Annotated in this window: 110 protein-coding genes (2 of these 110 only partly in view); 47 read left to right on the top strand and 63 right to left on the bottom strand. The window is 61.3% G+C overall.

What is annotated here, in order from left to right; genetic code table 11:
- Together pqiB and ACB034_RS14825 are read left to right on the top strand one after the other, a co-directional pair.
- On the top strand, positions 1 to 1,592 hold the 3' portion of the coding sequence (gene pqiB / locus ACB034_RS14830) for an intermembrane transport protein PqiB (RefSeq protein WP_268855728.1). Its footprint begins 58 nt before the window's first position; the window shows 1,592 of its 1,650 coding nt (coding positions 59-1,650); its start codon lies off the left edge, out of view; the stop codon is at positions 1,590 to 1,592.
- The gene (locus tag ACB034_RS14825; RefSeq protein WP_268855727.1) at positions 1,589 to 2,161 is read left to right on the top strand and encodes a membrane integrity-associated transporter subunit PqiC; all 573 of its coding nucleotides are present in this window, start codon (positions 1,589 to 1,591) and stop codon (positions 2,159 to 2,161) included. The genes pqiB and ACB034_RS14825 overlap by 4 nt, the downstream gene beginning before the upstream one ends.
- Before the next feature lie 151 nt (positions 2,162 to 2,312).
- Here the strand turns inward: ACB034_RS14825 and rlmD are convergent, their stop codons facing one another.
- Positions 2,313 to 3,665: a 23S rRNA (uracil(1939)-C(5))-methyltransferase RlmD gene (gene rlmD, locus ACB034_RS14820; protein WP_371173142.1), complete on the bottom strand. Its 1,353-nt coding sequence runs from the start codon at positions 3,663 to 3,665 to the stop codon at positions 2,313 to 2,315.
- A gap of 273 nt (positions 3,666 to 3,938) precedes the next feature.
- Between rlmD and ACB034_RS14815 the strand changes: the two genes are divergently transcribed.
- A complete protein-coding gene (locus tag ACB034_RS14815) occupies positions 3,939 to 5,663 on the top strand; it encodes a proline--tRNA ligase (protein ID WP_371173141.1) in 1,725 nt (574 codons plus the stop codon).
- A 93-nt stretch (positions 5,664 to 5,756) separates the two neighbouring features.
- Here ACB034_RS14815 and ACB034_RS14810 read toward each other — a convergent pair whose 3' ends face one another.
- The 3 genes from ACB034_RS14810 to ACB034_RS14800 form a co-directional block, all read right to left on the bottom strand.
- Entirely contained in the window at positions 5,757 to 6,437 is a 681-nt protein-coding gene (locus ACB034_RS14810; RefSeq protein WP_224211012.1) for an SDR family oxidoreductase, read from the bottom strand.
- Between the two features lie 77 nt (positions 6,438 to 6,514).
- The gene (locus tag ACB034_RS14805; RefSeq protein WP_371173140.1) at positions 6,515 to 7,147 is read right to left on the bottom strand and encodes a TIGR04219 family outer membrane beta-barrel protein; all 633 of its coding nucleotides are present in this window, start codon (positions 7,145 to 7,147) and stop codon (positions 6,515 to 6,517) included.
- Between the two features lie 94 nt (positions 7,148 to 7,241).
- Positions 7,242 to 7,691, bottom strand: a complete 450-nt coding sequence (locus ACB034_RS14800) for a copper chaperone PCu(A)C (protein WP_371173139.1) — start codon at positions 7,689 to 7,691, stop codon at positions 7,242 to 7,244.
- Positions 7,692 to 7,781: 90 nt separating this feature from the next.
- On the opposite strand from ACB034_RS14800, the gene ACB034_RS14795 reads away from it, so the two are divergent.
- Positions 7,782 to 8,531, top strand: coding sequence for an enoyl-CoA hydratase-related protein (locus ACB034_RS14795; RefSeq protein WP_268855723.1), 750 nt, complete (start codon positions 7,782 to 7,784; stop codon positions 8,529 to 8,531).
- A 24-nt stretch (positions 8,532 to 8,555) separates the two neighbouring features.
- Here the strand turns inward: ACB034_RS14795 and ACB034_RS14790 are convergent, their stop codons facing one another.
- On the bottom strand, positions 8,556 to 9,026 hold the full coding sequence (locus ACB034_RS14790) for a DUF2753 family protein (protein WP_201941846.1): 471 nt from the start codon (positions 9,024 to 9,026) through the stop codon (positions 8,556 to 8,558).
- 171 nt (positions 9,027 to 9,197) lie between these two features.
- Here ACB034_RS14790 and ACB034_RS14785 point away from each other — a divergent pair, with 171 nt between their 5' ends.
- The 5 genes from ACB034_RS14785 (at position 9,198) to ACB034_RS14765 (ending at position 15,592) form a co-directional block, all read left to right on the top strand.
- Positions 9,198 to 11,039, top strand: a complete 1,842-nt coding sequence (locus tag ACB034_RS14785; protein WP_371173138.1) for an ATP-binding protein — start codon at positions 9,198 to 9,200, stop codon at positions 11,037 to 11,039.
- Positions 11,014 to 12,363 carry a sigma-54 dependent transcriptional regulator gene (locus ACB034_RS14780; protein ID WP_042026617.1) on the top strand — a complete coding sequence of 450 codons (1,350 nt, stop codon included), beginning with the start codon at positions 11,014 to 11,016 and terminating at the stop codon, positions 12,361 to 12,363. The genes ACB034_RS14785 and ACB034_RS14780 overlap by 26 nt, the downstream gene beginning before the upstream one ends.
- A gap of 239 nt (positions 12,364 to 12,602) precedes the next feature.
- Positions 12,603 to 13,592: a TRAP transporter substrate-binding protein gene (locus ACB034_RS14775; protein WP_156130480.1), complete on the top strand. Its 990-nt coding sequence runs from the start codon at positions 12,603 to 12,605 to the stop codon at positions 13,590 to 13,592.
- A gap of 51 nt (positions 13,593 to 13,643) precedes the next feature.
- Positions 13,644 to 14,180 carry a TRAP transporter small permease gene (locus ACB034_RS14770; protein ID WP_371173137.1) on the top strand — a complete coding sequence of 179 codons (537 nt, stop codon included), beginning with the start codon at positions 13,644 to 13,646 and terminating at the stop codon, positions 14,178 to 14,180.
- A 5-nt stretch (positions 14,181 to 14,185) separates the two neighbouring features.
- Positions 14,186 to 15,592 (top strand): TRAP transporter large permease, encoded by a 1,407-nt coding sequence (locus ACB034_RS14765; RefSeq protein ID WP_223379889.1) that lies wholly within the window; start codon positions 14,186 to 14,188, stop codon positions 15,590 to 15,592.
- A 93-nt stretch (positions 15,593 to 15,685) separates the two neighbouring features.
- Here the strand turns inward: ACB034_RS14765 and ACB034_RS14760 are convergent, their stop codons facing one another.
- Entirely contained in the window at positions 15,686 to 16,384 is a 699-nt protein-coding gene (locus tag ACB034_RS14760) for a ParB-like protein (RefSeq protein ID WP_371173136.1), read from the bottom strand.
- Positions 16,385 to 16,568: 184 nt separating this feature from the next.
- On the opposite strand from ACB034_RS14760, the gene ACB034_RS14755 reads away from it, so the two are divergent.
- From ACB034_RS14755 to ACB034_RS14745, 3 genes are all read left to right on the top strand, one after another.
- A complete protein-coding gene (locus ACB034_RS14755; protein ID WP_371173135.1) occupies positions 16,569 to 18,173 on the top strand; it encodes an ABC transporter substrate-binding protein in 1,605 nt (534 codons plus the stop codon).
- Between the two features lie 123 nt (positions 18,174 to 18,296).
- Positions 18,297 to 18,602, top strand: coding sequence for a hypothetical protein (locus ACB034_RS14750; RefSeq protein ID WP_026457363.1), 306 nt, complete (start codon positions 18,297 to 18,299; stop codon positions 18,600 to 18,602).
- A 141-nt stretch (positions 18,603 to 18,743) separates the two neighbouring features.
- Complete coding sequence (locus tag ACB034_RS14745; protein WP_371173134.1) at positions 18,744 to 20,303, top strand: methyl-accepting chemotaxis protein; 1,560 nt, start codon at positions 18,744 to 18,746, stop codon at positions 20,301 to 20,303.
- Positions 20,304 to 20,375: 72 nt separating this feature from the next.
- Here ACB034_RS14745 and dusA read toward each other — a convergent pair whose 3' ends face one another.
- The gene (gene dusA, locus ACB034_RS14740; RefSeq protein WP_124240338.1) at positions 20,376 to 21,362 is read right to left on the bottom strand and encodes a tRNA dihydrouridine(20/20a) synthase DusA; all 987 of its coding nucleotides are present in this window, start codon (positions 21,360 to 21,362) and stop codon (positions 20,376 to 20,378) included.
- 137 nt (positions 21,363 to 21,499) lie between these two features.
- Here dusA and zur point away from each other — a divergent pair, with 137 nt between their 5' ends.
- Genes zur through ACB034_RS14725 form a run of 3 tightly spaced genes read left to right on the top strand, consistent with a single transcriptional unit; the run spans position 21,500 to position 22,642 of the window.
- The gene (gene zur / locus ACB034_RS14735) at positions 21,500 to 21,958 is read left to right on the top strand and encodes a zinc uptake transcriptional repressor Zur (RefSeq protein WP_026457366.1); all 459 of its coding nucleotides are present in this window, start codon (positions 21,500 to 21,502) and stop codon (positions 21,956 to 21,958) included.
- Positions 21,948 to 22,409, top strand: a complete 462-nt coding sequence (locus ACB034_RS14730; RefSeq protein WP_026457367.1) for a chemotaxis protein CheX — start codon at positions 21,948 to 21,950, stop codon at positions 22,407 to 22,409. The genes zur and ACB034_RS14730 overlap by 11 nt, the downstream gene beginning before the upstream one ends.
- A 5-nt stretch (positions 22,410 to 22,414) precedes the next feature.
- Positions 22,415 to 22,642: a hypothetical protein gene (locus ACB034_RS14725; RefSeq protein WP_042026626.1), complete on the top strand. Its 228-nt coding sequence runs from the start codon at positions 22,415 to 22,417 to the stop codon at positions 22,640 to 22,642.
- 83 nt (positions 22,643 to 22,725) lie between these two features.
- Here ACB034_RS14725 and brnQ read toward each other — a convergent pair whose 3' ends face one another.
- A complete protein-coding gene (brnQ, locus tag ACB034_RS14720) occupies positions 22,726 to 24,033 on the bottom strand; it encodes a branched-chain amino acid transport system II carrier protein (RefSeq protein WP_082791903.1) in 1,308 nt (435 codons plus the stop codon).
- A gap of 191 nt (positions 24,034 to 24,224) precedes the next feature.
- A complete protein-coding gene (locus ACB034_RS14715; RefSeq protein ID WP_216993079.1) occupies positions 24,225 to 24,935 on the bottom strand; it encodes a tRNA1(Val) (adenine(37)-N6)-methyltransferase in 711 nt (236 codons plus the stop codon).
- Between the two features lie 119 nt (positions 24,936 to 25,054).
- Between ACB034_RS14715 and srmB the strand changes: the two genes are divergently transcribed.
- Complete coding sequence (gene srmB, locus ACB034_RS14710; RefSeq protein ID WP_371173133.1) at positions 25,055 to 26,281, top strand: ATP-dependent RNA helicase SrmB; 1,227 nt, start codon at positions 25,055 to 25,057, stop codon at positions 26,279 to 26,281.
- A 69-nt stretch (positions 26,282 to 26,350) separates the two neighbouring features.
- Here srmB and ACB034_RS14705 read toward each other — a convergent pair whose 3' ends face one another.
- Genes ACB034_RS14705 through rnr form a run of 4 tightly spaced genes read right to left on the bottom strand, consistent with a single transcriptional unit; the run spans position 26,351 to position 30,579 of the window.
- Positions 26,351 to 26,806, bottom strand: coding sequence for a GNAT family N-acetyltransferase (locus ACB034_RS14705; RefSeq protein ID WP_201981034.1), 456 nt, complete (start codon positions 26,804 to 26,806; stop codon positions 26,351 to 26,353).
- A 56-nt stretch (positions 26,807 to 26,862) separates the two neighbouring features.
- Complete coding sequence (locus ACB034_RS14700; protein ID WP_371173154.1) at positions 26,863 to 27,429, bottom strand: Crp/Fnr family transcriptional regulator; 567 nt, start codon at positions 27,427 to 27,429, stop codon at positions 26,863 to 26,865.
- 4 nt (positions 27,430 to 27,433) lie between these two features.
- The gene (rlmB, locus tag ACB034_RS14695; RefSeq protein WP_371173132.1) at positions 27,434 to 28,183 is read right to left on the bottom strand and encodes a 23S rRNA (guanosine(2251)-2'-O)-methyltransferase RlmB; all 750 of its coding nucleotides are present in this window, start codon (positions 28,181 to 28,183) and stop codon (positions 27,434 to 27,436) included.
- The gene (gene rnr, locus ACB034_RS14690) at positions 28,180 to 30,579 is read right to left on the bottom strand and encodes a ribonuclease R (protein ID WP_371173131.1); all 2,400 of its coding nucleotides are present in this window, start codon (positions 30,577 to 30,579) and stop codon (positions 28,180 to 28,182) included. Before rnr ends, rlmB begins: the two co-directional genes overlap by 4 nt.
- Before the next feature lie 133 nt (positions 30,580 to 30,712).
- Between rnr and ACB034_RS14685 the strand changes: the two genes are divergently transcribed.
- Positions 30,713 to 31,735 (top strand): GGDEF domain-containing protein, encoded by a 1,023-nt coding sequence (locus ACB034_RS14685; protein WP_042026641.1) that lies wholly within the window; start codon positions 30,713 to 30,715, stop codon positions 31,733 to 31,735.
- A gap of 120 nt (positions 31,736 to 31,855) precedes the next feature.
- Here the strand turns inward: ACB034_RS14685 and ompA are convergent, their stop codons facing one another.
- The gene (ompA, locus tag ACB034_RS14680) at positions 31,856 to 32,890 is read right to left on the bottom strand and encodes a porin OmpA (protein ID WP_371173130.1); all 1,035 of its coding nucleotides are present in this window, start codon (positions 32,888 to 32,890) and stop codon (positions 31,856 to 31,858) included.
- A gap of 282 nt (positions 32,891 to 33,172) precedes the next feature.
- Entirely contained in the window at positions 33,173 to 34,183 is a 1,011-nt protein-coding gene (locus tag ACB034_RS14675; protein ID WP_371173129.1) for an SGNH/GDSL hydrolase family protein, read from the bottom strand.
- 250 nt (positions 34,184 to 34,433) lie between these two features.
- Between ACB034_RS14675 and ACB034_RS14670 the strand changes: the two genes are divergently transcribed.
- Positions 34,434 to 34,814 carry a YgiW/YdeI family stress tolerance OB fold protein gene (locus tag ACB034_RS14670; RefSeq protein WP_042070422.1) on the top strand — a complete coding sequence of 127 codons (381 nt, stop codon included), beginning with the start codon at positions 34,434 to 34,436 and terminating at the stop codon, positions 34,812 to 34,814.
- Between the two features lie 69 nt (positions 34,815 to 34,883).
- Here ACB034_RS14670 and mltC read toward each other — a convergent pair whose 3' ends face one another.
- The 3 genes from mltC to mutY all read right to left on the bottom strand — a co-directional run bounded on the left by mltC (position 34,884) and on the right by mutY (position 37,404).
- Positions 34,884 to 35,987 carry a membrane-bound lytic murein transglycosylase MltC gene (gene mltC / locus ACB034_RS14665; RefSeq protein WP_026456201.1) on the bottom strand — a complete coding sequence of 368 codons (1,104 nt, stop codon included), beginning with the start codon at positions 35,985 to 35,987 and terminating at the stop codon, positions 34,884 to 34,886.
- An 83-nt stretch (positions 35,988 to 36,070) separates the two neighbouring features.
- Entirely contained in the window at positions 36,071 to 36,343 is a 273-nt protein-coding gene (locus tag ACB034_RS14660; protein ID WP_042026645.1) for an oxidative damage protection protein, read from the bottom strand.
- Positions 36,340 to 37,404, bottom strand: a complete 1,065-nt coding sequence (gene mutY / locus ACB034_RS14655) for an A/G-specific adenine glycosylase (RefSeq protein WP_371173128.1) — start codon at positions 37,402 to 37,404, stop codon at positions 36,340 to 36,342. The genes ACB034_RS14660 and mutY overlap by 4 nt, the downstream gene beginning before the upstream one ends.
- A gap of 241 nt (positions 37,405 to 37,645) precedes the next feature.
- Between mutY and ACB034_RS14650 the strand changes: the two genes are divergently transcribed.
- A complete protein-coding gene (locus tag ACB034_RS14650) occupies positions 37,646 to 38,884 on the top strand; it encodes a multifunctional CCA addition/repair protein (protein ID WP_371173127.1) in 1,239 nt (412 codons plus the stop codon).
- A 127-nt stretch (positions 38,885 to 39,011) separates the two neighbouring features.
- Here the strand turns inward: ACB034_RS14650 and ACB034_RS14645 are convergent, their stop codons facing one another.
- Together ACB034_RS14645 and ACB034_RS14640 are read right to left on the bottom strand one after the other, a co-directional pair.
- Entirely contained in the window at positions 39,012 to 40,610 is a 1,599-nt protein-coding gene (locus ACB034_RS14645; protein WP_371173126.1) for a BCCT family transporter, read from the bottom strand.
- A gap of 9 nt (positions 40,611 to 40,619) precedes the next feature.
- Positions 40,620 to 41,147: a hypothetical protein gene (locus ACB034_RS14640; RefSeq protein ID WP_124238822.1), complete on the bottom strand. Its 528-nt coding sequence runs from the start codon at positions 41,145 to 41,147 to the stop codon at positions 40,620 to 40,622.
- Between the two features lie 159 nt (positions 41,148 to 41,306).
- Here ACB034_RS14640 and ACB034_RS14635 point away from each other — a divergent pair, with 159 nt between their 5' ends.
- Positions 41,307 to 41,786, top strand: a complete 480-nt coding sequence (locus ACB034_RS14635; protein WP_224210987.1) for a MarR family winged helix-turn-helix transcriptional regulator — start codon at positions 41,307 to 41,309, stop codon at positions 41,784 to 41,786.
- 131 nt (positions 41,787 to 41,917) lie between these two features.
- Here ACB034_RS14635 and glnK read toward each other — a convergent pair whose 3' ends face one another.
- The gene (gene glnK / locus ACB034_RS14630) at positions 41,918 to 42,256 is read right to left on the bottom strand and encodes a P-II family nitrogen regulator (RefSeq protein ID WP_026456195.1); all 339 of its coding nucleotides are present in this window, start codon (positions 42,254 to 42,256) and stop codon (positions 41,918 to 41,920) included.
- A 201-nt stretch (positions 42,257 to 42,457) separates the two neighbouring features.
- Here glnK and arfB point away from each other — a divergent pair, with 201 nt between their 5' ends.
- Positions 42,458 to 42,874, top strand: a complete 417-nt coding sequence (gene arfB, locus ACB034_RS14625; protein WP_026456194.1) for an alternative ribosome rescue aminoacyl-tRNA hydrolase ArfB — start codon at positions 42,458 to 42,460, stop codon at positions 42,872 to 42,874.
- A 29-nt stretch (positions 42,875 to 42,903) separates the two neighbouring features.
- Positions 42,904 to 43,395 carry a methylated-DNA--[protein]-cysteine S-methyltransferase gene (locus ACB034_RS14620; RefSeq protein WP_371173125.1) on the top strand — a complete coding sequence of 164 codons (492 nt, stop codon included), beginning with the start codon at positions 42,904 to 42,906 and terminating at the stop codon, positions 43,393 to 43,395.
- A gap of 354 nt (positions 43,396 to 43,749) precedes the next feature.
- Here ACB034_RS14620 and ACB034_RS14615 read toward each other — a convergent pair whose 3' ends face one another.
- The 4 genes from ACB034_RS14615 to tapT form a co-directional block, all read right to left on the bottom strand.
- The gene (locus ACB034_RS14615; protein ID WP_371173153.1) at positions 43,750 to 44,175 is read right to left on the bottom strand and encodes a hypothetical protein; all 426 of its coding nucleotides are present in this window, start codon (positions 44,173 to 44,175) and stop codon (positions 43,750 to 43,752) included.
- A gap of 189 nt (positions 44,176 to 44,364) precedes the next feature.
- Positions 44,365 to 45,138, bottom strand: coding sequence for a peroxide stress protein YaaA (gene yaaA / locus ACB034_RS14610; RefSeq protein ID WP_371173124.1), 774 nt, complete (start codon positions 45,136 to 45,138; stop codon positions 44,365 to 44,367).
- Between the two features lie 44 nt (positions 45,139 to 45,182).
- Positions 45,183 to 46,292: a type IVa pilus ATPase TapU gene (tapU, locus tag ACB034_RS14605; RefSeq protein WP_042026652.1), complete on the bottom strand. Its 1,110-nt coding sequence runs from the start codon at positions 46,290 to 46,292 to the stop codon at positions 45,183 to 45,185.
- 28 nt (positions 46,293 to 46,320) lie between these two features.
- Positions 46,321 to 47,355 (bottom strand): type IVa pilus ATPase TapT, encoded by a 1,035-nt coding sequence (gene tapT, locus ACB034_RS14600; RefSeq protein WP_026457847.1) that lies wholly within the window; start codon positions 47,353 to 47,355, stop codon positions 46,321 to 46,323.
- A gap of 39 nt (positions 47,356 to 47,394) precedes the next feature.
- Between tapT and ACB034_RS14595 the strand changes: the two genes are divergently transcribed.
- The 5 genes from ACB034_RS14595 to ACB034_RS14575 are packed head-to-tail and all read left to right on the top strand — an operon-like array spanning position 47,395 to position 50,289.
- Entirely contained in the window at positions 47,395 to 48,096 is a 702-nt protein-coding gene (locus tag ACB034_RS14595) for a YggS family pyridoxal phosphate-dependent enzyme (protein ID WP_342010898.1), read from the top strand.
- A gap of 56 nt (positions 48,097 to 48,152) precedes the next feature.
- On the top strand, positions 48,153 to 48,977 hold the full coding sequence (gene proC / locus ACB034_RS14590; RefSeq protein ID WP_371173123.1) for a pyrroline-5-carboxylate reductase: 825 nt from the start codon (positions 48,153 to 48,155) through the stop codon (positions 48,975 to 48,977).
- Between the two features lie 11 nt (positions 48,978 to 48,988).
- A complete protein-coding gene (locus tag ACB034_RS14585; RefSeq protein WP_026457844.1) occupies positions 48,989 to 49,540 on the top strand; it encodes a YggT family protein in 552 nt (183 codons plus the stop codon).
- Positions 49,540 to 49,833 (top strand): DUF167 family protein YggU, encoded by a 294-nt coding sequence (yggU, locus tag ACB034_RS14580; RefSeq protein WP_371173122.1) that lies wholly within the window; start codon positions 49,540 to 49,542, stop codon positions 49,831 to 49,833. Before ACB034_RS14585 ends, yggU begins: the two co-directional genes overlap by 1 nt.
- A gap of 36 nt (positions 49,834 to 49,869) precedes the next feature.
- Complete coding sequence (locus tag ACB034_RS14575; protein WP_026457681.1) at positions 49,870 to 50,289, top strand: DUF4426 domain-containing protein; 420 nt, start codon at positions 49,870 to 49,872, stop codon at positions 50,287 to 50,289.
- Positions 50,290 to 50,394: 105 nt separating this feature from the next.
- Here ACB034_RS14575 and ACB034_RS14570 read toward each other — a convergent pair whose 3' ends face one another.
- The 7 genes from ACB034_RS14570 to ACB034_RS14540 form a co-directional block, all read right to left on the bottom strand.
- A complete protein-coding gene (locus ACB034_RS14570; protein WP_026457680.1) occupies positions 50,395 to 51,591 on the bottom strand; it encodes a NupC/NupG family nucleoside CNT transporter in 1,197 nt (398 codons plus the stop codon).
- 182 nt (positions 51,592 to 51,773) lie between these two features.
- Positions 51,774 to 52,709, bottom strand: coding sequence for a LysR family transcriptional regulator (locus ACB034_RS14565; RefSeq protein ID WP_026457679.1), 936 nt, complete (start codon positions 52,707 to 52,709; stop codon positions 51,774 to 51,776).
- A gap of 83 nt (positions 52,710 to 52,792) precedes the next feature.
- Positions 52,793 to 53,329, bottom strand: a complete 537-nt coding sequence (locus tag ACB034_RS14560) for a glutathione peroxidase (protein ID WP_371144602.1) — start codon at positions 53,327 to 53,329, stop codon at positions 52,793 to 52,795.
- A 46-nt stretch (positions 53,330 to 53,375) separates the two neighbouring features.
- Positions 53,376 to 53,939: an NnrU family protein gene (locus tag ACB034_RS14555; protein ID WP_371173121.1), complete on the bottom strand. Its 564-nt coding sequence runs from the start codon at positions 53,937 to 53,939 to the stop codon at positions 53,376 to 53,378.
- 213 nt (positions 53,940 to 54,152) lie between these two features.
- A complete protein-coding gene (locus ACB034_RS14550) occupies positions 54,153 to 55,286 on the bottom strand; it encodes a glycerate kinase (RefSeq protein WP_371173120.1) in 1,134 nt (377 codons plus the stop codon).
- Positions 55,287 to 55,295: 9 nt separating this feature from the next.
- The gene (locus ACB034_RS14545; RefSeq protein WP_042026662.1) at positions 55,296 to 56,558 is read right to left on the bottom strand and encodes a GntP family permease; all 1,263 of its coding nucleotides are present in this window, start codon (positions 56,556 to 56,558) and stop codon (positions 55,296 to 55,298) included.
- A gap of 119 nt (positions 56,559 to 56,677) precedes the next feature.
- Positions 56,678 to 57,793, bottom strand: a complete 1,116-nt coding sequence (locus tag ACB034_RS14540; RefSeq protein WP_223379872.1) for a sugar diacid recognition domain-containing protein — start codon at positions 57,791 to 57,793, stop codon at positions 56,678 to 56,680.
- A gap of 196 nt (positions 57,794 to 57,989) precedes the next feature.
- Between ACB034_RS14540 and ACB034_RS14535 the strand changes: the two genes are divergently transcribed.
- From ACB034_RS14535 to ACB034_RS14525, 3 genes are all read left to right on the top strand, one after another.
- Positions 57,990 to 58,364 carry a YacL family protein gene (locus ACB034_RS14535; protein ID WP_026457863.1) on the top strand — a complete coding sequence of 125 codons (375 nt, stop codon included), beginning with the start codon at positions 57,990 to 57,992 and terminating at the stop codon, positions 58,362 to 58,364.
- A 50-nt stretch (positions 58,365 to 58,414) separates the two neighbouring features.
- Entirely contained in the window at positions 58,415 to 58,705 is a 291-nt protein-coding gene (locus ACB034_RS14530; RefSeq protein ID WP_026457862.1) for a hypothetical protein, read from the top strand.
- A 152-nt stretch (positions 58,706 to 58,857) separates the two neighbouring features.
- Positions 58,858 to 59,685: a lysostaphin resistance A-like protein gene (locus ACB034_RS14525; RefSeq protein ID WP_371173152.1), complete on the top strand. Its 828-nt coding sequence runs from the start codon at positions 58,858 to 58,860 to the stop codon at positions 59,683 to 59,685.
- A 3-nt stretch (positions 59,686 to 59,688) separates the two neighbouring features.
- Here ACB034_RS14525 and ACB034_RS14520 read toward each other — a convergent pair whose 3' ends face one another.
- Complete coding sequence (locus ACB034_RS14520) at positions 59,689 to 60,918, bottom strand: DEAD/DEAH box helicase (RefSeq protein ID WP_371173119.1); 1,230 nt, start codon at positions 60,916 to 60,918, stop codon at positions 59,689 to 59,691.
- Between the two features lie 169 nt (positions 60,919 to 61,087).
- Entirely contained in the window at positions 61,088 to 61,588 is a 501-nt protein-coding gene (gene tpx, locus ACB034_RS14515; protein WP_026458391.1) for a thiol peroxidase, read from the bottom strand.
- Positions 61,589 to 61,833: 245 nt separating this feature from the next.
- Between tpx and ACB034_RS14510 the strand changes: the two genes are divergently transcribed.
- Positions 61,834 to 64,275: a zinc/cadmium/mercury/lead-transporting ATPase gene (locus tag ACB034_RS14510; protein WP_371173118.1), complete on the top strand. Its 2,442-nt coding sequence runs from the start codon at positions 61,834 to 61,836 to the stop codon at positions 64,273 to 64,275.
- A gap of 206 nt (positions 64,276 to 64,481) precedes the next feature.
- Here ACB034_RS14510 and pulA read toward each other — a convergent pair whose 3' ends face one another.
- Positions 64,482 to 68,165 carry a pullulanase-type alpha-1,6-glucosidase gene (gene pulA, locus ACB034_RS14505; protein WP_371173117.1) on the bottom strand — a complete coding sequence of 1,228 codons (3,684 nt, stop codon included), beginning with the start codon at positions 68,163 to 68,165 and terminating at the stop codon, positions 64,482 to 64,484.
- Positions 68,166 to 68,428: 263 nt separating this feature from the next.
- Here pulA and ACB034_RS14500 point away from each other — a divergent pair, with 263 nt between their 5' ends.
- Positions 68,429 to 68,842 carry a hypothetical protein gene (locus tag ACB034_RS14500; RefSeq protein WP_201941893.1) on the top strand — a complete coding sequence of 138 codons (414 nt, stop codon included), beginning with the start codon at positions 68,429 to 68,431 and terminating at the stop codon, positions 68,840 to 68,842.
- A 124-nt stretch (positions 68,843 to 68,966) separates the two neighbouring features.
- On the opposite strand, the gene thyA is transcribed toward ACB034_RS14500, so the two are convergent.
- From thyA to rppH, 4 genes are all read right to left on the bottom strand, one after another.
- On the bottom strand, positions 68,967 to 69,761 hold the full coding sequence (gene thyA / locus ACB034_RS14495) for a thymidylate synthase (RefSeq protein WP_026457734.1): 795 nt from the start codon (positions 69,759 to 69,761) through the stop codon (positions 68,967 to 68,969).
- Positions 69,761 to 70,585 carry a prolipoprotein diacylglyceryl transferase gene (gene lgt / locus ACB034_RS14490; RefSeq protein WP_026457733.1) on the bottom strand — a complete coding sequence of 275 codons (825 nt, stop codon included), beginning with the start codon at positions 70,583 to 70,585 and terminating at the stop codon, positions 69,761 to 69,763. The genes thyA and lgt overlap by 1 nt, the downstream gene beginning before the upstream one ends.
- A gap of 68 nt (positions 70,586 to 70,653) precedes the next feature.
- Positions 70,654 to 72,933, bottom strand: coding sequence for a phosphoenolpyruvate--protein phosphotransferase (gene ptsP / locus ACB034_RS14485; RefSeq protein WP_371173116.1), 2,280 nt, complete (start codon positions 72,931 to 72,933; stop codon positions 70,654 to 70,656).
- Between the two features lie 14 nt (positions 72,934 to 72,947).
- Positions 72,948 to 73,475 carry an RNA pyrophosphohydrolase gene (gene rppH, locus ACB034_RS14480; protein WP_042070448.1) on the bottom strand — a complete coding sequence of 176 codons (528 nt, stop codon included), beginning with the start codon at positions 73,473 to 73,475 and terminating at the stop codon, positions 72,948 to 72,950.
- A 733-nt stretch (positions 73,476 to 74,208) separates the two neighbouring features.
- On the opposite strand from rppH, the gene mutH reads away from it, so the two are divergent.
- Together mutH and ACB034_RS14470 are read left to right on the top strand one after the other, a co-directional pair.
- The gene (gene mutH / locus ACB034_RS14475) at positions 74,209 to 74,883 is read left to right on the top strand and encodes a DNA mismatch repair endonuclease MutH (protein WP_216993098.1); all 675 of its coding nucleotides are present in this window, start codon (positions 74,209 to 74,211) and stop codon (positions 74,881 to 74,883) included.
- Positions 74,884 to 74,965: 82 nt separating this feature from the next.
- Complete coding sequence (locus ACB034_RS14470) at positions 74,966 to 75,289, top strand: isoamylase early set domain-containing protein (RefSeq protein WP_042070451.1); 324 nt, start codon at positions 74,966 to 74,968, stop codon at positions 75,287 to 75,289.
- A gap of 108 nt (positions 75,290 to 75,397) precedes the next feature.
- Here the strand turns inward: ACB034_RS14470 and rplS are convergent, their stop codons facing one another.
- The 5 genes from rplS to ffh all read right to left on the bottom strand — a co-directional run bounded on the left by rplS (position 75,398) and on the right by ffh (position 78,915).
- The gene (gene rplS, locus ACB034_RS14465) at positions 75,398 to 75,745 is read right to left on the bottom strand and encodes a 50S ribosomal protein L19 (RefSeq protein ID WP_005308701.1); all 348 of its coding nucleotides are present in this window, start codon (positions 75,743 to 75,745) and stop codon (positions 75,398 to 75,400) included.
- A gap of 32 nt (positions 75,746 to 75,777) precedes the next feature.
- Positions 75,778 to 76,527, bottom strand: coding sequence for a tRNA (guanosine(37)-N1)-methyltransferase TrmD (trmD, locus tag ACB034_RS14460; RefSeq protein WP_005308699.1), 750 nt, complete (start codon positions 76,525 to 76,527; stop codon positions 75,778 to 75,780).
- Positions 76,528 to 76,561: 34 nt separating this feature from the next.
- Entirely contained in the window at positions 76,562 to 77,083 is a 522-nt protein-coding gene (gene rimM, locus ACB034_RS14455; RefSeq protein WP_124240686.1) for a ribosome maturation factor RimM, read from the bottom strand.
- Positions 77,084 to 77,107: 24 nt separating this feature from the next.
- Positions 77,108 to 77,356, bottom strand: a complete 249-nt coding sequence (rpsP, locus tag ACB034_RS14450; protein WP_005308695.1) for a 30S ribosomal protein S16 — start codon at positions 77,354 to 77,356, stop codon at positions 77,108 to 77,110.
- A gap of 182 nt (positions 77,357 to 77,538) precedes the next feature.
- Positions 77,539 to 78,915: a signal recognition particle protein gene (ffh, locus tag ACB034_RS14445; protein ID WP_005308693.1), complete on the bottom strand. Its 1,377-nt coding sequence runs from the start codon at positions 78,913 to 78,915 to the stop codon at positions 77,539 to 77,541.
- 204 nt (positions 78,916 to 79,119) lie between these two features.
- Here ffh and ACB034_RS14440 point away from each other — a divergent pair, with 204 nt between their 5' ends.
- Positions 79,120 to 79,908, top strand: a complete 789-nt coding sequence (locus tag ACB034_RS14440; protein ID WP_371173115.1) for an inner membrane protein YpjD — start codon at positions 79,120 to 79,122, stop codon at positions 79,906 to 79,908.
- Positions 79,909 to 79,949: 41 nt separating this feature from the next.
- A complete protein-coding gene (locus ACB034_RS14435; protein ID WP_371173114.1) occupies positions 79,950 to 81,230 on the top strand; it encodes an HlyC/CorC family transporter in 1,281 nt (426 codons plus the stop codon).
- Between the two features lie 33 nt (positions 81,231 to 81,263).
- Here the strand turns inward: ACB034_RS14435 and ACB034_RS14430 are convergent, their stop codons facing one another.
- Positions 81,264 to 81,731 carry an Rrf2 family transcriptional regulator gene (locus ACB034_RS14430; protein ID WP_026456667.1) on the bottom strand — a complete coding sequence of 156 codons (468 nt, stop codon included), beginning with the start codon at positions 81,729 to 81,731 and terminating at the stop codon, positions 81,264 to 81,266.
- 112 nt (positions 81,732 to 81,843) lie between these two features.
- On the opposite strand from ACB034_RS14430, the gene hmpA reads away from it, so the two are divergent.
- Positions 81,844 to 83,037 carry an NO-inducible flavohemoprotein gene (hmpA, locus tag ACB034_RS14425; RefSeq protein ID WP_371173113.1) on the top strand — a complete coding sequence of 398 codons (1,194 nt, stop codon included), beginning with the start codon at positions 81,844 to 81,846 and terminating at the stop codon, positions 83,035 to 83,037.
- A 97-nt stretch (positions 83,038 to 83,134) separates the two neighbouring features.
- Here the strand turns inward: hmpA and ACB034_RS14420 are convergent, their stop codons facing one another.
- The 6 genes from ACB034_RS14420 to ACB034_RS14395 form a co-directional block, all read right to left on the bottom strand.
- Positions 83,135 to 83,734 (bottom strand): tetratricopeptide repeat protein, encoded by a 600-nt coding sequence (locus tag ACB034_RS14420; protein ID WP_224211572.1) that lies wholly within the window; start codon positions 83,732 to 83,734, stop codon positions 83,135 to 83,137.
- Between the two features lie 356 nt (positions 83,735 to 84,090).
- Positions 84,091 to 85,026, bottom strand: a complete 936-nt coding sequence (mdh, locus tag ACB034_RS14415; protein WP_042070459.1) for a malate dehydrogenase — start codon at positions 85,024 to 85,026, stop codon at positions 84,091 to 84,093.
- Positions 85,027 to 85,247: 221 nt separating this feature from the next.
- On the bottom strand, positions 85,248 to 85,910 hold the full coding sequence (gene artM / locus ACB034_RS14410) for an arginine ABC transporter permease ArtM (RefSeq protein ID WP_371173112.1): 663 nt from the start codon (positions 85,908 to 85,910) through the stop codon (positions 85,248 to 85,250).
- A 3-nt stretch (positions 85,911 to 85,913) separates the two neighbouring features.
- Complete coding sequence (gene artQ, locus ACB034_RS14405; protein WP_026456672.1) at positions 85,914 to 86,564, bottom strand: arginine ABC transporter permease ArtQ; 651 nt, start codon at positions 86,562 to 86,564, stop codon at positions 85,914 to 85,916.
- A gap of 3 nt (positions 86,565 to 86,567) precedes the next feature.
- Positions 86,568 to 87,305: a transporter substrate-binding domain-containing protein gene (locus ACB034_RS14400; RefSeq protein WP_042026679.1), complete on the bottom strand. Its 738-nt coding sequence runs from the start codon at positions 87,303 to 87,305 to the stop codon at positions 86,568 to 86,570.
- Positions 87,306 to 87,329: 24 nt separating this feature from the next.
- Positions 87,330 to 88,070: an ATP-binding cassette domain-containing protein gene (locus ACB034_RS14395; RefSeq protein WP_371173111.1), complete on the bottom strand. Its 741-nt coding sequence runs from the start codon at positions 88,068 to 88,070 to the stop codon at positions 87,330 to 87,332.
- A 202-nt stretch (positions 88,071 to 88,272) separates the two neighbouring features.
- Between ACB034_RS14395 and argR the strand changes: the two genes are divergently transcribed.
- The gene (gene argR, locus ACB034_RS14390; protein ID WP_005340378.1) at positions 88,273 to 88,743 is read left to right on the top strand and encodes a transcriptional regulator ArgR; all 471 of its coding nucleotides are present in this window, start codon (positions 88,273 to 88,275) and stop codon (positions 88,741 to 88,743) included.
- Positions 88,744 to 88,842: 99 nt separating this feature from the next.
- On the opposite strand, the gene ACB034_RS14385 is transcribed toward argR, so the two are convergent.
- The 5 genes from ACB034_RS14385 to dmeF all read right to left on the bottom strand — a co-directional run bounded on the left by ACB034_RS14385 (position 88,843) and on the right by dmeF (position 94,858).
- Positions 88,843 to 89,748, bottom strand: a complete 906-nt coding sequence (locus ACB034_RS14385; protein ID WP_223379859.1) for a Dyp-type peroxidase — start codon at positions 89,746 to 89,748, stop codon at positions 88,843 to 88,845.
- Positions 89,749 to 89,837: 89 nt separating this feature from the next.
- Entirely contained in the window at positions 89,838 to 90,872 is a 1,035-nt protein-coding gene (locus tag ACB034_RS14380) for an ABC transporter ATP-binding protein (RefSeq protein WP_268855693.1), read from the bottom strand.
- 97 nt (positions 90,873 to 90,969) lie between these two features.
- Positions 90,970 to 92,595 (bottom strand): iron ABC transporter permease, encoded by a 1,626-nt coding sequence (locus tag ACB034_RS14375; protein ID WP_342010912.1) that lies wholly within the window; start codon positions 92,593 to 92,595, stop codon positions 90,970 to 90,972.
- A gap of 39 nt (positions 92,596 to 92,634) precedes the next feature.
- On the bottom strand, positions 92,635 to 93,642 hold the full coding sequence (locus tag ACB034_RS14370; protein WP_223380408.1) for a Fe(3+) ABC transporter substrate-binding protein: 1,008 nt from the start codon (positions 93,640 to 93,642) through the stop codon (positions 92,635 to 92,637).
- Between the two features lie 274 nt (positions 93,643 to 93,916).
- Positions 93,917 to 94,858, bottom strand: a complete 942-nt coding sequence (dmeF, locus tag ACB034_RS14365) for a CDF family Co(II)/Ni(II) efflux transporter DmeF (RefSeq protein WP_371173110.1) — start codon at positions 94,856 to 94,858, stop codon at positions 93,917 to 93,919.
- A gap of 70 nt (positions 94,859 to 94,928) precedes the next feature.
- On the opposite strand from dmeF, the gene ACB034_RS14360 reads away from it, so the two are divergent.
- The 3 genes from ACB034_RS14360 to ACB034_RS14350 all read left to right on the top strand — a co-directional run bounded on the left by ACB034_RS14360 (position 94,929) and on the right by ACB034_RS14350 (position 97,685).
- Positions 94,929 to 95,204, top strand: a complete 276-nt coding sequence (locus ACB034_RS14360) for a metal/formaldehyde-sensitive transcriptional repressor (protein ID WP_026456226.1) — start codon at positions 94,929 to 94,931, stop codon at positions 95,202 to 95,204.
- Positions 95,205 to 95,346: 142 nt separating this feature from the next.
- Positions 95,347 to 96,543 carry an aromatic amino acid transaminase gene (locus tag ACB034_RS14355; RefSeq protein ID WP_371173109.1) on the top strand — a complete coding sequence of 399 codons (1,197 nt, stop codon included), beginning with the start codon at positions 95,347 to 95,349 and terminating at the stop codon, positions 96,541 to 96,543.
- 209 nt (positions 96,544 to 96,752) lie between these two features.
- Positions 96,753 to 97,685: a LysR family transcriptional regulator gene (locus tag ACB034_RS14350; RefSeq protein ID WP_371173108.1), complete on the top strand. Its 933-nt coding sequence runs from the start codon at positions 96,753 to 96,755 to the stop codon at positions 97,683 to 97,685.
- Between the two features lie 47 nt (positions 97,686 to 97,732).
- Here ACB034_RS14350 and ACB034_RS14345 read toward each other — a convergent pair whose 3' ends face one another.
- The 5 genes from ACB034_RS14345 to ACB034_RS14325 form a co-directional block, all read right to left on the bottom strand.
- The gene (locus tag ACB034_RS14345) at positions 97,733 to 98,056 is read right to left on the bottom strand and encodes a DUF1820 family protein (RefSeq protein ID WP_371173107.1); all 324 of its coding nucleotides are present in this window, start codon (positions 98,054 to 98,056) and stop codon (positions 97,733 to 97,735) included.
- Between the two features lie 112 nt (positions 98,057 to 98,168).
- Positions 98,169 to 99,059: a YjjW family glycine radical enzyme activase gene (locus tag ACB034_RS14340; RefSeq protein WP_371173106.1), complete on the bottom strand. Its 891-nt coding sequence runs from the start codon at positions 99,057 to 99,059 to the stop codon at positions 98,169 to 98,171.
- Between the two features lie 11 nt (positions 99,060 to 99,070).
- Positions 99,071 to 100,597, bottom strand: a complete 1,527-nt coding sequence (locus ACB034_RS14335; RefSeq protein ID WP_371173105.1) for a YjjI family glycine radical enzyme — start codon at positions 100,595 to 100,597, stop codon at positions 99,071 to 99,073.
- Positions 100,598 to 100,721: 124 nt separating this feature from the next.
- Positions 100,722 to 101,054, bottom strand: a complete 333-nt coding sequence (locus tag ACB034_RS14330) for an AzlD domain-containing protein (RefSeq protein ID WP_042070476.1) — start codon at positions 101,052 to 101,054, stop codon at positions 100,722 to 100,724.
- A 2-nt stretch (positions 101,055 to 101,056) separates the two neighbouring features.
- Positions 101,057 to 101,779, bottom strand: a complete 723-nt coding sequence (locus ACB034_RS14325) for an AzlC family ABC transporter permease (RefSeq protein ID WP_042070478.1) — start codon at positions 101,777 to 101,779, stop codon at positions 101,057 to 101,059.
- Positions 101,780 to 102,310: 531 nt separating this feature from the next.
- On the opposite strand from ACB034_RS14325, the gene ACB034_RS14320 reads away from it, so the two are divergent.
- The 5 genes from ACB034_RS14320 (at position 102,311) to ACB034_RS14300 (ending at position 107,695) form a co-directional block, all read left to right on the top strand.
- On the top strand, positions 102,311 to 103,441 hold the full coding sequence (locus ACB034_RS14320) for an AI-2E family transporter (protein ID WP_042070480.1): 1,131 nt from the start codon (positions 102,311 to 102,313) through the stop codon (positions 103,439 to 103,441).
- A complete protein-coding gene (locus ACB034_RS14315; RefSeq protein WP_371173104.1) occupies positions 103,431 to 104,960 on the top strand; it encodes an efflux transporter outer membrane subunit in 1,530 nt (509 codons plus the stop codon). Before ACB034_RS14320 ends, ACB034_RS14315 begins: the two co-directional genes overlap by 11 nt.
- 18 nt (positions 104,961 to 104,978) lie before the next feature.
- Positions 104,979 to 106,106 (top strand): HlyD family secretion protein, encoded by a 1,128-nt coding sequence (locus ACB034_RS14310; RefSeq protein WP_371173103.1) that lies wholly within the window; start codon positions 104,979 to 104,981, stop codon positions 106,104 to 106,106.
- Positions 106,107 to 106,140: 34 nt separating this feature from the next.
- Positions 106,141 to 107,172, top strand: a complete 1,032-nt coding sequence (locus ACB034_RS14305; RefSeq protein WP_371173102.1) for a DUF2955 domain-containing protein — start codon at positions 106,141 to 106,143, stop codon at positions 107,170 to 107,172.
- A 76-nt stretch (positions 107,173 to 107,248) separates the two neighbouring features.
- The gene (locus ACB034_RS14300; RefSeq protein ID WP_201941939.1) at positions 107,249 to 107,695 is read left to right on the top strand and encodes a two pore domain potassium channel family protein; all 447 of its coding nucleotides are present in this window, start codon (positions 107,249 to 107,251) and stop codon (positions 107,693 to 107,695) included.
- A gap of 84 nt (positions 107,696 to 107,779) precedes the next feature.
- Here ACB034_RS14300 and ACB034_RS14295 read toward each other — a convergent pair whose 3' ends face one another.
- A complete protein-coding gene (locus tag ACB034_RS14295; protein ID WP_026457107.1) occupies positions 107,780 to 108,256 on the bottom strand; it encodes a murein L,D-transpeptidase family protein in 477 nt (158 codons plus the stop codon).
- A gap of 280 nt (positions 108,257 to 108,536) precedes the next feature.
- Here ACB034_RS14295 and ACB034_RS14290 point away from each other — a divergent pair, with 280 nt between their 5' ends.
- The gene (locus ACB034_RS14290; RefSeq protein WP_371173101.1) at positions 108,537 to 111,704 is read left to right on the top strand and encodes a S41 family peptidase; all 3,168 of its coding nucleotides are present in this window, start codon (positions 108,537 to 108,539) and stop codon (positions 111,702 to 111,704) included.
- Here ACB034_RS14290 and ACB034_RS14285 read toward each other — a convergent pair.
- A protein-coding gene (locus ACB034_RS14285) for a ferric reductase-like transmembrane domain-containing protein (protein ID WP_371173100.1) crosses the window boundary here: on the bottom strand, positions 111,687 to 111,899 show its 3' end. Its footprint extends 1,071 nt past the window's final position; the window shows 213 of its 1,284 coding nt (coding positions 1,072-1,284); its start codon lies off the right edge, out of view — the gene reads right to left on this strand; the stop codon is at positions 111,687 to 111,689. The two genes, ACB034_RS14290 and ACB034_RS14285, sit on opposite strands and share 18 nt — an antisense overlap.

Below are 111,899 nucleotides of genomic sequence, written 5' to 3'. Positions count from 1 at the left end.
CAATCTGGATGGTGCCATTGCTGGCACTGTTCATCGGTCTCTGGATGCTGTTCCAGCACTGGTACTCCCAGGGCCCCAGCTTCACTCTGACGGTCGCCACTGCCGAAGGCATAGTGGCGGGCAAGACGGTGATCCGCTCCCGGGAAGTCGACGTCGGCCGCATCGAGACGGTCGAGCTGAGCGATGACTACAGCCACGCCGTGCTGCGCGGCCGCCTCACCAACGCCGCCTCCGGCATGCTCAAGGGCGACAGCCAGTTCTGGGTGGTCAAGCCCAGGGTCGGCCGGGAAGGGGTATCAGGTCTCGGGACCCTGCTCTCCGGTGCCTATATCGAACTCCTGCCGGGCAAGAAGGGCAAGGCGCGAGACGAGTACGCCATGCTCGACAAGCCGCCGCTCGCTTCGCAAAGTGCCAAGGGGCTGCGCCTGATCCTCTCCAGCCGTGATGCCCGCGCGCTGGGGGAAGGTTCCCCCATCAACTACCAGGGGTTCACCATAGGCCAGGTTGAGGAAGCTACCTTCCTGCCCGAAAAGAGCGAGATGCAGTACCAGATCTTCATCAACGCCCCCTATGACATCCTGGTCAGCAGCAACTCCCGCTTCTGGTTGACCCCAGGTTTCGAGCTGTCCGTCAACAGCGAAGGGATGAAGGTGAAGATGGACTCGCTGGAGAGCCTGATCGACGGCGGCATCACCATGGGTCTGCCGCCCGGCTGGTCTCCTGGCGAGCCGGCCAAGCAGCGCGACGAGTTCACCCTGTTCCAGGATGAGGCGAGCGTGCTGGCCGGTAGCCTGGATCAGTTCATCGACTACGTCTTCCTGTTCGACGACAACGTGGCCGGCCTGCACCCGGGCGCGGCCGTGCAGTATCGTGGCATCCGGGTCGGTACCGTTATCTCTGCCCCCTATCTCATCGAGGAGAAGGGCGTACGCCTGTTCCAGGATCGCCAGATCCCGGTACTGGCCCGCATCGAGGTGCAGCGCCTCTCCCACCGCTACGCTAAGGCGGAGAGAGAGCAGTGGCGCGCCCTGTTCGGCAAGCAGTTCAAGGAAGGTCTCAGGGCCAGCCTCAAGACCTCCAGCCTGCTGACCGGCGGCAAACTCATCGATCTCAACTTCTACCCGGATGCGCCCCGTTTCGAGCAGGCCAAGATCTCCGGCTATCAGGTCTTCCCGACCGTGCAGGCGGGGCTGGATCAGATCGAGCGCAAGGTGAACCTGATCCTCGACAAGTTTGTCGACATGGACATGGCGACCACCCTCAGCAAGGTCAACAGCTCCCTCTCTACCCTGGATGGGACCCTGAAGAACATCAGTGCGGTCAGTGCCAACTTGGACAAGCTGACCGGCAAGGAGGCGACCCAGCAACTGCCGGCATCCCTGAACCAGAGCCTGAAACAGTTGCAGGAAACGCTGCAGGCCTATGACGGCCATTCACAGACCAACCAGGATCTGCGCCAGTCGGTACAGGCCCTCAATCAGTTGATGCGTGAACTGCAGCCGCTGGTGCACTCCCTGAACGAGCAACCCAGCTCGCTGATCTTCGATCGCGCCCAACCATCGGACCCTGAGCCCAAGCGAGGAACACAATGAAAAAACAGATCCTGACGCTGGCCCTGCTCGGCCTGCTGGCCGGTTGCAGCGCCAGTCAGCCCAGCCTGCATTACTACTCGCTTGACGCCAGCCAGCCGTCATCCGGCACGGCCCCGGCCACTCCGCAGCACCAGCTGGTGCTGCGACCCATCACCCTGGCCAGCCAGCTGGACCGGATCAGCATGGTCTATCAGCTGGAGGGGCAGGAGTTGCACTTCACCGAGTACCACCGCTGGGCGGGCTCGCTGGATGATCAGCTCAATCAGGTGACCATGAACGGCCTCTCGGCCCGATTGCCCGGTTGGGTGATACGGCAGGATGGCGCCCGCAAGGGGCCCGTGCTGAGCATAGTGGTGGAGCGCTTTCAGGGGCGCTACGACGGGCGCGCCGTGCTGAGCGGCCGCTGGCGTCTGCTGGCGGAAGACGGCACCGTGCTGCGCGACGCCCCCTTCCGTCAGGAACGGGTACTGCCCGCCGACGGCTACAATACGCTGGTCGGCGAACTGGGCCAGGGCTGGCAGCAGTTGCTCGATCAGATCGCCACCGAGGTACGCCTGAGCGCGGGTTAATCCCCTCACGCAGTGCGGCAGATACAAAAAACGACTCCATTTGGAGTCGTTTTTATCAGAGCCATCTGGCTAATTCAATTCACCCCTTGGCGGGCAGGCCTAGACGAGCAACCGCTTCGACGTCCATGGCGCGAGTGGGAACCAACGACGATCAGGCCTTGGCAGGCAGGCTCAGGCGGGCAACAGCCTCTACGTGCATCGAGTGCGGGAACATGTCCACCGGCTGCACCTCGTCCAGCACGAAGCCCTGCTTGACCAGCCAGGCGAGATCGCGGGCCAGGGTCTGCGGGTTGCAGGAGACATAGACCAGCCGGCGCGGCGCCATGGCCACCAGGGTCTGCAATACCGCCTTGTCACAGCCCTTGCGCGGCGGATCCATCACCACCACGTCGGCGCTCACCCCTTCGGCGTGCAGGGCAGGCATCAGTTGCTCCGCCTTGCCGACGTGGAACTCGGTCTGCTCGATGCCGTTGAGGGCCGCATTGCGGCGGGCATCCTCGATGGCGCTCGCCACTGACTCGATCCCCACCACCTTGGCGGCCTTGCCGGCCAGAAACAGGGAGATGGTGCCGATACCGCAGTAGATGTCGAACACCGTCTCGTTGCCGGTCAGCTCGCTGTACTCCAGCGCCTTGGAGTAGAGCACATCGGTCTGGCTCGGGTTGTTCTGGAAGAAGGAGAGCGGCGAGATCTCGAAGTCGAGCTCGTGGATCTTGTCGCGGATCACCCCGCTGCCCAGCAGCACCCGGTTCTTGTCACCCAGGATGCGGTTGGTGCGCGCCTCGTTGATGTTCTGCACCAGGGTGGTGACCGGCAGATCCTGCAGGGCGGCCAGCAGCTCGGCTTCGAACGGCAGCTCTTCGACCAGCGTCACCAGCACCACCATCAGCTCGCCACTCTTGAAGCCCTTGCGGGTCATCAGGTTGCGCACACAGCCGGTGTGGTTGACTTCGTCATAGGCCGCGATGTCGTGCTCACGCATCCAGCTGCGCACCCGGGCGTTCAGCTCGACGTGCAGCGAGTCCTGCACCGCGCAGTCGTCGGCGGTGATGAGGTCGTGGGAGTGCTTGCGATAAAACCCGATCTCGGCACCGGCCTCGCAGCCACGCACCGCATACTGCGCCTTGTTGCGATAGGCAAACGGCGTCTCCATACCGAGGATGGGATTGACTTTGGTCTCACCCAGCCCGACCTGCTCCAGTGCGCTCTGCACCAGAGACTGCTTGAGGGCGAGCTGGGCCGGATAGGCCAGCGGGCGCACCTGGCAACCGCCGCATTCTGTGTTGGGGCAAAAATCAGCGACCCGGTCGGCGGAGGGCTGGAGCAACTCAGCGACCTTGCCGTGCAGGTAGTTGGGCTTGACCTCGGTCAGTTCGACCAACGCCTGCTCACCTGGCAGCAGACCCTCGACGAAGAGAGGGCGGTCAAACAGGCGTCCCTTGCCGTCTCCTTTGTCGGTCAGTTCCAGGATCTCGATCTGGTGTTGATGTCCCACTAGCGGCATGAGCGGCTCCAAAAGTACAAAAAATAAGGGGGGACGGGAGTGGCATAGCCCTGCCCGTCGAGAAAAGGTGGCAGAGTTTAGCGAAGATCCGGCCAAATTGCAGGCATAAAAAACCTGCTTGTCGTGATGTTATCCCCCCTGAGTCCGCGCTGGCTCGCCGTCCCTTTGGCCATTGCGGCAAATTTAGCCCTTGGGCCGCAACGCTGCGCCTGTTAAAATTCCGCCCTTGAATTTATCCAGGGCCCCGCGCCCGTTTAGCTAAGGTCTACCGCGATGCGTACCAGCCAATATCTGCTTTCCACTCTCAAGGAAACCCCGTCCGATGCGGAAATCGTCAGCCACCAGCTGATGCTGCGCGCCGGCATGATCCGTAAACTCGCCTCCGGCATGTACGCCTGGCTGCCGACCGGTCTGCGGGTCCTGAAGAAGATCGAGAACATTGTCCGCGAAGAGATGAACAATGCGGGTGCCGTCGAGGTCTCCATGCCGGTGGTACAACCGGCGGAGCTGTGGCAGGAATCCGGCCGCTGGGACGACTATGGCCCCGAGCTGTGCCGTCTGACCGACCGCCACAATCGTCCCTTCGTGTTGGGCCCGACCCACGAAGAGGTGATCACCGCCCTGGTCCGTTATGAAGTAAACAGCTACAAGCAGCTGCCGCTGAACCTCTACCAGATCCAGACCAAGTTCCGTGACGAAGTACGCCCCCGTTTCGGCGTGATGCGCGGCCGCGAATTCCTGATGAAGGACGCCTACTCCTTCCACATCGACAAGGCCTCCCTGGTCGAGACCTACGAAAAAATGCACGCCGCCTACTGCAAGGCCTTCACCCGCATGGGTCTGAACTTCCGTCCGGTGCAGGCCGATACCGGCTCCATCGGTGGTACCGGTTCTCACGAATTCCAGGTGCTGGCCGAGAGCGGTGAAGATCTGATCGCCTTCTCCGATACATCAGATTACGCCGCCAATATCGAGATGGCCGAGGCACTGGTCCCGGCGGGCGAGCGCCCGGCTGCGACCAAAGAGCTGACCAAGGTCGCCACCCCGAACGTTCACACCATCGACGAAGTGGCCGCCTTCCTGAGCGTGGCCCCGAGCACCGTCGCCAAGACCCTGCTGGTGCTGGGCGAGGCGGACGAGCACGGCAACCAGGCGGTCATCGCCCTGGTGCTGCGTGGCGACCACGAACTGAACGAAATCAAGGCCGAGAAGCTGCCGGGTGTCGCCAATCCGCTGGCCTTCGCCAATGACGAGCAGATCAATGCCGCCGCCGGTTGCGACGCTGGCTCCATCGGCCCGGTTGGCTTCACCGGTCGCATCATCGTCGATCGCAGCGCCGCCCACCTGGCAGACTTCGTCTGTGGCGCCAACGAGACCGGCTTCCATCTGACCGGAGCCAACTGGGATCGCGACATCGCCACCTACGAGGTTGCCGACCTGCGCAACGTGGTGGAAGGCGACCCGAGCCCGTGCGGCCATGGCAAGCTGCTGCTCAAGCGCGGCATCGAAGTGGGCCACATCTTCCAGCTCGGCACCAAGTACTCCGAAGCCATGAAGGCGAGCGTGCTGAACGAGGGCGGCAAGTCCGTCACCATGGAGATGGGTTGCTACGGCATCGGTGTCTCCCGTCTGGTGGCCGCCGCCATCGAGCAGAACAACGACCAGTACGGCATCATCTGGCCGGACGCCATCGCCCCGTTCGAAGTGGCCATCGTGCCGATGAACATGCACAAGTCCGTACGCGTGGCCGAGCTGGCCGAGCAGTTCTACGCCGAACTGAAAGCCGCCGGCGTGGACGTGCTGTTCGACGACCGTAAAGAGCGTCCGGGCGTGATGTTCGCCGACATGGAGCTGCTGGGCGTGCCCCACGCCATCGTCATCGGCGAGCGCGGCATGGACAATGGCGTGGTGGAGTACAAGTGCCGCCGCACCGGCGAGAAGCAGGAAGTGGCCATCAGCGACATCGTCGCCATGATCAAGGCCAAGCTGGGCCGTTAATCGTCCCGCTGCCCGAGATAAAAAAAGCGCGCCAGATGGCGCGCTTTTTGTTTGTCTGACTATCTGTTGGCAAAACAGCAGGAAAAGCCGGCCCTACTCGTTACGACCGATAAAGAGATCGGTGACGTGACAACTGCTTCTGGCCTCCAGCGCATCCAGCATATAGGCCGCCGCGTCTTCCGGGGTCATGAAACGGCTCGGATCCACGTGATCCGAATTGTCCCAGAATTCGCTGCGGATCCCGCTCGGATAGAGGTTTACCAACCGCAGGGGCGAGCCCTTGAGCTCGGCCCGCAGAGACTCCAGAAAGCCCCGCATGCCCCATTTGGAGGCACAATAGAGGCTCTCGTTGGCCTTGCCCACCTGAGCGGCGGAGGAGAGCACATTGGCCAGCACCCCGCCCTTCTCGCCGATGAGCCGCACCGTCTGCTGGGCCACCAGTATGGTGGAGACCAGGTTGCTCTCCACCACCCTGCGTACCTGCTCGGCGGTGTAAACGCCGACCGGACCGAACTCGCCCACCCCGGCGCAGTGGATCACCAGGTCGGGCAGACCTCCCCACTCCACCGCGGCGGTAAAGGCCATCTCCACCTCTTCGTGGTGAGAGAGGTCGGCGGCGATGCCGATCACCGCCTTGCCGAGCAACTGTTCCTGCTCCTGCAGTTTCTGATAACGGCGCCCCATCATGGCGACCTGATGGCCCCGGCAAACCAGCCCGATGGTCAATGCCCGGCCGAGCCCGGAGCCCGCCCCTGTCACTATGATGTGCCCCATTATCTCTCCTCTCCCTGCCTTGCTAGATACCTGCCAGCACCATGACGTGAGACATCATCATGCCGACTTCCGTCAGATTAGAAAGTGAATTCGCCGCCCATGAACCAGCCATCGATGCGCTGATCGACGCCGTCGAAGTCAACCTTGGCCTCGCGCCAGCCGGCACGCAGCTTGACCGGCACGGAGGAGAACTTGTAGGCACCGCCCAGACGGTAGTCCAGGTTGTCCGCATCCTTGGAACGCACGTCGCCGAAGAAGGAGACGCCGGTACCCGGGATCCGTACTTCGCTGCCGGCATAGGCCATCAGCATGTCTTCGTCATAGCCTTTGCGGCTGAAGTACATCTGCTCGCCGTCGTAGTGACGACCGGTCAGGCCCAGATCGATCTGGAACAGATCGTTGTTGAACAGACGGTAGTAGAGGCTGAGATCGTAAGCGGTCAGATCGTTCTTGAAGTTGCCGCCCGAGCTGCTGAAATCGGAGATCTCGAACTTGGCGTTCGGCAGCAGGATGATGCCGTGCTCCAGTTGCAGGTAGCCGCTCCAGTTGTAGTTGTCGTCATAACCGCCATCGGCACTTCTGCCGTATGCCTGGCCGCTGCCCTGGGCAGACCATACGTCGGTACCGGCGGCAAAACGCCAGTCATCGGCAGCCATGGCAGCCTGGCTGCACAGCGCCAGAACAACACCGGCAATCAGTGTCTTTTTCATCACGTCACTTCCTCTTGCATGGATGGAAAGGGCACTATTTTACTCCGCGCAGCCAAAATACCCAGCGAGAATCCTGAACAAACGACGACAAATGTCAGTGCTTCATGTGCTGCATCTCGCCCATCGGCTCGATCGGCTTCACCGGCAGCGACAACGCCAGCTGCTGACCATCATTCAGGGTGAGGGTGAGCGGCATGGGGGTCTGCTCGGAGAGGGTGCCGATCTCGAACAGCATGATGTGCAGGCTGCCCGGCTTCAGTACCACTTCCCCCTTGGCCGGGATCTCGATGCTCTCGACCTGGCGCATCTTCATGACCCCGTTCTCGTGCAGATGGGTATGCAGCTCGGCGCGGCCCGCGGCAGGAGACGACGCCGCCACCAGCTTGACCGCCTGATCGGCATCGTTCTTGAGTACCATGAAGGCCGCCGTATTCGGCGTGCCGGGGGGCAACAGGCGCACATAACCGTCGACCGCCTCCACCTTGGCCAGGGCGGGAGCTGTCATCCCGAGCAGCAGCAGAGAATAAAACGCACGTTTAAACATGGTTGAAATCCTTTTATGATGTTGTTAAACGAGGCAAAGGTTACCCCAACAGAAACCTTTTATGCACCCTTCAATAACAAGGATTTAGACATGGCGCCCATTCTCATTGCCGAGCGGCAGGACGGCTTGCTCACTCTGACCCTCAACCGCCCTGACAAACGCAATGCCCTCAACACCGAACTTTACCGCCAACTGGTGAGCGAGTTGCAACAGGCCGCGGCCGATGAGGGTGTACATGTGTTGCTGTTGCAGGGTCAGGCGGAGTGCTTCACTGCCGGCAACGATCTGGCCGATTTTGTCGGCAAGAGCAGTCTGGAGCCGGACGATCCAATCTTGCAGTTTCTCCACACCCTGGCCGATTTTCCCAAACCGGTGATCGCCGCCGTGGGGGGCCCGGCCGTCGGCATCGGCACCACCATACTGCTGCACTGCGATCTGGTCTATCTGGGGGAGAATGCCCGCCTGCAGTTGCCTTTTGTCGAGCTGGGGCTGGTGCCGGAGTTTGCCTCCAGCCTGCTGCTGCCCCGCGCTGTCGGCCAGCTGAAGGCCGCCGAACTGTTGCTGCTGGCCGAATCCATGGATGCTCATGAGGCACTGCGCCTCGGCCTCGCCAACCGGGTGGTGGCCAGCGCGGATCTGCTGGCATTTGCCCGCGAACAGGGGCTGAAGCTCGCCGCCAAACCGCCCAGGGCAGTGCAAAAAAGCAAGGCGCTGCTCAAGCAGGAGCTCAAGCAGGCGGTCCACTTCGTCATCGATCTGGAGGCGCGCGCCTTCGCCCAGGCCCTGCTGGGGGAAGAGGCGCAGCAGCGCATCGCCGCCAGGCTCGGTCGCAAGGGCTAGCCCGTTGCCGCCATAGCGCGCCGGTCAGTTGAGGCGAAAGCGTCCGATCAACTCGCAGCCCTGCACCTTGTCCTGCAACTGGATAAGCCTGGCAATCTCGGGGTTGGGGTGGCGCTTGAGAAACCCGAGCAGGGCCGCGCGGCAGCAACCCAGTTCGCTTATCAGCGACTCGCACTTCCGGTTAGGGCATTGCGGCACCAGCGCCGTCACCAGCTCGGAAGCAAGCTTGAGGTAACGCAGCTCGTAGGCGGGTTCATCCATGGCGCGCCAGAAATCCGCCAGGCGATGGCAGGTTGCCACCCGCATGGAGGCCAGCATCTCGAGATCCGGCTCTTCCTGGGTCATCTCTATCGGCGCCGAGATGGTGCCAAGGGCCTGCTGATAGAGGCAGACTGCAGAGCCCAGCGCCCCCTGGCTCAGGGAGTGCTCAGCTTCCATCATGTAGCGCTGCCAGTGTGTCTGGGCCTGATCCGGCCCGTCTTGTGCCTTTGTCATGGGAGGGCTCCTTCCTCTGGGTGGAGTCTTTCATGATGCCTAATTGAGAATGAATATCAAGCCGACAGACTGTGCAGGATCTCGGCGCCTGTTGCGCCGGTCACACTCTTTCACCGGCGCCATCCTCTCTCCTCCGGACGCAGGTTAAGATGTGGCCAACCAAGGAAGGGAATGATGAACAATGGAAGTCGGGGCCTGCTGATTGGCCTCTGGATCACGCTGATGGTGGGACTCGCCTTCATGGCCCGCCAATGGGGACTGGAGAGCCTGCGCCAGCAGGCCCAGCTCGACAATGAGCGGCTGGCGGGCCAGCTGTTGGTGGAGCTCGACAAGTATCGCCGCCTGCCCGCCCTCATCGCCACCCGCAGCGAGCTGCAGCAGGCGCTTTTGCGAACGCTCTCCCCCGCCAGGCTCAACCCCCTGCTGGAGCAGCAAAACGAGATCCTGGGCACGGACGCCATCTACCTCATGACTGCTCAAGGGGACGTCATCGCCGCCAGCAACTGGCGCCAGCAGGACAGCTTTGTCGGTGACAACTACCGCTTTCGTCCCTATTTCCAGCAGGCGATGCAGGGGCGGGCCGGCAGCTATTTCGCCCTCGGTCAGCGCTCCGGACGACGGGGCTACTACTTCTCCTATCCGGTGCAGGAGGGGGATCACCGCCTCGGCGTGGTCGTGGTCAAGGTGGCCCTCTCCCTCATCGAGGAGCGCTGGGACAGCCGCGATGACTTCGACTACCTGCTGACCGACGAGTACGGCGTGGTCTTTTTCTCCTCCAGGGCGGAGTGGCTCTACCGTCCCCTGGTCAGGTTGAACGATACGACCCGCGCCACCCTGAGCGATGAGCGCAAGTATGGCGACAAGCTGGGGGATCCCCTGAGCGATCAGCCCACCCTGGGGCTGCTGCGCAGCCAGGATGAGTGGCGTTGGGGGCAGGGTTACCTCTTCACCGGCACCGCCATGCCCAGCGCCGGCTGGCATCTCTATACCCTCAAGCCCCTGCACGGCCTGCTGCCCATCATGGCCAAGGCTCTGGCCAGCTTCACCCTCATCTCCCTGCTGGTGCTGATGATCTGGCTCTACTGGCGCCAGGAGCTGCTCGGCCGGGCCCGTCTCGCCCGCCTCAACAACCAGCTGGAGCACAAGGTCAGCGAGCGGACTTTGGCCCTCTCCACCAGCAACCAGGAGCTGGTGGCCACCATCGACAAGTACCGCCAGACCCAGCGCGAACTGGTGGATACCCAGGAGCAGCTGGTACAGGCCGCCAAGCTGGCCCTGCTGGGAGAGATGTCGGCCGGCATCAACCATGAGCTCAACCAGCCGCTGGCCGCCATACGCGCCTATGGCGAAAATGCGCTGCAGCTGCTCGACAAGGGACGCCTCGACAGCTGCCGTGACAACCTGCTGCAGATCAACAGCCTCAATCATCACATGAGCGAGCTGGTCGCCCGTTTCAAGGTGTTCGCCCGCAAGGGGGAGCAGACCTTGCAGGCGGTGACGCTGCAGCCGGTGATCCACGCCAGCCTGGCGCTGCTGCACAGCCAGATGATCAAGCAGGGCCTGCTGATCGAAACCCGGTTGCCGGCAGAGCCCCTCTATGTGCGGGCCGATGCGGTGCAGCTCGAGCAGGTGCTGGTCAACCTGCTGCACAACGCGCTGCAGGCCTGCGCCACCAGCTCCCCTCCCCGGGTCTGGCTCACCCTCGAACGGGTTGATGATCGGGTGGTGATCGAAGTCAGTGACAACGGCCCGGGCCTCCCGGTCGAGGCGAGCCGGCTGTTTGCCCCCTTCTACACCACCAAATCCCAGGGGCTCGGGCTTGGGCTCACCATTTCGCTGCGCATCGTCACCGCCTTTGGCGGCCAGCTGGAGGCGACCAACTGCCCGGCCCACGGCGGCGCCTGCTTCACCATCACCCTGCCCGCCGCCGACCCCAGCCTGCGCAGCGAGCCAGGATCCCCAGCCTTTACCTCTTCAGGAGAGAGCCATGACCCAGATAATGCTGATCGATGATGAACATCACCTGCGCCTCTCCCTTGGCCAGACCCTGGAGCTGGCCGACTGGCAGGTCACCACCTTCGCCAGCGCCGAGCAAGCCCTGCCCCATATCGGCGCCCAGTGGCCCGGTATCATCATCAGCGACATCAACATGCCCGGCATGAACGGCATCGACCTGCTGCGGGAGATCATGGGGCGCGATCCCGAGCTGCCGGTGATCCTGCTCACCGGCCACGGCGACATCTCTACCGCGGTACAGGCCATGCGCCTGGGGGCCTACGACTTTATCGAGAAGCCGTTCGGTACCGAGCAATTGCTGGAGGTGGTGCGCCGGGCCTGCGACAAACGGCGCCTGGTGCTGGAGAACCGGGAGCTGCGCAGCGAGCTGGAGGCCCAGAGCGGCCCCGGCCCCAGGCTGCTCGGCACCCATCCGGCCATCAAGCGGCTGCGCCAGATCCTCACCCATATCAAGGATGCCCCCGCCGATGTGCTGATCATGGGCGAGACCGGCAGTGGCAAGGAGCTGGTCGCCCGCTTCCTGCACGATCACTCGGTGCGCGCGGCCGAACCCTTCGTCGCCATCAACTGCGGGGCCGTGCCGGAAACCATGATGGAGAGCGAGCTGTTCGGCCACGAGGCGGGGGCCTTTACCGGCGCCCAGAAGCGCCGGGTAGGCAAGATAGCCTGGGCCAACAAGGGCACCCTCTTCCTCGACGAGATAGAGAGCATGCCGATGGCGCTGCAGATCAAGCTGCTGCGGGTGCTGGAGGACAGGGAGGTCGAGCCGCTCGGCACCAACCAGAAGATAGCGCTCGATATCCGGGTGTTGACCGCCAGCAAGGTCGAGCTCAAGACCCTGGTCGAGCAGGGCAGCTTTCGCGCCGACCTCTACTACCGGCTCAACGTGGTGCGGGTGGATATCCCCCCATTGCGGGATCGCAAGGAGGATGTGCCCCTGTTATTCGAGAATTTCCTGCGAGTGGCCGCCACCCGCTACCAGCTGGCGCCGCCGCGGCTCGGTGCCGAGCAGCGCGCCTGGTTGCTGGCCCACGACTGGCCCGGCAATGTGCGCGAGCTGCGCAACCTTGCGGAGCGATGCGTGCTGATGGGCGAAGAGGGCGCCTTTGCCGATCTCACCCTGGGGCGGGAGGCGCTGACTCTGGCCGAACAGGTCGATCGGTTCGAGCGCATCCTGCTGACCGATACCCTGAGCCAGCACAGGGGGCGACTGAAAGAGGTACAGGAGGCCCTCGGCCTGCCGCGCAAGACCCTCTATGACAAGATGCGCAAATACGGCCTCGACAAGCAGGACTACAAGCTCGACGACGGGGGCGAGTGAGCCGGGGCAGGCTTGGCTCCTCTTCCCCCGGCTACCCCGGCTAACATTGCCATCATGGGCGGCATTCCCCCCGCCTGCCCGGCCCCATGGGGGGATTTCCACCCATTTTTGACCCGCACCGTCTTCCCCTGCCTGGCGCCAGCACCCGTTGTTAATGGTTTGTTTCAAAAATAAGGAAGATGGCACACAAGTTGCCTTGCTATGGGTGATTTACCTGAACCCACTCAAGGATGACAACAATGACACTCAAGCTCCGCGCCCTGACCGCCGCCTTTACCCTGGCCCTCGGCCTCTCCTCCGCCTTTGCTGCCCCCGTCGAACTCAAGTTCTCCCACGTGGTGGCAGAGAACACCCCCAAGGGGCAGATGGCCATCCACTTCAAGCAACTGGTGGATGAGCGCCTGAAAGGCCAGGTCGAGGTCAAGGTCTACCCCAACTCCCAGCTGTTTGGTGACGGCAAGGAGCTGGAGGCCATGATGCTCGGGGATGTGCAGATGATCGCCCCCTCCCTCTCCAAGTTCCAGAAGTTCACCGATCAGCTGCAGATCTTCGATCTCCCCTTCCTGTTCGATGACATGGCGGCGGTGGATCGCTTCCAGCAGGGCAAGGAGGGACAAGCCATGCTGGGTTCCCTCGAGAAATACGGCCTGATTGGCCTCGGCTACCTGCACAACGGCATGAAACAGCTCTCCGCCAGCCAGCCCCTCAAGACCCCGGCCGACGCCAAGGGCAAGAAGTTCCGCATCCAGACCTCGGATGTGCTGGCCGCCCAGTTCGAAGCGATCAATGCCGTGCCGGTGAAGAAACCCTTCGCCGAGGTATTCACCCTGCTGCAAACCAAGGCCATCGACGGGCAGGAGAACACCTGGTCCAACATCTACTCCCAGAAATTCTTCGAGGTGCAGCCCTACATCACGGAGACCAACCACGGGGTGCTGGATTACCTCATCGTCACCAATGCGGATTTCTGGAACGGCCTGCCGGAGCAGGTGCGCAACGAGCTCAAGCGCGCGCTGGATGAGTCGGTCGCCTTCGGCAACGAGATCGCAGCCGCCAAGGACAGCGAAGACAAAGCCGCCATCTTTGCCTCCGGCAAGAGCCAGCTGGTTACCCTGACCGACGCCGAGCGCAACCAGTGGGTCGAGTCGATGAAGCCGGTCTGGAAGCAGTTCGAAGGCACCATAGGCAAGGAGCTGATCGACGCAGCCGTCGCCGCCAATCAACCCTAAGCCGTCAGGATGAGCCCGCCGCGAGGCGGGCCTACTCACAGGGATAGTCCAATGAAAAAATTCATGCATCAGCTGGAAGAGGCCATCATAGGCCTGCTCCTGGTCAGCACGGCCCTGCTGGTCTTCCTCGAAGTAGTGATGCGCTTCTTCTTCGACACCGGTCTGCTCTGGGCCCAGGAGCTGACCCTGAACCTCTGTGCCTGGATGGTGCTGTTCGGCGCCTCATGGGGGGTGCGAGTCGGGGCCCACATCGGCGTGGACGCCTTCATCAAGATCCTGCCGGGAGTCTGGCAGCAACGCCTCACCCTGCTGGCGGTGGCGCTCTGCCTTATCTACTGCACCCTCTACTTCTATGGCGCCTGGATCTATCTGGCCAAGCTCAAGATGATCGGCATCGAGATGGAGGATCTGCCCATCCCCCGCTGGCAGGCCATGAGCATACTGCCGATCGGGCTGGCCCTGCTGTTCCTGCGCTTCCTCAACGTGGGCATCATGGTCTGGCGTGGCCAGATGAGCGGCTTTGCCCTGGCCGATGAGGCCAAAGAGAGCATGCACCTTATCGACAACGACCCGAATCAGAAGGCATAACCATCATGGCGACCCTGACTCTGTTCACCCTGCTGATCGGCGCTATGCTGCTCGGCATGCCCATTGCGGTGGCGCTCGGCCTCTCCAGCGTCACCACCATACTTCTCTTTTCCAACGACTCCCTGGCCTCCCTGGCGCTCAAGCTGTTCGAGGCCACCTCGGAGCACTATACCCTGCTTGCCATCCCCTTCTTCGTGCTGTCATCGGCCTTCCTGTCGACCGGTGGGGTGGCGAAGCGGATCATCCACTTCGCTATGGATTCGGTCGGCCATATTCGCGGCGGTCTCGCCATGGCCTCGGTCATGGCATGCATGCTGTTTGCCGCCGTGTGCGGCTCCAGCCCGGCCACGGTGGCGGCCATCGGCAGCATCGTCATCGCCGGCATGGTGCGCTCCGGCTATCCCCGTGCCTTTGCCGCCGGCGTTATCGCCAACGCGGGCACCCTGGGGATCCTGATCCCCCCCTCCATCGTCATGCTGGTCTACGCCGCCGCCACCGAGGTCTCCGCCTCGCGCATGTTCATGGCCGGTTTCCTGCCGGGACTGCTGATGGGGGTCTGCATCATGGTGGTCATCTATGTGGTGGCCCGCATCAAGGGACTGCCGAGCCAGCCCTTCCCCGGCGTGCTGACCCTGCTGGCCAGCGGTGGCAAGGCGCTCGGCGGCCTGTTCCTGATCATCCTGGTGCTGGGCTCCATCTATGGCGGCATCGCCAGCCCGACCGAGGCGGCCGCCGTCGCCGCCGTCTACGCCTTCTTCATCGCCGTGTATGGCTATCGCGACATCGGGCCCCTCAAGGGGATCCCCTGGCGCCACGAGGGGGAGTCCATCTCCGCCGCCGCACTGCGCAACCTCTGGCTGCTGCCCCTCTCCATGATCAAATCGCCCTTCAACGGCGAGGTGGGTCATGTGGTACGGGATGCCGCCAAGGTGAGCATCATGCTGCTGTTCATCATCAGCAACGCCATGCTGTTCGCCCACGTACTCACTTCTGAGCGTATCCCCCACGCCATCGCCGAGACGATCGTGACCTGGGGCCTCCCGGCCTGGGGCTTCCTGATCGTGGTCAACATACTGCTGCTGCTGGCGGGCAACTTCATGGAGCCCTCCGCCATCGTGCTGATCATGGCCCCCATCCTGTTCCCCATCGCCATGCAGCTCGGCATAGACCCGATCCACCTGGGGATCATCATGGTGGTCAACATGGAGATCGGCATGCTGACCCCGCCGGTCGGTCTCAATCTGTTCGTGACCGCCGGGATCACCGGCCAGAGCATGGGTTGGGTGATCCGGGCCTGCCTGCCCTGGGTCGGCTTCCTGCTGCTGTTCCTGATGCTGATCACCTATGTGCCGCAGGTGTCGATGTTCCTGCCCGAATACCTCGACGGCAAGAGCCTGCCCGCCAGCCCCTGAGACGGGTGAGGCAAAAGATGTGCATACAAAGAAGGCGACCCAAGGGTCGCCTTCTTTGCTTCCTTTCCCTGTTGTCAGGGCGTCACTCAAACCTTACTTTGTCCGGTTCAGGCTGCATTGCCGGCCCGGGTAGCCGGGCAGAGCGCTGGCCTCCTGGCGACAGGCCAGCCGCTTGGCCTGCTGCAACCTCACCCTCAGGTTGGCGCTATCGATTGGCCGCCACTCCATCTGCTGGCCAAGCCAGCTGGCCCAGGCAAATTCGACGAAATAGACCTGCCCATCCTTGCTGAAATAGCCGGCATCCTGCAGCAGACCCGCCAGGGTGCGGTACGGGTAGTCAGGCAGCTGATCGATACGGGGCGGCAGCTGTTCCGGGGTCAGTGGCTGCCCTTTTTCATCCTTGAGCCAGGCCCAGTGGTTGTTCTGCATCTGGCTCCAGAAGTTGGCCCGATCCTGCAGGCGGGCGATCACCTTGACCCGGACCTGCTTCACCCCCTGCTGCCACAGCGCCTTGGTCAGGTGATGTCTGTCCACCAGCCAGTAACCGCCATCCGGGGCGATCACCACGGGGATCTCTTTCTTTTTCATCAAGTTGTCGAGCTGCTTTGCACTCTTGCCCGCCAGCTTGCGCTGGATTGCGTCGACCTGGAGCTGGCCCACACCGCCCTGGGTCGGGTGCAGCGCGGCTATCCCAGCCTCGCACCAGGATCCTACGGCGGTGCCACCCTGGCACGGCGCCAGCGCCCAGGCGTTCGAACTCAGGGCGCAGACCAGCAATAACCATGATTTCATCGTCCCACACTCCTCAATCACGCGCTCATGCCGGCCACCAGATGAAGGAGGAATGCAACCCCGAGCATGAGAGTCACACGCTGGCGGTCAGAGCTGCAAACGAGATATCATGACTTCCCATCTGCCGGCGATAGTTTCTCGTCGAGTTTTCTCCCCGCTTCACACTATTTGAAGGATCCGACCCATGAAAGGATGGAGCCCACTGCTGGCCCTGCTGGGCTGCGCCGCAGTCCAGGCGGCCGACATTCCCGCCGGTACCGAACTTGCCGCCGAACAGGTGGTGGTTCGTCACCTGAAAGATGAACCAGCCAGCCTGAGCCCGCTCAAACTGGTCGGCCTGCCCGAGCTGCAGGTCTTGCGGGATCTGTTCGAGGGGCTCTTGACCCAGGGGCCGGACGGGAAGCCGGTACCGGGCGTCGCCGCACGCTGGGAGAACCGGGACAACCAGACCTTTACCTTCCACCTGCGGCCCGATGCCCGCTGGTCCAACGGCGATCCGGTCAAGGCCGGTGACTTCGTCTACGGCTGGCGCAAGCTGGTCGACCCGAAAGAGGCGGCCACCTTCGCCTGGTTCGCCCAGCTGGCCCGCTTTGACAAGGTGGACGAGATCCTGGCCGGCACGCTGCCCCCAGACGAGCTGGGGGTGAAAGCCCTCGATGACCGCACTCTGCAGGTAACCCTCTCCCAGCCCGTACCCTATTTCCTGAGCCTGCTGACCCATCCCAGCCTGTCACCGCTCCACCAGGCCAGCATGGCGCAATATGGCGAGCAGTGGACCCAGCCCGGCAAGCTGGTGGGTAACGGCGCCTTCGTACTCGGCAAGCGGGTGGTCAACGAGAAGCTGGAACTGACCCCCAACCCCTATTACTGGGACCGAGCCCATACGGTGCTGACCAGGGTCATCTTCATGCCCATCAATCAGGAGAGCACGGCAACCAACCGTTATCTGGCCGGCGATCTGCACATCACCGAATCCTTCCCCAAGGAGCAGTACGCCAGGCTGATGGCGCAGATCCCGGGTGAGGTCTACACCCCGGAGCAGCTGGGGACCTACTACTACGCCTTTAACACCCGCAAGCCCCCCCTCGACGATGTGCGAGTGCGCAAGGCGCTCTCCTACGCCATCGATCGCGGCCTGATTGCCGACAAGGTCCTCGGCACCGGCGAGAAACCGGCCTACCACTTCACCCCGGACGTGACGGCTAGCTTCACTCCCAAGGACAATCTGCTCTCGCAAAGCAGTCAGCAGGCGCTGGATGACAAGGCAAAGGCCCTGATCAAGGAGGCCGGTTACGGCCCGGACAAGCCGCTCAAGCTGACCCTGCTCTACAACACGGCGGAGATCCACAAGAAGATGGCGCTGGCCATCGCCAGCATGTGGAAGCAGAAGCTGGGGGTACAGGTCGAGCTCACCAACCAGGAGTGGAAGACCTATCTCGACAGTCGCCAGAGCGGCCAGTTCGAGGTGATCCGCTCCTCCTGGGTCGCCGACTACAACGACCCTTCCGCCTTCCTCGGCCTGTGGGGCTCGGGCCACAGCGGCAACATGGCCGGATTCGCCAATGCGGACTATGACAAACTGCTGGCCAAGGCGGCCAAGACCCGGGTCACGGCAGCGCGCAGCCAGCTGTTCGACAAGGCGGAGGCTATCTTGCAGGAGCAGGCCCCCATCGCCCCCATCTACCAGTACACCAACGCCAGGCTGATCAAGCCCTGGCTCAAGGGGTATCCCATCAACAACCCGGAAGATGTGGCCTACAGCCGCCAGCTCTATCTGATCAAGCACTGATCCTGCCACGCACAGCGAGGGCCGCACCGGGCGGCCCTCGCTTATTGATACTGTTCACTCCCGATTTTTAGGCATAGAATGCCGCCTTTCCTGTTAATCCCCTTCCTGTCACTCCGGTTTGCCATGCGTTATCTGTTACTGCTGCCCCTGCTGTGGACCCTGTCAGCCCAGGCCCAGAGCGATACCGAATCCCAATGCCAGCAGGAGTTTGTCGAGTGGATGCTGCACCAGCAGCAGCTGTTCAGTAATCGCAAGTCAGACAAGATAGAGCGGCGCCGGGCCGAGCGCGCCATCGATCTCGCCCGCCAGGATTACGAGAAACTGGCCAGCTTCTGCAAAACCATGCAACTCGTCCGCGGTTATCAGGATGAAGACCCTCGCCTCAAACCGAGAGCCGGAGAGGTCCACGATTTCACCCCCGCCAGCTAATACCCGTTTCTTTTGCCTGCAAGCGGGTCTGTTCATTGACCCAGGCCAAAGTTGGCCCCTATGATGCCCCTAGAATAGTTAGCTAAAAAGCGCAGATAAAACACTATTTTATCAATAAGTTAACTACACTCGGAGCGACCCATGAGCCAACCCGTTCAGGAAGGGGAGATCCACTTCCCCGACAACATTGCGCTGATCTCGACCACGGATCCCGCCAGCTATATCACCTACGCCAACCAGCACTTTTGTGACGTGGCCGGGTACACGGTGGAGGAGATGGAGGGAGTCCCCCACAACCTGGTGCGCCACCCCGACATGCCCAAGGCTGCCTTTGCCGACATGTGGCAACGGCTGCGCCAGGGCAAAAGCTGGATGGGACTGGTCAAAAACCGCACCAAACAGGGCCGGTTTTACTGGGTGAATGCCTATGTCACCCCGATCCTCAACGCCAATGGGGAGACCATTGAGTACCAGTCTGTTCGTACCAAACCGGCGCAGGCCGAGGTCGCCTGGGCAGAGCGGCTGTATCGCCAGCTGCGCACCGGCAAGACGCTTCCCTGGCTGAGCCGGATACAGATCGAACCCGGCCAGATCATGCTTGGTCTCACCACCACTGCCCTGCTCGCCACCCTGGCTACCGCCGTCACCAGCAATCCGTTCTGGCTATGCCCGCTTTTGGCGTCGTTACTGGCACTGGCCGGCTATGGCTGGCATCTGCAGCGTCGCCTCGGCCATCTGCAGACACTGGCTGGTGATGCCCAGGGCACCCGGCTCTGCCAGGTACTTTACACCCGGCGTCGGGACTCTCTGGCCATCATAGAGCTGGCCCTTAAGATGAAACAGGCGGAGCTGAAAGCCGTGGTCGGGCGCTCTGCCGATACCAACCAGCAGATCCTGCAGGCGGCGGAGGATGACAGGGGCAATATCCAGACCATTGACACCCACCTGCAGCAACAGCGTGCCCAGAGTGAACAGATGGCCAGCGCCATCACGGAGCTGAGCCACTCGATCCGGGACGTCGCCCACAGTGCCCAGGAGGCAAGCGAGCTGGTAGCCGAGGTGCAGCAAGTCTCCACCGAAGGGCGGCAGGCGCTGGCCACCACCCGGGATGCCGTCAATCAGTTGCATCGGGAGCTGGACGCCAACCACGCCGTGCTGGCGCAACTGACCCATGACAGCCAGAAGATCAGCGGCATCCTGGAGGTGATAGGCCAGATCGCCGATCAGACCAACCTGCTCGCCCTCAACGCAGCCATCGAGGCGGCCCGCGCCGGGGAACAGGGGCGCGGCTTTGCCGTGGTGGCCGACGAGGTACGGGCCCTGGCCCAGAAAACCCGCGCCTCCACCGGCGAGATCCACGAGATGATCCAGGCGCTGCAACAGACCACCAGCCAGCTCTCGGACGGCATGACTCAGGGGGCACAAACCTCGGAGCGCTGCCAGCAGCATGCCGGCACTACGGCCAATGTACTGGATCGGATCAACCGTATGCTGGGTCAGGTGACGCGCACCAGCGACGAAATAGCCCAGGCTGTGAGCCAGCAGGCGGATGTGACATCGACCCTGGATCAGGGGGTGCACCAGATCCACCAGCTGGCCAGCCATACCGCCGACAACAGCAAACAGGCCCTCGACGGCATCACCCTGCTGGTGGAGCGGTTGCAGGATCTCTCCCGTCTGATCAACCAGTTCAGGCATTGAGACTATTCGTCAGACATAAAAAAAGCGCGTCCATGGACGCGCTTTCTCTTTGAGCCACTCGCAGGCCGAGGCTTACTCGGCGGCATCTGCGCCGGCAAACTCCGGCACCTTGGCCATGGCATCCAGCACCACCTGAGTATCGGCTCCCGGCCGGCAGGCATTCTCGCTGAGATGGCGACGCCAGGCGCGAGCCCCCGGCATGTTCTGGAACAGACCCAGCATGTGACGGGTCATGTGGGAGAGGTAGTTGCCCTTGGCCAACTCTTGCTCCATGTAGGGCAGCATCATCCGCACCACCTCGTGGCGGCTCGGCACCTCGCCTGCCAGACCAAACACCCGGTTGTCCACCTGCGCCAGAATATAAGGGTTCTGGTAAGCCTCGCGTCCCATCATGACACCATCCACATGCTGCAGATGCTCAAGGGTCTGCTCCATGGAGGTCACGCCACCGTTGATGGCAATGGTCAGCTCGGGATATTCCTGCTTGAGTCGATAGACACGGGGGTAGTCGAGGGGCGGGATCTCGCGGTTCTCCCGCGGACTCAGGCCACTCAGCCATGCCTTGCGGGCGTGCACGATGAAGGTATCACAGCCGGCGTCGCGCACCTGCTCGATGAAGGCCTGCAAAAATTCGTAGGAGTCCTGATCATCGATGCCGATGCGGGTCTTCACCGTCACCGGAATATCCACCACGTCACGCATCGCCTTGACGCAGTCGGCCACCAGGGCGGGTTCCCCCATCAGGCAGGCACCGAAACGGCCATTTTGCACCCGATCGGACGGACAGCCGACGTTGAGGTTCACCTCGTCATAGCCGCGCTCTTGGGCCAGCTTGGCACAGTGGGCGAGATCGGCCGGATTGCTGCCTCCCAGTTGCAGGGAGATGGGGTGCTCCTGCTCGCTGTAGCCCAGATAATCTCCCTTGCCGTGGATGATGGCGCCCGTGGTCACCATTTCGGTATAGAGCAAGGTCTGACGGCTCATCAGTCGATGAAAATAACGGCAATGCCGATCGGTCCAGTCCAGCATGGGGGCGATGGAAAAACGCTGCGCCTGCATAAGAATTATCCGGGTTGGCTTAACAAAGGGGCGGATATTATCACAACGTGAAGCAGCCCCAGAAAATGAATTTTGTCGCCGCGCCATGCGGGGCCCTGTGATAGTATCCGCCTAATAGAAAGGGTATTTGCGCGATCATGAATCAAGACCAACTTTTACAACGGGCCGAACGACTCTGTATACAAAGAGGGATCCGCTTCACCCCGACCCGTCGCCAGGTGTTTCGCCTGCTGGCGGCCCACGGCAATGCCATCAGCGCCTACGACCTGCTGGCCCAGCTGCAACAGACGGAAGCCAATGCCAAGCCCCCCACCGTCTACCGGGCACTCGATTTTCTGCTCGAACAGGGGTTTGCCCACAAGGTGGAGTCGCTCAACGCCTTTATCTTCTGCTGTCACTTCGATCACGCCCATCCGATGCAGTTGCTCATCTGCGACCAGTGCGGGGATGTGGTGGAGCTGCATGATGCGGCCATCGACAGCGCGTTTTCAGAGCAGGCCCACCAGCATGGCTTTACTATTACCAATAAGACAATTGAGGCACATGGCCAATGTGCTCGCTGTACGCCCACTGTAGGAAGTCATCATGAAGGCTGATTTTGTAAACCCGTTCCTGCTCTCTCTGCTCAATGTGCTCTCGACCATGGCACAGCTGGAACTCAAACCGGGCAAACCGAAACGCAAGATGGATGAACTGGCCCGTGGCGATGTTTCCGGCCTCATCGGCATGGTGGGTCCGCAGACCCGCGGCTCCCTCTCCATCAGCTTCGAGAAGGGGCTGGCGCTGGAAATCATGCGCCGAATGCTGGGTGAAGCCCCTGCCAACATCAACGAGGAAGTGACCGACATGGTAGGCGAAATCACCAACATGGTCACCGGTGGCGCCAAGCGCATGCTGGGTGAGAAGGGTTACGAGTTCGACATGGCCACCCCCATCATAGTATCAGGCCCCAACCACACCATCTCCCACCGCGCCGACGGCACCAAGATCATGATGCCCTTCGAATCCGAATATGGCCGTGCCACCATCGAAATCTGCTTCGAGTAACCTCTATGTGGAAAGCACTGAAATGGATTTTCATCTGCTGGGCCCTGCTGCTGATCCTCTCCGATATCCAGATCAGCACCTCGCTCTACAAGTACGAGGATAACCGGGTGGTGATCAACTTCCCCCGCTGGCAGGCCCAAAAACCCTGGGGCACCTTCGAGTGGCACGCCGGACGGGTGGCTGCCCACTGGTATGGCATGGATGGCAAACCCGAAACGGGCCCAAGGATCTGACCCTCCCAACCGGTCAGGTTCAAAAACCAGACAACAAAAAGGCCAGCTGATGCTGGCCTTTTTGTTTATTTCAGTGACGAGGTTCAGGCGGCTTCGGCAGCCAGCTTCTCGCTCGGACGTACCACCATGCCCACCACGCAGGCCAGCAGGGTCGGCATCAGCCAGGCCAGGCCCTTGTCGAACAGCGGCAGGAAGGCAAAAGCATCCATCTTCATGCCGGCAGCACCCAGACCATCCAGGCAGCCGAATAGGAAGGCGACGATCAGCACACCGCGGAACACCAGGCGGGGACGGCCGAAGTAACCTTTCAGGAAGGTGACCAGCACCAGGGCCACGGCCACCGGATAGATGGCAACCAGTACGGGGATGGAGAGGCTGATGAGCTGGCTCAGACCCACGTTGGCTACCACGGCACAGATGGCACCCAGCAACACCACCAGTTTCTTGTAAGCCATACCGGTCAGGTTATGGAAGAAATCGGAGCAGGCGGAGATGAGGCCGACCGCAGTGGTGAAACACGCCAGAGTGATGATGGCTGCCAGAATGAACTGACCCGGCTGGCCGAACAGGCTCAGCACGTAGGCGTTGACGATGGCGCCGCCGTTGCTGACGTCAGTCGCCACGCCCGCAGCGGTATTACCCAGCTGGAACAGGGAGACATACACCACGGACAGACCCACGGCCGAGATCAGGCCGGCGATGGCCAGATACTTGAACTGACCCTGATAGTCATTGATGCCCTTCTGGCGCAGCAGATCCACGATCAGCGCACCGAACATCAGGGAAGCCAGGGTATCCATGGTGTTGTAGCCTTCCAGGATCCCCTTCACGAAGGGGCTGTTCTGGTAGTCACCGGTTGCATCAGGCATGGCGCCTTGCGGGGCGGCAAAGACACCGATGGCCAGCGCCAGCAGCAGCACCATCAGCACCGGAGTCAGGAACTTGCCGATGGCATCCATCAGCTTGCCCTGGTTCAGGGAAACCACGATGGCCAGCCCGAAGAAGATCACGGTATAGGCGGCAAGGCCGGCCTGACCCATGTCACCGATGAAGGGCTTGAGACCCATCTCGTAGGCTACCAGGCCAGTACGGGGAGCGGCAAAGGCCGGACCAATGATGATGTAGATGGCGACGGCCAGCGCGGTCGCCACACCGGCAGGCAGCAGCTTGGTCATGCCGGCCCAGCCATTACCGGCCTTGGCCACGGCAATGATGGTGATGAGTGGCAGACCGACCGCGGTCACCAGGAAGCCCAGCATCGCCAGAGAGAGATGCTCACCGGCCATGTAACCGGCCAACGGCGGGAAGATGATATTACCGGCGCCCAGATAGAAGGCGAAGGTCATAAACCCCAATCCGAGTACATCGGACAATGTGAGTGATTTCGTCAAGTTCAACCTCGTCTGTCTTGTAACTTATTGCTTGTTATAGTTTTTATCGGTCGCTGACCGGGTGTGTTCAGGTAGGTAAAAAAAAGAGCGCCGCGTGTTTTTTCATCACAACCAGTGATTTTCGCTGGTCTGGAGCGGGCGCTCGATCTGCAACCAGCATAATGGCGTGAAAAAATAGTTCAAGACGAAATTTACATCTTCAAATAGAAGGGGCTGGTCAGTTGGATGTATCTGTCGGAATAGGTTCCATCAGCAGAATGGATCACAATTTCACCCCTATCACACCTGTTTAATCCTCTGCCAAGCCGCAATAAAACACGATTTGCCTCTTTTCCAGCCCTGGTGATAACAGCTGTATAACAAACGGCATGCAGATCATAATCTGCCGAAATGCATAAAATTTCATCCGCCATGGCGGTCGGTACAATCAGCGCCAATTCACCGGAAGGCGCCAGCAGACGGTTGCTTGCTGCCAGCAATCCATGGCTGTCGAGGGCACCGGTATGACGGGCCAGCGCCCGCGCCGGATCGCTGAATGCCTGGCCTGCCACGAAGTAGGGGGGGTTCGAGACGATGAGATCATAAGGCGCGGCCTGATACTCCTGAATGGCGCTCTCAATGACCTTGATGCGCGCCGCCCAGGGGGAGGCAGTCACATTGTCTCTGGCCTGGTTCACCGCATTATTATCCAGCTCGACCGCATCGATGACGCAGTCAGATCTGCTGCGCTGGGCCAACATCAGTGCGATCAGACCGCTGCCGGTCCCGATATCCAGCACCCGGCGGACGTTGGCGACCGGAGCCCAGGCTCCCAGCAAGATGCCGTCCGTGCCGACTTTCATGGCACAGCGGTCATGATCGACATGGAACTGCTTGAAGGTAAATCCGCGGCTACGCCCCATCTGGCCCCCGTCATCAGAAAAAATGGTGGGGGATTATAGCGGCTAACCCACTCTCGCCATAGGAGCCGACGAGATAATCGCCTATAATCTGTCGTTTCCTTAAATGACCGAGTATTGCCATGAGCCAGTCCTTTGATGATTTCGACCTGCATCCCGCCCTCAACCGGGCCTTGGCCGAGATGGGATTCACCCGCCCCACCACCATCCAGCAGATGGTGCTGGAGCCAGCCCTGGACGGCCGCGATATTCTGGCATCCGCACCAACCGGTACCGGCAAGACGGCTTCCTTCCTGCTGCCGGCGCTCCAGCACCTGCTGGACTTCCCGCGCCGCAAGCCGGGCCCCTGCCGCATGCTGGTGCTGACCCCGACCCGCGAACTGGCCCTGCAGGTGACCGCCCACGCCAAGGCGCTGGCGGCCCACACCAGCCTCAGCATCGAAACCATCATCGGTGGCGTCAGCCATGAAGAGCAGCTGCCGGCCCTGACCAAGACCACCGACATCGTGGTCGCCACCCCGGGTCGCCTGCTCGAGTACATCGAGAAAGAGGAGTTCGAGAGCCACGACATCGAGGTACTGGTGCTGGACGAAGCGGATCGCATGCTGGACATGGGCTTTATCAAGGATGTGAACCGCATCGTGGAAGAGGCTCGCTATCGCAAGCACACCATGCTGTTCTCCGCCACCCTGGAAGGGGCTGGCCTTGAGAAGTTCGCCAGCGAGATCCTCAAGGATCCGGTAGAGCTGCATGCCGAACCGCCGCGCAGCGAACGTCGCCCCATCACCCAGTGGATCCATCTGGCTGACGACGCCGCCCACAAGCTGGCCCTGCTGGTGCACATCCTGAAAAACCCGGAAACCCAGAAGGCCATCATCTTCGTCAAGACTCGTGAGCGGCTGGCGGAGCTCTCCGGCCAGCTGCAGGCAGCCGGTGTCTCCTGTGCCTGGATCCGCGGCGAGATGGAGCAGAGCAAGCGCATCGAGTCGATCCGCAAGTTCCATGAAGGGGAAGTGCCCTTCCTCATCGCCACCGACGTGGCCGCCCGCGGCATCGACCTGCCAAACGTCAGCCATGTCATCAACTACGACATGCCCTACGGCGCCGATGTCTATGTTCACCGCATCGGCCGTACCGGTCGCGCCGGCAACCGTGGCTGTGCCATCAGCCTGGTGGAAGCCCACGACATGGCCATGGTCGCCAAGATCGAGCGCTACACCGAGGAGCGCCTCAAGCGTCGGGTGATCGACGAGCTTCGCCCTAAGCACAAAGAGGCGCGGGTGCCGGTGAAGAAGAAAAAGCCGGCCGAGGCCAAGAAAAAAGCAGCCAAGAAGAAAAAGAAGAAGTGATCGCTGCCAGATAAAAGAGAAGGGCCATCCCGCGGGATGGCCCTTCTGCGTTCTCTGACAAGGGCGCTGTTACGCGACTGACTTGCGCATACCCATATGGGGAATATCGTCCTCCAGATACCCCTCTCCCTCGGCCACGAAACCGTGTTGGCCATAGAAGCCCTGCAGATGGGCCTGTGCCCCCAGCCAGATGCTGTGGGCTGGCCAGCGCGTCTCGCACGCCTTCACCGCCTCGCCGATCAGCTGATGGCCGAGGCCATCGCCCCTTGCCCTCGGCGACGTAACGACCCGGCCGATGGCGGCGCCGCTGTCATCCCCGATCCCGGGCGCCATGATCCGGGCATAGGCGGCCAGCAGATCCCCGCGATAACCGAGCAGATGCCACACTCCCTCGCGGCGATCCAGTCCATCCAGATCCTGGAAGGGGCAGGTCTGCTCCACCACGAACACCTCGGCGCGCAGGGCCAGCAACTCGTACAACTCATCAGTGGTCAGTTCAGACCAGGGCTTCAGGATCCAGTTCATCAGAAACTCCATCTCGATTCGAACGGCCAGCATAATCCGGGCACAGCCAGCCGGCATTAACCTTTGTTAAGTGCTTTCAGCCGTTTGCGAATGCGGCTCAGGCTGATGGGGGTGATACCGAGGTAGGCGGCGATCAGGTGATCCGGCACCCTGGCCTCCAGCGCGGGAAAACTGCGCAAAAAGTGCTGATAGCGTGCCTGGGGACTTTCGGTCAGGAGCAGCAGCTCCTTCTCCTCCTTGATGCGCAATTGCACCTCCAGCAGATGCCGGTACCAGTCTGGCCAGCAGGAGAGCTGGCGCAGATCGGCCAGCTGGAACAGCTGCAACCGGCAGGGCTCCAGCGCTTCCACGCTGTAGCGGGTCGGCTCACCGCTCAGCAGGTGGTGAAAGTCGAGAAACTCGTCCCCCTCCCAGTAGAACTCCTTGATGCACTCGCGGCCATCCGCCAGCACCACTCGGGCCCGCAGCAGCCCCTGTTCCACCCTGACCAGCAGATCCGGGTTGTCCCCTGCATGCCAGAGGTAGTTTTTGGGGGCAAGCGTCAGCGAGCGGGCAAAAGAGAGGAGGCGCGCGGCCTCCTGCTCATTCATGACCTGCTCCCGGCGAAAGGGAGGTCTGTCCATCATGTCAGGCACGGCGCTGACGCACGGCTTCGAACAGGCAGACGCCGGTCGCCACCGAGACGTTGAGGCTGGATACCGCCCCCGCCATCGGGATGCTCACCAGCTCGTCGCAGTGCTCGCGGGTGAGGCGACGCATGCCCTTGCCTTCGGCCCCCATCACCAGCGCCATCGGGCCGGTCAGCTTGGCCTGATAGAGGTCGTGATCCGCTTCACCGGCGGTGCCGACCAGCCAGACGCCACGCTCCTGCAGCTCGCGCAGGCTACGCGCCAGGTTGGTGACCTGAATGAGCGGCACCACTTCGGCGGCACCACAGGCGACCTTGCGCACGATCGGGGTCAGCCCGGTGGCCTTGTCGCGCGGCACTACGACCGCGTGCACACCCGCCGCATCGGCGCTGCGCAGGCAGGCGCCGAGGTTGTGCGGATCGGTCACCCCGTCCAGCACCAGCAGGAAGGGGGCGGTCTCTTGCACCGCCAAGCCGTCCAGCAGGCTGGCCAAATCGTGTTCGGTCAGCTTGGGCGCCTCCTTCACCCGGGCCATGATGCCCTGGTGATTGTTGCCCTCTGCCTTGTCATCAAGGGTCTTGCGGTTCACGCTCTGCACCTTGAGGCCGAGCGCATCCAGCTCCGCCAGCAGGGGCTGCAGCCGCTCATCGTCACGACCCTTGAGGGCCCACACCTCGATGAAACGCTCGGGGGTGCGCTCCAGCAGCGCGGATACAGCGTGAATGCCGTAGATCAGTTCAGTACTCATTTAGTGCTCTTGGCCTTGTCGCGAGCTTTTTTGCCCGGTCGTCTGTTGCTGGGTTTGGCACGGCCGCCCTTGGCAGGTTTGCCGCTATCCTTGCCCTCTTTCTCTTTGCGCTTTTCGTGGCGCTCGGCGCTCTTGGCCTTCTCCTTCTTGATCTCGGCCATCTTGCGAACCGCCTGCTTGGCGTTCTTGCCGGTGATCTTGAGGGGCTCTTCCACCATCACGAAGTCAATCTTGCGATCGTCCAGGTTCACGCCCATCACCTTGACCCGCACCTTGTCACCAAGACGGTAGCGGCGGCGGAAGTTCTCGCCGATCAGCTGCTGGTGCAGCGGGTCGAACTGGTAGTAGTCGTTGGTGAGGGTGCTGACGTGCACCAGACCGTCGATGTGGATCTCGGCCAGACGCACGAAGAAGCCAAAGCCGGTGACGCTGGCGATGACGCCATCAAACTCGTCACCCACGTGATCCAGCATGTACTCGCACTTGAGCCAGTCGGCCACGTCGCGAGTGGCGTCATCGGCGCGGCGCTCGGTCATGGAGCAGTGCTCGCCCATCGGATCCACTTCTTCCAGCTGGTAGTGGTAGCCACCGCTCGGAGTCCACTTGTGGCGCAGGTTGCCCTGCTGCTCCTTGGCGGTCTGATACTTGATCGCCCGGTGCAGGATGAGGTCGGGATAGCGACGGATCGGCGAGGTGAAGTGAGCATAGGACTTCAGCGCCAGACCGAAGTGGCCGATGTTGTCGGCCTGATAGATGGCCTGACGCATGGAGCGCAGCAACATGGTGGAGAGCAGCTCCGCATCCGGGCGCCCTTCAAACTTGGCGGCCAGGTCGGCGAAATCTTTCGGCTCGGGCTCCAGGCCCCCCTTGAGCTCCAGGCCCAGCTCGGCCAGGAAGTCACGGAAGCCGGTGAGGCGCTCTTCACCCGGGCGGTCGTGCACCCGGAACAGGGCGGCGGCCTCGTTCTTCTCGATGTAGCGGGCGGCAGCCACGTTCGCCTGGATCATGCACTCTTCGATGATCTTGTGGGCGTCGTTGCGCACCAGCGGTACGATGCGGTCGATCTTGCGCTGGGCGTTGAAGATGAAGCGGGTCTCTTCGCTCTCGAACTCCACCGCACCGCGCTGATGGCGGGCATGCTTGAGCGCCTTGTAGAGGTTGTTGAGCTCCTCGATGTGGCCCACCAGCGGCTCGTACTGCTGACGCAGCTTGGGATCGCCATCCAGGATCGCCGCCACCTTGGTGTAGGTCATGCGGGCATGGGAGTTCATCACCGCTTCATAGAACTTGTAGCCGGACATGCGGCCGGCGGCGGAGATGGTCATCTCGCACACCATGCAGAGGCGGTCAACCTGCGGGTTGAGCGAGCAGAGGCCGTTAGAGAGCACCTCCGGCAGCATGGGCACCACGAACTCAGGGAAGTAGACGGAGTTGCCGCGCTGGTAGGCCTCGGTATCGAGGGCCGTGCCCGGCTTCACGTAGGCGGAGACGTCGGCGATGGCGACCCACAGGCGCCAGCCGCCACCGCGCTTGGCTTCACAGAAGACGGCGTCATCGAAGTCGCGGGCATCTTCCCCGTCGATGGTGACCAGCGGCAGGGCGCGCAGGTCGATGCGTCCCTCTTTGGCCTTCTCCGGCACCTCTTCACCCAGACCGGCGACCTCTTTGGTCACCTCCTCTGGCCAGGTGTGGGGAATGCCGTGAGTACGCAGGGCGATCTCGATCTCCATGCCGGGCGCCATGTTCTCACCCAGCACCTCCAATACGGTACCGACTGCGTTGAAACGGGCGGTGGCGCGCTGGTTGATGCGCACGACCACGACCTGGCTCTGGCGCGCGCCCTTGTTCTCCCCTTCCGGGATGATGATGTCTTGGCCGATGCGGCTGTCGTCGGGTACCACGAAACCGACACCGTTTTCGACAAAGTAACGGCCGACGATGTCCGCCTCGCGGGCCTTGAGCAGGCGCACCAGACGCGCCTCCTGACGGCCTTTGCGGTCGATCTCGGTCGGCTGCACCAGGGCGTAATCGCCATGCATCAGGCGCTGCATCTCGCGGTTATTCAGAAACAGATCCGGACCACCACCTTCCGGACGCAGAAAACCGAAGCCATCTTTGTGGCCGAGCACATAGCCTTTGACCAGATTCAGACGATCCGGCAGGGCGTAACATTGGTTGCGGGTGAATACCAGTTGCCCGTCGCGCTCCATGGCGCGCAGGCGACGACGCAAGGCTTCCAACGGCTCTTCATCGGTCAGCTTGAGGACCTTGGCCAACTCTTCACGGGACATGGGCTTTTCATGGCCCTTGATGAGGTCAAGAATCAGCTCTCGGCTGGCGATGGGATTCTCGTATTTTTCGGCCTCGCGTTCGAGGAAAGGATCTTTTTGAGACATAAGCAGGCCTTAGGATTGGTGGTAACGGTGCCATTATATCGGAGGGGGGGGCGAATGGCATCCATCGGCTGCCTTTTGGCCACTCTCTCTGTCATACTCTCCTCAGTTTGCCGGTATGTGAGACACAGAACTCATGAGTAAGGACACCTTTGCCCAGTCAGCCGCCTATCTCAAACAGGCGGTTCCCCTGATGATCAAGTACCAAATCCCCACCACACCTGACAATTATCATCTCTGGTACAACTATGTGTCGGCCAGCATGCCCGAGCTCAACCAGGCCATCGATCAGGCCATCAAGCTGCAGGGCACCTGCTCGCTGACCACCTGCGAGCGCCTCTATCACCAGCACCTCGCTGCCCAGGATGAACAGCAGATGGAGGCGATGAAACTCAGCCTCGCCGCCATGGCCAACGAGCTGGGCCACTCGATGCAGGATGCCATTTCTGATACCGGCCTGTTTCAGGAGATGCTCGACAAGAGCTTCGACAAGCTGAGCAAGATCGACGACGAGGGGCTGAGTCTGGAAGACACCATGGGGATCCTGCGGGATCTGGTGCGCGAATCCCGCGATGTGCGCATGTCCACCATGCACTTTCGCAACCAGCTCAGCAATGCCGAGAAAGAGATCAAGGAGCTGCGCGAGGCGCTCAACGAGACTCGAAAACTGGCCAACGAAGACGCCCTCACCAATCTGCTCAACCGGCGCGCCTTCGATTTCGAACTGGAAGGATTGATTCGCAGCAAGCACCCCTTCTCGCTGATCCTGGCCGATATCGACAGGTTCAAGAACTTCAATGACGAGTATGGCCACTTGCTGGGGGATCAGGTGCTGCGGGCTTTCAGCAAGCGGCTACGCGATGCCTGCAAGGAGGGGGTGACGGCCTATCGCCTCGGCGGCGAGGAGTTTGCCCTGCTGGTGCCCCATCGCAATCTGGCACTCAGCAGGCAGATGGCGGAAAGCATCCGGCGCGCCATCGAGCGTATGTCGGTACTGGACCGCAAATCTGGCCGTCGCATCGACCACATCACCGCCTCATTCGGGGTGGCGGAGCACAATGGTCAGGAGGGTGTCGACAGCCTGGTCGAACGCACCGACAAGATGCTCTACAAGGCCAAGGATCTGGGCCGCAACCGGGTAATGCCGCTCCCGTCCTGATGTCTTGCCATCTGCTCGTCACTATCAACAAAAAAGCCAGTCAATTGAATTGACTGGCTTTTGGCTATTCAATATGAGGCTGCTCGCACAGCCCCGCTAGTTCGGGTCAGGATCAGGAAATTACTCCTGAACCTCGGCCACCCCTTCCACCTTCACTTCCACACGACGGTCCGGTGCCAGACAGACGATCAGATCGCGCTTGGACTTGCTGACGCAGCTGTCCCCAGTGACCGGTGAGGACTCGCCACGACCTTCCACATTGACCTTGGAGGCGGGAATACCCTTGCCGACCAGGTAGTTGGCTACGCTCTGGGCACGCTGCTCGGAGAGCTTCTGGTTATAGGTATCGGAACCGATACGGTCGGTGTAACCGATCACGGTCGCCACCCCATCCTTGGGTCGGGCCTCCTCAATCTGGCTATAGAGGGAGTCCAGCGCCTGACCCGCTTCCGGCTTCAGAGTGGCCTTGTTGAAGTCAAACAGCACATCGGAGCTCAGGGTGAACTGCTTCTCGACCATCACGGGCTCGGGCGCCGGCTCGGGCGCTGGTGCAGCAACCACGGGAGCGACCTGACCGAAGCGGTAAACGGCACCCAGTGAGAGCAGGCCGTTGTCCATGCGCACACCCGTGTCTTCACGGCTGCCATAAGGTGTTGAGTATTGATATTCGAGGCGGGCGGCCCAGTCACGGTTGAAGGCGTACTCAGCACCCAAGGCACCGACGACGACGAAGCGGCTGTCACTGTCGAAACGTTCGCTGTCAGCCCAACCATAACCACCACCGATACGACCGTAGAGATCCAGGCTCTCGGTGACCGGGAAACCCAGCTTCAGGGTCAGCTGAGCCAACTGGGACTTCACGCTATCGCCAAAGGCAGCCCCGGCGGCTGTGGTAGCGTCATACTTGTATTTGCCCAGGTAGTCATAACCCAGCTCGATACCCAGATTCTGGTTGACCTGATAACCGGCAAAAGCACCGGCACCCAGTGCATCGTTGGTTTCATCGCCAAGGGTAAAATTGTTGCTTTCATCAATGCCGTAGAAGTTGGACCAACCCAGCTTGGCACCGCCATACCAGGTGTTGTCTTGGCCTGCTGCCTGGGCATTGGCCGCGAGCAAGCCGGTAACCAACAAGGTAATCAATGACTTTTTCATGTTTTAGCCTCTGCAACTTTATGTAGGAGGGGTTACTTGATACCACCCCATCTTATGGGCACGACCACATCGACTGCGATCGCAGCATATTAACGTTAGTCCATTTTCAAGTGCTTGATACCAATTAACAAAAAACACCATAACCCAGAAACGTTCACAAACACAGCACAAGCGTCTGATTTTTAGACAAAGTTGTGACATGTAAACGGCACAGGAAAGGGAGCCATAAAAATGCGGGGCCAACATGATGTTGGCCCCGCACCGATGTTCACAGATCGCGGATCAGCGACGAATAAACTCGTAATGCTGTTCGATGAAGGCGGCGACCCGCTCCCCCATCGCCTTGTGCACTGTCGCGGTCGGGTGCACCTGATCCCAGAACATGTGTTCATCGCAGTTCCGGGCTGCCGCACTGCGGGCCGCTTGCGGGCTCACAACAGCCTGGGCCAGGATCGGGTTGCCGGCTACCGCCAGACGCTCTGGGACGCTCAAGGCTGGCGCCTCGCTCGTATCGGAGAAGGGCTTCCATAGATACCCGCCGCCATAGCAGGCGTGCTCGATGTCGCTCAGCCCGAATTTCTGGGGATCACCAACCATCTCGTCAAACTGCTTGTCCACTTCGAACATCTTGACGATGCCAAGGGGGGCCAGCTCGCGCGAGAGATTGAGCAGTCGCTGGTTGTGATAGCTGGCTACGTAGCGTACCTGATCCACTACCTTCATGCTGTTGGCGGATGGAGTTCTGCCCAGATCCGGGATGTTGAACAGCAGGATCTGCTGCGCCCCGTTGAGCACCAGTCGGTTGGATGCCAGGCGGATGGTCTCGATCACCCGATCGGCATCCTTCTCCTGATTCCAGCCATAGGCCAGATAGTCGTTGGCCCCCACCCAGATCACCACCAGATCGTCGGGACGCAAGCTGTCCTTCGCCAGGAACTGATCGATCTCGTAGTCGAGGTTGTTGATCACCTGATACTTGGGATCCCAGGCCCAGAAGTTGAGCCAGCCCAGCTTGTTGTAAGCTACCGCCGTCGCCCCACCTTCGGCTTCGTTAGCCAGCAGAAGCCCGGGGAAGTGTTCGTCACGCAACCGTTCCAACCAGACCGGGCCATTGCTGAAACGCCCCTCGTAATAGGGAGGGCTGGAGGGGAGATACCCCTTCATCTTCTTGTACATCTTGCCGGTGTCCGAAAGGCTGTCACCAAACATCACGATCCGGGAAAAGCTCGGGCGCTCCACCGCCTGAGCGGTCAGCGTCAGTAACCCCAATAAACAAACAAGCCATTTTTTCATATTGTTATTCTCATTGATTGAGCAGGCAGAGCCTGCAACTCGTCCTCAAGCCGCAACGACGTCGGGAATGCGTCGAACCAGCCCCTTACTAACCAGACGACAGATTACAGATTCAAATGAAATTGAATACGCCGAGCTGTGCGATTAAATCGATTGCGCTCTCATTCGTCGGCAAAAAGTGCCGTTCTTTCACGCTTGTTTCACGCCTGCCTCGCCAAAATGGCCCCATACCAACGACAGGAGCATAAAAATGAACAAAGCAAGCGTAATCGGACTGGTGGCCCTGATGTCTGTCTCTTCTTTCGCCATGGCGGCCTACACCGGCCCCCAGGAGCAGAACAAGGTTTCCGTCGCGCAACTGAAAGACTTGGCTGATGACAGCTGGGCCACCCTGGAAGGCAAGCTGGTCAAACACCTGGGCGACGAAAACTACCTGTTCCGCGATGCCAGTGGCGAGGTAGAAGTCGAAGTGGATCAGGACGTATGGCGTGGCGTCGAAGTGGGTCCGGACGACCTGATCCGTATCCGCGGTGAAGTGGACCACAGCTGGAACAAAACCGAGGTAGAAGTGGAATCATTGGAGAAGGTGGGCGCGGCTCCCCAGGCCAAAGGTGGCTTCATCGGTAAATAATGGCAACACCATGCCAGTCAGAACCAACAAGGGCGCTTGATATCAAGCGCCCTTTGTCGTTATTGCCGGTTATCCCGCCTGCCTGGCAAAGGAGCGTTTGAACCCCTTCTCGGCCTGATTGACCTTGTAGAGGTAACGGCGCGCCTCCGCCTTGGGATGCTGCTCGGTCAATACCTGATAGACAGCCTCCGGGGAGAGTTGGTTGATCCGGCCCGGCGCCGCCTTGCGATCGCTGGAGAAGGTGTTGAGCACACCGCCGGCGCCACCGTTGTAGGCGGAGATCACCGCATAGCGACGGGACTGGGGATCCTGAATATCCGCCAGATAGACGGTCTGCAGCAGGTGTAGATAGGCCGTACCCACATCTATGTTGTAGGCGGGATTGAACAGGTCTTCCCGAGTCGGCTGACCGCTCTTGCCCTTGACCCGCACATAGACATCGCGTCCAGCGGTGGCCGGGATCACCTGCATCAGGCCATAGGCGTTGGCATGGCTCACCGCATAGGGGTTGAAGCTGCTCTCCGTCTTGATCACCGCGTAGATCAGGCTCTCGGCAACACCGTACTTGCGGGATGCCTCCCGGATGATACTGGCGTACTTGTAGCCCCGTTTATCCTCATGGTTGGCCACCATGGGGATATCGATGAAGAAGATGTTGCGGATCCCCAGAGTGCGTTTCTTCATCGCCGTGTTGAGCAGATAGTCGGCATAGCGCTCGGCCCGCCAAGTGGAGCGGATCGGTTGCCCCTGGTTGTCCAGCACCTGCCCATAAAGAAACGGCTCGCCACCGGGCATGATCTCCCGATCCGAGTAGAGATCCACTTCCGCCGGATCGTCCGGCGTCAGCAGGGTTTCGATGATGGCGCGGCGCAGGTGGGCACGGGGCTCAATCCCGGAGACCGTCTCCACCATGATGTGACCGGTGGAAAAGTCGATGTGGGCCCGGCTCTTGTACTGATCCGTGTATTTGACGTAGTCAAACTTGCCCGCAAACAGCGCCTCCCGCCCCCATATCTCGTTCACGTTATGGGAAAGCGCGCTGATCATGTGTTCAAAACCGCGAATGTCCTTGCCGTTGACCAGATCATCATCGTCGCTCCCGCTGGGCTTGGGAGAGGATGAGCAGGCAGAGAGAAACAGCAAGGCACACAGCAGCCAAAGAATTCGGCCCATAGGATCCTCAAACCGGGCGGCCGGGCCGCCCGTCACTTATTGGCTTGTACCAGGAGGGGATAACCGTTTTACGCTCTCTCAGCTCACTGGCTGGGAGGGGTATAACCGTCGATCTGGACTTCACCCGCGTCAAACAGGTAGCTGACCATTTCTTTCTCCAGCAACTGGCGATGCTCGAGATTCATCATGTTGAGCTTCTTCTCGTTGATCAGCATCACCTGCTTCTTCTGCCATTCGGCCCAGGCTTCCTTGCTGATGTTGTCGAAAATCCGCTTGCCGAGCTCGCCCGGGTAGAGTTGGAAATCGAGACCCGGCGCCTCTTTCTTCAGACGTTGGCAAAATACGGTACGGCTCATGTTGACCTCTGTGGTTGTAAGTCCGGATAGGCGAGCAGGCGGGCCGTGGCGGCTGCCAGCCCCACCTGTGCAGGATGGCGTAAGTTATACCAGAGTCGGTTATCCGCTTCCATGAGACGCAGGGCCGGCGCCTTGTCCGTCTCTATCAGCAGCGGCTGTATATCGAGATGGAAGTGGCTGAATGTGTGGCGAAAACCCTCCAGCTCCCGATAACTGCTGCCATTGAGGCCCAGCCCCTGCAACACCCCGTCGCCCTCGGCCAGCGATGCCACCTGGGGGAAGCAATAAAGTCCGCCCCAGATCCCCTGTGGCGGACGTTTTTCCAGCAGCAACTCATCACCGTGGCGGATCAGCAGCATGATGCCGGTGCGCGCCGGAATGCTCTTCTTGGGCTTGCTGTTGGGGTAGTCGGTGGGCTTGCCCTGCGACAGCCCCTGGCAATCATCCCGCACCGGACAGCGCTCGCAAGCGGGCTTGCTGCGGGTACAGATGGTGGCCCCCATGTCCATCATGGCCTGGTTGTATTGGGCCACCCCCAACCTCGGGGTGAGGCGGGTCGCTATCTCCCACAGCTCGTTTTCCACCTGTTTCTGGCCAGGCCAGCCCGGCAGGGCAAGCCAGCGGGTGAGCACCCGCTTCACGTTGCCATCGAGAATGGCGTGGGGCTGCCCGAGGGAGAGGGAGAGCACGGCGCCAGCGGTGGATCGACCAATGCCCGGCAGGGCCACCACCTCGTCAAACTGCTCCGGGAAGACCCCCTGATGCTGATCGCGGATCTGCTGGGCCGCCTTGTGCAGATTGCGGGCCCTGGCGTAGTAGCCAAGACCGGTCCAGTGGTGCAGCACTTCGTCTACGGGGGCATCTGCCAGCGCTACCACATCGGGAAAGCGCGCCATAAAGCGCTGGTAATAGGGGATCACAGTGGCGACCTGGGTCTGCTGCAGCATGATTTCGGAGACCCAGACCCGATAGGGGGTCTTCTCCTGCTGCCAGGGCAGGGTCTTGCGGCCGTGGAGCTGGTACCAGTCCAGCACCCGGCTAGCGAAGGTTGATTGGTTCACATTGTTCTCATGTATCTGATATGAAAAGGAACTCTCCGGCTCCTTCGGCTCACCATATACCGACATGCCCTGCAACAGGCGACGGAGGGTATGGCGAGCGCTCATGTGTGCGGCAGGGTAAGGCCTCCCCCAGATGAAGTCAAAGCGCCGCAGAGGGATTTTTTCCCTCCCTCGCCCCCGGCAGCAAAGCCGCCGCAAAGACGATATACTCGGCCCCATCATTGCTGAAGAGGTACAGGGTTTGCAGACTTATCTGGTTGGGGGCGCAGTACGGGATCGGCTGCTGGGACTGGCGCAGGGCGACAGGGATCATCTGGTGGTGGGCGCCACCGTGGAACAGATGCTGGCGCTGGGGTTTACCCAGGTTGGTCGCGACTTCCCCGTGTTTCTCCACCCCAAGACCCAGCAGGAGTACGCTCTGGCCCGGACCGAGCGCAAGCAGGGCCAGGGCTACACCGGCTTCGTCTGCCATGCGGCCCCCGATGTGACCCTGGAGCAGGATCTGCTGCGCCGGGATCTCACCATCAATGCCATCGCTGAAGATGAAGAGGGTCAGCTCCACGATCCCTACGGCGGTATCCGGGATCTGGAAAATAGGCTGCTGCGCCACGTCTCCCCCGCCTTTGCCGAAGATCCCCTGCGCATCCTGCGGGTGGCCCGATTTGCCGCCCGCTTCCACACCCAGGGATTCGTGATTGCCCCCGAGACCCTGGCTCTGATGAGCGAGATGACGGCCGCCGGCGAGCTGGCCCACCTCACCCCGGAGCGGGTCTGGAAGGAGCTGGAGAAGGTGTTGCTGGGCCCGACAGCTCAGGTGTTCTTCGAGGTATTGCGCGAGTGCGGCGCCCTCAAGGCGCTGTTCCCCGAGCTTGACGCCCTGTTCGGGGTGCCCGCCCCCGCCAAGTGGCACCCGGAGATCGACACCGGCATCCACACCATGATGGTGCTGGCACAGGCCTGTCGCCTCTCCCCCGAACTGACGGTACGCTTCGCCGCCCTCTGCCACGACTTTGGCAAGGGGCTGACGCCCAAGGAGTTCTGGCCGAGCCATCACGGCCATGGCCAGAAGGGGCTACCCCTCATCCGCGACTTCTGCCAGCGCTTTCGGGTCCCCAACGAGTGCCGGGATCTGGCGCTGCTGGTGAGCGATCTGCACACCCACATCCATATCGCGTTTGAACTCAAGCCCGCCACCTTGCTCAAGGTGTTCGACAAGGCCGACGCCTGGCGCAGACCGGAGCGTTTCGCCCAGTTGCTCGATGCCTGCCGCGCCGATTTTCATGGTCGCACCGGCTTCGAGGAACGGGTCTATGCCGAGCCGGATTATGTGGCCGAGGCGCTGGCCGCCGCGCAAGCCGTGCCGGTGAAAGAGATTGTCGCGGCAGGCTTCAAGGGAGAGGAGATCAGGGCCCAGCTGGCCAAGCGGCGTACCGACGCCATCAGCCGGGTCAAGGATGAGTGGACCTTTATCGAGGAGTAAGGCTCCCGGCCACAACCACCCAATAAAAAGCGGCCGCACCGACGGTAAATTCCCACAGGGAAAACATCGTCGGTACGGCCGCTGCCGATGCAAAGGGGGCCTGAGCCCCCTTTGTCATATTCGCCCGTTAGGCCGGACCAATCCGGTCCAGCAGGCTCATATGGGTTGAGCCATCGTGGCGCTTGAGGTTTTGGCGATACTCGAACTGGCGCTGACTCTCCTGCTTGAGCCCCAGCATCAGCGAATAGCACATAGCCAGCATGATCACCGAGAACGGCAGCGCGGCTATGATGCTGGCCGCCTGCAGGGCAGCCAGTCCGCCCGATATCAGCAGGATGGCGGCTACCAAGCCCTCGCCCAGCCCCCAGATGGCGCGGTGCATCACGGGAGGATCCTGATCCCCGATGGAGAGCAGAGTCGTGATGACCAGGGTGCCCGAGTCACTGGAGGTGATGAAGTAGGTGCAGATCAGCAGGGTCAGCACCCCCTTGGCAATCCAGCCGAAGGTCTCCCAGTGCAGCAGATCCACCGTCTTGTAGAGCGCCAGGGTCACGTCCTGATTGACGGCCGCCACCACGCCACCATCGCCAAACAGCTCCAGATTCATGGCGGTGCCGCCAAACACGGTGAGCCACAGCATGCCGAGCAGGGAGGGTACCAGCAGGACGCCGAGCACGAACTCGCGAATGGTTCGGCCCTTGGAGATGCGGGCGATGAACATGCCGACAAACGGTGCCCAGGCGATCCACCAGCCCCAGTAGAAGGCGGTCCAGCTCGACTGCCAGGCCGAGGTGCCATTGGCTTCGGTGTTGGTCCAGAAGCTCAGCTGAATGATGTTCTGCAGGTAGTCACCGATATTCTGCACATACGCGTTGAGAATATAGGTGGTCGGGCCCAGCACCAGGAAGAGGCCGAGAATGAAAACACTCAGCCAGATGTTGAGCTCGGAGAGCAACTTGACTCCGCGCCCCACACCGGAGACGGCCGACAGGGTGGCCACCAGGCTGATGCCGCCGATCAGCCACAGCTGATTGGCCTGCGAGACTTCCATCCCGAACATCTGGTTGAGGCCGGTATTCATCTGGGAGACGCCAAGACCAAGGGAAGTCGCCACCCCGAACACTGTGCCGAATACCGCCAGCACGTCGGCGGCATGGCCCCAGAAACCGTAGATGCGATCACCGAGAATGGGATAGAGCACGGAACGGATCGCCAGCGGCAACTTGCGGCGGTAGCTGAAGAAGGCCAGCGACAGACCGACGATCACATAGATGGCCCAGGGGTGCAGGCCCCAGTGGAAGAAGGTGAGGCGCATGGCAACCTGAGCCGCCTCGGGAGTCATTCCCTCGGTGATGAAGGGGTTGTCCTGCAGGTGATACATGGGCTCGGCGATGCTCCAGAACACCAGTCCAATCCCCATGCCTGCACTGAACAGCATGGAAAACCAGGCAAAGTAGCCGAACTCCGGTACCTGGTCGTCGTCACCCAGCCGGATGTTGCCAAAACGGCTGAACATCAGATAGACAGCGAAGAACAGGAACAGGGCGACCACCAGAATGTAGTACCACTTGAACCCGGCAATGATCTGATCCTTGGCGCCGGTAAACCAGGCTGCGGCCGTATCGGGAACAAAGACCCCGAACAACAGAAACAGGGTGATGACGGTGAGTGCCGTCATGGCCATGGTGGGATTGAGGCCTTTCAACAGCCCTTTGCTTGCTCGCATCCAGCCTCCTTAGTCGTGGTTGAAAAAGTCTTCGCCAACGTGCTCGCCGGCGCCGCCGATGGCGCGATAGACCAGCTTGCCGGCCACCTGTTCACGATGATCCACCAGGGAAACCGACGGTTGGCCATTCACTGCATGACGCTTGCCAAGGAAGATGGCCATGGGCACGCCTAGGTTGGAGATACCGCTGGTGATCCAGAGACGGTTGAAGTCATAGGAGCCGCCGATGAACTCCAGCTGCGCCAGACCGGTATCCAGGCCGGTCAGGTAGAAGTTCATGGCACTCTCGTCGGGGAAGAGATGAACCAGCACATAGGCATAGCGCAACTCGTTGACCAACTCCTTTAGGTTGAAAGTACCTGTCTCACTACAAGAGAGGGGAAGCTCACCATCATAGTGATGGACCTTCAGGTTGTTGGGGTCTTCGTCGTAGGCGGGCTGGTAGCGTACAAATGCCGCTGTATCGGGCAATTCATAGCGTACACGCACCACTTTCAACCCGCTTACCAGGGTCTTGATATCCAGTTCATTGGTCATGTTCACTCCTCAAATGTCAGCGCTAATTCTGCAAAGAGGGGGCTAAACTAACACAAAAATACTTTGAACATAAACCATTAGAGTCGTAACCATATTGACGTTTTCCTCTGGCAAGAGCAGAATTTGCCCCCTTAAATCCTCCTGACGACCCGGTTCCCCATGGAAAAACATGATGAAGTGCTGATAGCGCTGCGCCAGATCATTCGTGCCATCGACATGCACTCCAAGCGCTTGATCAAGGAGGCGGGTCTCACGTCACCACAACTGCTGTTGCTCAAAGGGATTGACGAACTTGGCCAGATCTCCATGCGCCAACTGGCCAATCACACCAACATGAGCCAGGCGACAGCCACCACCATCATGGATCGGCTGGAGAGTCGCCAGCTGGTGCAGCGCATTCGCAGCGAAACTGACAAGCGCAAGGTACATGCCACTCTGACCGACGCCGGTCGGGCCCTGCTGAACCAGGCCCCCAGACCGCTTCAGGAGTGCTTCATCCAGCGTTTTCAGGCACTGGAGCCCTGGGAGCAGACTCTGCTGCTCTCCTCCCTGCAGCGCATCTCGTCGATGATGAATGCCGATGAAATAGATGCGGCCCCCGTGCTGAGCGTGAGACCCCTCACCGAAGAGCGGGCATGACAATAAGGCCGGATGGCATGCCATCCGGCCTTATTGTTGATAGCGAGTCAGGCGGTCGGCGCGACCTCATGACGAGGCCATACGTCATCCGCTGATGGTCAAGGACCAGCCTTCACTACCCAGCGGATGTATCACAGCGCCTCTTCATCCCCTTCGCCGGTCCGGATACGCACCGCCTGCAGCAGGTCGTAGACAAAAATTTTGCCGTCACCGATCTTGCCGGTGTAAGCCGCCTTGCAGATGGCTTCGATCACCCCTTCCACGTTGTCGTCGGCGGTCGCGATCTCCAGCTTGACCTTGGGCAGGAAGTCGACCTGATATTCGGCTCCCCGGTATAATTCTGTGTGTCCCTTCTGGCGGCCAAATCCCTTGACCTCGGACACGGTCAACCCTTCCACCCCCAGGTTGGCAATCGCCTCACGGACATCGTCCAACTTGAATGGTTTGATAATCGCAGTAATCAGCTTCATCTGGTTGCTCCCAATCCATGGTGTGTCATGAACCAGCAATCAATTCTTGTGCCAAAAATTTTTACTGTGTTATCTCATGTAGATAGCGTCTAATTGCAGTCCCCTTGACCTGAGCCGCCCCCGTAACCGATCTGCGCGCCCCATAATGAGGCACCAAGGTGCAGCGACCTGCACGCCTGCACCAAACAAGAGCACCACAGCATGTTAGTGATTTCCAATAGCGTCACCCTCCCCTGGCATGAGCTGCAATTCCAGACCATGCGGGCCCAGGGAGCCGGCGGACAACACGTCAACAAGACCGACTCCGCCGTCTGGCTGCGCTTCGATTACCGCCACTCACCGAGCCTGCCGCCGCTCTACATAGAGGGGCTCGACAAGCTGAGTGACAGCCGGATCCACGATGGCTTCATCCTGATCAGGGTCGAGACCCATCGCAGCCAGGATATGAACCGCAAGGAGGCGATGCACCGCCTGGTGGAACTGCTGAAAAAAGCAGCCTGGCGCCCCAAGACTCGCCATGCCACCAAGCCGACCCGCAGCTCCCAGCGCAAGCGGGTCGATGCCAAGAAACGCAAGGGGGAGATCAAGTCTGCCCGTGGCAAGCCGGTACTGGAGTGATGCCCCCTTCACTGCAAGAGCGAAAGAAGATGAGATACAGTTTTTGCGAAAGCGCCCGCGGCCCCCTGCTCATCGCCATCGACGGTGATGGCCTGCGCCATGTGGAGTTCATCCAGGGCGAACGCCCCGTCATGCCACAGCCAGAGTGGCAACGGGACGATGCCGCACTCGCCCCCTACAAAGAGCAGTTTGCCGCCTACTTTGCAGGTCGCCTGCGGCAGTTCGATCTGCCACTCGCAGCCAGGGGGACACAGTTTCAGCAAACGGTGTGGCAGGCACTGTGCGACATACCCTATGGCGACACCGTCAGTTACCTCGATATCGCCACCGCCATCGGCAATCCCAAGGCGGTACGGGCGGTCGGCGCCGCCAATGGCCGTAATCCCCTCAGCATCATAGTCCCCTGCCACCGGGTGATCGGACGCAGCGGCGATCTGACCGGCTATGCCGGCGGCATCCCGATCAAACGCTGGTTACTGGCTTTGGAACAGACGGCGGGAACATTCGAGTTGCTCCCCTGACAAAACCGCGCTGATGGAGACTCGGGCTGAAGATGGAAACAGGCTGGCAGGATACCAGAAAGCATTGGCTGGCAACTGGCACGGCGGCCGGAAATAGTTGCCGAGAATATGAACAGAGGATGAAGAATCATCTCAGCACTACTTCAGATAGCCCCTGGCAATATGAACCCATACTTGATTGGCATGGCTCATCGTCGATTCAAGTAGCACCCATGTGACGCTTCCAATCTGTCTTTTTCCCCCGCGCCTCCTTTGAGGCGCTTTTTTTGTGCCAAGCCCCCCCACTACTGGGGGTCAGTCGACACAAAAAAAACGAGGCGAAGGAGCTCCTTCGCCTCTAGTAGCACACTTCCATCATTCACTCTGGGCAAGAAAAGAGAGTTCGGGCGCGGAGGAGGTCAACACATCGGCGCAGTAGTCCCAGGTCGAAATGCGGTAGTGCTGCAAGTCCTCGTCCAGATGCAGGCCATCGGATTCCTGATGAAACCAGCTGGCAAAACGGGACGGCGTGATGATCTGGATCTGCTCCTCGATGACATGACTATCCTTCCCCTCAGCCAGATCGCAATCCTCCATCACCCGCAGGGCGTAGATATGACGAAAGTGAACCCGGCACAGCAACTGGGGCGGCAAATCTATGCTGCGAGCCCGTCCCAGCATGATGGTCAGGGAGTCGCTCCAGAGATCCTGATGCAGCTCGGCGACAACCAGGCCGGGCGGTAGCTGGCGGGAAGGCGCCCAAGGGACGGCCACCTGCCGAATGGCATTTTTCTGTTCCATCATCCACCTCCAGCTTGTGACGACAACACCCTTTCTTGAGTCTATCTGAACCACATGGGTTCACCGAAAGCAATTGATAGACAATAAAAAAGCCGACGTATCAAACGTCGGCGAATAAAAAAGTGCTTACAACAGAGGATTCATATAATCAGACCCATCACTAGGAAGATTGGTTCCCTCTTTTTGTAATTAATTTTCTGCACGTTTAAACATCAGGGTGGCGGCATCTGACTCTTCCGGCACGAAGTAGTAGCCATCGGCGTTGAAACCGGTCAGCTGTTCCACACTGGTCAGTTTGTTTTTGATGATATGGCGAGCCATCATGCCCCGCGCCTTTTTGGCGTAGAAACTGATGATCTTGAACTGACCGTTTTTCTCGTCCTTGAATACCGGAGTAACAATCCGCCCCTTCAGGGCTTTGGGACGCACGGATTTGAAATACTCGTCAGAAGCCAGGTTCACCAGCACCTCATCCCCTTGGGCTGCCAGCGCCTTGTTCAGGAGCTCGGTGATGATGCCCCCCCAGAACTGGTAGAGATCCTTGCCGCGCGGATTATCGAGGCGAATGCCCATCTCCAGCCGGTAGGCCATCATCAGATCGAGCGGGCGTAGCACACCGTAAAGGCCGGACAGCATGCGCAGATGTTGCTGGGCAAACTCGAAATCCTCGTCACTGAAATCTTCCACCGCAAGCCCGGTGTAGACATCCCCCTTGAAGGCCAGCAGGGCCTGACGGGCATTGTCCGGGGTAAATGCCGGCTGCCACTCGGCAAAACGGGCGGCATTCAGACCAGCCAGCTTGTCGCTGATCTTCATCAGGCTGGCGATCTGATCCGGGCTCAGCTGACGGGCCCGGGCGATCAGCTCGGCGGAGTGATCCAGCAGTTCGGGTTGGGTGAAACGGGACGTCACCAAGGGTGACTCGTAATCCAGCGTCTTGGCCGGAGATACCACAATCAGCATAAGGATCCTCTATGGCGAGGAACCGCCCGCCCCGGGCGGTCCCGTTATTCGTCTAGCGTCACATTGTCCAGCATGCCGGATCCCAGCTGTTCATGACCCGAAAGCTTGATCAGCAGTCGCAGGTCATTGGCCGAGTCGGCATGAGCGAGGGCCTCACTGTAGCCAATCTGGCCGGCACAGAACAGGGCAAACAGCGCCTGATCGAAGGTCTGCATGCCAAGCTCTGAGGATTTGGTCATCACTTCCTTGAGCCGGTGCATCTCTCCCTTGCGGATGATGTCGGTGATGAGCGGGGTGTTGAGCAGGATCTCGAAGGCGGCAAAACGCCGCCGTCCGTCGATGCTGGGCACCAGTTGCTGGGCAACGATGCCACGCAGGTTGAACGAGAGATCGAACAGAAACTGGCGGTGTTTCTCCTGCGGCACCAGGTGCAGGATACGATCCAGCGCCTGGTTGGCATTGTTGGCGTGCAGGGTCGCCAGACAGAGGTGGCCAGTCTCGGCAAACTGCAGGGCAAACTCCATGGTCTCCTGGCTGCGGATTTCGCCGATCAGGATCACATCTGGCGCCTGGCGCAGAGAGCTCTTCAGCGCCACGTCGAACGATTCGGTGTCTATCCCCACCTCGCGCTGGGTCACCAGGCTGCGGCCGTGCTGGTGCACGAACTCCACCGGATCTTCCACCGTCAGTATGTGCCCATCCGCATGCTGGTTGCGATAGCCAATCATGGCCGCTTGGGTGGTGGACTTGCCCGCCCCCGTGGCCCCGACGAACAGCACCAGCCCCCGCTTGGCCATCGCCACGTCCTGCAATATGGGAGGCAGGCTCAGATCATCGAAGGTGGGAATGCGAGTCTCGATGCGGCGCAGCACCATGCCAGGCAATTCCTGCTGCCAGAAGGCGCTGACCCGAAAACGGCCCAGCTCCTCGCGATGGATGGCGTAGTTGGCCTCCTTGGTGCGGATGTAGCGTTCAAAATGGTCCGAGCTGAGGGTCTCCCTGACCAGGGTCAGCGCCTCCTTCTTGTCGAGGGGCTCGTTGCCCAACGCCACCAGGTGACCATTGACCTTGAGGGTGGGGGGCGAGCCCACGGTTACAAACAGATCCGAGCCCTTGCGACTGACCAGTTCGGCCAGCATCTGATCCAGATTCATGATGTCTCCTTCCCTGGATTCGTTGTTGTTATACGCTGTTGGGATCGACGGCCTTGGCCTTGGCATCGAGGGACGCCACCACACCCCGGCTGACCAGTTGTTTGAGGCTCTGATCCATGGTCTGCATACCGTGGGTCATCCCGGTCTGGATCACCGAGTAAAGCTGGGCGATCTTGTCTTCCCGAATGAGGTTTCGCACCGCCGGAATGCCCATCATGATCTCGTGGGCCGCCACCCGGCCGCCGCCGATCCGCTTGAGCAGGGTCTGGGAGATGACAGCCCGCAGGGATTCGGACAGCATGGAGCGCACCATGTCCTTCTCCGCGCCGGGGAAAACGTCGATGATACGGTCTATGGTCTTGGCCGCCGACGAGGTGTGCAGGGTGCCGAACACCAGGTGACCGGTCTCGGCCGCGGTCATGGCGAGTCGGATGGTCTCGAGGTCCCGCATCTCGCCCACCAGAATGATGTCCGGGTCTTCACGCAGGGCCGAACGCAGGGCGGCGCTGAAACTCTTGGTATCGCGGTGCACTTCCCGCTGGTTGACCAGACAGCGCTTGTTCTCGTGCACGAATTCGATGGGATCCTCGATGGTAAGGATGTGGTGATGGAAGTTCTCATTGATGTAGTTGACCATGGCCGCCAGGGTGGTGGATTTGCCCGAGCCGGTCGGGCCTGTCACCAGCACCAGACCCCGTGGGAATTCGGCAATCTTGCGAAATATCTCGGGGGCATCAAGATCCTCAAGGCTCAGTACCGTGCTGGGGATGGTACGAAACACGGCACCGGATCCGCGCGCCTGCTGAAAGGCGTTGACCCGGAAACGCGCCAGATTGGGCACCTCGAACGAGAAGTCGACCTCGAAATTTTCCTCCAGCTCCTTGCGCTGGTGGTCGTTCATGATGTCATAGATGAGGGCGTGAACTTCCCTGTGCTCCAGGGCGGGCAAATTGATCTTGCGAACCTCCCCGTCAACCCTGATCATCGGGGGAACCCCGGCCGACAGGTGTAGATCCGAGGCTTTATGCTTTACACTGAAAGCCAATAACTCTGTGATATCCATAGATTTGTCATTCTCCCATCACAAGATCACTTACGAAATATGAACCAGATTGCCCAGCACCTGCTTCAGGTAAAGGAGCGCATTGCCCAGGCCGCCGGGCGGGCAGGCCGCAATGCAGAAAGCATTCCCCTGCTTGCCGTCAGCAAGACCAAACCCATTGAGGCGATCATGGCGGCTCATGCCGCGGGTCAACGCCGTTTTGGTGAGTCCTACGCCCAGGAAGCGGCGGCCAAGATCGATACCCTGCGCCAGCAAGAGGGCTATGCCGACATAGAGTGGCACTTTATCGGCCCTTTGCAATCAAACAAATCCAGGCTGGTAGCCGAACGGTTCGACTGGGTACAAAGTGTCGACAGGGACAAGCTGATCGAGCGTCTTAACAATCAGCGCCCGGCCACGATGGCACCGCTAAATGTTTGTCTGCAAATCAATATTAGCGGAGAGAGCAGCAAATCCGGAACGTCTGAACAAGAGATTTTCCAGCTGGCCGAACGGGTTGCCCAATGCGAACGACTGGTGCTCAGAGGCCTGATGGCCATCCCGGAGCACACCAGTGACGAGGCAGTGCTGGCCGCCCAGATGACTCGCATGCAGGCTCTGTTCACCGAACTTGCGCGACAATACCCGAGCGTCGACACCCTCTCGATGGGGATGACGGAAGATCTCGAACTGGCGATCGCCCACGGCAGCACCATGGTGCGGGTCGGCACCGCCATCTTCGGCGCACGTGACTACTCATAGGCAGGAAGGGGCCGCAGCCTCCCCTCTTGCAACCATCTCATCAACAGGAGCGTTTGATGCAGCATAAAACCATCGCCTTCATCGGCGCAGGCAACATGAGCCGCAGTATCATTGCCGGTCTGGTCAAGGCGGGTTATCCGGCAGAGAAGATCACCGCTGCCAACCCCAGTCTACCCAAGCTGGAGGCCCTGGCCAGCGACTGCGGCATCCATGTCACCCAGGACAACGCCGAAGCCGCCCGCCATGCCGAGGTAATCGTGCTGGCGGTCAAACCGCAGCTGATGGCCGACATGCTGGGAGCGCTGGTCGGTGAGCTGGGATCTTTGTCCGGCAAGCTGCTCATCTCCATCGCCGCCGGCATCAAGGTGGCGCGCCTTGGCGAGATGGCCGGTGGCCATGCACGCATCATCCGCACCATGCCCAACACCCCTGCCCTGCTGGGGCTCGGCATGACGGGCCTCTACGCCCCCGATACGGTTGGCCAGGAGGATCGCGACTTTGCCGAGCAGATGATGCAGGCCGTCGGCAAGACCCTCTGGGTCGAGCAGGAATCCGGCATCAACGGCGTCATCGCCGCCGCGGGCAGTGCTCCCGCCTACTTCTTCCTGTTCATGCAGGCCATCGCCGAGGAGGCCGAGGCCATGGGCTTTCGCCCTGAGCAGGCCCGTCTGCTGGTACAGCAGACCGCCCTTGGCGCGGCCGCCATGGTGGAACAAAATCCAACACTCGCGCTCGCCACCCTGCGTGAACAGGTGACCAGCAAGGGCGGCACCACGGCCGAGGCCATCAAGACATTCCAGCAACAGGGGCTGATGCCGCTGACTGCTCAAGCCATGCAGGCGGCCGTTGCCCGCGCCGCCGAAATGGAAACCCTTTTCTAACAGGAGCCCAGATGAACACCGCTTACTTTCTGATTAATACCGTTTTCGATCTCTACCTGATGGTGGTGCTGCTGCGGGTCTGGCTGCAGTGGGCCCGCGCCGACTTCTACAACCCCATGAGCCAGATGGTGGTCAAGCTGACCAACCCGCTGGTGGTGCCGCTGCGTCGCATCATTCCGGGCTTTGGCGGCATCGATATGGCCTCCGTGCTGCTGGCACTGGCGGTGGCCTTCCTCAAGCTGGCCCTGCTCAAGAGCATGAACGTGCTGCTGGCCGACTGGCTCAGCATCAGCCTGTTTGCAGCCCTGACCGTGCTGAAGAAGGCGGGTTCGATGATCTTCTGGATCCTGCTGATCCGTGCCATCCTGAGCTGGGTCAGCCAGGGTCGCAACCCTATCGAATACGTGATGCACCAGCTGACCGAACCCTTCCTGGCCCCCATTCGCCGCGTGCTGCCGGCCCTGGGCGGGCTGGATCTCTCCGTGCTGGTCGCCTTCATCGGGCTGCAGGCCATCAACTACCTGCTGGGTGACCTGTTCGGTCAGCTGTGGTGGATGATTTGATGTCAGCCGTCCAGCAACAAGGGGATGAACTGGTACTGCATCTGGTGATCCAGCCCAAGGCGAGTCGGGATCAGATCGTCGGGCTGTACGGAGAAGAGTTGAAAGTGGCCATCACGGCACCGCCGGTGGATGGCCAGGCCAACAGCCATTTGATCAAGTTTCTGGCCAAACAGTTCAGGGTGGCCAAGGGGCAGGTGAACATAGTGCGGGGGGAACTGGGTCGCCACAAGACGGTGGCCATCGATTCTCCCAAACAATTGCCACCGGAAGTGAGCGCCTTGCTGGATACTTGAACTTGAGCCAACAGTGAACACGAGAGGGACGACACTATGAAAACAGCCTGGATAAGCTGCCTGCTGGCACTGCTGATGACACTGCCGCTCAAGGCAGAACAGATGAAGGAGCTGGGCCCCTGGCAGGTGCACTACAGCGCCTTCAACTCCAGCTTCCTCACACCCGAGGTTGCCAAAACCTACGGGCTGGAGCGCAGCCGCTACAACGGCATCATCAACATTTCGGTACTGGACAAGCAGGGGAAAGCCCAGGCGGTGGGCATCACGGGTGAGGCGAAAAACCTCACCGGCACCATCCGCACCCTGAGCTTTCAGGAAGTGAAGGAGGGTAACGCCATCTACTATCTGGCCACCCTCCCCTACCGCAACGAAGATACCTACCAGTTCACCCTGAAGATCATGGGCGCAGGGCAGCAACAGACCCTCAGTTTCCAGCAGACCTTCTACGTCGACTGATACGAGCACACAAAAAGCCCCGGCCATGGCCGGGGCTTTTTTTCGCCGGATGAAAACAGGGGCGCCTGGTGGCGCCCCTGCTGATACCCGTATTGAAACCTGCTCTTACAGGGAGAGGAACAGGCCGGCCAGGGAGGCACTCATCAGGTTGGCCAGCACACCGGACATGATGGCTCGCATGCCGTAACGGGCGATGAATGCCTTGCGCTCCGGCACCATAGAGCCCAGACCACCGATCAGGATCGCCATGGAGGAGATGTTGGCGAAACCGCACAGGGCGAAGGTAACGATGGCCTTGCTCGACTCGCTCAGGCTTTGATCCTGGACCAGGGCGATGAAGGCGACGAACTCGTTGACCACTATCTTGGTACCGATCAGGGCGCCAGCGGCCTGGGCCTGATCCCAGGGCACACCGATCAGCCAGGAGACGGGGGCAAACAACCAGCCCAGGATGATCTGGAAGCTCAGATCCAGCCCCACCAGATCACCGGCCCAGCCCAGCAGACCGTTGAGCATGGCGATGACACCGACGAAGGCCAGCAGGGTGGCACCGACCGCAACCGCGATATTGAGACCGCCCATGGCACCGTCGGCCGCCGCCTCGATGACGTTGGTGGCGCGGGGCAGTTCGACATCCTGATGGTGATCCTGCTCATCGGCCGCAGGCGGCACCAGGATCTTGGCCATGGCCAGACCGGCAGGCGCGGACATGAAGGCGGCCGCGATCAGGTATTTCAGCTCAACCCCGATGCTGGCGTAGCCCACCAGGGTGCCGCCAGCCACGGAGGCGAGGCCGCAGCTCATCACGGCGAAGAACTGGGAGTCGGACATCTTGGAGAGATAGGGTTTGACCACCAGCGGCGCTTCCACCATGCCGACGAAGATGTTGGCGGTGGCGGAGAGGCTCTCGGCGCGGCCGGTACCCAGCAGCTTTTGCAGCACGCCGCCCAGCAGGCCAATAACACGCGGCATCACGCCGATATGGTAGAGGATGGCGATCACCGCGGAGAAGAAGATGATGATCGGCAGCACGTTGAAGGCGAAGATAAAGCCCAGCTTGAATCTGGCCAGATCGCCAAACACGAAGGCGATCCCTTCCTGACCATAGTTGATCACACTGCTGACACTCTCGCTGACCCCGTTCAGCACATGCTGGCCGGCAGGCAACCAGAGCACCAGGGCGGCAAACATGACTTGCAGGGCGAGGGCGAGGCCCACTGTTCGCAATGGGATACGGCGGCGATTATCAGAGCAGAGCACGGCCAGGGCCAGAATACTCAGTATGCCGAGCAGGGCAATCATAGGGACTCCATCAGGTGGTCAAAAAGATGGCCGCGGATTCTGCGCCCACAACCCCGCCACTGCAAGTCCGCTTGGTTACAGCTCTGTTAGAAAAAACGTTTTCACGATACCGGTTGCGGCAACTGGCTGATTTGGCTCGATTTTAGTATCACGAGAAAGCCAGTGTTTTTATATGGAAACGATTATTCCTCGGTGCCGGACAATTTACCCCCGAGCCAGGGGGCCAGCCGCTGCTCCCAATAGGGTTGCTGGCCGAAGCACTCCTTGAGGAAATCGATGAAAAGGCGGATCTTGGGATCCAGGTGCTCGCGTCTGGCATAAACCGCGTGGACCGCCATCTGCTGGTTCGGTCGCCATTCAGGCAACAGGGGGATCAGCTGGCCGGACTGCAACTCCTTGTCCAGCAAGTAGTTGGCGATATAGGCGATGCCGAGTCCGGCCAGCGCCGCGTCCCGCACCGCCTCCGCCATATCGACCCGATAGTTGCCCGCCACCTGCACCGTCTGGCGTTCCTTACCCTGGCGGAACGACCACTGGTGATAGCGCCGTTCGCGACTCTGGTAGGTGATGCAGTTGTGCTGGGCCAGATCTCTGGGGTGCAGCGGCGTGCCGTGACTCAACAGGTAATCCGGCGAGGCCGCCAGCACGAAGCCGATATCGGTCAGACGCTGGCCCACCAGCCCCTCCGGCTTGTCCTCATAGGTGGTGATCCAGAGATCCAGCCCCTCATCCACCAGATTGGTTCTATGGTCAAACAGGGAAACCTCCAGCTCCAGCTCAGGGTAGCGATCCTGAAACGCCTTCAGATGGGGGATGACATGCAGCCGGCCAAACGACTGACCGACGCCGAGGTGGAGCACCCCGCTCACCTTGCCGCGCCGCTCGGCGATCATCGACTCCGCCTCCTGCCCGACCGCCACCAGGGCGTGGCAATGGCGGGCATACTCCTGACCCAGTTCGGTCAGGGCGAAACGACGAGTGGTGCGCTGCACCAGCTGGGCACCGAGAGCGGTTTCCAGCAGCGCCAGCTGCTTGCTGATATGGGATTTGGAGACGCCAAGGCGCCGGGCGGCGGCAGAGATGCCCTGCTCGCGCACCAGCGCATCGAAGATCACCATTTGCGGAAGACGTTGCAGCACGGGATAACCAGTTGGAGGAGGCAGGGGCCCATTATTCCAGAGCCGCCCGCCAAGGGGTAGGTTCAGTTCCCCAGCGCCTGCACCAGCTGACGCCTGAGGGGATCCCTGGCCGGATTCTGGTTGGCGCCATAACTCCCTATCAGCTTGCCGTCGCGCCCCAGCAGATACTTGTGAAAATTCCAGTTCGGCGCATCCCCGTCGGCCGCCTCGGTCAGCCCCCGATACAGGGGAACCGCATCGGAGCCCCGCACCGCGACCCGGTTGAACATGGGGAAGGTAACGCCATAGTCGCGGCGGCACACCTCGGCAGTCTTGCCCTCGCTGGCATCCTCCTGCCTGAAATCGTTGGAGGGGAACCCCAGAATAATCAGCCCCTTGTCCTTGTAGTTCTGGTAGAGCTTCTCCAGATCGCGAAACTGGCCGCTATAGCCACAGTAAGAGGCGGTGTTGACCACCAGCACCACCTTGCCTTCGGTCAACTGGCAGAGGTTATGACGCTGGGTGCTGTTGAGCTCCCGCATCTCCACGTTGAAATAATCCGGGCAGGTGGCGGAAGCCATCCCGCTCACCATCAACAACAACAGAACACTCCATTTCATCATCGCACCTCCTTGGGGATTGTCTGACATTCATCCCGGTTCACCCTCAGCGGAGCGCAATACCGGTCAGCCAGCCGTGTCCCCAGAAGATTAGCAGGGCCGTCGCCACCAGCCCGGCACCCGTGCTGATCCCGGTCGCCTTCCAGTTGGCGGCGGGACGGAGCGCTTGTTGCCAGTCACGCCATGAAATCCAGACGATGCTGATCAGGGCCCACAGGCCGATGCCGCCAAACAGCACCAGGGAGCGGGCCTCGCTGTTGACCAGCAAGTGGGCCAGCGCCCAGATCAGGGTGCCCAGCAGTTGGGGATGCACCAGCCAACGCCGGAAATGGTTTTGTCCCTGACCAGAGAAAAACAGGATCAGGGCGATGGGCATCATCCCCATCATGGCCAGCGGCCCCCAGGCGGGCAGAAAATAGAGGGGCAAGGGGCTGGCCATGCGCCACCCGGCGATGATGAAGGCGATGGCGATAAACACCAGCAGGGAGAAGAGCCCCTTGTAGCGGTTCTCCCCCAGCCGCTCGCGCAGATGGAGCCGGTGCTCCGCGCCGTAACAGGGATAGAGATGGATGAGGGTGAACAGCGCCACCCCCAGGGTCAGCAGGATCATGGCTCTCTCCTTGTCGTTGTTGTGAACAACTATGCCGCAAAGGGGCGGGAGCGCCTATCAAAACCGCGCCATCCCGCCACGAACCGCCATAAAAAATGCCGATCGCAGGGGATCGGCCAAGAGGTGCCAAGGGCGCCTGATGATCTCGATAGCCGAGCGCGGCGTCCTGACGGGGCGAGGCAGGGCCGATGCATGGGCATCGGCCCGGGAGTATCAGCGCGGCAACCGGTAGAGGGCGGCCACGTTGCGAGCGGTCAGCTCGAGATTGATGCTGGCGGTCGCCAGGGCTTCCGGCAGGGACATGGCGCGATTAACCACGGCAAACACCGCGTCCAGCCCGTGCTCATGTACTACACCGCAATCGTCGGTGAGGCAGCCGGAGATCCCGATCACCGGCTTGCCAAACTGCTTGGCGCAACGGGCCACCCCGATGGGAGTTTTGCCGTGGATGGTCTGGCTGTCGATCCGTCCCTCGCCGGTGATGACGAGATCCGCATCGGCCACCGCGTCGGCCAGTTTCAGCGCCTCGATGACGATCTGGATGCCGGGCTTGAGCTCGGCGCCGAGCAGGCCGACAAGCGCGGCCCCCATGCCACCGGCAGCGCCCGCCCCCGGGATCTCCTTCACCTGCTTGCCGAGGGCCTGCTCGATGCAGTCGGCATAGTGGGAGAGGTTGGCATCCAGCAGCGCCACCATCGCCGGCGTGGCCCCCTTCTGCGGACCAAACACGGCGGAAGCCCCCTTGGGCCCGCACAGCGGGTTGTTCACATCGCAGGCCACCTCTATGGTCAGCCCGGCCAGACGCGAGTCCAGCGTGCTCAGGTCGATGCTGGCCAGATCCTTCAGACCGGCGCCCCCCAGGGCGATGGGGGTGCCATCCGCTTTCAAGAGCTTGCCGCCGAGCGCCTGGATCATGCCGGCACCGCCATCATTGGTGGCGCTGCCACCGATGCCGAGGATGAGGTGGCTCACCCCCATCTCCAGCGCGGCCAAGATCAGCTCGCCGGTACCGAAGCTCGAGGTCAGCAGCGGATTGCGCCGCTCCGGCTCCACCAGGTGCAGGCCGGAGGCGGCCGCCATCTCGATGACGGCGCGCTTGCCGTCCCCCAGCAGGCCGAGGAAACCCTGTACCCGGTTGCCAAGCGGCGCGGTCACCTCGATCGGCAGGATGCGACCCCCGGTGGCATCCACCAGGGATTGCACCGTGCCTTCACCGCCATCGGCCATGGGCAATTTGACGTAGGTGGCCTCCGGCAACACCTGCTTGAAACCCGCCTCGATGGCATCGGCCACCGCCATGGCGCTCAGGCTCTCCTTGAATGAATCGGGGGCGATCACAATTTTCATAGCAATTCCTTAGGCGAGGCCAAACACGCCAAACATCAGGGTGGAGACGGTAGCAATGGTCAGACCGACGGCAGTCTCGTAAGGGATCAGCTTGAGACGCTCGCTCACCCCCATGTGGACGCTGCCACCGGTCGCATGAAAGAAGGAGCCGTGCGGCATGTGGTCAAACACGGTGGCACCGGCGTGGATCATGGCGGCGCCTGCCAGACCGCTGACACCCAGTTCAAGCAGGGTGGAGCTGAAGACGTTGGAGGCCACCACGGTACCGGCAGTAGTCGAGGCGGTTGCCAGCGACATCAGGGCACCGGAGATGGGGGCCAGCAGGTAGGAGGGCAGACCGGAGGCGGTCAGGCCGCTGATCAGCACATCCTTCAGGCCGGAGTTGGCGATGATGCCGGCCAGGGTACCTGTACCCAGCAGCATGATGGCAACCGGTGCCATGCGGGCCAGACCCGAGACCGCAAACTGGTTCACCTTGGTGAACTTGCCCATCATCAGGGCGCCGACCAGGCCACCGAGGGGCAGGGCAATCAGCGGATCCACCACGATACCGGCCACCGGGCGCAGGGCCAGCAGCAGGATGGCAACTAGAGGGGCGCTGATGGCGGCGGCAAAACCGGGCAACTTGACCCCGTCAAAGCTCACCACTTCGTCGGCGGCAACCTTGCTGCCCTTGTTGTTCAAACGCTTGGCGAGCCAGTAGGCCATCACCAGACCGAACAGGCCCGGGATGATGCCGGCAGCCATGACGGAGGTGAGGGGCAGATGAAAGGCATCGGCCGCCGCGATGGCGTTGGGGTTGGGAGACATGACGTTGCCCGCCTTGCCACCACCGATCATCGCCAGCAGGATGGCCGCCTTGGAGAGGTCGGCACGGCGGGCGATGGCCAGGGCAATCGGGGCAACCGTGATGACTGCCACGTCCACGAAGACGCCGACCGCGGTCAGGATCATGGTGGCCAGCGCCAGCGCCAGCAGGGCGCGGGTTTCACCGAGCTTCTTGACGATGGTTTCGGCGATGGTGGTGGCCGCACCAGATTCGATCAGCACGCCTGCCAGCACACCGGCCGCCAGGATCCGCATCACGGCGGTGGTGATCCCCTGAGCGCCACCGATCATCAGGGCGACGGTCTGGCTCAGGTCGGCACCGCCGATCAGGCCACCGGCCAGGGCGCCGACGATCATGCCGTAGGCGGGAGGAACCTTCTTCAGGATGAGGAAGATGGCGATGGATAGCGCCGCGATGGCGCCAAGGGCTGTAACCGGGATCATGACGGACACCTTGCATGTGAGTGAATGGTGGCCATTATGGTGATCCGAAGCCGGAATGCTTTGTTCAAAAAGACAAATATTAGCTATTGGAAAAGGATTTATTTGTCACATCAAACAAATCAGTTGTCGAGATTGAGCCCGAGATAGAGCAGAAACTTGTCGTCTAACTTGTTGAAATTCAAGCCAGTTATCTGCTCTATCCGGCCAATGCGATAGCGCAGCGTATTGGGGTGGATGAACAGGATTTCGGCACAGCGATGAAGATCACAATCCTGCAAGAAATATTGGCGCAACGTTTTCAGTAGCGTTCCCTTTGCATCCTCTCGCGCCAGCTTCTGCAGGGGGGCGCGCAGCTGATCCGCCTGCCAGGAGTCCGCCAGACTGCCGAGCAGCACCGGCAAGCGATAATCCTCGAAGAAGTAGACCTGCTTGCGGGGGGCTTGGCGCATGCCGCGGCGCAAGGTGTCCCGCGCCGTCTGGTAGGAGCGCGCCAGCCCGTCAATCCCGGCGAAGTAATCGCCCACCGCGATGCGTACCTTGAAGTGGGGAATGCGCGCCAGCAGCTGCTTGATGCGGCCCCGCTCCTGCTCCGACTGCCACACCTCGTCCACGATCTGGGCCGGTTTGAGCACTACTATCTCGTCCAGCCCATGGATGGCCACCAGATTGTCCCGCTCCGGATGTTCCAGCTGATGGACCAGCTCCCGCAAGCGGGCCGGATCCGCCTCCTCCAGCGCCAGTACCGCTACCACTCTGGGCTGGGCCAGATCCAGCCCGAGGAAGCGGGCCGCCTGCAGCAACTGATCGACCTTGCCCTCCCCCCGGATCAGCTGCAGCACCAGCTCCTCCTTGTGGCGCTTGTCCCACTGCAGCTGCTCGGTGAGCGCCGCCTGCTCCAGAATGAGTTCGGCGGTCATCCGCACCAGCTCGGCGTAAGCGCGAACGATGTCCGGATCGCCAGAGATGCCGATGACCCCCAGCTGCTCCCCCTGATAGGCGATGGGCAGGTTGATGCCGGGGCGCACCCCTTTCAACTCGCGGGCGGTGGCTTCACTGATCTCCACAACCCGGTTCTCGGCCAGCGCCAGCACGGCCCCCTCGTGACGCTGATGGAGCCGCTCCGGATTACCGGAGGCAATGATGAGTCCGTGTTCATCCATCACGTTGACCGAGAACGAAAGGATCTTCATCGCCCGACTGACAATCTGCTGCGCGAGTGTGTCATTTAGCTGCATAACATCTCCGTACAAGGGACGACGGGTGGCCCGCCAACCCGCAGCGGGAAGGCAAGATGCCACATCATCAAGACAAGCGAGAGGGGGATCGCTAGAATAGGCCACTTTACCCGATGTGTGCCCCGCCATGGAGCAGGAATTTGGTGCTTTCACCTCTGCCCGGGCCGGCCCATCCCTCCGAGATATGGACTCTGCTATGGATTATGAATTTCGCCGCGATCCGTTCGGTGGCTATCGCGCCCGGTTCTCCATGGGCCACGAGGCCATCGGTCAGTGGCTGATCGACGAAGTGGGCAAGGATGAAGAGAAGATCGACGAACTGTTTGCCATCATCGATCAGCTCTCCAACCGCACCCGCACCGAGTACCGGCTGCTTGGCGGCGACTACTCCCTGCTGCTGACCCACGAAGAGGCCGAGGTGAAAGCCAACGCCCTCAATATCGAGCTGGACGAGGATCTCGACGATCTCGCCTACTACGATGATGAACAGCTGGCCATGTGCGGGCTGGAAGATTTTGCCCAGGTGCTGGTCTCCTGGCGCGCCTTTATCCGCAACGAGGATATGGGCTGATCACCCCATTTCGGGCAAACATGCCCTCTGCCTAACCAACAGGATTGACTATGTCTATTTACGATTTTGATGACGAACTGCCGGAAGACGAGCTGGATCAACCGAAGAAACCCGCCCAACCCAAGAAGAAGGGCAAACAGGTGCTCAACACCCAGGTCAACCTGAGCCCGCGCGATGCCAGCCGCCTGAACGGTCTGCACGTCGAAGCCATCACCACCCTGGATGACGTGAGCCTGCCAAAGAACGTGATCTTCAAGGCCGGCCTCATCGCCCTGGGCGAGCTGGACGCCAACGCTCGTGCCGACATCATCGCCCGCGTGATCGCCGAATCCGGCCGTTGATACGTCCCTGAATGCCAAAAGCCGGAGCCACTGCTCCGGCTTTTTTTATGTTGGCACGGCCGTGGCGGGTGGGGATCCGACCAGCTTATTGAGCCTTGTGTCACGGGAGACCCCGTTGTTAAGGTGCGACCTTCCGCTGCCAAGGAGATTCAATTTTGCCCCTACCCGATTCCCTCATCTGGGCTGCGCTGGCGCTGGCCGTGCTGCTCTGTCTCGCCCGCCAACGCTTGCCCGGCCTGATCCTGCTCGGCATCTCCCTGCTGCTGGCGCTCTGGCTGGAACGCATCACCCCCGTCGCCCTGCTGGCAAGCCTGGCAGGATTGCTGCTAGCCTGGCGCACCCCGACTCTGCCCGCGCCCTGGCGAAATGGTGCGCAAGGGCTGGTGCTGCTGTGGGCCATCGCCCTGATGCTGCACCTCATCCCCGGCTTTCACAATCTCAAGGTGCTGGCTCAGGTACTTGCCGGGCCGGACAGTGTGCCGTTCAACATGTATCTCAATCTGGACAAGCCGCTGGTCTTCTTTGGCCTGCTGCTGGCCTGGCCCGGTTTGCTGGGCCCGGGCGGCGCCATCCGCTGGCGCGCGCTCGCCCTGCTGGTGTTGCCGCTGGCGGCGCTGCTGATCTGCGCCTGGCAGCTGGGAGCGCTGAGGCCCGAGGTGGGACTGCCTCACTGGTGGTGGCTGTTTGCCTTCAACAACTTGCTGTTCACCTGCGTAGCGGAAGAGGCGCTGTTTCGCGGCGTGATCCAGCAGGAGATCGCCCGGTGCGGCCGGCTCTGGCTGGGCATTCTGGTGGCCAGCCTGCTGTTTGGGGCGGCGCACCTGGCCGGAGGCCCACTGCTGGTACTGTTTGCCGCCCTGGCGGGGGCCTGTTACGGGCTGGCGTTCCATTTCTGCGGGCGTCTGAGTGCCGCCATCGTCGTCCACTTTCTACTGAACTTCGCCCACCTGGCCCTGTTTACCTACCCGCTGGCCCGCTGAACCTCAGCCGCGCGGGGGCTTGCCCCTGAACTGCTTGATGCTGCGCTTGGCCTGGGTACGGCGGTTGGCCTGCTTGTCCCGCGGTGCCCGCTTGCCCTCGCCGCTGGCCGGCAGATCGGTCACCGGGAAATCGCCGAGCTCGGCCAGTGGCAGCTCACGCCCGGTGAGGGTTCGGATCGCAGTCAGGGTTTCGGCTTCGCCGTGGCAGGTGAGCGAGATGGCCAGACCGCTGCGCCCGGCCCGGGCAGTGCGGCCGATGCGATGCACATAGACGGGGGCGCTGGCGGGCAGATCCAGGTTGATCACCACGGGCAGCGCCTCCACATGGATGCCGCGCGCCATCAGGTCGGTGGCCACCAGCACCCGCACCTTGCCCGCTTTAAAGTCGGCCAACGCCTGTTCCCGCACCGCCTGCTCCTTCTCGCCATGGAGGGCAGCCACTGCGATGCCCGCCTTGGCAAGCTTGCGGGCAACCCCATCCGCATCGTCCCGCGCGCTGATAAACACCAGCACCTGAGGCCACGCCTCCTCCCCGAGCAGCTTGATGAGCGCCGGTACCTTGCTGCTCTTGTTGACCAGATAGAGCCGCTCCTCGATATCGCTCGCCACGCTGTTGAGCGGATCCGCCTCGACTCGCAGCGGATCCGTCAGCAGGCCGCTGGCCAGCCCGTCCAGCTCGGCAGGCAGGGTGGCGGAGAAGAGCAGGGTCTGGCGAGTGGCAGGAGTCAACCCCAGGATCATCCGGATATCGGGCCAAAAGCCCATCTCCAGCAGGCGATCCGCCTCATCCAGCACCAGGGTACGCAACCCATCGAGCGCCAACTGCTGCTGGTTTAGCAGATCCCGCAGCCGCCCCGGCGTCGCCACCAGCAGTTGCGGCCCCTGCGCCAGTTCGTTCTGTTGCAGCTCCTGCGCTACTCCGCCGCACAATGTCACCATGCGCAGGCCCAGCGCCCCGGCAAGGCCTGCCAGCGCAACGCTCACCTGGGCGGCCAGCTCGCGAGTCGGCACCAGCACCAACCCCTGCACCTGGCTGGAGGCGGGATCCAGCCGCTGCAACAGCGGCAGACCGAACGCCAGGGTCTTGCCGCTGCCGGTACGGGCCAGCGCCAGCAGATCCCGTCCCGCCAGCGCCGCCGGAATGGTCAGTTGCTGAATGCGGGTCGGGGTGTGCAGCTGTTCAGGCAGGGCGGCCAGCAAAGCAGGATGAAGGGCAAGTTCGCGAAAAGTCATGGCGCTACGTCGTTGAAGAAGTGGGAGGCGAAGTCTAGCCAGCGCAAGGGGAGAAGTAAAAGAAAGGTCGCCGTGCAGGCGCCCTGGCGCCGCAGCCGGCCATAAAAAATAACGGCCTGCCCTGTCAGCAGACAGGGCAGGCCGTCGGGCCATCAGAACGAACGTCGAATTACAGGGCGGCCAAGGCGGCAGCGTAGTTCGGCTCGTCGGCGACTTCGGCCACCAGCTCGCTGTGCAGCACCTTGTTGTCCGCATCCAACACCACGATGGCGCGGGCAGTCAGCCCCACCAGCGGGCCGGAGGAGAAGGCCACGCCGTAATCTTCCATAAAGGCGGCACCACGCAGGGTGGAGAGGGTTACCACCTTGTCCAGCCCTTCGGCGCCGCAGAAGCGGGATTGGGCGAACGGCAGATCGGCGGAGATGCAGAGCACCACGGTATTGTCCAGGGCGCTGGCTTGCTCGTTGAACTTGCGTACCGAGGTGGCGCAGGTCGGGGTATCAACGCTCGGGAAGATGTTCAGGATCTTGCGCTGACCGGCGAAGTTCGCCAGGGTCACATCGGAAAGATCCTTGGCCACCAGGGAGAAGGGCTTGGCCTGCTCACCGGCAACCGGGAAGTGACCGGCGACGGCGACAGGGTTGCCTTGCAGAGTGACTGAACGGCTCATGTGTTATGTCCTTTATGGGTGTTGTAACTATCCGGATCGCCAGTATAGGCGGGCGAGGGTCCGACAAACACCCGCCAACATCAGGGATATCGGGAACTCTTGCCCCGGCACCGGGCCGGCAAACTGCCGCCAGAAACTGACTGAAGAATAAAGGGGGATTGACCTTGGACATAACACCAAGGTTTACACTGAATCCAGTCATCAAGGAGCCCGCAGGGGCGAGCTCCCGCCAAGAGGAACCCTGTATGAGCAAATCCTGCTGCAGCTATCAGCATGCTACCTCTCCCATCAAGGCCGTCAGCAAGGCGACCACTGGCCAATCTGAACATAGGCACGACAGCCACTGCTGCGACAACGCGGCGCCGGCCAGCAGTTGCTCCGGCAAGACCGCCCACGAGCATCAGGTGCACCCGACCGGCGAGTCACCGGAAGAGGCCGAACCTCCTCAAGGGAGCTGTCACGGCCAGGGTTGCTGTAGCCAGCCCTCATCCCATGATCATGACCATGAGCATCATGAACACGGTGAGGCTACCGACTCGGGCGAGCCGCTGGCGGCCCCCGTCGGCGACAGCCAGCGCCACAGCTGGCAGGTACTGGGGATGGACTGCCCCAGCTGTGCCCGCAAGATAGAGACAGCCGTCGGCCGGGTCGAGGGGGTGCAGCAGGCCCGCGTGCTCTTTGCCACCGAAAAACTGGTGGTGGATCTGGCCCCCGGCCTCTCCCCCGATCCCGTCACCGCCGCCGTGCTGGCTGCCGGCTTCCAGCTCAGGGATGCCACCCAGGCCAGGCAGCAAGAGGAGAAGAGCCGCGGCCCCCTGATGACCCTGCTCGGCAAATATTGGCAACCCCTGTCGCTGGCCAGCCTGATGCTGGTAGCAGCCCTGCTGCCGGACGAATTCGGTCAGCCTCTCTTTACCCTGGCCACCCTGTGGGGCCTGTGGCCCATCTCCCGCAAGGCCTGGTCACTGACCAGGAGCGGCTCCCCTTTCGCCATCGAGACCCTGATGACGGTCGCCGCCGTTGGCGCCCTGTTCCTCGGCGAAACCGCCGAAGCCGCCATGGTGCTGCTGCTGTTTATGCTGGGCGAGCACCTGGAGTCCTACGCCGCAGCCCGCGCCCGTGCGGGGGTCACAGCCCTGATGGCGCTGGTGCCCGACAAGGCGGTGCGCATCCGCACCGGTTTACAGGGTCAGCCACAAGGTGAGATCCGGGAAGAGGTGGCGGCCGAAGATCTTCGCCCCGGCGACATCATCGAAATTTCTCCCGGAGCCCGTTTGCCCGCGGATGCCAGATTGCTCGACGACCTTGGCACCTTCGACGAAAGCGCCCTGACCGGGGAATCCATTCCGGTAGAGCGCAGCAAGGGGGAAAAAGTGCCCGCCGGTAGTCTGGCGGCAGATCGGGTGGTGCGTCTCGAGGTGGTTTCGGAACCGGGCAACAACGCCATCGACCGCATTCTGCACCTCATCGAGGAGGCAGAGAGCCAGCGCGCCCCCATCGAGCGCTTTATCGACCGCTTCAGCCGCTGGTACACCCCGGCCATCATGCTGGTCGCCCTGCTGGTAGTGATCATTCCTCCCCTCGCCTATGGCCAGCCCTGGGACGAGTGGGTCTATCGCGGGCTGGCACTGCTGCTCATCGGTTGCCCCTGCGCCCTGGTGATCTCCACCCCGGCGGCAGTCACCTCCGCCCTGGCGGCCGCGACCCGGCAAGGGGCCCTGATCAAGGGGGGGGCGGCGCTGGAGCGGCTGGCCCATATCGATACCGTCTCCTTCGACAAGACCGGCACCCTGACCCTGGGCAAGCCGCAACTGACCGAGCTGGTGAGCCTCAATGGCCAGGCCGAGAGCGAGCTGCTGGCGCTGGCGGCGGCTATCGAACAAGGGTCCCATCATCCGCTGGCCAAGGCCGTGGTGACGGCGGCCAGTGAACAGGCGCTGACCCTGGCGGCAGCCCGGGATCTGCGCGCCCTGCCAGGCATGGGGGTCGAAGGGCGCATCGACGGCACCCTCTGGCAACTGCTGGCACCGAGCCGGGTGGCCACCCTGAGCCGCGAGCAGAACGAAAGGATCGCCACACTGGAGCAGCAAGGCAAGACGGTGGTGGTGCTCTGCCAGACCCGTGACGATGCGGCCACACCGGTTGCCCTGCTGGCCCTGCGAGATCAGATCAGGCCGGATGCGGCAGCCGCGCTGCAGGAGCTCAGGGTACTGGGGCTGCAGGGCATCATGCTGACCGGGGACAACCCGCGCGCCGCCGAGGCCATTGCCGGCGAGCTCGGCATGGGCTGGCGCGCCGGCCTGCTGCCGGAAGACAAGGTGCAGGAAATAGCCAAGCAGGCCACCCGACAGAAGGTCGCCATGATAGGAGATGGCATCAACGATGCTCCCGCTATGAAGCGCGCCAGCATCGGCATCGCCATGGGGGGCGGTACCGATGTGGCGCTGGAGACCGCCGACGCCGCGTTGACTCACAACCAGCTCGGTGGCATCGCCGCCATGATCCGCCTCTCCCGTGCGGCGCTGGCCATCATCCATCAGAATATCGCCCTGTCGCTCGGGCTCAAGGCCATCTTCCTGGTCACCAGCCTGCTCGGCATCACCGGGCTCTGGATCGCGGTGCTGGCTGACACCGGCGCTACCGCGCTGGTCACCGCCAACGCCCTGCGTCTGCTGCGCAAGCGCTGATCCCGTCAAGGCATTAATCGCCACATCCACAAGCCGCCCCCGACAGGGCGGCTTTTCTTTGCCCATTTATCGGACGACGACATAGAAAAAGCGCGCCTGCCGCTCGGCAGTCGCGCTTTGCTTACTCTCTCGGGATTATCCCACCCTTGGCGAGGTGGAATTCAACCCGGGGACGCCGAGCCATTCCCCGGACTCTATGGGTCTGCTTACCCCGCGGACTCGGTCACGCTGACGCTCAGGGTCGGATGCTCCTTGTCCATGGCATTCAGGACAAACCGGTAGCTGCCCGCCTTGTCCAGCGTCATGCCGATATCATCCCCTCCCTTGCACAGGGTAAGCGGTGTCGCCGTGGTCAGCACATCGGTGGCCTCACACTTGCCGTAATTGAGCGCTCCCCAGCTGGCATCCGCAATCTTCAGGGTCGTCTCACCCAGCTGCGCCTCGGCAACCGGCATGGTCAACTCATACACATAGTTGCCACTGAAGGTCAGCTGGTTGACGGGATCCCACTGGCCGAGGAAGCCACGCACGAAGACATTGGTCATGCCAAAGGGTGGCAGCGTACTGAGGTCCGTCTTCTTGCCGACTGGCAGCCCCGTGCCCTGGGCCCCGCTCTGGGGCTTGACGAACACGGCGGCAGACCAGGCACCCAGCGTCAACTGGCCACCTGACACCACTGCCCCGCGGGCTATGCTGTCACTGCTGTCGTGAGCCGGGCTCAGCACCAGACCGGCGAGATCGATGGGCTGATCCGCCCCGTCGCGGAAATCACCGATGCTCCGGCTCTGGTTGGTGGCGTTGATCATCACCACCAGACCGTCGATGGCCGGATCCAGATCCGCACCAGCGGCCATGCCGTCATCCACCGTCATCACGATGAGGCCGGGCACCTGATCCGGTCCGGTATTGCGAAAATCAACCCGCTTGATCACTTCAGCTCCACTGCCCAGACGCAGCAGGCGAGAAGATTGACGCAGCCTGGCCAGCTCCTGGTAGAAGCCCACCATGGTCGCCATATCGGCACCGCTCGGCTTGGCATGCTGGCCGAGCACCTGATCGATCAGCGGATAGTTGTCGCCATCCTTATCCTTGCGCGGCAATCCCTTGTCAAAGTTGTTGTCAGCCAGGGTGTAATCGACCCGGTTGTACCAGTCCCCCGAGTCGTAGCTGTCCCGCTCCATGGACTTGGAGCGCAGCAACTCGACGCCGGCGTGGGTGAAGGGAATGCCCTGCCCCAACATGGCGGTAGCCAGCGATACCCCCTGCATCCGTACCAGATCGGCTCCTGCCGGCGCCTTGTAGATCAGGTTGTCGAACAGGGTCTGGTTGTCATGCTTGGAGACATAGTTCTGGATCTCGGTCGGATCCTGGGCATAACCGGCAGGCTGACCGTTATAGTCGATCTCGGCCCCCTTCATCGGGATGCCATCCTTGTCGGTCAGCACGAACTCCTTCAGGTTGCCGGCCATGCCGAGCCGCACCAGATCGGCCTGATACAAAGCGGTGGCCAGCTCGACGCCATCCAGCTCGTTGGGATCCACAAAGGCGCCGTTGCCGAAGCCCTGGGTCTTGCGAATGGTGTCGCCACCGTCGAACGGGCTGCCGCCACGCACCGCATCCCGCAACCGATCCGAGAAGGATCCGATGCCGGTCCCGGCCAGGTGCTTCTGGGTCGCCTGCACGAAGCGCTTGTCATCCTGCACTTCGCCGAAGTTCCACCCCTCGCCGTAGAAGTAGATCTCGGGGTTGACCTTCTTCACCGCCGCCAGCGCCTGCATTATCTGATCTTTCGGGTGATGACCCATCAGGTCGAAGCGGAAGGCATCGATCTTGTAGTCGCGGGCCCAGGTCACCAGGGAGTCATCCACCAGCTTGGCGAACATGGCGTGTTCCGGCGCTGTGTTGGAGCAGCAGGTGGAGTTCTCGACCGAGCCGGTCTCCGGATTGAGGCGCTGATAGTACCAGGGCACTATCTTGTCGAGTACCGACTTGGGACCCAGGCCAGCCTCGTTGGTGTGGTTGTAGACCACGTCCATCACCACGTTCATGCCGATGTTCTGCTTGATGGCCTTGACCATTTCGCGAAACTCCAGGATGCGCTGGCTCCCCTCGGCGTTGGTGGCGTATGAGCCTTCCGGCGCCGTGTAGTGATAGGGATCATAACCCCAGTTGAAGGAGTCGACGCCGCGCAGGTAGCCGTAGAGCGACTGCGCCTGTTCGCCACTCGGATCCAGGGTTTCCAGCACGGAGGCGATGGTCTGGCCGCCGCCACAGTAAGCGCCAAAGGCTGAATTCTGCACCTCGGGGTTGACCTGGCACAGCTTGCTGAAGTCATCGCCGATATTGGCCACCTTGGCCGGGTCCTCGTTGATGGTCGCGATGTCGAACACCGGCAGCAGGTGCAGATGGCTGACGCCGCTCTGCGCCAGGGATTGCAGGTGCCTGACCGGTACCGTATCACTCTCGGCCAGGCCGAGGAACTTGCCACGGTGCTCCGCCGGGGTCGAGTCGTCGTTGCCGGTCAGATCGCGGACATGGGCCTCGTAGATGGTGATGTCAGCCGGGTTCTGCTGGCTGTGGGGCGCCTTCAGGCTGTCCCACCCTTCCGGCTTGAGGGCCGGATCGTCGAGATCCACCACCTGGCTGAACTCGGAGTTCATCGCCAGGCTCAGGGAGTAGGGGTCGGTCACCTGATAGGATTCCAGCTTGCGGCTGACCGGGTGATAGACCTGGATGTCGTAACGGTAGAACTTGCCCACCAGCTCGCTGCCGCCCTGCACGCTCCAGCTGCCGCTGGCTTCGTCCAGGGTCATGGCACGCTCGCCCAGCGACTTGTGCTGCTCGTCAAACAGCGCCAGCTTGACCATTCTGGCGGTCGGCGCCCACAGCCTGAAGGTGACATTGCCCCCCTCAACGATGGCGCCATAATCGAGCTTGCTCGCCGCATCGCTATAGAGAGCATCGAGGGCGCCGGCGCTCTGCACCAGGGTTGCCCCCTGCAGGATGCCCTCGGCATCGGTGCCGATGGCCACCAGCTCCCCCTTGAGCAGGGGCTTGAGATCTTTCCCTGACGGCAGGGCGAAGGCGGCGGCATCCTTGAGGTGCGGATACCTTGCCTGCAGCTCCGCCGTCAGGCTGGTCGGAGTCAGGCTGATATAGGGGAAGTCAAATACCCCGTCGGTCTTGGCCTCGATGGTACCCGACTCTGTGTAGTAGAGGCGGACATGGGGCTTGTCCTTGCCCCCTTGCCAGATCAGGGTGTTGCCGTCGATCAGGTGGGCGCTGGCTCCGGCAACGCCGAAGGCGGCGGTGAAGGCATCGGCCCGGCTGTCGAAGATCTCGTTCTTGCCGGCAACGATGGCCACGGTGCGATCCGGATGATCGCTGAAGACTACCTTCATATCGGCGCCGGTCAGGTTGCCGAGGGAACCATCCCGGGCGATAAAGTTGATGCACCCTTCCACCTTGGCCAGCGGGATCACCCAGGCAGGGCCAAAGCTGTCGGCCGCCGTTGGCGTATTGCTCTTGTCATCCCAACCGCCATTCAGACCGCTATCGGCAGTGGCGGAACAAGCTTCGTTGTTCCAGAGATGAAGACTATGACTGGCGAAGGGGCCATCCACCCCGCGGGCGGCACTGGTCTGGGTATCCACCAGAGCGATGACCGCCTGATTGTCACCCGCCATCAGCAATTCGGCGGGGGCCTGCACCTTGGGCAGACGGGCGACAGGCCCGTCCTCGGTGCCGGGAGGGACGGTCACATCCGGGTTGGTAGGGATCTCGGGGTTGGTAGGCACATCAGGGGTGGTAGAGCCGTTGTCATTACAGCCAGACAAAAGCACGAGCAGTGAGGCTGTTGCCAGCGCCACCTTGGTCTTTTTCATATCCATGATTTTTATAATTCCCGCTGTAGTTAGTCTCGATAGTCGAGCACCCGGTCGTTGCCAGGTGGTGCCATATTAATCAGCGACAATCGTTTCAAATGTGAGCGGGTGGGCAAAAAAACCGACCAGTTTCAACAAGATAACGTTTTCAAACTGAAACTTGGATCCGGCTCACAGACCTTTCCGGCATTTGGCTCCATATCTAGAAAATGCCTGTCACAGGGTCAGAAAAACCATTTCCGATCAAGTGGATATACAAGGAGCAAGGGATGAAAAGGATTGAGGAACAAGCCAGACAGCTTGATCAGGAGTACCAGGCCATTGCCCAGCTGTTCGACCAGTTTTGCCAGCAGGCAGGCACGCTCGCCGAGCAGTACCAGTTCTTCAGCTGGCCGGACTATGAAGATTCCCCTCCCCTGAGTCGCGCCTTCACTCTGCTGGGAGAGCCCCGCGAGCTGCGCCTGCATTGCCAGCCGGGAGAGCGGGGCGCCCTGCATGGGCTGATCCAGGTGGTCACTGAGGATGAGAGCATAGACGCCAGCCTCGGCTTTCGCGCCGATGGCCAGCTGTTGCTGGAGTCGGGCAAGCTGCTGGACAACCCGCCCGGGCTGCTGCTCAAGCTGCTGCTGGGGGCCATCTGGCAGCACAAGCCCGAGCCGGAGAACAACGGCCACACCCATTGAGGCCGGGGCCTCATTCCACCATAAGCAGGAAAAGCGCGACCAAACGGAGCAAAGAGCGCCGTCCGGCCAAAGAAAAATGCCAGTCAGCATTCACTGACTGGCATCGACAAGGCTCGGGCCGGGATCAGATGGCGACGGGCGCCTTGATGCCAGGATGGGGATCGTAACCCTGGATCTCGAAGTCCTCGAACTGGTAGTCGAAGATGGAGTCCGGCTTGCGCTTGATCACCAGGGTCGGCAGCGGGCGCGGCTCGCGGGTGAGCTGCAGTGCGGTCTGCTCCATGTGGTTGGAGTAGAGGTGCACGTCGCCGCCGGTCCAGACGAAGTCGCCCACTTCCAGACCACACTGCTGGGCCATCATGTGGGTCAGCAGGGCGTAGCTGGCGATGTTGAACGGCAGGCCGAGGAAGACATCGCAGCTGCGCTGGTAGAGCTGGCAGGAGAGCTTGCCGTCCGCCACATAAAACTGGAAGAAGGCGTGGCAGGGAGCCAGCGCCATCTTGTCCAGCTCGCCCACATTCCAGGCGGAGACGATGATGCGACGGGAATCCGGATTGTGCTTGATGTCGTCCACCGCCTTCTGGATCTGATCCACCACGCCACCGTCGGCGGTCGGCCAAGAGCGCCACTGGGCGCCGTAGACCGGGCCCAGATCGCCGTTCTCGTCGGCCCACTCGTCCCAGATGCTGACGCCATTCTCTTTCAGATAGGCGGTATTGGTGTCGCCGTTGAGGAACCAGAGCAGCTCATGAATGATGGAGCGCAGGTGACACTTCTTGGTGGTCACCAGCGGGAAGCCTTCGGCCAGGTTGAAGCGCATCTGATGGCCGAACAGGGAGACGGTGCCGGTGCCGGTACGGTCGGACTTGACGGTGCCCTCATCCAGGATCTTCTGCATCAGGTCGAGATACGCTCTCATTATTTTGCCTCCTTCACGGCATTACCAAACAACTGCGGGCGCTTGTAGGCGGCCCAAATCATCAGGGCTCCGATGAGGATCATCGGGGTGGACAGGATCTGGCCCATGCTGATCTCGTTGAAGTAGAGACCCAGCTGGCTGTCCGGTTGGCGCACAAACTCCACCAGGAAGCGGAACAGGCCGTAGAACAGCAGGAACATACCGGAGATGGCACCGCGCGGCGGATGCTTGCGCCAGAACAGGTTAAGGATGATGAACAGCACCACCCCTTCCAGGGCGAACTGGTAGAGCTGGGACGGATGGCGCGGCTCCGGGCCCGCCTCCGGGAAGATGATGGCCCAGGGCACATCGGTGATCCGGCCCCACAGCTCGCCGTTGAGGAAGTTGCCGATGCGGCCGACCCCGAGACCAAACGGAATGAGCGGCGCCACAAAATCGGCCACGGTGAAGAAGTGGCGCCTGGTCTTGTGGGCAAACCAGATCATGGCGGTGATGACGCCGATGAGGCCACCGTGGAACGACATGCCACCGGTCCAGATCTTGAACAGATAGGTCGGATCCGCGAGGAAGAGATCGAAGTTGTAGAACAGGACATAGCCGACTCGGCCACCCAGGATCACCCCGAGAAAACCGTAAAACAGCAGATCGGAGACCTCGTCACGGGTCCAGCCACTGCCCGGCTGGGCGGCGCGGCGCCCCGCCAACCACATGGCAAACGCGAAGCCAAACAGGTACATGAGACCATACCAGCGTACCGATAGTGGTCCCAAACTGAATGCTACGGGATCAATCTGCGAGAAAACCCAATATCCGTCGTGCTGCATATGCGGCCCCAGTCAAAAAGAAAAGCCGCATTTTCCGATCATTCGTCAGCAGGGACAAGGCATGATTATCAATCAGTCTGTTTGACCTTGTGGCCCGCCCGCAACAAGCCGCCCAGCCCATGTTCTTCCAGATAGCGGGCAAACAGGCCGCGCAGCATGTGGGGATTGTCGTGCTTGAGGCCGTCCGCCAGCAGCGTGGTCAGCTCATCCAGCCGGGACTGGCGCAGCACGTACTTGATGCGGGCGATGTTGTGGGTGTTCATGCTGAAGCGGCGATAACCCATGGCCAGCAGCAGGAGCACGCCGACCGGATCCCCGGCCAGTTCGCCACAGACCGAGACCGGCTTGTGGTAGCGGCGAGAGGCATCGGACAGCAGTTGCAGGGCGCGGATCACCGCCGGATGAAAGGCGTCATAGATGCTGGCGACCCGGGCGTTGTTACGATCCACCGCCAGCAGGTACTGGGTCAGGTCATTGCTGCCCACCGACCAGAAGTCGATGAGGGGAGCCATCTCCGGCAGGATATAGAGGGCGGAGGGCACCTCTATCATCACCCCGAGACTGGGGTAGCGGATCTCGGCTCCCCGGCCGACCGCCTCTTCCGACACTTCCCGCCAGGCCTGATCCAGCAGGCGGCGGGAGGCCTTGATCTCGTTCACGCTGCTGATCATCGGCAGCATGATGGCCAGATTATCGAGCCCTTCGCTGGCACGCAGCATCGCCTTGAGTTGCACCAGGAACAGTTCGGGGTGATCCAGGGTAAGCCGGATCCCCCGCCAGCCAAGGAAGGGGTTCTCCTCGACGATGGGGAAATAGGGCAGCTGCTTGTCACCCCCTACGTCCAGGGTCCGCATGCAGACGGGACGATTACGGTAAGTCTCCAGGATGCCGCGATAGCGGGCGGTCTGCTCCCACTCTGACGGGAAGCTATCCTGCAGCATGAAGGGGATCTCGGTGCGATAGAGACCGACCCCGTCCGCCAGATGATTGAGGGCAATCTCGGTATCGGCGCTGAGGCCGGCGTTGAGCAGCAGGGAGACGGGGGTGCCATCGGCGGTTTCCGACGGCTGGTTGTCGACACTGCGCACCAGGGTATCGAGGGCCCGCTCCTCATTGAGCAGTTGGCGATACTCGGTGAGGATCACCTGGTTGGGCTCGATGAAGAGATCGCCGCTGTAGCCGTCGACCACCAGCATGCGGCCGCCGATATCGCCGAGCGGCAGATCCACCCCCATGATGGCCGCCACCCCCATGGCACGAGCCAGGATAGCCGCGTGGGAGTTGGTGCCCCCCTTGAGGGAGACCACGCCGCTCAGAAACTCGCGCGGGACTTCGGCCAGTATGGTGGCGGTCACCTCATCGGCGACCAGCACCACGGGTTCACCGATGGAGATATGTTCCGGTTCGTTTTGCACCAGCCGGCTGATGAGGCGCAGGGCGATGTCCTTCACATCGGCGGCGCGCTCCTGCAGATAGGGATCCTTCATCCCCTTGAACTGCTCGATCAGACGATCGCTGATGATCTTGACCGCCGAGACCGCCGTCCAGTGCTCCTTGCTCACCTTGTTGCGGATCGGCTTGATGTAGCCGGGATCGTTCAGCAGGTGCAGGTAGATATCGAAGATCGCCACCGAGTCCTGGCTGTAGCTCTCGCGAAAACGCAGCGCCAGGCTCTCCAGATCGTGGCGCACCTCCTCCACCGCCTCTTCCAGCCGAGCCAGCTGCTTGCCGTGCTCCTCATCCTTGCGCGGGGTGATGGAGTTGAGCGCCTTGCGGGGCCGCCACACCCAGGCCTTGGCCATGGCGATGCCGCTGGCCCCGGCGATGCCGCGCAGGGGCTTGCTCCAGTCGGTCTTCTGCAACCACCCCTTGGCCTGGGCCTGGGCGATGCGCGCCGCCAGCTGGGCCGCCAGGGTGACCATGAAGGACTCTTCCCCCTCATCGAAACGGCGACTCTCTTTTTGCTGGGCCACCAGGATGCCGACCACCTGGCGCTGATGCATGATCGGGGCGCCGAGGAAGGAGCGAAACGCCTCCTCGGCGACATCGGGCAGAAACTTGAAGCTGGGGTGTGCGGGGGCATCGGCCAGGTTGATCAGCTCTTCACGCTGACCCACCAGACCGACGATGCCCTGCTCGAAGGGCAGAGTGACCTTGCCAACGGCAGAGGGGGCCAGACCATCGGTGGCCGCCAGCCGGTAGCGGCGCATGTCGGGTTCCGAGACATAGACGGAGCAGCAGTCCACCTTCATGGCATGCCGGGTCTGGCTGACCAGGGCCTGCAGGGCTTGCTCGAGGGTATTGGCCTCGGCCATGCTCTCGACGATACGTCTCAGTTCCGTTAACAACTAATCTGTGCTCCTTAGCGTGCGCGATGACGCCGCCCATCCTTCTTGTTGACCTGGGTTGCCGCGACCGGCATCGCCAGCGGGGCAAATTCCTTCATGACCCGACGATAAACCTCCCGTTTGAACGAGACAACCTGGCGCACCGGGTACCAGAAGCTGACCCAGCGCCAATCATCGAATTCGGGATGGCCATGACAGCCAAACTGGATCCGGGACTCCCTGCCCGAATTCAGCTGCAACAGGAACCATTTTTGTTTTTGGCCAATACAGACCGGTGAACTGTCCCAACGGACGAGACGCTTGGGTAAGCGATACTTTAGCCAGTTACGACTGGTGGCCAATATGGTCACATCTTCGGGCTTGAGGCCAATCTCCTCATACAGCTCTCGATACATGGCCTGTTCCGGCGATTCACCATCATCAACCCCCCCCTGCGGGAACTGCCAGGAGTGCTGCCCATAGCGCTTAGCCCACAATACTTGTCCGTCACGGTTACAGATCACGATACCGACATTGGGACGAAATCCGTCGCCATCAATCACGTGATCACCTTATAAAGGCTGAATCTATAAAGAGATTGTTCCACATTCACCCCGTGGCAGCAAACAAGGAGTGAATCCCCCGTTTCATGAATAACTTTCAATTTCAAACATACTTATAAACAAATCCCAGGATCTGCGACGGCAAGTTGCCCACCCAGACTGTGCATAAAGCTGTTAGTAAACGGGTATATACAGTACTTTTTGATGATGAGTAAAAATGCCAACGGTATATCCCCATCCCGTAGCTAACAAGTAAAAACATTATTATACATATAGTTAAATGTAAAATAGCGGTTCTGGATCCTCGATGGCGACCCCGCAGGATCCACGCCATGGATTGTGAACAAGTCCAACTGTTCAAAGATCCACCGCGGCCAAATTATCCACAGGAGTGGCACACTATCTGCCCGCTTTCCCCTGTAAAAATGGGGCGGCATTCACATTTTTTTGTAACATCTCGGCGACTCTTCCCAGTTACATTCACTTATCCAAGATTTCTGTGGATAACTGTGTGCAACATCAGGCGCAAACCCTTGGACAACTGTTTTAAGCTAAAAAGCCACTCTTTACTGGCCTCGATAAAATAACCAAAACCCTTTAAAATCATTGAGATGTGCTGATAACAGCCAAATTATCCCCATTTGCCCGCCGCCATGCAGGATCGGCTATAAAAACAGCGATCCTTCTCTGGATCCAGGCTGGCGAGGAGAGAACGAACAAGATGGAACCAAGTATGCCAACCAATCCCCAATCCGAGCAGGAGTTGCTGGCCCGCGCCTATGCCATGGCAGGTCTCACGCTGGCCCAGCTGGCTGCACAGGCGGGCATAGCCGTTCCCGGGGATCTGCGCCGGGACAAGGGTTGGGTCGGCCAGCTGATAGAATGGCAGCTGGGTGCCAGTGCCGGCAGCAAGCCGGAGCAGGACTTCCCGGATCTCGGGATCGAGCTCAAGACGATCCCCATCGATCCTCAGGGCAAACCGCTGGAAACCACCTTCGTCTGCGTTGCCCCGTTGATCGGTGTTACCGGCCAGCGCTGGGAGGAGTCAAACGTGCGCAACAAATTGTCACGGGTACTCTGGATCCCGGTGGAAGGTAGCAGGGAGATCCCTATCGGGGAGCGCAGAGTCGGTATGCCGCTGATGTGGAGCCCGAACGAAGAGGAAGATCGACTGCTGCGTCAGGATTGGGAAGAGCTGATGGACATGATAGTGCTGGGAGAAGTGGAGCAGATCAGTGCTCGCCACGGCCAGGTGATGCAACTGCGACCCAAGGCGGCCAACAACAAGGCGCTGACCCGGGCCATCGGCCGTGATGGTCAGCCCATCATGACGCTGCCACGGGGCTTCTATCTCAAGATCAACTTTACCCACGGCCTGCTGCAACGCCATTTCGCCCTGCCGGTTTAACCTGCCGTATCAACATCCTTGTCATAAGCTGGTATAAAAATAGGCGGGAGCCAATTTTTATACTCACTGACAAGGAGGCGTCATGCCACTCATCAAGCAATTCCTCAAATCAAAACCCGAAGTCAAAGTCACCTTTGCCGTGGAGAAAGAGGCGGCAGCAGGCGCCGAGCAGGTTCGCCTGCTGGGCGAATTCACCCAGTGGCAGCCGGTCGATCTGAAAAAGATGAAGAGTGGCGAGTTCAAGACCACCCTCAACCTGCCCACCGACGGGCCCGGTTATTTCGAATATTGCTACCAGCTCATCACCCCTGAGGGGGAGACCCTCTATGACAACGACTGGGAGGCCGATGGCTATGTGCCAGGCCCCTTCGGGCGGGACAACTCTGTGGTGCGGGTGAACCAGTAAGGCTCCCTCGCCAGTTCAGACGCAGAAACAAAAAAGGCTCGCCATTGGCGAGCCTTTTCACTACCTGTCGAGCTTTTCGCCGACATATCGACACCAATTCGAATCGAATTAGTTGAGCTTCTCTTTGATACGAGCAGCTTTACCGGACAGGTTGCGCAGGTAGTACAGTTTGGCGCGGCGAACATCACCACGACGCTTCAGTTCTACACTGTGGATCAGCGGAGAGTGAGTCTGGAATACACGCTCAACACCTTCGCCGTTGGAGATCTTGCGAACGGTGAAAGCAGAGTGCAGACCGCGGTTACGCTTGGCAATCACGATGCCTTCGAAAGCCTGCAGACGCTCTTTACCACCTTCTTTAACACGAACTTGAACACGTACGGTGTCGCCCTGGGCAAAAGCCGGGATGTCGGTACGCATTTGCTCTTGTTCAAGCTGCTGAATAATCTTGCTCATTGTCTTTCCTTACCTAGGATAAACTGAAAACTCTACTTAACGCTGTCACGCACTTCGCGGACATACTCGGCAAGAAGTGATTCTTGCTCGTCAGTCAGAGCTAGGTTGTTAATAAGTTCCGGCCTTCTTTGCCAGGTTCGTCCGAGCGATTGCTTGAGACGCCAGCGCCGAATCACTTCGTGATTGCCGCTTGTCAGCGCCTCGGGCACCGCCAGCCCATCCAACACCTCCGGCCGAGTATAGTGGGGATGATCCAGCAAGCCATCCGTAAAGGAGTCCTGCTCGGCACTGGCCTGATCACCCAAAACCCCAGGGACCAGACGCGAAACCGCATCGATCAGGGTCATGGCAGGCAACTCGCCACCACTTAACACGTAATCCCCGATAGACCACTCTTCGTCGACTTCGGTTTGTATCACGCGTTCATCGATACCTTCGTATCGACCGGCTACCAGAATCAGTTTCTGATTCGTCGCCAACTCGGTTACGCCCGCTTGAGTCAGCTTGCGTCCCTGAGGAGAGAGATAGATGACTTTCGCCCCGTCTCCCGCCGCTTGCTTGGCTGCATGAATCGCGTCACGCAGCGGCTGAACCATCATTAACATGCCGGGCCCACCACCATAAGGACGATCATCGACCGTACGGTGCTTGTCGTGGGTAAAGTCCCGGGGGTTCCAGCACTCAATCTGCAGCAGGCCACTCTTGACGGCCCGACCCGTTACCCCGTGCTCGGTAATGGCTCGGAACATTTCAGGGAAGAGGCTAATTACCCCAATCCACATAAGAAACCTCCGGCACTCGTGTTACCGCGGGAAACTAGAAACCAGGATCCCAATCAACTTCGATTGTTCGAGCAGTCAGATCAATATTCTTGATCACCTGCTCTTCCAGGAACGGAATCAACCGCTCCTTTGCACCAAAGGCATCTTTTACATTGGCCTCAACCACCAACACATCGTTGGAGCCGGTTTCCATCAATTCGGTCACCTTGCCCATGTCGTATCCCTTGGTGGTCACTACGGAGCAACCAATCAGGTCACGCCAGTAGAACTCGCCCTCGGGCAACGCAGGCAACAGATCGGCGAGTACGCCAATCTCGACATTGGTCAATGCCAGGGCTTCCTCGCGCACGTCGATACCATCGAGTTTGCAGATCAGACCCTTGTTGTGACGTTTCCAGGACGAAACCCGAATTTCACGCCACGCCCCGTTCTGATTGATCAGCCAGGGGTTGTAATCGAAAATCGCTTCGGCAACATCGGTGAAGGAGTTCACTTTAAGCCAGCCCTTGATGCCGTAAACGGTACCCAGGGTGCCCAGAACTACAGGTTTTTCCACCTTAACTCCTTACCGTTTGGCTGATTAAGCAGCTTTGGCAGCGTCTTTGATCAGCTTGGCAACGCGGTCAGAAACAGCGGCACCAGTAGCAACCCAATGCTCGATACGAGCCAGGTCCAGGTTCAGCTTTTCAGCGTTACCAGAAGCAACCGGGTTGAAGAAACCAACGCGCTCGATGAAACGACCGTCGCGGGCGTTACGGCTGTCAGCAACTACTACCTGGTAGAACGGACGCTTTTTCGCGCCACCACGTTGTAAACGAATGGTTACCATATCGTCCTCATTAACATCTAATGAACAAGGCCCGCAAACACGCGGACCCTAGCTTAAAATAAGCCGCATAATTCTACTTGGATTCGTAATAATTGCAACCAAGCCAGCCATTTTTTGCGCAGAGCCGCAATGAAAAGGGTCTGCCAATGGCAGACCCTCACTCGCTACGTCAGCCCGAATAATCAGAACGGACCGCGGCCACCACCGAAGCCGGGAGGCAGCATGTTCTTCATCTGGCTCATCATCTTGCGCATGCCACCCTTGCCGGACATTTTCTTCATCATGCGCTGCATCTCGGTGAACTGTTTGAGCAGCTTGTTGACGTCCTGCACCTGCATGCCGGAACCCGCAGCGATACGGCGCTTGCGGGAGCCCTTGATGAGGTCGGGATGGGCACGCTCCTTGGGTGTCATGGAGCTGATGATGGCCTCCATCCGCACGGTGAGCTTGTCATCCATCTGATCCTTGACGTTGTCCGGCAGGCCGGACATGCCGGGCAGCTTGTCGAGCATCCCCATCATGCCGCCCATGTTGCGCATCTGGGCCAGTTGCTCGCGGAAGTCTTCCAGATCGAAGCCCTTGCCACTCTTGACCTTGCTGGCCAGCTTGGCAGCCTTCTCTTTATCGACGGTGCGCTCCACCTCCTCGATGAGAGAGAGCACATCGCCCATGCCGAGGATGCGAGAGGCGAGACGATCCGGGTGGAAGGGCTCCAGCGCGTCTGTCTTCTCGCCCATACCGATGAACTTGACCGGCTTACCGGTGATGTGGCGCACCGACAGGGCGGCGCCGCCGCGGGCATCGCCGTCCGCCTTGGTGAGGATCACGCCGGTGAGCGGCAGCGCCTCGTTGAACGCCTTGGCGGTGTTGGCGGCATCCTGACCCGTCATGGCGTCGACCACGAACAGGGTCTCCACCGGCTTGATGGTGGCGTGAAGGTGTTTGATCTCCTCCATCATCTCGCCGTCGACGTGCAGACGACCGGCGGTATCGACGATCACCACGTCATAGAACTTCTTGCGTGCCTGATCGATGGCCGCGTTGGCGATGTCCACCGGCTTCTGGCTGGCATCGCTCGGGAAGAAGTCGACGCCGATGTCGCCGGCCAGGGTCTCCAGCTGCTTGATAGCCGCCGGGCGGTAGACGTCCGCACTGACCACCAGCACCTTCTTCTTGTTGCGCTCCTTGAGCAGCTTGGCCAGCTTGCCGACCGTGGTGGTCTTACCGGCACCCTGCAGACCCGCCATCAGGATGATGGCCGGAGGCTGGGCCGCCAGATTGAGCTGCTCGTTGGCCTCCCCCATCACGGAGACCAGTTCGCCGTGCACAATCTTGATGAAGGCCTGGCCCGGGCTCAGGGACTTGGCCACTTCCTGGCCCACCGCCCGCTCCTTGACACGAGCGACGAAGTCACGCACCACCGGCAGGGCGACGTCCGCCTCGAGCAGCGCCATGCGAACTTCGCGCAAGGTATCCTTGATGTTCTCTTCGGTCAGGCGGCCACGGCCGCTGACGTTGCGCAGGGTGCGCGAGAGTCGTTCAGTCAAATTCTCAAACATGACGCATTCCGGTTCTTGGCGTAACAAATGGGGGCATTATAACCCAGAGCTGGCGCGAGAACGATTATTCACCGCACTGTCGCAGCAAGCGCCTTCCTCCCTATATATGGGCAGATCGGCGGCAGCACAACTGGCGAGCATATCTTGTGCAATGTATACTGCGCCTCTTGTATCCCTAAATGCTTGTGCAACAACGACCTGGTTATGATCGTGATCTCTGTTCTGGCCCTGGCGTTCTATCTGCTGGCCATCGTCGCCTCCCTGCATCTGTTACTGAGCGCCAAGCCGGTGGGACAGCGCCCCCTGTTCGCCTGCATTGGACTGGCCCTGATGACTCACGCTGGCGCTCTCGGCTCGGAAGTGCTGCTGAGTTCCGGCCAGAACCTGAGCATGCTGAACGTGGCCTCGCTGGTCAGCCTCATCATCAGCTGCTTCATGACCTGCGTTACCCGCCGCTTCAACGGCTGGATCCTGCTGCCGGTGGTCTACAGCTTCTCGGCCCTGCTGCTGGCCGCCAGCGCCCTCATTCCCGGTCGCTACATCACCCATCTGGAAGCCCATCCCCAGCTGTTGCTGCACATCGGCCTCGCCCTGATGGCCTACTCGGTATTGATGATCGCCTGCCTGTTTGCGCTGCAGCTCGCCTGTCTGGACAAGCAGCTGAAATCGAGAAAAATCAGTCAGCTGCCGGCCATGCCGCCCCTGATGACGGTCGAGAAGCGTCTGTTCCAGCTCATCTCTGCGGGTGTGTTGCTGCTCACTCTTTCCATCGCCTCCGGCCTCTTCTTCCTTGAGGACATGTTCGCCCAGGGCAAGTCCCACAAGGCAGTGCTCTCCATCCTGGCCTGGTGTGTCTATGTACTGCTGCTGTGGGGTCATCACACCTATGGCTGGCGCGGTCGCAAAGTGATCACCCTGAGCCTGATTGGCAGCATCATCCTGACCCTGGCCTACTTCGGCAGCCGCTTCGTCAAAGAAGTGCTGCTGAGCTGACCCGTTCTACCCTTTAGCGACACCATCCACAGGAGCCCTTCTTGGACAGCATCTCAACGAGCACATTGCTGATTGTTCTCGTTTTCTTGATCCTTCTATCCGCCTTCTTCTCCAGTTCCGAAACCGGTCTGATGTCCATCAACCGCTATAAGCTGCGGCATCTGGCACAGACCAAACACAAGGCAGCACGCCGCGTCGAGCAACTGTTGTCCCGACCCGATCGCCTGCTGGGGCTGATCCTGATCGGCAACAACCTGGTCAACATCCTGGCGTCGGCCATCGCCACCATCGTCTGTATCCGCCTGTTTGGCGATCTCGGGGTAGCCGTCGCCACTTTCGGCCTGACCCTGGTGGTGCTGGTCTTCGGCGAGGTCACCCCCAAGACCCTGGCGGCCATGTTTCCGGAGAAGATCGCCTATCCCGCCTCCTGGGTGCTCAAGGGATTGATGGTGCCCCTCTCGCCCTTCGTCTGGATGATCAACGGCATCACCAGCGGCCTGCTCAAGATGCTGAGGATCAATCCGAACAAGGATGACTCCCTCAATACCGAGGAGCTGCGCACTATCGTCAACGAGGCGGGCAACCTGATCCCCCAGCGCCACCAAGAGATGCTGCTCAGCATCCTGGATCTCGACAAGATGCTGGTCGAGGACATCATGGTGCCCAGAAATGATATCTACGCCATCGACATCAACGACGACTGGAAGACCATATTGCGCCAGCTGGCCCACTGCGCCCATACCAAGATCCTGCTCTATCGCGACAACATCGACGACGTGGTGGGCTTCCTGCACGCTCGCGACGCCCTGCGCCTGATGGCCAAGGATCAGTTCAACAAGTCGAGCCTGCTGCGGGAAGTGGACGAGATCTATTTCATTCCGGAAGGGACGCCCCTCAACGTGCAGCTGGCCAAGTTCCAGCGCAACAAGGAGCGGATCGGCCTCATCGTCGATGAATATGGCGATATCCAGGGTCTGATCACCCTGGACGACATCCTGGAAGAGATTGTGGGTGACTTCACCACCTCCATGACCCCGGCCCCCAGCGACGAGATCCACCCCCAGCCGGATGGCACCTTCCTGGTGGAGGGCTCGGCCAACGTGCGCGAGCTGAACAAGGAGATGAACTGGCAGCTGCCCATTGACGGTCCGCGGACCCTCAACGGCCTGATCCTCGAATACCTGGAGGAGATCCCTCAGCCCAACATCGGCATCCGGCTGGCGGGCTATCCCATCGAGATCCTGGAAGTGGAGAACAACATGGTGAAGATGGCGCGGATCATGCCGGCATCCTATCGTCCGGATACCCACGACGAAGATTGAAAAAGGGCTGCCTCTGGCAGCCCTTTTTAGTGCTTATTCACCCTCTTCCTCGGGCTCCAGCACCAGGGTCGGGATCAGCTCCCCGAACACCTTCTGCAACTCGTCACGGTTAGCCAGCAGATCCTGCAGCGTGTAGCTGTCCATCACCGCCAGGAAGGCATCCATCGCCTCCTTCAGGGCACTCTTCAACAGGCAGACCGAGACGATGTGGCAGGCTGGCGAGTTGCAGTCGATACCGTCGAGATTTCCCTCCAGCGCCCGGATCACCTGGCCAATGTTGACGGTCGCAGGATCGCATGCCATGCGAATGCCACCGTTCTTGCCGCGCTGGGATTGCAGATACCCCAGCTTCACCAGCTGGTTGACCACCTTCACCATGTGGTTGCGTGACACGCCGTACAAGGCCGATACCTTGGCAACACTTGAGAGCTCTCCCTCCGGCAGGGTGGCCAGATAAAGCAGGGCTCTCAATCCAAAATCTGTATAACTGGTTAGTCTCATAAAGCCTGATTAGCGCAATGCGAAAAGTGAAGTGTTGATCCAAATCAAATAAACATCTAGGATGTCATTTATTAAATGACATTTTATATGTTCAATTAGAAAGAGGTTCCCTATGCTAGACCAAACGACCGTTGCCGTCATCAAAAGCACCATCCCTTTGCTCGAATCGGCAGGTCCGGCGCTGACTCAACACTTCTATCAGCGCATGTTCAGTCATAACCCGGAATTGAAAGATATCTTCAATCTGGCCCATCAGCGCAGTGGCGGCCAACCGCTGGCACTGTTCAATGCCGTGGCCGCGTATGCGAAGAATATCGACAATCTGGGTGCCCTGGCCGGTGCGGTCGAGCGCATCGCTCATAAGCACACTGGGTTCCTGATCCAGCCCGAACAATATCACATTGTGGGTAGTCATCTCTTGGCCACGCTCAAAGAATTGGGCGGAAGTGCGATCACTGACGAGGTTCTGGATGCCTGGGGCAAGGCATATGGGGTACTGGCCGATATCTTCATCGGCCGGGAGCGGGAGATCTATCAGGAGAAGGCGGCCCAGGCCGGTGGCTGGCAGGGAACCCGCCCCTTCATTATCAAGGAGAAGCGGGCCGAGAGCGCGCTCATCACCTCCTTCGTGCTGGCTCCGGCGGATGGTCAACCCGTGCTGAACTTCAAACCGGGGCAATACCTCAGTATCAAGCTGGCTCACTCCCAGCTCGAGTATCAGGAGATCCGCCAATACTCCCTCTCCGATGCCTCCAACGGCCGGGAGTACCGCATCAGCGTCAAGCGCGAGCCCGAGGGGCAAGTCTCCAACCTGCTGCACGATCATCTGCACGTCGGTGACAGTATCGACGTCATGCCACCGGCCGGCGACTTCTTCCTGCAGGCTGACAAGACGACCCCGGTGGTGCTGATCTCCGGCGGAGTGGGCCTCACTCCCATGCTGAGCATGCTCAACCATCTGCTGGCCAGAGACCATGGCGCCAGCATCAGCTGGCTACACGCCTGTGAACGAGGGGATCTGCACGCCTTCAGGGAGGATATCCGGCACAAGTGCGCGCAGCATGACAGGCTGCAGAGCCGGGTCTGGTACCGGGAGCCGATGGCTCAGGATCAGCAGGGGAAAGATTATGACTTCCGGGGAACCATGGATCTGGCTCAGGTGGCAGAGCTGCTCGCGCCCGATGCCCACTACTACTTCTGCGGGCCGCTTGGCTTCATGCAATCCATCAAGGATCAGCTGCTCGCGGCGGGCATTCCTGCCGGACAGCTGCACTACGAAGTGTTTGGTCCCCATCAGGATCTGTAAGGCAGGTTAAACACTTTCTCCTGACGAGAAGCCAGCCGGTCACGGCACGGTAACCTCCCACTCCCAACCCACGGATGCAGATCCGTGGGTCATTTTTTCAGTGCATGGCCTTGGCCCGAGCCACCACGTTGGCGGGCATGCGGTTGCCAAGCTGCTTCAGCAGGCTCGCCGCCTTCTGGTGCAATGCCTTGTCGCCTATCACGGAGCCGTGCAACCAACGGTAGGCATCCTCGTAGTCAAGGGGACTGCCCATTCCCTGTAGCAGCATCTCGACCCACTCGATCCTGGCCCGCAGAAAACCCTGGCTGGCCGCCTCGCGCATCAGGGTTTCGGCACGCACCAGATCCTTTTGCACCAGCGTCCCCTTCCAGTAGTAGCGACCCAACTGTTCCAGCGCAGGCGCCAGTCCCTGATTGGCTGCCTCCCACATATATTGCACCCCGAGCTCGGCATTGGACTTGGTGCAAACTCCCCAGGCCAGCATATCGCCCCACAGGAACTGATAGGCCGGGATCTTCATCACCGAGGCCCGCGCCTCGATATCCTGGGTCAACTGACAGCGGTCCTGTTTGACCTGTTTGAGATGGCGCCCCTGTTCAATCCAGTTGAGCAGCTCGTCCTGGCGATAGAGGGGCACCGCTTGCAACTCGCCGACCGACAGCGGCGTCACGACAGGAGCCGGCGTCGCCTGTGGCAAGGGAGCCGCCCCCGAAGTGGCGGCCGCACTGCTTGTTGGCACAGGCGACAGGGGCTCTGCCGGCAACAGCACGGGAGCACTCGGGGTCGCGGCGGAGGGAACAGGCGCGGCGGCACTCGCAGCAGGGGCCACGGCAGCAACAGCAGGCGTCTCGCTTGGCGCAGCAGCCGACACCGCCTCGGCGCCGTACAAGGGCGAGGTAAACAGAATGCTCAGAACAAGAAGCGTAAGGGGTTTCATCATAGGGATCTCCTGCTGCTCTCTGTTATCGGCCAAAATCCCGCTCCCCTTAGCCTGTCACCTTGCCCAATAAAACAAAAGGGAGCCGAAGCTCCCTTTGCGCGAGGATGAACCGCTTATTTGACGAAGTCGACACCCAGCTGGATATCGGCTTTCAGGGTAGCCAGCATGCCTTCCATCGCTTCCTGCTCGAAGGCACTCAGCTTGCCGTAGTCCAGCACAGTCTCGACACCGTTCTTGCCGAGCAGCACCGGCTGGGCGAAGAAGGTAGCGTGCTCGCCGTTGCCTTCTACATAGGCGCACTCGATGACGTTGGCTTCGCCCTTCAGACCCTTGATGAGCGACAGACCGAAACGGCAGGCAGCCTGGCCCATGGAGAGGGTTGCGGAGCCGCCACCCGCCTTGGCTTCTACCACTTCGGTACCGGCATTCTGGATACGCTTGGTCATGGCAGCCACTTCCTCGGCAGTGAAGGAAGCCCCTTCAACCTGGGAGAGCAGCGGCAGAATGGTCACACCACTGTGGCCACCGATCACGTTGACACGCACGTTGTCGACATTCAGGCCCTTGGCGGCGGCCACGAAGGTCTCGGCACGGATCACGTCCAGAGTGGTGACACCGAACAGGCGACGCTTGTCATAGACACCGGCTTTTTTCAGCACTTCGGCGGCGATGGCGACGGTAGTGTTGACCGGGTTGGTGATGATGCCGATCAGGGCTTTCGGGCAGGTCGCCGCACACTTCTCTACCAGATTCTTGACGATACCGGCGTTGATGTTGAACAGATCGGAGCGATCCATCCCCGGCTTGCGCGCCACACCGGCAGAGATCAGCACCACGTCGGCACCGGCCAGGGCGGGAGTCGGGTCTTCACCGCAGAAGCCCTTGATGGCCACGTCGGTGGGGATGTGGCTCAGATCAACGGCAACACCCGGGGTCACGGGAGCGATGTCATACAGGCTCAGTTCGGAACCGGCAGGCAGACGATTTTTCAACAGCAGAGCGAGGGCTTGACCGATGCCACCAGCGGCACCCAGAACGGCAACTTTCATGATCAACTCCATGTTTAAGCGTAGGTTTAAGGTTGTTTGTTGTTGTGCGCCCAACCTTAATGGATCCCCCCATAAAAAACAATCTGATAACAGTTGCAATAACGGGTTATGTGAACCAGAAGACAGGCGGCGAATAAAAATGGGGAAAAATGCGAAAAATTGGAGGGGAAGCACAGATTTCCTGCATCACCCCCCACCACAAAGAGGTAGATTGACTGGTTTCAGCTCTGGAAGGTGAGGGCTCGCCGTTCACACCAGCGAAAACCAATTGTTAACAATCCGTTCATGGTCAGGTAGAGAGCCCCCGCGACGCCGAACACCGCCAGGGTGTCATAGGTCTGGGCGTTGAGACGCTGGGCCAGCCCCATGATGTCCATGATGGTGATGGTACTGGCCAGCGAACTGCCCTTGAGCACCAGGATCACCTCGTTGGAGTAGGCGGGCACCAGTCGCCGCGCCGCATGACGCACCTTCATCCACAGGGTCTGCCCCGCCGAAAACCCCAGCGCGCGGCACGCCTCCACCTCACCAGCCGGAATGGCGTCGAGTGCCCCCTTGAACAAGCGGGTCGAATAGGCAGCCGTGTTCAGGCCGAGTGCCAGCACGGCACAAAACCAGGGCTGCTTGAGCAGCGGCCAGAGCGGGCTCTGTTTAAGCCACTCGAACTGGCCGGGCCCGTAGTAGATGAGGAAGATCTGGATGAGCAGCGGCGTGCCGGTGAAGATCAGCACCCACAGCTGCACCAACTGGGTCGCCAGCGGGATGCGCCGCTCCAGCACCCAGGTCATCAGCAGCGCCAGCGTGATACCGAGCAGCAGACTGAACAGGGTCAGCTCCAGGGTGGTCAGCAGACCCCCCAGCAGGGTGACGAGATACTCTTGCATCGATTAGCCTCCGTAGCGGCGGGTGTAACGGGCCGCGAGGCCAAGGCCGTATTCGCTCACCAGGCTGATGGCCAGATAGATGAGCGCAGCGGCAGCATACCAGGTGAAGGGTTGATAGGTGCTGGCCGACGCCATCTGGGCTTGGCGCATCATCTCGTTGACCCCGATGAGAGAGACCAGTGCCGTGTCTTTCAGCAGCACCAGCCACTGGTTGCCCAACCCCGGCAGGGCGTGGCGCCAGGCCTGGGGCAGCACGATGCGAAAGAAGATGTGGCCCTTGCCAAGGCCCAGCGCCAGCGCCGCCAGCCGCTGCCCGGCGGGCACCGCATTGAGTGCCGCCCGCAGGGTCTGGGTCGCGTAGCTGGCGAACAGCAGAGAGAGCGCCAGCACGCCACAGGCGAACGGGCTGAACTCCACATACTCACCTGTGATGAGAAACAGCACCTGGGTCGAGCCGAAGTAGATGAAGAGCACTACCAGCAGCTCGGGCAGACCGCGTATCAGGGTGGTGAGCGTGGCCACCGGCCACACCAGCCAACGGCGCTTGCTGAGCTCGGCGGCGCTGAACGCCAGCGCCAGCACCATACCCCCGACCAGTGATGCCAGGGCCAGCCCGAGGGTCATCCAGGCTGCGTCCAACAACAGGCTCAACATGGCTTACTGGGCGAAGTACTTGTCGAAGATCTTCTGATAGGTGCCGTTGGCCTTGATCTCGGCCAGCCCCTTGTTCAGCTTGGTCAGCAGCTCCTGGTTGCCCTTGGCCACCGCGATGCCAAAGCCGGTACCGAAGTACTTGGCATCGGTCACAGGCTCTCCGACCACGGCGTAGTCCTTGTGCTGCTTGAGCCAGTCGGCAGCGACTGCGGTATCGGCAAAGACCCCGTCGGTGCGGCCATTCATCATGTCGAGGAAGGCGCTCTGGTAGCTGGCGTAAGGCACGGTGAGCAACCCCTTGCCGACCCAGTTGTCCACCAGATAAGACTGGTGGGAGGTGCCGTTTTGCACGCCAATCGTCTTGTCCACCATCTCTTCCGGCTGCTTGAAGGCATCCTTCTTGGCCACGAATACCGCCGAGTTCTCGTAATAGATGTCGGAGAAGTCGACCTGGGCGGCCCGCTCCGGGGTCACGTCCATGGCGGCGATGGCGGCATCATAGCGGCGGAACTTGAGGCTGGGGATCAGGCTGTCGAAGGCCTGGTTGTGGAAGCTGCACTCCAGCTTGGCCTGGGCACAGATGGCGCGGGCCAGATCGATGTCAAACCCCTGGAACTCGTTCTTCTCATCCAGATATTCGAACGGCGCATAGGTGGCCTCGGTGGCGAACTTGATCTCTTTCGCCAGCACCTGGGTACTCAGCAGCCCCATGGCGGCAACCAGCAACAGACTCTTTTTCATGACAGCTTCCTTATCGACTCAATATCAATGCATCAAGAATTCGGCAAACCGGCTGGTTTGCGGAGATTGGAAAATGGCAGCGCTACCTGATTCTATGATGCGCCCCTTCTCCAGATAGATCACCTGGCTGGCCACCTTGCGGGCGAATTCCACCTCGTGGGTCACCACCACCTGGGTAATGCCGGTCTGGCTCAGGTTGCGGATGATCTCGGCCACCTCCTTGGTGATCTCGGGATCGAGCGCCGCCGTCGGTTCGTCAAACAGCAGGACTTCCGGATCCATCATCAGGGTGCGGGCGATGGCCACCCGCTGCTGCTGGCCACCGGAGAGACGGGCCGGCCAGGCATCGCGCTTGTCGGCCAGTTGCAGCTGGGCCAGCAGATAGGCCCCCTTCTCGATGGCCACCGCCTTGCTCATGCCGAGCACCTTGACCGGCGCCTCAATGAGATTCTCCATGACCGTGAGGTGGGGCCACAGATTGTACTGCTGGAACACCATGCCCACCTTGCGCCGCAACAGTTGTGACTGGCGATTGAAGTCGGCGGCAGACAGAGTGCTCGGGAAAGAAAATTCACTCTCGCCAATGCGCAGCACACCGGCATCCGGCGTATCCAGCAGATTCATCATACGCAACAGGGAACTCTTGCCCGCGCCGCTCGGCCCCAGTAATACCAGGGTCTCGCCGGGTGCGGTCCGGAAACTGACCTGTTGCAGCACCGGCACCTTGTGCCAGGATTTTTCGATACCGACCAATTCAATACCCATACAACCAAATTGAATAAGTTTGCAAAATTTCGTCCTGATTCTACCCCTTATCAAGGCTCACGCAAGCCATTTTTGAATCAATATGCAGAACAAGCGCCGCTTCCTTGCAAAAATCGGCATATGAATGCAAAATGGCCGCGCTGTTCGTATCTGCCGCCTGCCCTCTCGCAGGCCGCTACACCTCCTCATTCGTGAGACCAAGATGAAACACAACGACAAGCAAGAAAAACTGGCCAAGGCCTTTAAAGCCTTGCTGAAAGAAGAGCGATTCGGCTCCCAGGCAGAAATCGTTACCGCCCTGCAAGAGCTGGGCTTCGAGAACATCAACCAGTCCAAGGTATCGCGCATGCTGAGCCGCTTCGGCGCCGTTCGCACCCGCAATGCCAAGATGGAGATGGTCTACTGCCTGCCGGTGGAACTGGGCGTGCCCACCACCTCCAGCCCGCTCAAAAACCTGGTGCTGGACGTCGACCACAACGGCGCCCTGGTGGTGATCCACACAAGTCCGGGTGCGGCCCAGCTGATCGCTCGTCTGCTCGACTCCCTCGGCAAGGCGGAAGGGATCCTCGGCACCATCGCCGGTGATGACACCATCTTCATCACCCCCACCAGCGACACCGACATCGAAGAGCTCTATCTCTCCGCCCTCGAGCTGTTCGAACAGACCCCTTAATCAGGCCTGACGACCCGACCTGAACGAAAAATCCCGGCCTTGGCCGGGATTTTTGTTATCTGCACTCTCTGCTGATTCGGGCTTGTTGCCAGTTCGGACTTAACGGCCCTGGGCCAGCAAAAAGTCGACCGATGGCGCGAAGAAGGCCGCCCCTGTCACCGCCCTGGTGAAGCGCAGCAGATGGTCGAAGTGGCTGCCCTCCCCCTTGTACATGCTGGCCAGCATGGCGTTGAAGTGCAGCGGTGTGCGGCAGCAGGAGATGAAGTAGAGCCCCTGCTCGGTCATGGTGCCCCAGGGCATGCTCTGGCGCAGGATCTCCATGGACTCCCCCTTCGGAGTCTTGAGGTTGACCCGCTTGATGTGGGAGGTCAGCGGCTTGTCGGCCGACTCGTATTCGATGTTGTCGGCCTTGGTGCGACCGATGATGTCTTCCTGATCCTTCAGGGCCAGCTTCTCCCAGTCGCTCATGGCGTGTACCCAGCGCTGGACGTGAACGTAGGAGCCACCGGCAAATTCGCCACCGTCGATCAGCGCCACTTCGGCGCGGTGGTCATCCTGCGGGTTCTCGGTGCCGTCGACGAAACCGGTCAGATCGCGACAATCCAGATTGCGGAAACCGCGCACCTCTTCGGCAAGCTCCACCAGCCCGGCCAGCAGCGCCATCACGCGCTGACCAGCGTGATGCAGCACATCGACCCGATCGGCACGCAGCTGGACGAAGAGATCGAATGGGGTATTGGGCGCCTCCTGACCATTGGCGGACTGGGCCATGAAGCCGCGGAACTGGGGAGGACGGGCAGCGGGATAGAGGTCATCCCAGGCATCGGCGCCGACGGCGACCAGACCGCTGAAACCGGCATCGGGAAAATCGGCGGCGACGGCCTCCCACAGGGCAGGCATCTTGGCCAGACGGGCAACCAGCTCGGCTGCATCACCGGTACGATTGAACATCAGATAGAGGGCATGCAGATTCGGCTCTGCACAGATCCCGGCTTGGGCTTTCATGTATCTCTCCCCTGTATGGGCAATGGGCATGGCGCGATTATAAACCGCTATCGGGTCAGTTCCTTGATTTCACAACGATATCAGGTCTGTCACGGCAATGGATCAAACAGCACCAGCGCATGGGGGGCAATGTTGACCCGCGCCCGCTCACCGGCGAGGGGTTCGCCTATGCTCGCCTCCAGCCGCTGCCCCTGGATGTCGAATATCACCCGGCAGTGGTGGCCGAGGAATTGCTGTTCCAGCACTTTCAGCTCGCCACCGACCGCAGCCTCCAGCGACAGTTGCTGGGGCCTGAGCATCAGCTGCACCCGCTCGCCCACCGCCCGACCGTGGGGCTCGGTGCCGCACACCACGCCGAGTGCAGTCTGCACGCAGTGGCTGTCCACCACTTCGGCGGCCAGATAGTTGACCCCACCGAGAAACTCCGCCACGAAGCGGTTCTGCGGGCGGCGGTAGAGCTGCTCCGGCTGGCCCACCTGCTCGATATGACCGGCCCGGAACAGCGCCAGTCGATCGGCGAAGGCGAACGCCTCCTCCTTGCTGTGACTGACGAAGATGGCGCCGATCCCCTGCTGCTTGAGCAGGGCGCGGATCTCGAGGATCAGCTTCATCCTCACCTGGGTATCGATGTTGGAGAAGGGTTCATCCAGCAGCATCAGCCTGGGTTTGCACACCAGGGCGCGGGCGATGGCGACCCGCTGCTGTTGGCCACCGGAGAGCTGGTGCGGATAGCGATCCCCCAGCCCCTGCAGGTTGACCAGCGCCAGCGCCTCTTCCACCTGCTGCTGGCGAGCCGAACGATCGAGCCGGGTCAGCCCGAAGCCGACGTTGTCCGCCACCGTCAGATGGGGGAAGAGGGCGTAATCCTGGAAGATCATGCCGATGTTGCGCGCCTCGGGCGGCACACTCGCATCCGGCCCGTCCAGCAGGGTGTCGCCCAGGCGGATCGCCCCCTCTGCCAGTGGCATCAGACCGGCGATGGCCTTGAGCAAGGTGGTCTTGCCGCAACCGCTCGCCCCCAACAGGCAGACGATCTCGTTGTCGGCCACCGTCAGGGACAGCTGTTCCAGCACATTGCGACCGTTGTAACGGCAGCTGACATTCTCAACCTGCAGGCAAGACACGACTTACATCCTCATATGCTTTTGATTCAAACCGGCCGTGGCCGGTCGACCATCCGCGCCAGTGCGGGGTGGCGCTGTTTATAACATGTTTTCGGGGTCAGTGGCCCGGGCCATCCAGGCTGCGGTTGACCCAGATGAGCGGCAACAGGCCCACCAGCACGATGACGATGGCGCCGAGCGCCCCCCGTTCCAGCATCTCGTCCGACACAAACTGGTAGACATGGGTCGCCAGGGTATCGAAGTTGAACGGCCGCAGCAGCAGGGCGGCGGGCAGCTCCTTCATGGATTCGATGAACACCAGCATGGCACCGGCAAACAGGCCGCGGCGCACCAGCGGCAGATGCACCCGCCGCAGCATGCCGCCATCTCCCTGTCCCAGCGATCGGGCAGCCATGTCGAGGCTGGGGGAGATCTTGCCCATGCTGCTCTCCACCGAGCCGATGGCGATGGCCACGAAGCGCACCAGATAACCGAACACGATGGCGGTGAGGGTGCCGGTCAGCAGCAGGCCCGGTCCCTGACGGCCGAGCCACTCGGCCAGATCGTTGATACCAAAATCGAGGGCCGTCAGCGGCACCAGCACCCCGATGGCGAGCACTGTGCCCGGCATGGCATAGCCCATGGCAGCGATGCGCAGGGGCAGCAGGCTTTTGACTCCACCGTCGAGGCGGCGGAAGAAACCGAGCAGCAGGGCGATCCCCATGGCCAGCAGGGCGGTCAGCGCCGAGATGAGCAGGCTGTTGCCAGCGAAGCGGACAAACTCCGGCGTCCAGGAGAGTTCGAAGTAGCGCACCCCATAATCCAGCAGGATGACGAACGGCAGGCCGAAACCAGCTAGCACCAGCCCCCAGCACCAGATCGCAGCCAGCCAGCGGCGCGCCCCCTTGAGCGGGTAGCGCAGCGGCTGCTCGTGACCCATCGACTTCTGGAACACCTGCTGGCGCTGGCGAGAGCGACGCTCCATCGCGATCAGCAGCACTACCGCCAGCAGCATCAGGCAGGAGAGCTTGGCGGCGGTGGCCAAACTGCCGTAGCCGAGCCAGGTGTCATAAACAGCGGTCGTCAGGGTGTTGATGGCAAAGAAGTGGACGGTGGCAAAATCGGCCAGGGTCTCCATCGCCACCAGCGATACCGCCACCATGATGGCCGGGCGCGCCAGCGGCAGGCTGAGACGGCGAAAACTCTGCCAGGGGGTGCAGCCCAGCAGACGGCTGGAGTGAATGAGGCTGACCGACTGCTCCAGAAAGGAGGCGCGGGTCAGCAGATAGACGTAGGGAAACAGCACCAACGCCAGCACCCAGGCGGCGCCACCGAGGGAACGGACGGCCGGAAACCAGTAATCGGCGGGAGATTGCCAGTCAAACAGGGTGCGCAGCCCCGCCTGCAACGGACCCGAGTAGTCGAGCAGATCCGTGTAGACATAAGCCACTATGTAGGAGGGCATGGCCATGGGCAGCATCAAGGCCCACTGCAGAGCACGGCGCCCCGGCACCTGACACATGGCCACCAGCCAGGCGGTGGGCACGCCGAACAGCAGGCTGAGCAGCACCACCCCGATAACCAGCCCCAGGGTATTGCCAAGATAAGCGGGAAGCACCGTATCGGCGAGATGACGAAACAGATCTCCGTCAGCCGAGAAGGCAGAGAAGACGAGGGCAAGCACCGGCAAAGCCAGCAGCAGGGCGGTGGCCCAGCTGCCGGTAATCCATCCAAAATTTTTCATGTGTCCACAGATGTTGATGGGGCCGTTGGCCCCATCTGATTACAAGTCGAATTTCACTTCATCCAGCAGTTGCAAGGCGTCCTTGCGGTGCTTGGCGTAATCGCTGACCGGCATGGGGTCAGACTTGAAACTGCCCCAGGACTTGACCATGGCGGAGGGCTCAACCCCGGCCTTGACCGGATACTCGGCATTCACGTCAGCATACATGTGCTGGGCGGTGTCGCTGGCCAGGAACTCCATCAGCTTCTGGGCAGCCTCTTTGTTCTTGGCATACTTGGTCATGGCCACGCCGCTCACGTTGACGTGGGCACCGCGATCCCCCTGGTTCGGGAAGTTGATATAGACAGCATCAGCCCAGGACTTTTGCGCCGGATCTTTGAGCATGGCGCCCAGGTAGTAGCTGTTGCCCAGGGAGACATCACAGATGCCATCCTTGATCGCCTTGACCTGATCTCGGTCGTTGCCCTGCGGCTTGCGAGCCAGGTTGGCCTTGACCCCTTCCAGCCAGGTTTTTGCATCCGCCATGCCGTGATGAGCGATCATGGAGGAGACCAGGGCCACATTGTACTCATGCTTGCCGCTGCGAGTACAAATTTTCCCTTTGAATTCAGGTTTTGCCAGATCTTCGTAGCTGATGGTGTCCAACTTGCCGAGGCGCTCCTTGCTGGAGTAGATGGCGCGCACGCGAGTGGTCAGGGCGAACCAGCGGTTCTCCGGATCACGATAGATGGAGGGGATGTTCTCCTGTAGGATCTTGCTGTCTACCGGCTGCACCAGGCCCTTGTCCACCAGATCGGTCAGCCGGCTGATGTCGACGGTCAGCATTAGATCCGCCGGGGAGAGCTTGCCTTCCCGCTCCAGACGCTCGTTCAGACCCTCTTTGGCGAACACCACATTGACCTTGATGCCCGACTCTTTCTCGAATTGCTGGATGATGGGCTTGATCAGCTCATCCTGGCGGTTGGAGTAGACATTCACTTCCCCTGCTGCAAAAGCCGATTGAGCCGCCAACGCAGAAAAAGCCAGTGCCAACATCTTCATTTTCATCATCCATTCCTTGAGGTAGTTAGAGTGAGAACTATTGCCGTTTGCATTCTGCATATTACCCACCCTGGAATCAAGGCCGACCAGATGTGTGGAGTCACATATTTAAATCAGGATGAATAATGCGGGCGAAGCACTCTGCGGCGAACAAGCCTCCGTCCACAGGAGGCTTTCCAGCAACAAATCAGGAGAGAGAAAGAGGTGGCACACTCACGCCCCCAGTGCCGCAACCTGGTGGTCGCGGTTGGGATGCGGGGGTCGATGACCCCCTTGAGGCTCAATGGCCGTTGACCTCTATGGTCACATGCACCAGCTCTTCGTGGATGGCGAGCCGCTCGCGGATCTGCCCGGCTGGCAGAGGCGCCGCCATCAGCAGGGAGAGTACACAGGCATACTGCGCCTGCCCCACCCGCCACACGTGGAGATCGCGGATCTCGGTATCGGGCAGCTCTGCGATCACTTCGCGGATCTCCGCCACCACGGGGTCGTCCATCTCGGCGTCCAGCAGCACTCGTCCGGTCTGGCGCAGCAGCCCGACCGCCCAAACCCCCACCAGACCGGCCCCCACTATGCCCATCACGGGATCCAGCCAGTCGGCTCCCCACAACATGCCCCCCACCAGGGCCAGAATGGCCAGCACCGAGGTGGCGGCGTCCGCCAGCACGTGGATATAGGCGGCGCGCAGGTTCAAGTCACCATGACCATGATGATCGTGATGATCGTGATGATCGTGGCTATGATGGGCGTGACCGTGGTGATCATGGCCGTGGTCGTCCTTGAGCAGCCAGGCGCAGGCCAGGTTGACCAGCAGACCCAGCAGGGCGATGGCGATCGCCTGCTGGTAGTGGATCTCGCTCGGGTGGAGCAGCCGCTCCCCCGACTCCACCAACATCAGCAGGGCCACCCCCACCAGCATCAGGGCGCTGGTGAAGCCCCCCAGCACCTCGATCTTCCAAGTGCCGAAGCAGAAGCGGTGATCCCGCGCGAAGTGACGCGCCGCCCGATAGGCCAACACCGACAGCCCCAGCGCCAGGGCGTGGGAGCTCATGTGCCAGCCGTCGGCCAGCAGGGCCATGGAGTTGAACCACCAGCCGCCCCCGATTTCGGCCACCATCATGATGACGGTGAGCAGCACGGCCCAGCGGGTCTTGCGTTCGGCGAGCGGATTCCCCTCGTGAATGACGGGTTGATGGCAATGGGACGAGGCGAGGGATGACATGGATTTCTCCTGATGCGGGACATGCCATATACTATACCCCAGTATAGTTTTATCGATCGAGGGGATCCTGATGTCACACACCATTCACGGCAAGAAGAAGCTACTGACGCGGGTTCGCCGCATCAAGGGCCAGGCCAGCGCACTGGAGCATGCCCTGGAACAAGAGAGCGACTGTGCCGCCATCCTGCAGCAGATCGCAGCCATTCGCGGCGCCGTCAACGGCCTGATGCTGGAGGTGCTGGAGGGCCATATGCGCGAGCATCTCGGCGCCGCAGAAGCCACTCCGGCCGAACGCATGGAAGATCTCGACCAGGTGGTCAGCGTCCTGCGATCCTACCTGAAATAATCGGGGAGCCCCCGGCCCGCAAATGATCGCCTGAAGCCGCCATCCCCACGTGCGCCGGGCTTGAGCCCTCGCCCGCTTTACGCCATGATGACCGCCGATCATTGATCGCCATCATCTGGATTTTATTTCGCAAGGACCCCCCATGTTTGAACACGTCGACGCCTACGCTGGCGACCCCATCCTGACCCTGGTCGAGACCTTTCACAAAGACCCCCGTGAGCAGAAGGTGAACCTGGGAATCGGTCTCTATTACGACGAGCAGGGTCGTATCCCGCTGCTGCCGTCGGTGCAGCAGGCCGAGGCCCAGCGCGCCGCTGCACCGGCGCCGCGTCCCTACCAGCCGATGGAGGGTGCCGCCAACTACCGCACCGCGGTGCAGCACCTGCTGTTTGGCGCCGACCACGAGGCGGTCAAGGCCAGCCGCATCGCCACCATCCAGACCATTGGTGGCTCCGGTGCTCTCAAGATCGGCGCCGATCTGCTCAAGCGCTACTTCCCGACCTCCGAGGTGTGGGTGAGCGATCCCACCTGGGACAACCACAAGGCAATGTTCGAGGGGGCCGGCATCAAGGTGCACGACTACCCCTACTATGATGCGGCCACCGGCGGCGTCCGTTTCGACGCCATGATCGACTGTCTGAACCAGCTGCCGCCGCAAAGCATCGTGCTGCTGCACCCCTGCTGCCACAACCCGACCGGGGTGGATCTCTCCCGCGCCCAGTGGGATCGGGTCATCACCCTAGTGGTCGAGAAGAAGCTGATTCCCTTTATGGATATCGCCTATCAGGGCTTCGGCGACGGCCTGGAGGAGGACGCCTACGCCATTCGCGCCATGGTGGCCGCCGGCGTCAGCTTCTTCGTCAGCAACTCGTTTTCCAAGAACCTCTCCTTCTACGGCGAGCGCTGCGGCGGCCTGTCGGTCATCTGCCAGAGCGCCGAAGAGGCAAGCCGGGTGCTGGGCCAGATGAAGGCTACCGTGCGCCGCAACTACTCCAGCCCCCCCACCCACGGCGGCCAGATCACCGCAGCCGTGATGAGCCAGCCCGAGCTGCACGCCATGTGGGTCGATGAGGTGACCGAGATGCGTACCCGCATCAAGGGAATGCGCCAGAAGCTCTATGAAGTGCTGAGCGCCAAGGTGCCGGGCCGCGATTTCAGCTATTTCATCAACCAGCGTGGCATGTTCAGCTACACCGGTTTCACACCGGAGCAGGTCGACCGCCTGCGCGAGGAGTTCGCCGTCTACCTGGTGCGCTCCGGTCGCATGTGCGTGGCCGGCCTCAACAGCCGCAACGTCGACTATGTGGCCGATGCCATGGCCGCCGTGCTCCAGGGCTAATTCCGTCAGCCCCGCTTTGGCGGGGCTTTTTCTTGCCCCCTGCCCGCTTTATGCAACTTCAGAAGTCATCAGATACCTGATTGCCCTCTCCCGCCCAGACATGAGTACGCCATCCGGTCACCCCGAATTGACTTCCCAACCTTGGCGCTCGCCAGTACCGTAGGCAGCTTGTCGATTCTTTTCGCTTTCATCCTCTTTCAGGAGCCTTTATGGATCTGATCGCCCTGTCCCGATTGGGAGGACGCCATCTGGTCACCCTGCACCTGCTGCTCGACTACCAGAGCGTCACCCGCTGCGCCGAGCGACTCTGTACCACCCCTTCCACCGTCAGCAAGACCCTCAACCAGTTGCGGGAACTGCTCGGTGACCAGCTGCTCTACCGCCAGGGCAACCAGTTGCTGCTCACCCCCTTCGCCGAACGGCTGGCACCTACCCTGCATCGGCTGCTGAGCGAGCTGAGCAGCCTGACCCAGCAAAACGCCTTCGACCCTCTGCAGTGGCAGGGCACCCTGCGCCTGGGGATGCGGGAGAGCATGATGACCTGGCCAGTCGGCCCCATTCTGGGCCAGCTGATGCAGGAGGTGCCCGGGCTGGTTCCCGAGATCTGGAACAAGGATGAACAGGGGCTGGAGGCGCTGGTCGCAGGCAAGCTCGATTTCGTGATCCTGCCCCATGATCAGAGCCAGCCCCTGCCCCGCCAATCCGGGCTGGTATGGGAAACCCTGCGGGAAGAGAAGCTCGTCTGCCTGCTGCGCCGAAATCACCCGGCCCTGGCGCGACACTGGGATCTCGACGCTTACCTGAGCTGGCGCCATATCGCCATTCGCGACAACGAACTGGCCAATCCCTTCTTCGAGCAGAGCCTGGCCCAGCAGCAGGTAAGGCGCCAAATTGGCGCCACCATGCCGGATTTTTCCAGCGCGGCAGCCCTGCTGCCCGGGACGGATCTGATCCTCACCGCCGTCGGCGGCTGGGCCGCCCACATGGCAAAGCAGGCGGATCTGGCGCTGCGTCCCGCCCCGTTCGATTACGGCAAGGTGAGCCACAGCCTGGTATGGTATGGCCCGACCGGAGAGAGTTCGGCACGCAACTGGTTCCGGCAACGGATCCTGGCGCTGGGGCGGGATCTCTCGCCGCCCTGAGCGGGCGGCAAGTCATATTCAGGCTGGGCGAAACATGACCCCGGCTATCAGGGACGCTTGGTATAGATGGGACCGGGGAAGGGAGAGACGTTGTTACCAAGCTCGGTGATGCGGGCAGCCCCCTCTTTTTGCACCTCATCGATGCGCAGCACCTGGTGCATGGGGATCAGGGTGTGGCGCACATCGGCAAATTCGCTCTTGAGCTTCTCGTGGCTGGGGTCGACGATGAGAGCCGAGTGGGTGTCCCAGACAAAATCCGCAATGTCGATAAAGCCGAACAGCTGCCCCTGATTGACCTCGCGCACATACACCTCATAGCGCTCGCTGTGGCAAATGAACTGAACCCGATATAACGCCTTGCTTTCACTCATGATTATCTGTCATTGAGGGAGAATGGCCGATATTCTAGCCGCCGTCCGGCTCCCCGACCAATAGACAGAAATCACAGTTGCAGCCTTTATCCTGCCCGGCAGATCCGGATAACTACTCACTCATCAGGGCTGGCAACGAGACTGGCCCCAAACCGATCCCGGTTAGCCGATTGGCCAGCAAGACCAGTTCGCTGCGGGATGCCTGCGGCCAGTTTCGTGCCTCGCCGCGCACCCCGTGGTGACGAAAACCGTTGAGGCGGATGGGCACAGATCCCAATCGCCGCAAGAAGGCAACCAGGTCAGGCGCCAGCTCCCCCTGCTCATCGAGAAAATCGCTGCGCCCCGGCACATGGAGCAGGCGCAGTTCGGCCAGCTTGCCCTCCTCCGCCAGCAGTTGCAGCGAGGCCAGCACCCGCTCGCGGCCATAGCCGGTCAAGGAGAGATGTACCGACTCTCGCCACCCCTTCAGATCGATCATGGCGCCATCGAGCACGGGCAACAGTCGCCGCCAGCCGGTTTCCGCCAGAGATCCATTGCTGTCGAGCAGGCAGGTCAGGTGCGCCAGATCCTGCGCCTGCTTGATGGCGGTGAACAGGGCGATCACGAAAGGGAACTGGGTCGTCGCCTCGCCGCCGGAGACGGTAATGCCGGTAAGCAATGGGCCGTAGCGGCGCAGCAGGGCCAGCACCTCGGCCACCGTCATGATGCTGGTCTTGGGGCTGGCGCTGCGGGGGCAGATATCCAGACAGGCATCGCAATCGGTACAAAGCGCCGCCTGCCAGCTCACCCTGCCCTCATCCAGGGTCAGGGCCCCGCTTGGGCAACCTGGCACGCAGTCACCACAGTGATCGCACAGCCCTATGGTGTGGGGGTTGTGGCAACTTGGGCAGTTGAAATTGCACCCTTGCAGAAACAGCACCAGGCGGTTGCCCGGCCCGTCGACACAGGAGAAGGGCAACACCCGGCTGACCCGGGCGCTGCACTGCCTGGCGCAATCCTTCATGTCGCCGCCATTCACAGTTCGCTGACGAGCGCCTCGTGGGCGATGACCCGCGGCGCCCGCTGGCGGATGGCGGTCACCTCGCTCGCCTCGGCACCGAGACAGGTGGTCTGCAGGCGCGAACCCTCTTCGGCAAAACGGGCCACATCGCTTTTGCGGATCATGTAGCCGGTCACCCGCACCAGATCGCTGTCCGCCACGTTGGCGGTGAACTCCCGCATACCGATGGCGAGAGCCCCCTTGCACAGCTGCAGCAACGCCTGCGGATTCTGGCGAATGGTGGGATCCAGCGTGAGGATCTCGCTGATCCCCGAGTGGTAGAAGCCGTGATGGGGCGCCAGGGCCAGCACATGGCTGGCGGGATCCGGCTCCTGACCATAGGGAATGCGCACCCCCGGGGTCACGCCCACATCCACGCTGAGACCGCCCTGGGAGTGCAGCAGCGCATGGCCGCGCCAGGCATGGGGCTGAGGCGTCTCCTGCACGTAACGGGCAAGCTGGGCAGAGATGCGATAGCCAAGCTGGTTCGCCTCCTCCTCACGGCCGTAGCGATCCGGCAGATTCTCCTTGTCCATCAGGATATTGACCGCCTCCGCCATGCCATAGATGCCAAACATGGGGACGAAGCGCTCCTCTTCCAGCAGCTCCTCCTTGATCAGGAAGCTGTCGAAGAAGCCGGACTCACTGTGCAGAAACGCGGCGCGCGCCGTGATCAACTGGGAGGCAAGGCGACAGTAGTGGGGCAGCAGGCAACCGAGAAAATCGTCGATCCCCTGCGCCTGTTCGGCCACCCGCTTGAGGGAAATGCGCACCAGGGTGTTGGCGCCACCGGCCAGCGGCAGGGCGTTGTAGCAACTGACGATGCCAAAGCCGCGCTCGTCGAAGGTCGCGCTGTGGATCGGGTAGTTGGCGATATGGGGCTTGCTGCAACTGGCGATATTCTTCACCCCCTGCAACAGCAGCGCATCCGGCGTCACGGCAGGATCGTGGAACAGGGTCAGATTCGGCGCCACCTGCTTGAGCTCGCCGTCGATGCGCAGGATCAGGCGGCACAGACGGTTGTCATCCGGGCCAATGTTGACGTGCATGAAGGCATCCGGCAGCACCCGATCCAGATAGATCCAGAATGCTTTCAGCTTGCGATAGAGCGCATCGTCATCCAGCCCGCCGACGAAAGGCAGCAGCAGGTGATCGAGCCGCCCCAGCCAGACCGGCATGCCGGTGACGGAAGGGACATGGTGATAAAGGATGCGCAGGGCATCGAGCGCCTCGTCAAAGTCCTGTGGCGGAGCCAGCTCCAGCCAGGCGGAGCCCTGACGGAGGAAACGTTCATAATCGGGCAACACATAGCGCGGTTTGTAGGGAGCATGCCCTTCGAACATGTCGCAGATAAACCCCTGCGCCATCGCCTCGCTTACCGCCTCGGGCAGGTCGGGATAGGGCAGGGCATTTTCGGCGGCCAGCGCCAGGGCGTGGCTCTTCTGGGCCGGTGACAGCAGGGGATCGCGAACGATACGCTGGCAGGCTTGGGTGAAAGACATGGGGCGCTCCTATACAGATGACACCATATCCTTACCCTTTGAAGGCCTTTTTTGAAGTGACATTGGCAACATGGCGGATGTCAATAAATGACATCCGCCATGCGGGATCACGCCCCGTTCGCCATCAGGACAACAGCACTGCCACGCCCCCCAGCCAGCGCAGTAGGAAGAAGCCCCCCATGCCGACCACGACCACCACCAGGGTCGGCAGCCGTAGCAGGGTCAGAACCGTCACCAGCAGGGTGGCGGCCAGATAGTCGGGATCCCAGGAGATCCCCTGCCCCGGCTCGTAACTGAAGACGATGGGCAGCCAGATGGCGGTCAGCACCGACTGGGCCGAGAAGCTGAGGAAGGCCCCCATCTCGGCACCGGGCTGATAGCGGGTCAGGCGCGAGAAGAAGGCGAAGCGGTTGCAGAAGGTGATCAGGGCCAGCAGGCCTATCATCAGCCAGGTCATGCTTATCTCCTCATCCGGTGCAGCACGTATCCCACCACCATGCCGGAGAGGGCCGAGACGATGATGTAGACCTCCGCCAACAACGGCTTGGTGAGCAGCGCCATGGATCCGCTCACCAGGGTCGCCGCCACCATGGGCAGGTTCTTCATGGCGGGAATGGTCATGGCGATAAAGGTGGCCGCGATGGCGAAATCCAGTCCCATCTGATCCAGACCGTCGATGTACTGGCCGGCGGCGATGCCGAGCAGGGTCGCCAGATTCCAGAACAGATAGAAGACGAAACCCGCGATCAGGGCATAGGCGGGGTCGAAGCGCCCGTTGTGCTCCCTGTCCTTGAGCGCCACCGCGAACATCTCGTCGGTCAGAAAGAAGGCGAGACTCGCGCGCCAGCGCAGGGAGAGCGGCAGCACGTCACGGCGAAAGGTAAAGCCGTACAGCAGATGCTGGGAGGTGATGACAATCGTTGACCCCATGATGGGCAGCAGCGGCGTGCCCGCCCCGAACAAAGTGGTGGCCGAAAGCTGGGCCGCGCCGGCATAGACCAGCAGCGACATGCATTGGGCCTGCAGCGGGCTCAACCCGACCTGCAGCGCCAAGGCGCCGCACAATATCCCCCAGGGGATGACCGAGATGGAGAGGGGCAAAATATCGAGTGTCGCCTGCCACCAGCGCACTCGGGACAGGCGAGAAGCACCGCCAGACAGCGCTGCAGGATTGACGTCCATATCTGTTTTCCACAACCGAACAAAACCAGCAAGCTACCATAGCCGCGCAGAAACGCTAACTTCTGTCGCAAGTGATGACTCTGTCAGTGCCAGCACGTCGTGCTTGCTCGGCGCCCCCTGCCCATAACCGGTATGATTTCTGTCATGGAGGATGCAAAAAATATTTTCCACGCCCTTCAAGACGCGCCGCAGAAATAGATACTGATAACTCAGCTAACAACCATAAATGAGCAAAGCTTTATTCTGAAAAATATAAATAACACCACTTATTAAACTTTCTAATTAATCATCAGGCTCTATATTCAAATAATGACTAGCGTATATAAAAGGAGGATATTTGATATTCATCAAAATGTGAGACACTCCAAAGCAGCCATGTAATGCATTGATACACAATGTCATTTAATTGCCTTGTTTTTATAAATAGTTAGCTGGTTAAGCTTGGGGACAGCTAGTGAATTTAAAAATGCCCCGCTGAAAATAACCCCCTATGAGATAAATCCGACTTCACTTTCACCGTGAGAGCCCGCTATGCAATACGATACCAACCCGGAACTGGAACGCCGCTTGTTTAACAAGTTGCTGGATGTACTTATCAAGGCGGGATTGATCCTGGCCCTGGTTATCATCTGCTACGGGATCTTCTCTCCCTTCCTGACCCTGATGCTGTGGGCCCTGATCCTGGCAGTGACCCTCTATCCCGCTCACCAGCGTCTGGCGGCACGACTGGGCAATCGCCAGGGCCGGGCGGCGACCCTGCTGGTGCTGGGAGGCATAGCCCTGATCGTGGTGCCCACGGCGATATTGACCAGCTCGCTGGCCGACACCATCACAAGCCTCATCCACGACATGAGGAACAACACCCTGCAACTCCCCCTGCCCAAGGAGTCGGTGGCGGGCTGGCCTGTCATAGGTGACAAGCTCTATGCCGCCTGGCATATGGCGGCGACCGATCTGCCCGCCTTTATCCAGAGCATGCAGCCCAAGATTGGCAACATCGCCAAGACGGCGCTCGGCATGGTGGCCAGCATGGGGACCGGCATACTGCAGTTCATCCTCTCCTTCGCCATCGCCGGCATCATCATGGCTTACGGCATGCCGGGCCATCAGAGTGCCAAGGCCATCTCCACCCGCGTCATGGGCGATGCCCGGGGTGACGAGTTCGCCACCCTCTGCACCGCTACCATTCGCGCCGTGGCCATGGGGGTGATCGGGGTCGCCTTTATCCAGGCCATCCTGCTGGGTCTCTCGGTCGCCATCGCCGGCATCCCGGCACCCGGCCTTATCGCCCTGGTGGCCCTGATCCTCGGCATCGCCCAGATCCCGGCCGCAGTGATCTTCATCCCCGCCGTCATCTACATCTGGAGCAGCGGCGACTACGCCACCGTGCCGGCCATCATCTACACCGTGATGCTGGTGGCTTCCGGCCTGGCTGACAACGTGCTCAAGCCCATACTGCTGGGACGCGGTGTCGACGCCCCCATGCCGATCATTTTGCTGGGCGCCCTGGGCGGTATGGTATCGAGCGGCATCCTCGGCATGTTTGTCGGTGCCACCCTGCTCGCTATCGGCTATCAGGTCTTCATGTCCTGGGTGGCCGGGCACCACCTCGCCCCCCAGGGTGGCGACAACCAAGCCGCAGAGCCGCAAGATGCCCTCTAAGCCAAGCCGTCACCTTCATCACAGGGCGCCCCTCGGGGTCGCCCTGTTCGGCAGCCTGCTGCTGAGCGCCTGTACCACGCTGGGGCCGGACTATGTCAAACCCGGGGGAGGCGCCGCCGACACCTGGCAGGGGGGCTCCCTCGGCCAGGTCAAGGGAAACTCGTTTGCCGACACCAACGACCAGTGGTGGACCCAGTTCCAGGATCCCGTGCTCGACGCTCTGGTGCAGGAAGCGCTCAGCAAGAACCACAGCGTACGCGCCACCGGCCTGCGCATCCTGGAGGCCAGGGCCCAGCTCGGCATCGCCGATGCCAGTCGCTATCCCCAGTTGCAGCAGGTCAGCGGCAGCGCCATGCCGGTCGGCCAGGTGCGGGATGGCCCCAACACCGATTTCGTGAGCTATAGCCTTGGGGCCAACCTCGGCTGGGAGATCGATTTCTGGGGCAAATTCCAGCGCAGCATTGAAGCGGCCGATGCCAGCTACTTTGCGACCCTGGCCCAGTACGACGATATCCAGGTCCTGATGGCCGCCCAGGTCGCTACTCTCTACGTCAACATCCGCACCCTGGAGGCGCGGCTGCAGATCTCCCGGGAGAACGCCCGCCTGCAACAGCGCAGTCTGGAGATCACCCAGAAGCAGTTTCGCAGCGGCAACAGCGACGAGCTGGACGTGCAGCAGGCCAAGACCCAGTACCTGAGCACCCTCTCCGGGATCCCGGCGCTGGAGGCCAGTCTGCGGCAGAGCCAGAATGCCCTGAGCACTCTGCTGGCTCGCGCCCCCGGCCCCCTGCCCGAGATGAGCGACAACACTGGCAAAATCCCGCACGCCAGCCTGCAGCTGGCCAGCGAGCTGCCGGCAGATCTGATCCGCCGTCGCCCCGATGTGCGCAGTGCCGAGCGACTGATGGCGGCCCAGTCGGCCCTGATCGGCGTCAGCGAGGCCGAGCTCTACCCCTCCCTGACCTTGCTGGGATCCCTCGGCCTCTCGGCCACCTCACTCTCCGGCAGCAGTACCACTCTGGATTGGGGAATAGGACCAAGCTTCAAATGGAATGTGTTTGACCATGGCCTGCTTAGCAATGCCGTGCTGGTGCAGGATGCGCGCTTCCAGCAGCTCAAGGAGAGCTACCAGAACACCCTGCTGACTGCGGCCCGCGAGATCGACGACGCCGCCATCGGCTTTGCCAAAAACGAAGAGCAGATAGGGCTGCTGGAGCAGACAGAGCAGGCCGCCCGCCGCTCCCTCGAGATAGCCAATATCCGCTACCGTGAGGGCATGGCCGACTTCCAGCGGGTGCTCGATTCCCAGCGCGCCCTGTTCAGTCAGCAGGAGCGACTGGTCAGCAGCCGCGGCAACGTGATGCTCAGCCTGATCTCCCTCTACAAGGCGATGGGAGGCGGTTGGCAACAAGGACGCACTCGTCCCCTGCTCGACGAGCAGAGCCGCCAGGAGATGCAATCACGCAGCGACTGGGGCCCCATGCTGATCGATCCCCTGCCCGCCGCCCGTGCCCCCTAATGTGATGACGAGAAGACCATGAGCCAAGATCCCCAGCCTTCCCAACCCACTCCGTCTGCTCCCCCAGCCCCTGCGGGCAAGGGGAGCCGCGTCGCGACCCAGCTGCTGCTCGTCCTCATCGGCCTGAGCCTGCTCTGGTATTTTGCCGCCGATCGCCTGACTCCCTACAGCTCACAGGCCAGGGTGCAGGCCTTCGTGGTCCCCATCGCCGCCCAGGTCTCCGGCCAGGTACAGCAGGTGCTGGTGAAGAACAATGACGACGTGGCCCAGGGCCAGCCCCTGTTCGAGATTGATCCGAGCCAGTACCAGATAGCGCTGCAACGGGCCAGATCCGATTACGACTCCGTGCTGCGTTCGGTCAACGCCGCCTCGGCCGGTGTCACCGCCGCCGAGGCCTCGCTCCAGGCCGCCAAGGCCAACCGCCTCAAGGCCGAGCAGGATGCCAATCGCCAGGAGCGGCTCTATGCCGAGGATCCGGGCGCCATCTCGGTGCGCCGCCTCGAAGTGGCCCGCGCCACAAGGGTACAGGCCCAGAGCCAGGTCAAGGCGGCCGAGGCCAGCCTGATCCAGGCCAAAGAGGCCGCCGGCAACAGCGGTGACAAGAACTCCCAGCTGATGAGTGCCCGCTCCGCCATCGAGAAGGCCGAGCTGGATCTCGCCCACACCAGGGTGCTCGCCCCCTCCCGCGGGCTGGTGACGGATCTGCGTACCGACGTCGGCCAGTTTGTCTCGGCAGGGGCTCCCGCCATGACGCTGATCGCCATCCACGACGTCTGGATCAGCGCCGACATGACGGAGAACAACCTGGGCAATCTGGCCCCGGGCGACGAGGTCGCCATCGTGCTGGATGTGATGCCGGGTCAGGTGTTCAAGGGGCGGATCCGCAGCCTGGGCAACGGGGTCAGTGCCGGCAACCAGACGGCGGCGGGCAGCCTGCCCACAGTGCAGAACAACCGCGACTGGCTGCGCCAGGCCCAGCGCTTCCCGGTGGCCATCGAGTTCGACAAGGAAGAGCTGGCCCGGCTGCAGGGGATCCGGGTCGGCGGCCAGGCCGAAGTACTGGTCTACAGTGGCGACAACTGGCTGATGAACGGCCTGGGAGCCCTCTTCATCAGGCTGATGAGCCTGCTCTCCTATCTCTATTGAGCGTGCCCGTCATGAACCAGCGAGGAAAAGGCTGATGCACAGGGCCGACAAGGCAATCCTCAGGCTGACCCTGGGCATGGGGCTGTGCATCCTCATCACTTATGGCCTGGCGCTGCCCCTGCCCCACCTCAGCAACCTGGTGGTGATCATGCTGCTGTGCAAGCCAGGCCCGCCACTCTCCACCGTGAAGGGGCTGATGATAGGGGGCGCACTCATGGTGCTGATGGGCACCGGCGTGCTGATGGTGCCCCTGCTCCAGCACTATGGCACCAGCGCCATACTGCTGATCGCCCTGCTGCTGTTCGGCCTCTTCTATCTGGGGCTGAAAAACGGCAACCCGCTGCTGTTGCTGCTCGTGGCCACCCTCACCCTGATCCCGGTGGCAGGCACGGCAAGCCAGGCCCTCGCCTTCGTGGTGATCCAGGCGCTGGCGATCGGCATCATACTGGGCGCCTTCATCAGCTCGGTCTCCCACAACCTGTTTCCGGATGAGGGGGCCCCCCTCCCCAAACCCGAACACCTCAGTCCGGACAATGCTGGCTGGGTGGCGCTACGCGCCGTCATCATAGTGCTGCCCGTGCTGGTGATGGCACTGCAGGATCCGGCCCACTATCTGGCCGCCATTATGAAGACGGTGGCGCTGAGCCAGCAGGCCTGCACCACCCAGGCGCGCAACGCCGGCAAGGAGCTGGTGGGTTCGACCCTGATGGGCGCCCTGATCGCGGCCCTCGCCTGGTTCGGCCTGGCCCTGCTGCCCAGCCTCTGGATGCTGATGCTGTGGGTCATGCTGATCTGCCTCTGGCTCGGTCGCCGGTTGTTCAGGATAGTGCCGAGCCGTCTGCCCGCCTCCTTCTGGAGCAACGCCCTGATGACGGTGATCATCCTGCTGGGGCCGGCGATCCAGGACAGCGCCAACGGCAAGGACGTGATGCAGGCCTCCCTGTTCCGGCTCGCCCTGTTCATCCTGGTCTCCTGTTACGCCTGGGGCGCCATCTGGGTGCTGGAGCGCTGGCGGGCGGGGCGCAGAAACGGGATCGCAATGATCCCCGGGGGGCGTCACACATGACGATGATGTCACTACTGGCGGGCCCGATACCCGGGACCGCCATCCCGTTTGATCCAACCAACCATGAGGGCCACCCATGATGCTGATGAACCTGCTGGTGGGATTGCCTACCATGCTGATCTGCCTTGTCCTGCAAGCCAGCCTGACCTTTCGGGCGGTGCGTTTTTATATCAACCAGGTCCACAACAACCCCACCCCGGGCTGGCTGGGCCGTGGCGTCGGCCCCCTGCTGGTGGTGATGGTCCTGCTGATGCTGGGGAATTTCATCCAGATCATGATCTGGGGCCTGCTGTTTCTCGGCCTTGGCCAGTTCGAGCAGATCTATGAGGCCGTCTACCACTCCGGGGTCAACTTCACCTCCCTCGGCTATGGCGACATAGTGATGCAGCAACAGTGGAAGATGCTGGGACCGCTGGAGGCGGCCAATGGCGTGCTGATGTTCGGCATGACGGGGGCGGCCCTGATGGCCGTGCTGCAAGCGCTGATCAAGACCCAGCTCAACAACGCCAACCGGTTGAAGTAAGGCTATTTTTCAATAAAAAATGGCAATAAAAAACGGCAGACCCAGGGTCTGCCGTTTTTGTATTTCTACCTGTCTCAACCCAGATCAGGGCTCGATGACGATGGGCGTACCGGGTTCGATGGCATCCCAGATCTCATCCAGATCGTGGTTCAGCATGGCGATGCAGCCGTTGGTCCAGTTGGAGGGCTGTACTCTAACGTTGCCCACGTTGTTGCGCTGACCGTGGATCATGATCATGCCACCAGGATTGACCCCCAGCTCATTGGCACGCTGGATGTCCTGCAGGTTCGGGTAGTTGATATGAATGGCCTTGTAGAAGCCGGAGTTGGTCTTCTTGTAGTCCAGGGTGTAGCGCCCTTCCGGTGTGCGCTGATCCCCTTCCCGCTGCTTGTGTCCCATGGGAGCCGGCCCCAGGGCAATCCAGTAGCGTTTCACCTCCTTGCCATCCTTCATCAGGGTCAGGCTATAGGTGGATTTCTTCACCACCACCATGTCGGCAGACAGGGTGGCAAAACTCAATGCGGGCCAAAGCCCCAACAGACACAGCAATACGGCTCTCATTCCATCCCTCGGCAAGCCTCTGGTGCGGGCTTTTGCGTTTGATCTCATCATCTGAATCTCGCCAGCCAACTGGCAAGCGAGCGCCATGATATTGGATCGCCATCAATACTCAATATGTCAGATAAACATATCTTGCGTCCCCGCTGTGCCTTTCCTTGAGTCGCCTGTTTGTTTTTTATTAATTAATAATTAAAACAACAAGATACGAGTGCAATTCCAGCTAGCCCCCACACCGGTGATCGGCGAAGATAAGGATTCGACTCTTCGACAGGACCCCGCCATGCGCTCTTCGTGCCGTTTCATCCCCCTGCTGCTCTCTCCCCTGCTGCTCTGGCTGCCCGCCAGCTTCGCCGCCGAGGCACTCTGGCTACGCGAGCCCGCCCTCTCCCCCGATGGAAAGCGACTCGCCTTCACCTGGCAGGGGCGCATCTTCGTCGGCAGCGCCGACGGGGGGCCTGCCACTGCGCTGACCGGCAGTGACTACCTGAGCCAGCGACCGATCTGGTCGCCGGATGGCAAGCTGATCGCCTTTGCCGCCAACCTCTACGGCAACGAAGACGTCTTTGTGGTGCCCGCCAGCGGCGGGGAAATGGTGCGCCTCACCCGTGACTCGCGCGCCGACCTGCCCCAGGCCTTCAGCCCGGATGGCAAGCGCCTGCTGTTGAGCAGCCAGCGCCCCTGGGATCCCAAGGCCGACCACTTCGTGGCCGAAGAGATGCAGGGCAGCGCCCTCTACTGGACGCAGGTGACTGGCGGCAAGCTGCAGGCCGATCTGCCGCTGCCGGCCACCCTGGCCCGCCCCAACGGGGAGCGACTGGCCTACCAGATGCCGACCATGGATCAGCCCTTTCGCAAGCACCAGCAATCCTTCGCCGTCTCCCGCCTCTGGCTGTTTGACGGCAAGCAACACCGGCAGCTGACCGAAGACAGGATCGCCGCCAGCGATCCGGTCTGGCGCGACGACGGGAACGCCCTTTTCTATCTCAGCGAGCGCAGCGGGGACTTCAACGTCTGGCAACGGGATCTCGTCAGCGGCAAGGAGCAGCAGCTCACCCACTACCAGGGCCATCCGGTGCGGGGGCTCAGCGCCTCCCGCAGTGGCGATCTGGTCTGGTCCTGGCTGGGAGAGCTCTACCGGCTCGACGCCGGTAGCACCCAGCCGCGCAAGCTGACCATCGCGCCTCAGGTGGCGACGGAGCCGGATGAACAGAGCCAGTCCCTGACCCATGCCGACGAGGCGCTGGTCAGCGAGGAGGGCAAGGAGCTGATCCTGGTGAGCGAGGGCAATCTGTTTGCCGTCGATCCGGAGCGGGAGCGGGTACGCCGGCTGACCCGGGATCCCGGCGAGCAGTCGAGCCCCCTCTACGCCGAGAAGGAGCGCTCGCTTATCTATCTCTCCGAACAGCAGGGGCCCGCCGCCCTCTATCGCCTGCGCAAGGCGGATCCGGAACGCCTCTTCAGCGATCCGGGCAGCCTGCAAGAGAGCCTGCTGCTGGCCATTCCCGGCAAGGGGATCAGCCGGCCCGTACTCTCTCCCGATGGCAAGCAGCTCGCCTTCGTGGTGGACGGCCAGGCCATCCACCTGCTGGATCTGGCGAGCAACAAGCAGCGCGAACTGGTGCCCGCCAGCTTCAACCCCGCCCGCCACGAGGTGGATCTCGCCTTCGCTCCCGACTCTCGCCATCTGGCGCTCACCCTGCGCCCCGACTCGGCCCAGCAGGAGATCGCCGTCATCGACACCGGCAACGCCAGGGCCAAGCCGGTCAATGTGAGCCTGAGCGGCTATCAGGAGAGTGCCCCCGCCTGGAGCGAGGATGGTGGCATCCTTTACTGGCAATCGACCAAGTACGGCGCCCTGGGGGCCGATGGCGAGCCTCTTGGCAACAACCTGCTCGGCATCTACAGCAGCCGCGCCGCCAAGGCTGACTTCCTGGCCGAACAGGCACCGCCCAAGGAGGGCTATGGCTTCGAGACCGATCGCCTGGCCCATCGGGAGGCGTTGCAACTGCTGCCCGCCGGCACCCTGCTCGCCAGCCGTCTGGTCAATGATCAGCTGACCTATCTGGTGGAAGAGCCTGGCACCGGCGAACAGAGCGAGATCAAGGGCTACACCCTGGATCTGCGCAAGGGAGAGACTCGCCAACTGTTTGCCGAACAACCCGGTCCCGCCCTGGCCAGCCTCAACAAGGAGGCCACCCTCGCCACCCTGGTACGGGAGGGAGAGGTCACCCAGGTAGCGCTCGAATCTGGCGAAGCCATCAGCGCCCCCTTTGCCCTGCCATCTGACAGCGGCTGGCAGGCCCGCATGAATGCCGCCTTCGACCAGATCACCCGGCTCACCCGGGAGGAGTTCTATCGCGACGACATGAACGGGGTGGACTGGGACGGCTATGTCGCCAGTTACCGAGCCCTGCTGCCCGGCATCAGCAATGGCCGCGACTTCGGCAATCTGCTGGCCGAGCTGGCCGGCGAGCTGAACGTCTCCCACACCTGGGGCTATGGCCCGGCCCCCTTCCCGCGTCTGGCGGATGACACTGCCAGCCTGGGGGGCTACTGGCAGGAGAGTAAACAGGGGGTGATGCTGGCCAGTCTGCTGGCCGGCGGCCCGCTGGATCAGGAGAGCGATATCCGGGTCGGTGCGCGCCTGCTCGCCATCAACGACACCCCCATCCCGGATCTGGCCGCCCTCGATCAGGCGCTCAACCATCAGGCCGGGACCCGGCTTGCCCTCACCTTCCAGCAGGCGGGCCAGAAGGAGCCTGACGAGGTGGAGGTGACCGCCATCGATCTGCAGCAAGAGTATGCCCTGCAACTCGATGCCTGGGTCGCCAAGCGGCGCGATCGGGTGGCGACCCTGAGCAAGGGGCGAGTCGGCTACGTCTATCTGCCGGAGATGAGCAACGCCGTCTACGAGGAGCTGGTGGCACAGGCGCTAGGGCGGCTGCGCGGCAGCGAGGCCCTGATCGTCGACGTGCGTTTCAACAAGGGGGGTTATCTTGCCAATACCCTGGTGGAGTTTCTCACCGGCAACGGCCGCGCCAAGGGGATGGCGGTCAACTGGCCACGCCTTGGCAAGGGGGCGACGGATGCCGCCACTCGCCAGTGGACCAAACCCTCGGTGGTGCTGGCCAATGCCGGCAGCTACTCGGAAGGTTCCGCCTTTCCCGAGTATTACCGCGCCCTCAAGATTGGCCCCATCATAGGTGAGCCGGTTCCCGGCACCGGCACCACCGTCTATGCCCATGAGTCCCGCCTGATCCCGGGGCTCGGTTACGGCATCCCGAGCCTGGGGCTGCGCAAACCCGACGGCAGTTTCTACGAAAATCAGGAGCTGCTCCCGGATCGCCAGGTTCCCCTCACCCCGGCCGACATGCTGGCGGGGCGCGACCCCCAGCTGGAGGCCGCGGTACAGGCCGCCCTCGAGCAGTTGTCAGCGAAAGCGAAATAGCTCGCGGTGCAGACGCCCGTCCGGCAGCAGCCGGGTCAGGGCGTCTGCCATCCCCTCTGGGCCGCAGAACCAGACCTGGCCGGGCGCCCCTTCGGCGACCCGCGCCAGATCCAGCCGTCCCGCCTCCTTGTCCAGATGCAGCTGATAACGCACCCCGGTGCGCTGGCACAGCTTGGCGATCCGCGCCCGATAGAC

It is taken from the genome of Aeromonas sp. S18(2024), assembly GCF_041402525.1.
Taxonomy (GTDB): domain Bacteria; phylum Pseudomonadota; class Gammaproteobacteria; order Enterobacterales; family Aeromonadaceae; genus Aeromonas; species Aeromonas enteropelogenes.
This window is presented reverse-complemented; position numbering and strand designations above follow the sequence as displayed.

Excerpts from the sequence above, each read along its gene's own strand:
- ACB034_RS14520 (WP_371173119.1), bottom strand. The coding sequence starts at position 60,918 with ATGACTTTTCGCGAACTTGCCCTTCATCCTGCTTTGCTGGCCGCCCTG.
- ACB034_RS14305 (WP_371173102.1), top strand. The coding sequence starts at position 106,141 with ATGCACAGGGCCGACAAGGCAATCCTCAGGCTGACCCTGGGCATGGGG.
- ACB034_RS14360 (WP_026456226.1), top strand. The coding sequence starts at position 94,929 with ATGTCACACACCATTCACGGCAAGAAGAAGCTACTGACGCGGGTTCGC.
- ACB034_RS14535 (WP_026457863.1), top strand. The coding sequence starts at position 57,990 with ATGGATTATGAATTTCGCCGCGATCCGTTCGGTGGCTATCGCGCCCGG.
- ACB034_RS14575 (WP_026457681.1), top strand. The coding sequence starts at position 49,870 with ATGAAAACAGCCTGGATAAGCTGCCTGCTGGCACTGCTGATGACACTG.
- ACB034_RS14385 (WP_223379859.1), bottom strand. The coding sequence starts at position 89,748 with ATGAAAGCCCAAGCCGGGATCTGTGCAGAGCCGAATCTGCATGCCCTC.
- lgt (WP_026457733.1), bottom strand. The coding sequence starts at position 70,585 with ATGCAGCACGACGGATATTGGGTTTTCTCGCAGATTGATCCCGTAGCA.
- dusA (WP_124240338.1), bottom strand. The coding sequence starts at position 21,362 with ATGCAGGCGCAGCGTTTTTCCATCGCCCCCATGCTGGACTGGACCGAT.
- ACB034_RS14795 (WP_268855723.1), top strand. The coding sequence starts at position 7,782 with ATGGCGCCCATTCTCATTGCCGAGCGGCAGGACGGCTTGCTCACTCTG.
- ACB034_RS14370 (WP_223380408.1), bottom strand. The coding sequence starts at position 93,642 with ATGAAAATGAAGATGTTGGCACTGGCTTTTTCTGCGTTGGCGGCTCAA.
- tapT (WP_026457847.1), bottom strand. The coding sequence starts at position 47,355 with ATGGATATCACAGAGTTATTGGCTTTCAGTGTAAAGCATAAAGCCTCG.
- argR (WP_005340378.1), top strand. The coding sequence starts at position 88,273 with ATGAAACACAACGACAAGCAAGAAAAACTGGCCAAGGCCTTTAAAGCC.
- dmeF (WP_371173110.1), bottom strand. The coding sequence starts at position 94,858 with ATGTCATCCCTCGCCTCGTCCCATTGCCATCAACCCGTCATTCACGAG.
- tpx (WP_026458391.1), bottom strand. The coding sequence starts at position 61,588 with ATGAGCCGTTCAGTCACTCTGCAAGGCAACCCTGTCGCCGTCGCCGGT.
- ACB034_RS14555 (WP_371173121.1), bottom strand. The coding sequence starts at position 53,939 with ATGATCCTGCTGACCCTGGGGGTGGCGCTGTTCACCCTCATCCATCTC.
- rplS (WP_005308701.1), bottom strand. The coding sequence starts at position 75,745 with ATGAGCAAGATTATTCAGCAGCTTGAACAAGAGCAAATGCGTACCGAC.
- ACB034_RS14785 (WP_371173138.1), top strand. The coding sequence starts at position 9,198 with ATGATGAACAATGGAAGTCGGGGCCTGCTGATTGGCCTCTGGATCACG.
- ACB034_RS14825 (WP_268855727.1), top strand. The coding sequence starts at position 1,589 with ATGAAAAAACAGATCCTGACGCTGGCCCTGCTCGGCCTGCTGGCCGGT.
- ACB034_RS14430 (WP_026456667.1), bottom strand. The coding sequence starts at position 81,731 with ATGAGACTAACCAGTTATACAGATTTTGGATTGAGAGCCCTGCTTTAT.
- pulA (WP_371173117.1), bottom strand. The coding sequence starts at position 68,165 with ATGGATATGAAAAAGACCAAGGTGGCGCTGGCAACAGCCTCACTGCTC.
- srmB (WP_371173133.1), top strand. The coding sequence starts at position 25,055 with ATGAGCCAGTCCTTTGATGATTTCGACCTGCATCCCGCCCTCAACCGG.
- ACB034_RS14705 (WP_201981034.1), bottom strand. The coding sequence starts at position 26,806 with ATGAACTGGATCCTGAAGCCCTGGTCTGAACTGACCACTGATGAGTTG.
- glnK (WP_026456195.1), bottom strand. The coding sequence starts at position 42,256 with ATGAAGCTGATTACTGCGATTATCAAACCATTCAAGTTGGACGATGTC.
- ACB034_RS14510 (WP_371173118.1), top strand. The coding sequence starts at position 61,834 with ATGAGCAAATCCTGCTGCAGCTATCAGCATGCTACCTCTCCCATCAAG.
- ACB034_RS14355 (WP_371173109.1), top strand. The coding sequence starts at position 95,347 with ATGTTTGAACACGTCGACGCCTACGCTGGCGACCCCATCCTGACCCTG.
- zur (WP_026457366.1), top strand. The coding sequence starts at position 21,500 with ATGAATCAAGACCAACTTTTACAACGGGCCGAACGACTCTGTATACAA.
- hmpA (WP_371173113.1), top strand. The coding sequence starts at position 81,844 with ATGCTAGACCAAACGACCGTTGCCGTCATCAAAAGCACCATCCCTTTG.
- ACB034_RS14500 (WP_201941893.1), top strand. The coding sequence starts at position 68,429 with ATGAAAAGGATTGAGGAACAAGCCAGACAGCTTGATCAGGAGTACCAG.
- ACB034_RS14395 (WP_371173111.1), bottom strand. The coding sequence starts at position 88,070 with ATGGGTATTGAATTGGTCGGTATCGAAAAATCCTGGCACAAGGTGCCG.
- ACB034_RS14750 (WP_026457363.1), top strand. The coding sequence starts at position 18,297 with ATGCGTTATCTGTTACTGCTGCCCCTGCTGTGGACCCTGTCAGCCCAG.
- ACB034_RS14595 (WP_342010898.1), top strand. The coding sequence starts at position 47,395 with ATGAACCAGATTGCCCAGCACCTGCTTCAGGTAAAGGAGCGCATTGCC.
- ACB034_RS14645 (WP_371173126.1), bottom strand. The coding sequence starts at position 40,610 with ATGCGAGCAAGCAAAGGGCTGTTGAAAGGCCTCAATCCCACCATGGCC.
- ACB034_RS14530 (WP_026457862.1), top strand. The coding sequence starts at position 58,415 with ATGTCTATTTACGATTTTGATGACGAACTGCCGGAAGACGAGCTGGAT.
- ACB034_RS14745 (WP_371173134.1), top strand. The coding sequence starts at position 18,744 with ATGAGCCAACCCGTTCAGGAAGGGGAGATCCACTTCCCCGACAACATT.
- rpsP (WP_005308695.1), bottom strand. The coding sequence starts at position 77,356 with ATGGTAACCATTCGTTTACAACGTGGTGGCGCGAAAAAGCGTCCGTTC.
- rlmB (WP_371173132.1), bottom strand. The coding sequence starts at position 28,183 with ATGAGTACTGAACTGATCTACGGCATTCACGCTGTATCCGCGCTGCTG.
- ACB034_RS14375 (WP_342010912.1), bottom strand. The coding sequence starts at position 92,595 with ATGAAAAATTTTGGATGGATTACCGGCAGCTGGGCCACCGCCCTGCTG.
- ACB034_RS14640 (WP_124238822.1), bottom strand. The coding sequence starts at position 41,147 with ATGACCAATGAACTGGATATCAAGACCCTGGTAAGCGGGTTGAAAGTG.
- ACB034_RS14340 (WP_371173106.1), bottom strand. The coding sequence starts at position 99,059 with ATGAAGGATTGCGCCAGGCAGTGCAGCGCCCGGGTCAGCCGGGTGTTG.
- ACB034_RS14325 (WP_042070478.1), bottom strand. The coding sequence starts at position 101,779 with ATGGACGTCAATCCTGCAGCGCTGTCTGGCGGTGCTTCTCGCCTGTCC.
- ACB034_RS14670 (WP_042070422.1), top strand. The coding sequence starts at position 34,434 with ATGAACAAAGCAAGCGTAATCGGACTGGTGGCCCTGATGTCTGTCTCT.
- ACB034_RS14300 (WP_201941939.1), top strand. The coding sequence starts at position 107,249 with ATGATGCTGATGAACCTGCTGGTGGGATTGCCTACCATGCTGATCTGC.
- ACB034_RS14330 (WP_042070476.1), bottom strand. The coding sequence starts at position 101,054 with ATGACCTGGCTGATGATAGGCCTGCTGGCCCTGATCACCTTCTGCAAC.
- ACB034_RS14810 (WP_224211012.1), bottom strand. The coding sequence starts at position 6,437 with ATGGGGCACATCATAGTGACAGGGGCGGGCTCCGGGCTCGGCCGGGCA.
- thyA (WP_026457734.1), bottom strand. The coding sequence starts at position 69,761 with ATGAGAGCGTATCTCGACCTGATGCAGAAGATCCTGGATGAGGGCACC.
- ACB034_RS14700 (WP_371173154.1), bottom strand. The coding sequence starts at position 27,429 with ATGGACAGACCTCCCTTTCGCCGGGAGCAGGTCATGAATGAGCAGGAG.
- ACB034_RS14290 (WP_371173101.1), top strand. The coding sequence starts at position 108,537 with ATGCGCTCTTCGTGCCGTTTCATCCCCCTGCTGCTCTCTCCCCTGCTG.
- ACB034_RS14725 (WP_042026626.1), top strand. The coding sequence starts at position 22,415 with ATGTGGAAAGCACTGAAATGGATTTTCATCTGCTGGGCCCTGCTGCTG.
- ACB034_RS14615 (WP_371173153.1), bottom strand. The coding sequence starts at position 44,175 with ATGGAACAGAAAAATGCCATTCGGCAGGTGGCCGTCCCTTGGGCGCCT.
- rlmD (WP_371173142.1), bottom strand. The coding sequence starts at position 3,665 with ATGCCGCTAGTGGGACATCAACACCAGATCGAGATCCTGGAACTGACC.
- ffh (WP_005308693.1), bottom strand. The coding sequence starts at position 78,915 with ATGTTTGAGAATTTGACTGAACGACTCTCGCGCACCCTGCGCAACGTC.
- ACB034_RS14800 (WP_371173139.1), bottom strand. The coding sequence starts at position 7,691 with ATGTTTAAACGTGCGTTTTATTCTCTGCTGCTGCTCGGGATGACAGCT.
- ACB034_RS14570 (WP_026457680.1), bottom strand. The coding sequence starts at position 51,591 with ATGATTGCCCTGCTCGGCATACTGAGTATTCTGGCCCTGGCCGTGCTC.
- trmD (WP_005308699.1), bottom strand. The coding sequence starts at position 76,527 with ATGTGGATTGGGGTAATTAGCCTCTTCCCTGAAATGTTCCGAGCCATT.
- ACB034_RS14660 (WP_042026645.1), bottom strand. The coding sequence starts at position 36,343 with ATGAGCCGTACCGTATTTTGCCAACGTCTGAAGAAAGAGGCGCCGGGT.
- ompA (WP_371173130.1), bottom strand. The coding sequence starts at position 32,890 with ATGAAAAAGTCATTGATTACCTTGTTGGTTACCGGCTTGCTCGCGGCC.
- ACB034_RS14765 (WP_223379889.1), top strand. The coding sequence starts at position 14,186 with ATGGCGACCCTGACTCTGTTCACCCTGCTGATCGGCGCTATGCTGCTC.
- ACB034_RS14565 (WP_026457679.1), bottom strand. The coding sequence starts at position 52,709 with ATGGTGATCTTCGATGCGCTGGTGCGCGAGCAGGGCATCTCTGCCGCC.
- ACB034_RS14620 (WP_371173125.1), top strand. The coding sequence starts at position 42,904 with ATGAGATACAGTTTTTGCGAAAGCGCCCGCGGCCCCCTGCTCATCGCC.
- ACB034_RS14635 (WP_224210987.1), top strand. The coding sequence starts at position 41,307 with ATGGAAAAACATGATGAAGTGCTGATAGCGCTGCGCCAGATCATTCGT.
- ACB034_RS14295 (WP_026457107.1), bottom strand. The coding sequence starts at position 108,256 with ATGAGAGCCGTATTGCTGTGTCTGTTGGGGCTTTGGCCCGCATTGAGT.
- mutH (WP_216993098.1), top strand. The coding sequence starts at position 74,209 with ATGCCAACCAATCCCCAATCCGAGCAGGAGTTGCTGGCCCGCGCCTAT.
- ACB034_RS14675 (WP_371173129.1), bottom strand. The coding sequence starts at position 34,183 with ATGAAAAAATGGCTTGTTTGTTTATTGGGGTTACTGACGCTGACCGCT.
- ACB034_RS14470 (WP_042070451.1), top strand. The coding sequence starts at position 74,966 with ATGCCACTCATCAAGCAATTCCTCAAATCAAAACCCGAAGTCAAAGTC.
- yggU (WP_371173122.1), top strand. The coding sequence starts at position 49,540 with ATGTCAGCCGTCCAGCAACAAGGGGATGAACTGGTACTGCATCTGGTG.
- ACB034_RS14310 (WP_371173103.1), top strand. The coding sequence starts at position 104,979 with ATGAGCCAAGATCCCCAGCCTTCCCAACCCACTCCGTCTGCTCCCCCA.
- artQ (WP_026456672.1), bottom strand. The coding sequence starts at position 86,564 with ATGTTGAGCCTGTTGTTGGACGCAGCCTGGATGACCCTCGGGCTGGCC.
- mltC (WP_026456201.1), bottom strand. The coding sequence starts at position 35,987 with ATGGGCCGAATTCTTTGGCTGCTGTGTGCCTTGCTGTTTCTCTCTGCC.
- ACB034_RS14540 (WP_223379872.1), bottom strand. The coding sequence starts at position 57,793 with ATGCAGCTAAATGACACACTCGCGCAGCAGATTGTCAGTCGGGCGATG.
- ACB034_RS14350 (WP_371173108.1), top strand. The coding sequence starts at position 96,753 with ATGGATCTGATCGCCCTGTCCCGATTGGGAGGACGCCATCTGGTCACC.
- ACB034_RS14550 (WP_371173120.1), bottom strand. The coding sequence starts at position 55,286 with ATGAAAATTGTGATCGCCCCCGATTCATTCAAGGAGAGCCTGAGCGCC.
- ACB034_RS14685 (WP_042026641.1), top strand. The coding sequence starts at position 30,713 with ATGAGTAAGGACACCTTTGCCCAGTCAGCCGCCTATCTCAAACAGGCG.
- ACB034_RS14790 (WP_201941846.1), bottom strand. The coding sequence starts at position 9,026 with ATGACAAAGGCACAAGACGGGCCGGATCAGGCCCAGACACACTGGCAG.
- yaaA (WP_371173124.1), bottom strand. The coding sequence starts at position 45,138 with ATGCTGATTGTGGTATCTCCGGCCAAGACGCTGGATTACGAGTCACCC.
- ACB034_RS14585 (WP_026457844.1), top strand. The coding sequence starts at position 48,989 with ATGAACACCGCTTACTTTCTGATTAATACCGTTTTCGATCTCTACCTG.
- mdh (WP_042070459.1), bottom strand. The coding sequence starts at position 85,026 with ATGAAAGTTGCCGTTCTGGGTGCCGCTGGTGGCATCGGTCAAGCCCTC.
- ACB034_RS14715 (WP_216993079.1), bottom strand. The coding sequence starts at position 24,935 with ATGGGGCGTAGCCGCGGATTTACCTTCAAGCAGTTCCATGTCGATCAT.
- ACB034_RS14400 (WP_042026679.1), bottom strand. The coding sequence starts at position 87,305 with ATGAAAAAGAGTCTGTTGCTGGTTGCCGCCATGGGGCTGCTGAGTACC.
- ACB034_RS14315 (WP_371173104.1), top strand. The coding sequence starts at position 103,431 with ATGCCCTCTAAGCCAAGCCGTCACCTTCATCACAGGGCGCCCCTCGGG.
- ACB034_RS14440 (WP_371173115.1), top strand. The coding sequence starts at position 79,120 with ATGATCGTGATCTCTGTTCTGGCCCTGGCGTTCTATCTGCTGGCCATC.
- ACB034_RS14815 (WP_371173141.1), top strand. The coding sequence starts at position 3,939 with ATGCGTACCAGCCAATATCTGCTTTCCACTCTCAAGGAAACCCCGTCC.
- ACB034_RS14755 (WP_371173135.1), top strand. The coding sequence starts at position 16,569 with ATGAAAGGATGGAGCCCACTGCTGGCCCTGCTGGGCTGCGCCGCAGTC.
- arfB (WP_026456194.1), top strand. The coding sequence starts at position 42,458 with ATGTTAGTGATTTCCAATAGCGTCACCCTCCCCTGGCATGAGCTGCAA.
- ACB034_RS14560 (WP_371144602.1), bottom strand. The coding sequence starts at position 53,329 with ATGAAATGGAGTGTTCTGTTGTTGTTGATGGTGAGCGGGATGGCTTCC.
- tapU (WP_042026652.1), bottom strand. The coding sequence starts at position 46,292 with ATGAATCTGGATCAGATGCTGGCCGAACTGGTCAGTCGCAAGGGCTCG.
- ACB034_RS14545 (WP_042026662.1), bottom strand. The coding sequence starts at position 56,558 with ATGATCCCGGTTACAGCCCTTGGCGCCATCGCGGCGCTATCCATCGCC.
- artM (WP_371173112.1), bottom strand. The coding sequence starts at position 85,910 with ATGCAAGAGTATCTCGTCACCCTGCTGGGGGGTCTGCTGACCACCCTG.
- ACB034_RS14780 (WP_042026617.1), top strand. The coding sequence starts at position 11,014 with ATGACCCAGATAATGCTGATCGATGATGAACATCACCTGCGCCTCTCC.
- ACB034_RS14335 (WP_371173105.1), bottom strand. The coding sequence starts at position 100,597 with ATGTCTTTCACCCAAGCCTGCCAGCGTATCGTTCGCGATCCCCTGCTG.
- ACB034_RS14805 (WP_371173140.1), bottom strand. The coding sequence starts at position 7,147 with ATGAAAAAGACACTGATTGCCGGTGTTGTTCTGGCGCTGTGCAGCCAG.
- ACB034_RS14775 (WP_156130480.1), top strand. The coding sequence starts at position 12,603 with ATGACACTCAAGCTCCGCGCCCTGACCGCCGCCTTTACCCTGGCCCTC.
- ACB034_RS14770 (WP_371173137.1), top strand. The coding sequence starts at position 13,644 with ATGAAAAAATTCATGCATCAGCTGGAAGAGGCCATCATAGGCCTGCTC.
- proC (WP_371173123.1), top strand. The coding sequence starts at position 48,153 with ATGCAGCATAAAACCATCGCCTTCATCGGCGCAGGCAACATGAGCCGC.
- ACB034_RS14345 (WP_371173107.1), bottom strand. The coding sequence starts at position 98,056 with ATGAGTGAAAGCAAGGCGTTATATCGGGTTCAGTTCATTTGCCACAGC.
- ACB034_RS14760 (WP_371173136.1), bottom strand. The coding sequence starts at position 16,384 with ATGAAATCATGGTTATTGCTGGTCTGCGCCCTGAGTTCGAACGCCTGG.
- ACB034_RS14730 (WP_026457367.1), top strand. The coding sequence starts at position 21,948 with ATGAAGGCTGATTTTGTAAACCCGTTCCTGCTCTCTCTGCTCAATGTG.
- rnr (WP_371173131.1), bottom strand. The coding sequence starts at position 30,579 with ATGTCTCAAAAAGATCCTTTCCTCGAACGCGAGGCCGAAAAATACGAG.
- ACB034_RS14320 (WP_042070480.1), top strand. The coding sequence starts at position 102,311 with ATGCAATACGATACCAACCCGGAACTGGAACGCCGCTTGTTTAACAAG.